Annotated in this window: 107 protein-coding genes (2 of these 107 running past the window's edge); 63 read left to right on the top strand and 44 right to left on the bottom strand. The window is 56.9% G+C overall.

All coding sequences use genetic code 11. The annotated features are described in order from the left end of the window. A protein-coding gene (locus tag ELY25_RS16980) for a DUF72 domain-containing protein (protein WP_126952441.1) crosses the window boundary here: on the bottom strand, positions 1-607 show its 5' portion. 248 nt of this gene lie to the left of the window's left edge; the window shows 607 of its 855 coding nt (coding positions 1-607); it begins with the start codon at positions 605-607; its stop codon lies beyond the left edge, outside the window. A 115-nt stretch (positions 608-722) separates the two neighbouring features. Between ELY25_RS16980 and aroQ the strand changes: the two genes are divergently transcribed. Beyond that, the gene (aroQ, locus tag ELY25_RS16975; protein WP_126952440.1) at positions 723-1,175 is read left to right on the top strand and encodes a type II 3-dehydroquinate dehydratase; all 453 of its coding nucleotides are present in this window, start codon (positions 723-725) and stop codon (positions 1,173-1,175) included. 53 nt (positions 1,176-1,228) lie between these two features. Here aroQ and ELY25_RS16970 read toward each other — a convergent pair whose 3' ends face one another. Continuing rightward, positions 1,229-2,008, bottom strand: coding sequence for an IclR family transcriptional regulator domain-containing protein (locus tag ELY25_RS16970; protein ID WP_126952598.1), 780 nt, complete (start codon positions 2,006-2,008; stop codon positions 1,229-1,231). Positions 2,009-2,268: 260 nt separating this feature from the next. On the opposite strand from ELY25_RS16970, the gene ELY25_RS16965 reads away from it, so the two are divergent. From ELY25_RS16965 to ELY25_RS16950, 4 genes are all read left to right on the top strand, one after another. Beyond that, complete coding sequence (locus ELY25_RS16965) at positions 2,269-3,255, top strand: Bug family tripartite tricarboxylate transporter substrate binding protein (protein ID WP_126952439.1); 987 nt, start codon at positions 2,269-2,271, stop codon at positions 3,253-3,255. A gap of 85 nt (positions 3,256-3,340) precedes the next feature. Then, a complete protein-coding gene (locus ELY25_RS16960; RefSeq protein WP_126952438.1) occupies positions 3,341-3,841 on the top strand; it encodes a tripartite tricarboxylate transporter TctB family protein in 501 nt (166 codons plus the stop codon). A 33-nt stretch (positions 3,842-3,874) separates the two neighbouring features. Continuing rightward, positions 3,875-5,380 carry a tripartite tricarboxylate transporter permease gene (locus ELY25_RS16955; protein WP_126952437.1) on the top strand — a complete coding sequence of 502 codons (1,506 nt, stop codon included), beginning with the start codon at positions 3,875-3,877 and terminating at the stop codon, positions 5,378-5,380. Positions 5,381-5,444: 64 nt separating this feature from the next. Continuing rightward, positions 5,445-6,668 (top strand): CaiB/BaiF CoA transferase family protein, encoded by a 1,224-nt coding sequence (locus tag ELY25_RS16950; protein ID WP_126952436.1) that lies wholly within the window; start codon positions 5,445-5,447, stop codon positions 6,666-6,668. Positions 6,669-6,690: 22 nt separating this feature from the next. Here ELY25_RS16950 and ELY25_RS16945 read toward each other — a convergent pair whose 3' ends face one another. The 6 genes from ELY25_RS16945 to ELY25_RS16920 all read right to left on the bottom strand — a co-directional run bounded on the left by ELY25_RS16945 (position 6,691) and on the right by ELY25_RS16920 (position 13,134). Next, positions 6,691-7,404, bottom strand: a complete 714-nt coding sequence (locus ELY25_RS16945) for an SDR family NAD(P)-dependent oxidoreductase (RefSeq protein WP_126952435.1) — start codon at positions 7,402-7,404, stop codon at positions 6,691-6,693. A gap of 53 nt (positions 7,405-7,457) precedes the next feature. Next, positions 7,458-8,336 (bottom strand): shikimate dehydrogenase family protein, encoded by an 879-nt coding sequence (locus tag ELY25_RS16940; protein WP_126952434.1) that lies wholly within the window; start codon positions 8,334-8,336, stop codon positions 7,458-7,460. Further along, on the bottom strand, positions 8,333-10,237 hold the full coding sequence (locus ELY25_RS16935; RefSeq protein ID WP_126952433.1) for a bifunctional sugar phosphate isomerase/epimerase/4-hydroxyphenylpyruvate dioxygenase family protein: 1,905 nt from the start codon (positions 10,235-10,237) through the stop codon (positions 8,333-8,335). Before ELY25_RS16935 ends, ELY25_RS16940 begins: the two co-directional genes overlap by 4 nt. 28 nt (positions 10,238-10,265) lie before the next feature. Further along, positions 10,266-11,531, bottom strand: a complete 1,266-nt coding sequence (locus ELY25_RS16930) for a TRAP transporter large permease (RefSeq protein WP_126952432.1) — start codon at positions 11,529-11,531, stop codon at positions 10,266-10,268. Further along, the gene (locus ELY25_RS16925; RefSeq protein ID WP_126952431.1) at positions 11,528-12,025 is read right to left on the bottom strand and encodes a TRAP transporter small permease; all 498 of its coding nucleotides are present in this window, start codon (positions 12,023-12,025) and stop codon (positions 11,528-11,530) included. Before ELY25_RS16925 ends, ELY25_RS16930 begins: the two co-directional genes overlap by 4 nt. Positions 12,026-12,126: 101 nt before the next feature. Further along, positions 12,127-13,134 carry a DctP family TRAP transporter solute-binding subunit gene (locus ELY25_RS16920; RefSeq protein ID WP_185856164.1) on the bottom strand — a complete coding sequence of 336 codons (1,008 nt, stop codon included), beginning with the start codon at positions 13,132-13,134 and terminating at the stop codon, positions 12,127-12,129. Positions 13,135-13,332: 198 nt separating this feature from the next. Here ELY25_RS16920 and ELY25_RS16915 point away from each other — a divergent pair, with 198 nt between their 5' ends. From ELY25_RS16915 to pcaG, 10 genes are all read left to right on the top strand, one after another. Further along, on the top strand, positions 13,333-14,004 hold the full coding sequence (locus tag ELY25_RS16915; RefSeq protein WP_126952430.1) for a TetR/AcrR family transcriptional regulator: 672 nt from the start codon (positions 13,333-13,335) through the stop codon (positions 14,002-14,004). 181 nt (positions 14,005-14,185) lie between these two features. Beyond that, a complete protein-coding gene (locus tag ELY25_RS16910) occupies positions 14,186-15,523 on the top strand; it encodes a class-II fumarase/aspartase family protein (protein ID WP_126952429.1) in 1,338 nt (445 codons plus the stop codon). Positions 15,524-15,727: 204 nt separating this feature from the next. Then, positions 15,728-16,546, top strand: coding sequence for a CoA transferase subunit A (locus ELY25_RS16905; RefSeq protein WP_126952428.1), 819 nt, complete (start codon positions 15,728-15,730; stop codon positions 16,544-16,546). Continuing rightward, positions 16,546-17,319, top strand: coding sequence for a CoA-transferase subunit beta (locus tag ELY25_RS16900; RefSeq protein WP_126952427.1), 774 nt, complete (start codon positions 16,546-16,548; stop codon positions 17,317-17,319). Before ELY25_RS16905 ends, ELY25_RS16900 begins: the two co-directional genes overlap by 1 nt. A 10-nt stretch (positions 17,320-17,329) precedes the next feature. Then, complete coding sequence (gene pcaF / locus ELY25_RS16895; RefSeq protein WP_126952426.1) at positions 17,330-18,532, top strand: 3-oxoadipyl-CoA thiolase; 1,203 nt, start codon at positions 17,330-17,332, stop codon at positions 18,530-18,532. A gap of 10 nt (positions 18,533-18,542) precedes the next feature. Continuing rightward, entirely contained in the window at positions 18,543-19,712 is a 1,170-nt protein-coding gene (locus ELY25_RS16890; RefSeq protein WP_126952425.1) for an alpha/beta fold hydrolase, read from the top strand. Between the two features lie 57 nt (positions 19,713-19,769). Then, the gene (locus tag ELY25_RS16885) at positions 19,770-21,221 is read left to right on the top strand and encodes an aldehyde dehydrogenase (RefSeq protein ID WP_126952424.1); all 1,452 of its coding nucleotides are present in this window, start codon (positions 19,770-19,772) and stop codon (positions 21,219-21,221) included. 176 nt (positions 21,222-21,397) lie between these two features. After that, on the top strand, positions 21,398-22,336 hold the full coding sequence (gene pcaQ / locus ELY25_RS16880) for a pca operon transcription factor PcaQ (RefSeq protein WP_126952423.1): 939 nt from the start codon (positions 21,398-21,400) through the stop codon (positions 22,334-22,336). A 137-nt stretch (positions 22,337-22,473) separates the two neighbouring features. Further along, positions 22,474-23,196, top strand: coding sequence for a protocatechuate 3,4-dioxygenase subunit beta (pcaH, locus tag ELY25_RS16875; protein ID WP_126952422.1), 723 nt, complete (start codon positions 22,474-22,476; stop codon positions 23,194-23,196). A 30-nt stretch (positions 23,197-23,226) separates the two neighbouring features. Beyond that, positions 23,227-23,859 carry a protocatechuate 3,4-dioxygenase subunit alpha gene (gene pcaG / locus ELY25_RS16870; RefSeq protein ID WP_185856180.1) on the top strand — a complete coding sequence of 211 codons (633 nt, stop codon included), beginning with the start codon at positions 23,227-23,229 and terminating at the stop codon, positions 23,857-23,859. Between the two features lie 97 nt (positions 23,860-23,956). Here pcaG and ELY25_RS16865 read toward each other — a convergent pair whose 3' ends face one another. From ELY25_RS16865 to ELY25_RS16855, 3 genes are read right to left on the bottom strand one after another with little or no spacing between them, the layout of a single operon-like run. Continuing rightward, on the bottom strand, positions 23,957-24,982 hold the full coding sequence (locus ELY25_RS16865) for a TRAP transporter substrate-binding protein (protein ID WP_126952421.1): 1,026 nt from the start codon (positions 24,980-24,982) through the stop codon (positions 23,957-23,959). A 49-nt stretch (positions 24,983-25,031) separates the two neighbouring features. Beyond that, positions 25,032-26,000 (bottom strand): PDR/VanB family oxidoreductase, encoded by a 969-nt coding sequence (locus ELY25_RS16860; RefSeq protein ID WP_126952420.1) that lies wholly within the window; start codon positions 25,998-26,000, stop codon positions 25,032-25,034. Then, positions 25,997-27,061, bottom strand: coding sequence for an aromatic ring-hydroxylating dioxygenase subunit alpha (locus ELY25_RS16855; protein WP_126952419.1), 1,065 nt, complete (start codon positions 27,059-27,061; stop codon positions 25,997-25,999). The genes ELY25_RS16860 and ELY25_RS16855 overlap by 4 nt, the downstream gene beginning before the upstream one ends. A gap of 145 nt (positions 27,062-27,206) precedes the next feature. Between ELY25_RS16855 and ELY25_RS16850 the strand changes: the two genes are divergently transcribed. The 4 genes from ELY25_RS16850 to ELY25_RS16835 all read left to right on the top strand — a co-directional run bounded on the left by ELY25_RS16850 (position 27,207) and on the right by ELY25_RS16835 (position 31,053). Beyond that, entirely contained in the window at positions 27,207-27,872 is a 666-nt protein-coding gene (locus ELY25_RS16850; RefSeq protein ID WP_126952418.1) for a GntR family transcriptional regulator, read from the top strand. 339 nt (positions 27,873-28,211) lie between these two features. Next, positions 28,212-29,243, top strand: a complete 1,032-nt coding sequence (locus tag ELY25_RS16845; protein WP_126952417.1) for a TRAP transporter substrate-binding protein — start codon at positions 28,212-28,214, stop codon at positions 29,241-29,243. A 3-nt stretch (positions 29,244-29,246) separates the two neighbouring features. Beyond that, positions 29,247-29,774, top strand: coding sequence for a TRAP transporter small permease (locus ELY25_RS16840; protein ID WP_126952416.1), 528 nt, complete (start codon positions 29,247-29,249; stop codon positions 29,772-29,774). Further along, a complete protein-coding gene (locus ELY25_RS16835) occupies positions 29,764-31,053 on the top strand; it encodes a TRAP transporter large permease (RefSeq protein WP_126952415.1) in 1,290 nt (429 codons plus the stop codon). Before ELY25_RS16840 ends, ELY25_RS16835 begins: the two co-directional genes overlap by 11 nt. A 33-nt stretch (positions 31,054-31,086) precedes the next feature. On the opposite strand, the gene ELY25_RS16830 is transcribed toward ELY25_RS16835, so the two are convergent. After that, a complete protein-coding gene (locus ELY25_RS16830; RefSeq protein ID WP_126952414.1) occupies positions 31,087-31,983 on the bottom strand; it encodes a helix-turn-helix domain-containing protein in 897 nt (298 codons plus the stop codon). 150 nt (positions 31,984-32,133) lie between these two features. On the opposite strand from ELY25_RS16830, the gene pobA reads away from it, so the two are divergent. Both pobA and ELY25_RS17865 read left to right on the top strand, forming a co-directional pair. Beyond that, entirely contained in the window at positions 32,134-33,318 is a 1,185-nt protein-coding gene (gene pobA, locus ELY25_RS16825; protein ID WP_126952413.1) for a 4-hydroxybenzoate 3-monooxygenase, read from the top strand. A 9-nt stretch (positions 33,319-33,327) separates the two neighbouring features. Beyond that, positions 33,328-33,495 (top strand): hypothetical protein, encoded by a 168-nt coding sequence (locus ELY25_RS17865; RefSeq protein ID WP_185856162.1) that lies wholly within the window; start codon positions 33,328-33,330, stop codon positions 33,493-33,495. A 14-nt stretch (positions 33,496-33,509) separates the two neighbouring features. On the opposite strand, the gene ELY25_RS16820 is transcribed toward ELY25_RS17865, so the two are convergent. The 8 genes from ELY25_RS16820 to glyA form a co-directional block, all read right to left on the bottom strand. Then, complete coding sequence (locus ELY25_RS16820; RefSeq protein WP_126952412.1) at positions 33,510-34,211, bottom strand: protein kinase family protein; 702 nt, start codon at positions 34,209-34,211, stop codon at positions 33,510-33,512. Positions 34,212-34,492: 281 nt separating this feature from the next. Beyond that, the gene (locus ELY25_RS16815) at positions 34,493-35,875 is read right to left on the bottom strand and encodes an L-serine ammonia-lyase (protein ID WP_126952411.1); all 1,383 of its coding nucleotides are present in this window, start codon (positions 35,873-35,875) and stop codon (positions 34,493-34,495) included. Between the two features lie 151 nt (positions 35,876-36,026). After that, positions 36,027-36,893: a formyltetrahydrofolate deformylase gene (purU, locus tag ELY25_RS16810; RefSeq protein WP_126952410.1), complete on the bottom strand. Its 867-nt coding sequence runs from the start codon at positions 36,891-36,893 to the stop codon at positions 36,027-36,029. A gap of 58 nt (positions 36,894-36,951) precedes the next feature. After that, positions 36,952-37,599, bottom strand: a complete 648-nt coding sequence (locus tag ELY25_RS16805) for a sarcosine oxidase subunit gamma (RefSeq protein WP_126952409.1) — start codon at positions 37,597-37,599, stop codon at positions 36,952-36,954. Next, positions 37,592-40,633, bottom strand: a complete 3,042-nt coding sequence (locus ELY25_RS16800) for a sarcosine oxidase subunit alpha family protein (RefSeq protein WP_126952408.1) — start codon at positions 40,631-40,633, stop codon at positions 37,592-37,594. Before ELY25_RS16800 ends, ELY25_RS16805 begins: the two co-directional genes overlap by 8 nt. Next, positions 40,630-41,019, bottom strand: a complete 390-nt coding sequence (locus ELY25_RS16795) for a sarcosine oxidase subunit delta (RefSeq protein WP_126952407.1) — start codon at positions 41,017-41,019, stop codon at positions 40,630-40,632. The genes ELY25_RS16800 and ELY25_RS16795 overlap by 4 nt, the downstream gene beginning before the upstream one ends. A gap of 12 nt (positions 41,020-41,031) precedes the next feature. Then, the gene (locus ELY25_RS16790) at positions 41,032-42,282 is read right to left on the bottom strand and encodes a sarcosine oxidase subunit beta family protein (protein WP_126952406.1); all 1,251 of its coding nucleotides are present in this window, start codon (positions 42,280-42,282) and stop codon (positions 41,032-41,034) included. Between the two features lie 46 nt (positions 42,283-42,328). Further along, positions 42,329-43,660: a serine hydroxymethyltransferase gene (glyA, locus tag ELY25_RS16785; RefSeq protein ID WP_126952405.1), complete on the bottom strand. Its 1,332-nt coding sequence runs from the start codon at positions 43,658-43,660 to the stop codon at positions 42,329-42,331. A 437-nt stretch (positions 43,661-44,097) separates the two neighbouring features. Between glyA and fdhA the strand changes: the two genes are divergently transcribed. After that, positions 44,098-45,285 (top strand): formaldehyde dehydrogenase, glutathione-independent, encoded by a 1,188-nt coding sequence (fdhA, locus tag ELY25_RS16780; protein WP_126952404.1) that lies wholly within the window; start codon positions 44,098-44,100, stop codon positions 45,283-45,285. A gap of 169 nt (positions 45,286-45,454) precedes the next feature. Here the strand turns inward: fdhA and ELY25_RS16775 are convergent, their stop codons facing one another. Beyond that, entirely contained in the window at positions 45,455-46,561 is a 1,107-nt protein-coding gene (locus ELY25_RS16775) for an FAD-binding oxidoreductase (protein WP_126952403.1), read from the bottom strand. Positions 46,562-46,929: 368 nt separating this feature from the next. Here ELY25_RS16775 and ELY25_RS16770 point away from each other — a divergent pair, with 368 nt between their 5' ends. Continuing rightward, positions 46,930-48,216: an aromatic ring-hydroxylating oxygenase subunit alpha gene (locus tag ELY25_RS16770; RefSeq protein ID WP_126952402.1), complete on the top strand. Its 1,287-nt coding sequence runs from the start codon at positions 46,930-46,932 to the stop codon at positions 48,214-48,216. A gap of 74 nt (positions 48,217-48,290) precedes the next feature. Here ELY25_RS16770 and ELY25_RS16765 read toward each other — a convergent pair whose 3' ends face one another. Next, complete coding sequence (locus ELY25_RS16765; RefSeq protein WP_126952401.1) at positions 48,291-48,524, bottom strand: hypothetical protein; 234 nt, start codon at positions 48,522-48,524, stop codon at positions 48,291-48,293. Positions 48,525-48,717: 193 nt separating this feature from the next. On the opposite strand from ELY25_RS16765, the gene ELY25_RS16760 reads away from it, so the two are divergent. The 3 genes from ELY25_RS16760 to ELY25_RS16750 all read left to right on the top strand — a co-directional run bounded on the left by ELY25_RS16760 (position 48,718) and on the right by ELY25_RS16750 (position 53,172). After that, complete coding sequence (locus ELY25_RS16760; protein ID WP_126952400.1) at positions 48,718-50,295, top strand: BCCT family transporter; 1,578 nt, start codon at positions 48,718-48,720, stop codon at positions 50,293-50,295. Between the two features lie 162 nt (positions 50,296-50,457). Beyond that, complete coding sequence (locus tag ELY25_RS16755; RefSeq protein WP_126952399.1) at positions 50,458-52,197, top strand: sodium:solute symporter family protein; 1,740 nt, start codon at positions 50,458-50,460, stop codon at positions 52,195-52,197. A gap of 87 nt (positions 52,198-52,284) precedes the next feature. Further along, a complete protein-coding gene (locus tag ELY25_RS16750) occupies positions 52,285-53,172 on the top strand; it encodes a DMT family transporter (protein WP_126952398.1) in 888 nt (295 codons plus the stop codon). Positions 53,173-53,399: 227 nt separating this feature from the next. On the opposite strand, the gene etfB is transcribed toward ELY25_RS16750, so the two are convergent. From etfB to gbdR, 7 genes are all read right to left on the bottom strand, one after another. Continuing rightward, a complete protein-coding gene (gene etfB / locus ELY25_RS16745) occupies positions 53,400-54,209 on the bottom strand; it encodes an electron transfer flavoprotein subunit beta (RefSeq protein ID WP_126952397.1) in 810 nt (269 codons plus the stop codon). Beyond that, entirely contained in the window at positions 54,199-55,476 is a 1,278-nt protein-coding gene (etfA, locus tag ELY25_RS16740; RefSeq protein WP_126952396.1) for an electron transfer flavoprotein subunit alpha, read from the bottom strand. The genes etfB and etfA overlap by 11 nt, the downstream gene beginning before the upstream one ends. Continuing rightward, positions 55,473-57,494 (bottom strand): (Fe-S)-binding protein, encoded by a 2,022-nt coding sequence (locus tag ELY25_RS16735; RefSeq protein WP_126952395.1) that lies wholly within the window; start codon positions 57,492-57,494, stop codon positions 55,473-55,475. Before ELY25_RS16735 ends, etfA begins: the two co-directional genes overlap by 4 nt. Positions 57,495-57,576: 82 nt before the next feature. Continuing rightward, positions 57,577-59,649 carry a dimethylglycine demethylation protein DgcA gene (gene dgcA, locus ELY25_RS16730; RefSeq protein WP_126952394.1) on the bottom strand — a complete coding sequence of 691 codons (2,073 nt, stop codon included), beginning with the start codon at positions 59,647-59,649 and terminating at the stop codon, positions 57,577-57,579. Between the two features lie 11 nt (positions 59,650-59,660). Next, a complete protein-coding gene (locus tag ELY25_RS16725) occupies positions 59,661-60,194 on the bottom strand; it encodes a DUF5943 domain-containing protein (protein ID WP_126952393.1) in 534 nt (177 codons plus the stop codon). A gap of 81 nt (positions 60,195-60,275) precedes the next feature. Continuing rightward, a complete protein-coding gene (locus ELY25_RS16720) occupies positions 60,276-61,253 on the bottom strand; it encodes a dipeptidase (RefSeq protein WP_126952392.1) in 978 nt (325 codons plus the stop codon). A gap of 196 nt (positions 61,254-61,449) precedes the next feature. Beyond that, the gene (gbdR, locus tag ELY25_RS16715) at positions 61,450-62,586 is read right to left on the bottom strand and encodes a choline metabolism transcriptional regulator GbdR (protein WP_126952391.1); all 1,137 of its coding nucleotides are present in this window, start codon (positions 62,584-62,586) and stop codon (positions 61,450-61,452) included. A gap of 348 nt (positions 62,587-62,934) precedes the next feature. Between gbdR and mscL the strand changes: the two genes are divergently transcribed. Beyond that, the gene (gene mscL, locus ELY25_RS16710; RefSeq protein WP_126952390.1) at positions 62,935-63,444 is read left to right on the top strand and encodes a large-conductance mechanosensitive channel protein MscL; all 510 of its coding nucleotides are present in this window, start codon (positions 62,935-62,937) and stop codon (positions 63,442-63,444) included. Between the two features lie 62 nt (positions 63,445-63,506). Here the strand turns inward: mscL and ELY25_RS16705 are convergent, their stop codons facing one another. Both ELY25_RS16705 and ELY25_RS17920 read right to left on the bottom strand, forming a co-directional pair. Further along, a complete protein-coding gene (locus ELY25_RS16705; protein ID WP_126952389.1) occupies positions 63,507-64,769 on the bottom strand; it encodes a heme biosynthesis HemY N-terminal domain-containing protein in 1,263 nt (420 codons plus the stop codon). Further along, on the bottom strand, positions 64,766-65,785 hold the full coding sequence (locus ELY25_RS17920; RefSeq protein WP_236995758.1) for a uroporphyrinogen-III C-methyltransferase: 1,020 nt from the start codon (positions 65,783-65,785) through the stop codon (positions 64,766-64,768). The genes ELY25_RS16705 and ELY25_RS17920 overlap by 4 nt, the downstream gene beginning before the upstream one ends. A gap of 34 nt (positions 65,786-65,819) precedes the next feature. Between ELY25_RS17920 and ELY25_RS17915 the strand changes: the two genes are divergently transcribed. Beyond that, entirely contained in the window at positions 65,820-66,308 is a 489-nt protein-coding gene (locus ELY25_RS17915; protein WP_221885422.1) for a hypothetical protein, read from the top strand. Positions 66,309-66,381: 73 nt separating this feature from the next. Here ELY25_RS17915 and ELY25_RS16695 read toward each other — a convergent pair whose 3' ends face one another. Both ELY25_RS16695 and hemC read right to left on the bottom strand, forming a co-directional pair. Beyond that, positions 66,382-67,188 (bottom strand): uroporphyrinogen-III synthase, encoded by an 807-nt coding sequence (locus ELY25_RS16695; protein WP_126952387.1) that lies wholly within the window; start codon positions 67,186-67,188, stop codon positions 66,382-66,384. Further along, the gene (hemC, locus tag ELY25_RS16690) at positions 67,185-68,129 is read right to left on the bottom strand and encodes a hydroxymethylbilane synthase (RefSeq protein WP_126952386.1); all 945 of its coding nucleotides are present in this window, start codon (positions 68,127-68,129) and stop codon (positions 67,185-67,187) included. The genes ELY25_RS16695 and hemC overlap by 4 nt, the downstream gene beginning before the upstream one ends. A 226-nt stretch (positions 68,130-68,355) precedes the next feature. Between hemC and argH the strand changes: the two genes are divergently transcribed. From argH to ELY25_RS16655, 7 genes are read left to right on the top strand one after another with little or no spacing between them, the layout of a single operon-like run. Continuing rightward, positions 68,356-69,759: an argininosuccinate lyase gene (argH, locus tag ELY25_RS16685; protein ID WP_126952385.1), complete on the top strand. Its 1,404-nt coding sequence runs from the start codon at positions 68,356-68,358 to the stop codon at positions 69,757-69,759. Positions 69,760-69,770: 11 nt separating this feature from the next. Continuing rightward, positions 69,771-69,893, top strand: a complete 123-nt coding sequence (gene lptM / locus ELY25_RS16680; RefSeq protein WP_126952384.1) for an LPS translocon maturation chaperone LptM — start codon at positions 69,771-69,773, stop codon at positions 69,891-69,893. Between the two features lie 21 nt (positions 69,894-69,914). Further along, complete coding sequence (gene lysA, locus ELY25_RS16675) at positions 69,915-71,186, top strand: diaminopimelate decarboxylase (RefSeq protein ID WP_126952383.1); 1,272 nt, start codon at positions 69,915-69,917, stop codon at positions 71,184-71,186. Continuing rightward, on the top strand, positions 71,186-72,019 hold the full coding sequence (gene dapF / locus ELY25_RS16670; RefSeq protein ID WP_126952382.1) for a diaminopimelate epimerase: 834 nt from the start codon (positions 71,186-71,188) through the stop codon (positions 72,017-72,019). The genes lysA and dapF overlap by 1 nt, the downstream gene beginning before the upstream one ends. A 37-nt stretch (positions 72,020-72,056) precedes the next feature. Further along, positions 72,057-72,767 (top strand): DUF484 family protein, encoded by a 711-nt coding sequence (locus ELY25_RS16665; RefSeq protein WP_126952381.1) that lies wholly within the window; start codon positions 72,057-72,059, stop codon positions 72,765-72,767. Beyond that, complete coding sequence (locus ELY25_RS16660) at positions 72,760-73,671, top strand: tyrosine recombinase XerC (RefSeq protein ID WP_126952380.1); 912 nt, start codon at positions 72,760-72,762, stop codon at positions 73,669-73,671. The genes ELY25_RS16665 and ELY25_RS16660 overlap by 8 nt, the downstream gene beginning before the upstream one ends. Next, entirely contained in the window at positions 73,668-74,399 is a 732-nt protein-coding gene (locus tag ELY25_RS16655; RefSeq protein ID WP_126952379.1) for an HAD family hydrolase, read from the top strand. Before ELY25_RS16660 ends, ELY25_RS16655 begins: the two co-directional genes overlap by 4 nt. A gap of 5 nt (positions 74,400-74,404) precedes the next feature. Here the strand turns inward: ELY25_RS16655 and yihA are convergent, their stop codons facing one another. Then, a complete protein-coding gene (gene yihA / locus ELY25_RS16650; RefSeq protein ID WP_126952378.1) occupies positions 74,405-75,046 on the bottom strand; it encodes a ribosome biogenesis GTP-binding protein YihA/YsxC in 642 nt (213 codons plus the stop codon). Positions 75,047-75,322: 276 nt separating this feature from the next. Between yihA and ELY25_RS16645 the strand changes: the two genes are divergently transcribed. The 8 genes from ELY25_RS16645 to dtd all read left to right on the top strand — a co-directional run bounded on the left by ELY25_RS16645 (position 75,323) and on the right by dtd (position 81,957). After that, complete coding sequence (locus ELY25_RS16645) at positions 75,323-75,952, top strand: c-type cytochrome (RefSeq protein ID WP_126952377.1); 630 nt, start codon at positions 75,323-75,325, stop codon at positions 75,950-75,952. A 111-nt stretch (positions 75,953-76,063) separates the two neighbouring features. Continuing rightward, a complete protein-coding gene (locus ELY25_RS16640; protein WP_126952376.1) occupies positions 76,064-76,702 on the top strand; it encodes a thiol:disulfide interchange protein DsbA/DsbL in 639 nt (212 codons plus the stop codon). A gap of 27 nt (positions 76,703-76,729) precedes the next feature. Continuing rightward, the gene (locus tag ELY25_RS16635) at positions 76,730-77,566 is read left to right on the top strand and encodes an endonuclease/exonuclease/phosphatase family protein (RefSeq protein ID WP_126952375.1); all 837 of its coding nucleotides are present in this window, start codon (positions 76,730-76,732) and stop codon (positions 77,564-77,566) included. A 105-nt stretch (positions 77,567-77,671) separates the two neighbouring features. Then, positions 77,672-78,220, top strand: coding sequence for a TRAP transporter small permease subunit (locus ELY25_RS16630; protein WP_126952374.1), 549 nt, complete (start codon positions 77,672-77,674; stop codon positions 78,218-78,220). After that, positions 78,220-79,635 (top strand): TRAP transporter large permease, encoded by a 1,416-nt coding sequence (locus ELY25_RS16625; RefSeq protein WP_126952373.1) that lies wholly within the window; start codon positions 78,220-78,222, stop codon positions 79,633-79,635. The genes ELY25_RS16630 and ELY25_RS16625 overlap by 1 nt, the downstream gene beginning before the upstream one ends. Before the next feature lie 8 nt (positions 79,636-79,643). Then, positions 79,644-80,465, top strand: a complete 822-nt coding sequence (thiD, locus tag ELY25_RS16620; RefSeq protein WP_126952372.1) for a bifunctional hydroxymethylpyrimidine kinase/phosphomethylpyrimidine kinase — start codon at positions 79,644-79,646, stop codon at positions 80,463-80,465. Positions 80,466-80,618: 153 nt separating this feature from the next. Further along, positions 80,619-81,464, top strand: coding sequence for a universal stress protein (locus tag ELY25_RS16615; protein WP_126952371.1), 846 nt, complete (start codon positions 80,619-80,621; stop codon positions 81,462-81,464). A gap of 55 nt (positions 81,465-81,519) precedes the next feature. Next, positions 81,520-81,957: a D-aminoacyl-tRNA deacylase gene (gene dtd / locus ELY25_RS16610; protein ID WP_126952370.1), complete on the top strand. Its 438-nt coding sequence runs from the start codon at positions 81,520-81,522 to the stop codon at positions 81,955-81,957. Positions 81,958-81,959: 2 nt separating this feature from the next. On the opposite strand, the gene ELY25_RS16605 is transcribed toward dtd, so the two are convergent. After that, positions 81,960-83,924 carry an ATP-binding cassette domain-containing protein gene (locus tag ELY25_RS16605; protein WP_126952369.1) on the bottom strand — a complete coding sequence of 655 codons (1,965 nt, stop codon included), beginning with the start codon at positions 83,922-83,924 and terminating at the stop codon, positions 81,960-81,962. Between the two features lie 28 nt (positions 83,925-83,952). Between ELY25_RS16605 and ELY25_RS16600 the strand changes: the two genes are divergently transcribed. The 7 genes from ELY25_RS16600 to ELY25_RS16570 all read left to right on the top strand — a co-directional run bounded on the left by ELY25_RS16600 (position 83,953) and on the right by ELY25_RS16570 (position 90,235). Beyond that, positions 83,953-84,525: a TIGR02444 family protein gene (locus ELY25_RS16600; RefSeq protein WP_126952368.1), complete on the top strand. Its 573-nt coding sequence runs from the start codon at positions 83,953-83,955 to the stop codon at positions 84,523-84,525. 165 nt (positions 84,526-84,690) lie between these two features. After that, entirely contained in the window at positions 84,691-85,707 is a 1,017-nt protein-coding gene (locus tag ELY25_RS16595; RefSeq protein WP_126952367.1) for a TRAP transporter substrate-binding protein, read from the top strand. A gap of 279 nt (positions 85,708-85,986) precedes the next feature. Beyond that, positions 85,987-86,565 (top strand): TRAP transporter small permease, encoded by a 579-nt coding sequence (locus ELY25_RS16590; protein ID WP_126952366.1) that lies wholly within the window; start codon positions 85,987-85,989, stop codon positions 86,563-86,565. A gap of 28 nt (positions 86,566-86,593) precedes the next feature. Continuing rightward, a complete protein-coding gene (locus ELY25_RS16585) occupies positions 86,594-87,877 on the top strand; it encodes a TRAP transporter large permease (protein ID WP_126952365.1) in 1,284 nt (427 codons plus the stop codon). 19 nt (positions 87,878-87,896) lie between these two features. Beyond that, a complete protein-coding gene (locus tag ELY25_RS16580) occupies positions 87,897-88,340 on the top strand; it encodes a universal stress protein (protein ID WP_126952364.1) in 444 nt (147 codons plus the stop codon). Between the two features lie 152 nt (positions 88,341-88,492). Then, on the top strand, positions 88,493-89,173 hold the full coding sequence (locus tag ELY25_RS16575; protein ID WP_126952363.1) for a BamJ family beta-barrel-assembly machinery protein: 681 nt from the start codon (positions 88,493-88,495) through the stop codon (positions 89,171-89,173). 3 nt (positions 89,174-89,176) lie between these two features. Further along, positions 89,177-90,235 (top strand): alpha/beta hydrolase family protein, encoded by a 1,059-nt coding sequence (locus ELY25_RS16570; RefSeq protein WP_126952362.1) that lies wholly within the window; start codon positions 89,177-89,179, stop codon positions 90,233-90,235. On the opposite strand, the gene ELY25_RS16565 is transcribed toward ELY25_RS16570, so the two are convergent. Then, entirely contained in the window at positions 90,232-90,747 is a 516-nt protein-coding gene (locus ELY25_RS16565; RefSeq protein ID WP_126952361.1) for a hypothetical protein, read from the bottom strand. The two genes, ELY25_RS16570 and ELY25_RS16565, sit on opposite strands and share 4 nt — an antisense overlap. A gap of 105 nt (positions 90,748-90,852) precedes the next feature. On the opposite strand from ELY25_RS16565, the gene ELY25_RS16560 reads away from it, so the two are divergent. Beyond that, entirely contained in the window at positions 90,853-91,767 is a 915-nt protein-coding gene (locus tag ELY25_RS16560) for an AEC family transporter (RefSeq protein WP_126952360.1), read from the top strand. Positions 91,768-92,047: 280 nt separating this feature from the next. Continuing rightward, a complete protein-coding gene (locus ELY25_RS16555; protein ID WP_126952359.1) occupies positions 92,048-92,650 on the top strand; it encodes a glutathione S-transferase family protein in 603 nt (200 codons plus the stop codon). A gap of 3 nt (positions 92,651-92,653) precedes the next feature. Here the strand turns inward: ELY25_RS16555 and trmB are convergent, their stop codons facing one another. The 3 genes from trmB to thiS form a co-directional block, all read right to left on the bottom strand. Further along, positions 92,654-93,397, bottom strand: a complete 744-nt coding sequence (trmB, locus tag ELY25_RS16550; RefSeq protein WP_126952358.1) for a tRNA (guanosine(46)-N7)-methyltransferase TrmB — start codon at positions 93,395-93,397, stop codon at positions 92,654-92,656. Between the two features lie 8 nt (positions 93,398-93,405). After that, positions 93,406-94,197, bottom strand: a complete 792-nt coding sequence (locus tag ELY25_RS16545) for a thiazole synthase (RefSeq protein WP_126952357.1) — start codon at positions 94,195-94,197, stop codon at positions 93,406-93,408. Between the two features lie 65 nt (positions 94,198-94,262). After that, complete coding sequence (thiS, locus tag ELY25_RS16540) at positions 94,263-94,463, bottom strand: sulfur carrier protein ThiS (RefSeq protein WP_126952356.1); 201 nt, start codon at positions 94,461-94,463, stop codon at positions 94,263-94,265. A 145-nt stretch (positions 94,464-94,608) separates the two neighbouring features. On the opposite strand from thiS, the gene ELY25_RS16535 reads away from it, so the two are divergent. Continuing rightward, positions 94,609-94,986, top strand: coding sequence for a DUF423 domain-containing protein (locus tag ELY25_RS16535; protein ID WP_126952355.1), 378 nt, complete (start codon positions 94,609-94,611; stop codon positions 94,984-94,986). Positions 94,987-94,997: 11 nt separating this feature from the next. Here the strand turns inward: ELY25_RS16535 and ELY25_RS16530 are convergent, their stop codons facing one another. Next, positions 94,998-95,597 carry a nucleotidyltransferase family protein gene (locus tag ELY25_RS16530; protein WP_126952354.1) on the bottom strand — a complete coding sequence of 200 codons (600 nt, stop codon included), beginning with the start codon at positions 95,595-95,597 and terminating at the stop codon, positions 94,998-95,000. Beyond that, a complete protein-coding gene (locus ELY25_RS16525; RefSeq protein WP_126952353.1) occupies positions 95,587-96,561 on the bottom strand; it encodes an XdhC family protein in 975 nt (324 codons plus the stop codon). Before ELY25_RS16525 ends, ELY25_RS16530 begins: the two co-directional genes overlap by 11 nt. Before the next feature lie 187 nt (positions 96,562-96,748). Between ELY25_RS16525 and ELY25_RS16520 the strand changes: the two genes are divergently transcribed. From ELY25_RS16520 to paoC, 3 genes are read left to right on the top strand one after another with little or no spacing between them, the layout of a single operon-like run. Further along, positions 96,749-97,321 (top strand): 2Fe-2S iron-sulfur cluster-binding protein, encoded by a 573-nt coding sequence (locus tag ELY25_RS16520; RefSeq protein WP_126952352.1) that lies wholly within the window; start codon positions 96,749-96,751, stop codon positions 97,319-97,321. Further along, positions 97,318-98,268 (top strand): FAD binding domain-containing protein, encoded by a 951-nt coding sequence (locus ELY25_RS16515; RefSeq protein WP_126952351.1) that lies wholly within the window; start codon positions 97,318-97,320, stop codon positions 98,266-98,268. Before ELY25_RS16520 ends, ELY25_RS16515 begins: the two co-directional genes overlap by 4 nt. 3 nt (positions 98,269-98,271) lie before the next feature. Then, positions 98,272-100,452 carry an aldehyde oxidoreductase molybdenum-binding subunit PaoC gene (gene paoC / locus ELY25_RS16510; RefSeq protein WP_126952350.1) on the top strand — a complete coding sequence of 727 codons (2,181 nt, stop codon included), beginning with the start codon at positions 98,272-98,274 and terminating at the stop codon, positions 100,450-100,452. Between the two features lie 86 nt (positions 100,453-100,538). On the opposite strand, the gene ELY25_RS16505 is transcribed toward paoC, so the two are convergent. Then, positions 100,539-101,579, bottom strand: coding sequence for a LacI family DNA-binding transcriptional regulator (locus tag ELY25_RS16505; protein ID WP_126952349.1), 1,041 nt, complete (start codon positions 101,577-101,579; stop codon positions 100,539-100,541). 376 nt (positions 101,580-101,955) lie between these two features. Between ELY25_RS16505 and ELY25_RS16500 the strand changes: the two genes are divergently transcribed. From ELY25_RS16500 to ELY25_RS16480, 5 genes are all read left to right on the top strand, one after another. Further along, a complete protein-coding gene (locus tag ELY25_RS16500) occupies positions 101,956-103,011 on the top strand; it encodes a sugar phosphate isomerase/epimerase family protein (RefSeq protein WP_126952595.1) in 1,056 nt (351 codons plus the stop codon). Between the two features lie 22 nt (positions 103,012-103,033). After that, positions 103,034-104,224, top strand: a complete 1,191-nt coding sequence (locus ELY25_RS16495) for a Gfo/Idh/MocA family protein (RefSeq protein WP_126952348.1) — start codon at positions 103,034-103,036, stop codon at positions 104,222-104,224. Further along, positions 104,217-105,758 carry a sugar ABC transporter ATP-binding protein gene (locus ELY25_RS16490; RefSeq protein WP_126952347.1) on the top strand — a complete coding sequence of 514 codons (1,542 nt, stop codon included), beginning with the start codon at positions 104,217-104,219 and terminating at the stop codon, positions 105,756-105,758. Before ELY25_RS16495 ends, ELY25_RS16490 begins: the two co-directional genes overlap by 8 nt. Then, a complete protein-coding gene (locus tag ELY25_RS16485; protein WP_126952346.1) occupies positions 105,742-106,734 on the top strand; it encodes an ABC transporter permease in 993 nt (330 codons plus the stop codon). Before ELY25_RS16490 ends, ELY25_RS16485 begins: the two co-directional genes overlap by 17 nt. Positions 106,735-106,892: 158 nt before the next feature. After that, positions 106,893-107,861 carry a substrate-binding domain-containing protein gene (locus tag ELY25_RS16480; RefSeq protein ID WP_126952345.1) on the top strand — a complete coding sequence of 323 codons (969 nt, stop codon included), beginning with the start codon at positions 106,893-106,895 and terminating at the stop codon, positions 107,859-107,861. A gap of 74 nt (positions 107,862-107,935) precedes the next feature. Here the strand turns inward: ELY25_RS16480 and ELY25_RS16475 are convergent, their stop codons facing one another. Then, on the bottom strand, positions 107,936-108,349 hold the full coding sequence (locus ELY25_RS16475; protein WP_126952344.1) for a PaaI family thioesterase: 414 nt from the start codon (positions 108,347-108,349) through the stop codon (positions 107,936-107,938). Positions 108,350-108,416: 67 nt separating this feature from the next. Then, positions 108,417-110,591 (bottom strand): malate synthase G, encoded by a 2,175-nt coding sequence (locus tag ELY25_RS16470; protein WP_126952343.1) that lies wholly within the window; start codon positions 110,589-110,591, stop codon positions 108,417-108,419. 207 nt (positions 110,592-110,798) lie between these two features. Here ELY25_RS16470 and ELY25_RS16465 point away from each other — a divergent pair, with 207 nt between their 5' ends. Next, positions 110,799-111,785: an alpha/beta hydrolase gene (locus ELY25_RS16465; protein WP_126952342.1), complete on the top strand. Its 987-nt coding sequence runs from the start codon at positions 110,799-110,801 to the stop codon at positions 111,783-111,785. 647 nt (positions 111,786-112,432) lie between these two features. After that, positions 112,433-114,086, top strand: the 5' portion of a protein-coding gene (locus ELY25_RS16460; protein ID WP_126952341.1) for a polysaccharide biosynthesis protein. Its footprint extends 467 nt past the window's final position; the window shows 1,654 of its 2,121 coding nt (coding positions 1-1,654); it begins with the start codon at positions 112,433-112,435; the stop codon falls past the right edge of the window.

Raw genomic sequence — 114,086 nt, 5'->3', positions numbered from 1 at the left:
CTGTGGAAAGCACGTGTAGCGGGAGTTTCGGCTTTTCTTGCTGCGCGTGAGCAAGGCCAGGATGATCACCCGCAGGTGTCGAAAAGACCGGGCGTACATCCAGCATCACGCGATTGGCACAATAAGTTATCAACAATTGGTTGAGCGCTTTTTCTGCCGCTCCCTTGTGGAAAAAAGCAGGGTGGCGAACCTCTACTGCACACGGTAATTGCGCGGGCCAATTCTCCAGTAATGCTTCTAGTTGAGGCAGCTCATCGGGGCCAAAATCACGTGGTAGCTGAACCATGGTAGGGCCCAGGCGATCATGCAGCGGGGCGAGGGCGTCCAGAAACGCCCAGGCAGCGTCAAGGTTGGTCAGGCGCTGGTCGTGGGTAACACTTGCTGGCAGCTTGAAGCAGAAGCGGAAGTAGGGCGGCGCCTGGCGTGCCCAGGCCGCGATCGTCTCCACCTTGGGCGCGCCGCTATAAAAGGTGGTGTTACCCTCCACGCTCGAAAACACGCTGGCATAGTCAGCGAGCAGGTCGCTCTTGGCATGGCGGGGATAAAACGTACCCAGCCAATCCTGGTTTGCCCACATGGGTAGGCCAAGGTAGAGGGGGAGGGTCATGGGGCCACTAGCCTGATGCATTTATAAAGCGTACTAATGTAGCATGGCTTAACAATGTAGCATGACTCAACTGTTTCGACGTGACGAATAACGAATAGGTAAAAAAGGAAACTGCATGACGACTACGCCGCGTGTACTCGTACTCAATGGCCCCAATCTCAATTTGCTTGGCACTCGTCAGCCGGAAATCTACGGTAAGGAAACGCTTGATGACATTATAAACCGACTGCGCACTCAGGCATTGATGGCTGGTTGGGAGCTGGTGGCGCTGCAGAGTAATTATGAAGGGGAGCTTATTGATGCCATTCACAAAGCTAGATTAGACGGTACGCTGGGCATTGTTATAAATCCTGCTGCCTACTCGCATACTTCGGTAGCCCTACTGGATGCGCTGAATACATTTGATGGAAAGGTTATTGAGGTTCACCTTTCCAATATCCATAAGCGGGAAGCCTTTCGCCATCACTCCTACATATCGTTACGCGCAGATGGCGTTATTGCCGGTCTAGGAAGCCAAGGTTATCAGGCTGCTTTAGACGCTATTGTTGCCACAATGAAAAATGCTTGAGCAGCTAGCTCCATTGTGGATAAACCGGCCATGGAGCTAGCCCATTTTTGAGCTTAATTAACATGCAGGCGTATTTGGGCGGCCTTCTTTTGCATAATTGGCAGATACACACCCAGTAACGTATCAATATCTACTCTGGCTACGTTCGTGCTGACATTGATAGCGCCTATCAACTGATGCTTGGCATCGTATGCGGGGACCGCCAAAGAGCGTAGGCCTGGGTCAAGTTCCTGATCAGCTACCGCGTAGCCTTGTTGTCTCGCCACGATAATCTGATTTCTTAGCTCTTCGATATCGACAATCGTCTTGTCGGTATGCCGTATCAACTCAACGCTTGATAAATAGTCTTCTAACTCCGCCTCAGGGAGTTGGGCGAGCAGTATACGGCCCAGAGAAGTGTGAGCGGCGGGCAGTCGAGTTCCCACTGAAAGCGTAATTGCCATCAAGCGGTGCTTCGCCGCTGAACGGGCTACATAGATGACATCTTCGCCATCCAATACCCCCAAGGAAGAGGACTCACCAATTTCATCAGTAATATCCTCCAAATACTGCTGTATAACACCCCGGTAATTATTAGCAGATAAAAAAGCATAGCCAAGATGTAGCACGCGCGGCGCCAACTCAAAATAGCGGTGTTGCTTACGTACATAACCTAAGGCATGAAGCGTTAACAGAATGCGCCTGGCTTTGGCCCTATTCATTCCTGTCCGTGTAGCTACTTCGCTCAGTGTCATGCGAGGGTGTTCGTCATCAAAGGCGCGAATTACCTCTAAACCACTGGCTAGCGCTGTGACAAAATCCCGGCTATCGGGATTAAGAATGTCTTCCTGCATAGGTTTCCTATCCATTAATACGATGCATTGTTTTAACCAAAGTTGATACCTTAGCGCAACAAAGTTCGTTATGCGAACAAGAATGCGTTTTTAGCTTTTTTGTACATGAGCTTCAATATATTTTTTGAGCAACTTTTGGTCAGATACTACTAAAGTTGTGTTTTGTACGCAGGTAAGAACAAAGTAGTCTCCCTGTATGTAGTGCGAATACATGTACGTATCGCGAACAATAATTAAGTAATCATAGGAAATTAACACCCATGAAAAAATTTGTCAGCGCCACATGTATTGCTGCCTGCAGCAGCGCTTTATTACTTGCTGCTTCCGTTTCAACAGTCAACGCTGCTGATTGGCCAACTGGCGATGTACGCCTGGTTGTGCCGTACGCGCCGGGTGGCACCACTGATGTGCTTTCACGTCGTGTTGCTGATTTGCTAAAAGATGCACTGGACACCAATGTTATTGTTGAGAACCGTCCTGGGGCAGGCTCCACCGTAGGAACAGGCCGACTCGCCCGCGGCGGGCGTGATGCTGATCATACGCTTTTAATGGCATCACCAGGCCATACCATCGGTGCGGCGATTTACCCTGATCTGGCTTATGATCCGGTCGAAGACTTTGTCTTTATCCAAAATATTATTGATATCCCCAATGTCATGGTGGTGCCTGCAAGCAGCCCCTATCAAACAGTTGTGGAATTCATTGAAGCTGCACAAGACAAGAACATGGCGTTTAGTCACAGTGGTGTAGGCAGCTCAATTCACATGTCGGGTGAATTGTTTAAAACGCTGACCGGTTCACAGATGACGGCCGTTCCTTTTGCAGGCAGCGGTGCTGCTTTACCAGCCTTGCTGGGTGGCGATGTCGACGTTTCATTTGAAAACATGCCAACGGTGTATTCACATATCAAATCGGGTGACTTACGCGCCTTGGCCGTTACTTCAGCAGAACGCTCGCCTTATCTGCCGGAGGTACCCACCCTTTCTGAAATCGGTGAGCACAACCTCGACCAGTTTGTTACCACCGCCTGGTTTGGCTTGATTGCGCACAATTCCTTCCCCGAGGAAGGCTATGAAGCCATGCAGACAGCACTGGATGAAGTTATGGAGCGCCAGGAGTTCCTCGACTTCGCGGAGCAGTTAGGTGCTCAACCAGGCCAGGTAGAGGGTGAAGAGTTTAAACAGTTTGTGATTGATGATCTTGCACGTTGGGAAGAAGTCGCTCAGCAGGCGGGCATTAGCCAGTAAAGACTACCTGAAATAACAAGGCGAAGGTTAAAACTAACCTTCGCCTTGTTTGCTTTCTTTAGCTTGTCCTCGTGGAGAGGCTGCCATGTCATCTTCTGATTTAAGCAACGTGAAACGAATCAAAGACACTTTAGATGTTATTACCGGCATCGTATTGCTTGTGGTCTCACTGGTATTGGCGCTCTATCTTGTTCCTAATTACATCGGAGAGCCCTCGATACTGCAAAACCCGATGATGTCGCCTAGATGGCTGCCCAACATCGTTAGTTGGCTTATATTGGCATTTTCTATTTTATTGATTATTCAGGGCATTATAGTCCCAAGTGACACTGAAAATGATGAGAGAAAGATAGTCAAGGGTCCATATCGGCGTTTTGTGATCATGCTGATAGCCCTGTTCGTTTACGTACTTTTCTTTGAATCATTAGGCGCTATTTTAACCGGCATATTAGCAACGGTTCTTCTGTTTTTAGCTCATCCGGTGCGTGTATGGTGGGCGTATGGCTTTGCAATCGCATTTCCCGTTGGCGTCACGCTGTTATTTGTCAATGTGATGAATGTACCTCTTCCTTTGATGCCTTTTTAATGATTTGTCTTCAGCGTGCAGCCCAGGTGACATATGGAAAACCTTACTGAAGTTTTACAGTTATTTTTAAGTATTGATAACTTTATAGCCATTGCACTAGGCGTCGTCATTGGTGTTACGGTTGGATCAATACCCGGTCTTACGGCTACCATGGCCGTAGCACTTGCCTTACCGTTTACCTTCTCAATGCAGCCTGTGGCCGCTATTCTTCTGTTGGTGGGTATCTATAAAGGAGGAATGTACGGTGGTTCAATCACGGCTATCCTGATTCGTACCCCGGGTTCTCCTGCATCGGCATGTACGCTGCTGGATGGCTATCCGATGGCTCAACAAGGGAATGCAAAAAAAGCGTTAAAAGCGGCGCTTTTCTCTTCCGTTATTGCCGATTTCATTTCTAATATCGCATTGATATTTTTCGCCGCTTATTTGGCTAAAATAGCGCTTAATTTCGGGGCGCCAGAGTTCTTTTGGTTAATCTGTTTCTCACTGACCATTATTATTTCTTTGGCAAGTGGTTCTATGGTTAAAGGACTTCTAGCGGCCCTGCTGGGTATCTTGTTGTCTCTGGTAGGTCTTGATTCGGTATTTGGTTCACAGCGTTTAACGTTTGGTAATTATAATTTAATGGATTCGATTTCATTTATTCCATTACTTATTGGCCTGTTTGCCATACCTGAAATCATTGAGTTTTATAGAAAAAAAGTAATACCGCACATTAAAGCTAAAGCCAGTGGCGTGGGCATGACCCTGGCCGAGCTTAAGCGCTGCATGAAAAGTATCGTTCGTGGAAGTTTAATTGGTGTCATTATCGGCGCTATTCCGGGCACCGGAGCCACCGCTGCGGCGTTTATTTCCTATAGTGATGCCCGGCGTCGCTCTCCCAATAAAGCTAATTTTGGTAAAGGGGAAGTTGAAGGTGTTGCCGCCGCTGAAGCCGGTAACAATGGTGTGGCAGGTGCAACCTTAATACCGCTGCTTTCACTAGGCATCCCAGGAGATGTGATTACAGCCATTATCTTGGGCGCCTTTATGGTTCACGGCCTTACCCCAGGCCCAATCATGTTCCAGGAAAACCTGTCGCTCATCTATGCGCTGTTTCTAGGCATCATGTTCAGCTCGTTGATATTGCTGGTGGTCGGCAACGCGGCCATCAAGTATTTCTCGCTAATCGCGGATATTCCAAAGTCGATCCTTTTCCCTATCGTCCTGATGTTCTGCGTTTACGGTGCTTACGCTGTAAACAATATGACGTTTGATATATGGCTCATGCTGGCATTTGGTGTGGTGGGCTATCTGTTTAACCGCACAGGTATTCCGGCCGCTCCATTTCTAATCGGCTTTATTCTAGGGCCCATGTTTGAAGACAACCTGAGGCGCTCGCTTTTAATCAGTAATGGCGACATGTCGATTTTTGTCCGTGGTCCGATTACCTGGTTCTTTATTGCCATTACATTTGGGTCAATTGCTTTTGCGGTATTCCGTTTTTTCAAGGATCGAAACACAAAGCTAAACGCCGACAAGCTAACTAATGAAACCTAATTTTTCCTCATGAAGTAAGTTAGCTGCGCTGCTATTGCGGATTGATAATGAATAGGAGTGGTTTATGCCAGGGCCGTTAAAGGGGTTGCGTGTGCTCGACTTAAGCCGAGTAATGGCTGGGCCCTGGTGTACGCAAATATTGGCAGATATGGGCGCTGAAGTTATCAAGGTCGAGCGTCCGGTACTTGGCGACGATACACGTCATTGGGGTCCTCCCTGGTTATGTGACAGTGCTGGGCAATCCTCGGGTCAGTCTGCTTATTACCTGTCTGCAAATCGTGGCAAACACTCGATCACGGTGGATATCAGCGTACCGGAAGGGCAGGCGCTTATTTGTGAGCTAGCGGCCGACAGCGATATATTAGTAGAAAACTTCAAAAGCGGCGGGCTAACCAACAAGGGACTGGATTACCCAAGCTTAGAAGCAATTAATCCTGCGCTGATATATTGCTCTATCACTGGCTTTGGCCAGACGGGCCCGATGGCTCATATGGCGGGCTATGATTATCTCATTCAGGCCCAGGCAGGGTTAATGAGTATCACTGGGGTGCCTGATGAGGAGCCGGGCGCAGGCCCGCAGCGGGTAGGTATGGCGGTATCAGATTTGACCACTGGGATGAACGCAGTCATTGCTATTTTGGGGGCGCTACACCATCGCCATCAAACCGGTGAAGGGCAGTACATTGATATGGCGTTGTTGGATGTACAAGTCAGTTGGCTGGCCAACCAAGCGCTCAACTATTTCTGTAGCGGCAATATTCCTCAACGTACCGGTGACTATCATCCTAACCTGGTGCCTTACCAGCCTTTTCCGACCGCCGACGGCGAAAAGGTAATTATCGCTATCGGTAACGATGGTCAGTTCCAGCGTTTTTGCCAAGCCGTAGGTCATCCTGAATTGGCAACTGACGCCCGGTTTAAAACCAATCCGATGCGGGTGAAACACCGCCTGACGCTTATTCCTATCATGGTCGAGATTACCCGCCAACGGACTCGCGATGAATGGATAGCGCTGCTGGCTGATCTTGCCGTGCCTTGTGGTCCCATTCAAAGTATCGACCAGGTATTTGAAGACCCCCAGGTGCAGGCCCGGGGGATGCAGATCGAGCAAGCGTCTTCATATGGCAAGGTGCCGGGAGTCGCCAACCCGATCAAATATTCAAAAACAAGCCTGGAGTACCGCAAAGCACCGCCGCTCTTGGGGGAAGATACGTTTGATATATTGAGCAGAGTGCTCAATAAAACGCCTGAAGAAATTGAAACGTTACGCCTTCATCAAGCGATTTAATGGATGATTGATCGGGCCGCTCTTAACCTACGGTAACACCGCCACACACAAAAAGTGTCTGCCCGGTAATAAAGCTGCTGCGTGAGTCGCAGAAGAAACTAACCGCATTGGCCACGTCTTCGGGTTCGCCCATACGCTGCAGAGGGATGTTCTCAATAATGCGTTTGGCACGTTCGGAATCGGGTGGGTTGTTATCCCAAAAGGCGGATGTCGCAATAGGGCCAGGCGCCACGCAGTTGACTGTAATCCCATCCTGGGCAAGTTCTAGTGCCCAGGTTCTGGCCATGGCCTGTACCGCTCCTTTGGTAGCGCTATAGAGTGTTCGGGCCTCTTTGCCCAGTACTACCCGGCTGGCATTAAATACGATACGCCCGTGCTTGCTGGCACGCAGGCTTGGCAATAGAGCTTGCGTGCATATTAATGCTGGGCGTACGTTCAGGTGCATCAAGCGATCAAAATCTTCAACACGAGTTTCATCAATAAGGGCCGGGGCCACAATACCTACGTTGTTAACTAGGCAGCTTACCGCATACTTTTCATTTATTGAGTCCAATACTGCTTTTAACGCTTCTATGTCTGATAAATCAACTTGATAAGCATCTTCTTTAAGCGAGTCTATCGTGGGCTCAACGATATCAAGGACGATAACCCGATAGCCGTCCTGTTGAAGACGTTGAGAGATGGCCTGCCCGATATTACGGGCGCCCCCCGTTACTACGGCATACGGCGTTGACATAGATTCCTCCTCACGATGAGATTTATATTTATGAAGCTGGCGTGGACGTGATGTTACGGCATGGTGCGAGTAGGTGAGTGGACTAGTTGTTCAATATAATGTGTACGCAGCGGTATTACGTGCGGTTCGATTCTTTCAGAAACAATACAGTCGGCGGTGAAAAAACGAAACGCATCCACACCCTGGAACACGAAAAGATCAACACCTGAAAGCGTTTTGGCCCCTGCCTGGTTGGCGGCGTTTAAAAGCTCGGTATGAGCGGGTATGTACACGGCATCAAACACCCAGTGCTGGCTACCAAGTCCGGCCGTGTCGATTGGGCACCCAGGATGATTAATATGGCCAATAGGTGAGCAGTTTACCACGCCCTGCCAGTTAGGCAGACCCTGTTGGGCTTGCTCTGGCGTGATGCACGAGGCATTAATGCCCATGGTGCCAAGATCGCGACAGAGGTTCTGTGCTCGCGTCGTATCGTGCTCAAGAATATACAGATGGCTAACGGCAAGTTCACCCAAGGCGCAGGCCACCGCGCGACCAACGCCGCCAGCGCCAATCAGTAGCACCTCGCCTGCGGGTTGGTTGCCAAACGAATGGCGGTAGGCGCTGATAAAGCCGGTGTAGTCGGTGTTTTCGGCGCGCAGACCCTCTGCATCGAACAGCAAGGTATTGGCAGTGCCCACTCGGAGCACGCCTTCGCCGCGGATATCGGCCAGCTGCGCAGCTTTTTCCTTGAAGGGGAAAGTGACGTTAGTGCCCAGATAGCCTCCAGTGCGCAGCGTTTGTATCGCCGCGGGGAAATCAAAATCTGTCACGCCCAGGCTATCCACTAAATCGTAGCGCACAGGCAGGCCAAGCGATGCGCCCAGGCGTTCATGCAGGTCGGGAGATTGTGATTTGGCGATGCCTTCGCCGACTAGTCCGAGCTTGATCATGATGCGCTCTCATCTGTGTTGTGGTGTCGCGTGTCGAGGTCATTGCCGTCCATGTGCGCGGCCAGCGTTTCTGCCTCAAGGCGCTGCTGGGCAGTTACGCGCACAAAGGCATTGGGGGCGCCCAATCCTTGATAGCCGTCGCGCTGTACCAGCTCAAAGAAAAACGCTTGATGGGCGAGTTGCTGCGCATACAGCTGGTGGAATTCGCCGCTGCCGTCCTGATCAAACAGAATATGGTGATCCTGCATCCACGTCTTGGTTTGCGCGGGTAAATCAAAGCGTGCCGCCAGATCGCGATAGTAGTTGCCGGGAATGGGCAGCACCTGTGTGCCCGCCTGCTGCAACGCGGCGCTGGTGGCACGCATCGACTCTGTGCGCAGGGCAACATGATGAATTCCCGAACCGCCGTACTGGCGCACAAACCGGTTGCTGGCGGTATTGGGGGAGGCACTGGCGTTAAGCGCCAGACGGAAACGGCCATTATAGTTTTGCAGAACCTGGCTTTGAATCAGCCCGCGTGGATCGGTGACATCGAAGGAGGGCGTGATTTCCAGCTGGAAAATAGCGCGGTACTGCAGCATCAGCGAGAGATAATCATGATAGGAGAGGGCAACGCTGATGTGGTCGATATCCACAAGCGCTCCGCCTGGAATGGGCTGCACATCCACGGGGAATTCACGATCCCACGTACGGCTGAGCTGTGAGTCATCAATGATGTAGGAGAGGCTGCCGTCGACATTGCGCAGAGCGCTCATGCGGTGGCTGGCGCCCACCTCTTCAGGCTCGATGATATCGTAACCGAGCTTGTCCGCCCGCTTGAAGGCTTCGTAGGCGTTGCTCACCTTCAGGCCAATAGCAGTAATCGCTGTGGCATCGCGCCCCGGCACACGACCCGTGAAACCCGCCTCGGTGTTAAGCACCAAATTAACATCACCCGCGGCCCAGCGCTCCGCATTGAGCGTGTGATGACGCCCGACACACGCCATACCCAGCGCGCTGAGCAGCTCACGCAGCGGTACCAGGTCCGCAGGCTCCACGGCGATTTCAAGAAAGGCAACCGACTCAATGGGCTGTGGCGCGGGAATGCCGCTGTCGTCCTGCATGCTGCGCAGCAAATGGTAGGAGCGCAAACCGTCACGCGCCGTCTGGTCACTGTGGCCCATGCGAAAGACATCATTAAAGATCTCGTGGGAGAGTGGGCCATCGTAGCGGGTCTCCTGAAGCATGGCCATGAAGCTATCCATCTGCAGCTCGCCCTGGCCTGGGAAGCAACGGTAGTGGCGGCTCCATGATAGATGATCCATTGAGAGGCGCGGCGCATCGGCGGTCTGTACCAGAAAGATGCGATCCCCTGGAATGCGGCCAATGGTGCCCAGCTCCGTCTGGCGCGAGAAGATATGGAAGGTATCCAGCACCAGACCGACACTGGAGTGCGCGGCGCGGCGCACCACTTCCCAGCTGTCACGGTAGTCGTGAATATGGCGGCCCCAGGCCAGCGCTTCATAGGCCACGCGCATATTGCGCCGTGCAGCACGCTCGCCTAGCTCGTAGAAATCATCGGCGGCGCGGCTCAAACCCGGTAGCGAATCAGGGTGAACGGTACTGCACGTCATCAATAGATCTGTGCCCAGCTCCTCCATCAGGTCGAACTTATGCTCGGCGCGGTCAAAAGCTCGCTCCCGCGCGTGCCCCTGCAGACCTTCAAAATCACGGAACGGTTGAAGGGTGACCAGCTTTAGCCCACGCGAGCGAACCAGTTCGCCCGCTTCCCTGGGTGTGCCGGTAAAGGCCGTAAGGTCGTTTTCAAATAGCTCAAGCCCTTCAAAACCGGCCTGAGCGATGGCGTCTACCTTCTCTTCCAGCGAACCGCTTAGGCAAACCGTGGCAATGGATGAGTACATGGCATTACGCTCCTTGCATTCAGTAAAATCAATAGCCAAACAGGCGCGGCAGGAAGGTAACCAGCGTGGGTACAAACGTGATCAGCAGCAGAATCAAGAACTGTACGCCCAGCATCGGCATAATGCGGCGGATAATGGCCCCCATTCCCACGCCGGAAACCGAGTCGGCGACAAACAGGCAGAGCCCCATGGGTGGCGTGATCAGGCCCATCATCAGGTTGAAGATCACCACGATCCCAAAGTGCAGTGGGTCAATGCCCAGCGCCATGGCAATGGGGTGAAGAATGGGTACCAGCACCAGAATGGCCGCGATCCCTTCCAGAAACAGTCCTACTACCAGGAGCAGCAGAATGACGGCAATCAGGAAGGTCCACTGGGTATCGATATTCATCAGCGCCCACTCGGTGAGCATGTTAGGCACGCGTTCAAACGTCAGTACCCAGTTGGCGGCCGCAACGGCACCCATAATGACCATGATGACTGCGCTATCGCGCATGGCGCGGGCGAAGATGCCGGGCAGATTAACCAGCTTGATATTGCGGTAGAGCACCACGCCAAGAATCAACGCATATACCACGGCAAAGGCCGCTGCTTCAGTCGGTGTTACAATGCCAGCAAGAATGGCGCCTACCACAAAGACCGGCATGAGAGCGGGCAAAAGGCCATTCAGAAGCGCATGACGGCGCGACTGCTGCCTGGACTGCGTGGCACCCAGGTCGCCAGCAAAAAAGTAGACGTAGATGGAAAGCCCCAACGCCAGCAAAAAGCCCGGGACGATACCGGCCAAGAAGAGCCCCGGCACTGACACACCTGACACCGTGAGGGCGTAGATAATCACCGGAATACTGGGGGGTATAATCGGGCCAATCACCGATGACGCCGCGGTGAGGGCGGCGGCAAAATCACGCGGGTAGCCCTCTTTTTCCATTGAGGGGATAAATACCCGGCCAAGGGCTGAAGTATCGGCAATCGCTGAGCCGGAAAGCCCGGCAAAAATCACCGAGGCCCAGATATTGACGTGTGCCAGCCCCGCCTTGAGACGACCGACAATGGCCGTGGCCAGGTTAATGATCCGGTGCGTGATGCCCGCTTCGTTCATCAGCTCGCCGGCCAGAATGAACAGCGGTATTGCCAGCAGCGGAAAAGACTCCATACCGCCAAAAAACTGCTGCGACACAATACGAATATGGTAGGGCAGATCGCCGGTGCTCATCAGCACCGTGAGGGTACCCAGAATGGCAAAGGCAAACGGTACTCCCAGTAATATGAGAGCTAAAAGCAGTACAAAAATCATGGTGATGGCTCCCCATCAGAGCGTCCACTCAAACGCTGTGCGCCCATTACCAGAGCCGAAAGGCTGAGCAGACCGCCTCCCATCAGCATCGATGTTTGAAAGACCCACATCGGTATCCCGGTACTTGAGGAGGTGCGGTTACCGCGAGCGGCGATAAATTCAATGGCTGACACCATCAAGCCAACGCCGACGGCTAGCACCACAAGGTCGATAGCCACTGCCTGCCAGCGCAGCCAGCGTGGAGGCAGCAAGCGGCGGATAAGATCAAAGCCGATATGCTTGTCCTGTAGGTACGCCCACGCCATGCCAAACATCAGACCGTAAATCATCAGATAGATGGCGGTATCTTCTCCCCAGCTAATGGAGCCGCCATAGGTATAGCGCGCAAAGGCATTGCCTGCGACCAATAGAAAAATAAGCACCATGGCAAGGCCTGCCAAGCTGCCATTGAACAGGATCAGGCCACGATGTATCCGGGCAAGAAGATGGGACATAAGGGCACCTTCAATCGGTAGTCAGGTACGCAGGAGCAAGAGCGGGCCAGGCTGGCCCACTCGCAAAGTGCTTTCTCACAAAATGCTTTGAGCAACCAGGGTTAGAAGCGCTCGGACGCCTCACTAACCGCGGCAGAAAGGCGGTCAATCCACTCTGCATCATCACCAAGTTCGTCGCGCAGGTAAGCCTGAACCGGCGGTTGAGCCGCTTCCCGGAACGCTTCCATCTGCTCAGCGTTGGGCTGGGTAATTTCCATACCTGCGGCTTCCAGTTTGGCAATGCCTTCTGCGGAATTGAACTGCTGAATGGCGCGTCCAGTGGTACCCGCAACCATGGCGGCACGTTTCACGGCAGCCTGTTCTTCTTCGCTAAGCGACTGGAAGATGTCGTCGTTGATCAGCAGGTGGTCAACGCCATACACGTGGCGATCCAGCGTCAGGTAGTCCTGAAATTCGTGGAAGTTGTTGCCGTAGATCACCGAAATGGGGTTTTCCTGGCCATCTACCACGCCGGTCGCCAGGGCTGTCGGTACTTCACCCCAGGTAATACCCTGCGGCTCAGCTCCCAGGCCACGCATCATTTCGATATAAAGCGGGATGGTTTGTACGCGGAATTTCAGGCCTTTCATGTCTTCCGGCGAGTTGATAGTACGCACCGAGTTGGTGAAGTGGCGAAAGCCCGTCTCGCCGTAAGCCAGCGTGCGCAGGCCTGTCTGTTCCAAGCAGTGCTCAGCAAGCGCAGTGCCGAATTCGCCGTCCATTACCTGCCATGCCACTGGCGCCGATGGGAAGGTGTAAGGAATATCGGTTACGGCAACTGCCGGGCAGAAGTTGGCATAGGAACCGGAGACCATAGCGATGCTGATGGTGCCGTCCTGTGCGCCTTCAATCAGCTCGGTTTCACCGCCTAGCGAACCCGCAGGATATAACTCCACTTTAAGATCGGTTTCTGCTTCCACCAGGTTCTTGAACACCTGCCCTGCTGCGCCTTTTTTAGACGTGGTCCAATCATCTGGATCAACGTGAGCAAAGCGCAGTGTCTGAGCGGAAGCATTGGCGGCGGCCGTGAGCATAGTGGCGGTAAGCGCGACCGTGAGCATGCGTTTCATGGGAGTTTGCTTTATAAAATATTTATAAGGCATTGTTATTGTCCTCTTGTCGGGGCAGTTGTTATAAGGTTTCAAGAGCGTAAGCAATGGCGTGTTTTTACTGTTTAAATCTGCCCAAAAACAATGTACGAAATGGTACGTTCAGTCAAGCTATGAGATAGTAGACCAAAGACGGTCATGATAATAAAAGGTCAGCCAATGGCAGCTCATCCAAAGACATCCTCCACTACACGACGTAAAAACGATCCCGAATCCGTGCAGGCCGATATCCTGGCAGTGGCCATGCGTGAGTTTTCCGAAAAAGGCCTTTCAGGGGCTCGAATCGATGAAATTGCCGAGAAAACCCGCGCTTCCAAGCGCATGATCTACTACTACTTCAAGGATAAAGAGACGCTTTACTTGCATACGCTGGAAGCCGCTTATCAAAAAGTGCGCTTACAAGAGGCCGAGCTTGACCTTGACCATTTGGCTCCCCTTGAGGCGCTAAGTCGACTTGTCCGGTTCACCTTTCGCCATCACGTCCAAAACCCTGATTTCATTCGTTTGGTAATGATCGAAAATATCCATCATGGTCGTTACCTGGCGCAGTCCGCATTAATTCAGTCACTTAATGCGGGCGTAATTGATGTGCTGACCAGCGTTTATGCGCGTGGTGTGGCAGAAGGCTATTTTCGCGAAGGCCTGGACCCCCGTGAATTGCACTGGCTGATTAGTGCACTGTCGTTTTTCAACGTCTCCAACCAGCACACCTTCTCGCGGATTTTTGACTGGCAGCAAGCCGCGCCGGAAAACCAGCGTAAGTTAGAGGATCACGTAGCCGAGATGGTGCTTCGTTACGTACGCCTTGACGAAGCCAATCCTCAGAAGTAAACAAGCGTCCGCTGGGGGCGATGCATAAACCAGCTTTGCGAAGCCACACGTCAGCGGCAAGTTCGCACCTGTCTGTTCAGTCCGTAGTTCGAATAGCGAACATAAGTACAAACTTTTCTAAATCATATCTTTTTGCGCTATGTTCAGGCTCTGGATCACGTTACTAGGAGGCCTTGCGCCCATGCCCTCAGCATTTTTAAAACATCCGTTTATGAGTCAAAGCGCCTTGGCTGCCTGTGATGAAGACGCCATGGTCCGGGCCATGCTGGCCTTTGAACTGGCCTTGGCTGACGTTCAGGAAGCCAGTGGCGCACTGCCTGCTGGCACAAGTCAGCAGATGCGCGCTCAGCTGGAAGATGCCTCTTTTGATATCGCTGAGATGGCCGAGGGCATCGCCAGCGGAGGCAACGTCGCCATTCCGTTCGTCAAACAGAGCCGTGCGCTGCTCGCAGATGGCCTCAAGCGTTACTGGCATCAGGGGGCGACGAGCCAGGATGTCGTCGATTCTGCGTTGATGCTGTTACTTAAACCGCGCCTGGCCGCGTTGGATAGCCTGCTGCTGCGCTGCCGCTCGGCGGCGATAGATCTCATGAACACACACAGCAATACGCCCATGGTCGGGCGCACCCTAATGCAGCAGGCGCTGCCGATTACCTTTGGCGTCAAGGTGTCTCACTGGGCCGTGGGCCTGGAGCAGGCGCGTCGACGTTTAGGTGATATTGAACTCCCCGTTCAGTTTGGCGGAGCGGTGGGCGTGCACTCCGGGCGGGATGCACTGGGGCTTGAGTGGATGGACGCCTTGGCTGAAAAGCTAGGCTTGGCAGCACCGGTACTGCCCTGGCATACCGACCGTTATCCCATTCATGCCCTCGGTACGGCGCTGGATGCCGTAGCTGGCGCTGCCGAGAAACTGGCCCTGGATGTATCGCTGCTTACCCAGACCGAAGTAGGCGAGGTGGCCGAGCCCTCGGCACCGGGGATGGGGGAGTCCTCCTCGATGCCCCATAAGCGCAACCCGGTGCGCAGCGCGTTGATCAGGGGCGCGGCAAGGCAAGTACATGGGCATGCCAGCGTATTACTAAACGCGACCGCCCAGCCCCTGGAGCGCGGGCTAGGGGAATGGCATGCCGAATGGGCGCCGTTAATGGAAAGCGTACTACTGGTGGAAGGCGCGCTGGAGCAGGTGGCCGTGCTACTTGAAGGGCTTGAAGTGTATCCCGATAACATGTGGCGCAACTTGGCGGCTACGGGGGGAGGCATCATGGCTGAACCGGTGGCGCGGCTGCTGACTCCGGCGCTAGGCGTGGATAACGCCAAAGCGCTAAGTGCGGCGGCGGCGGAAACTTCACGCCGCGAATCCCGGCATTATTCGGACGTGTTGATTGAAGTGCTGGCCGGGCACTCTGAGGCAAACGGAACTATCGATAACGACTCGCTACGTAAAGCTTGTGATCCGGCTTTATACCTTGGTAGCAGCGTGGCTCAGGTCAAACGTGCCAGGACATGGCTGGAATCTTAAAAATTTTCTTTAAAAATAAAGGCTTAATTAAGGCTTTGAAATAGTCAGGCGTCGTAGTGTGACTTTAGGCATGTGTGAGTGGGGTTTGACCCCATTCACGTTCGGCAGTAACTTGTTCGTATAGAGGATCTATGTTCGCTTTACGAACAATTTGTTAGTAGTTCATTAACAAGTATGCCAACGACCCGCTAAGAGGCACCCATCATGGCCGAGTTTCTCAGCTTACATGACGCGGTAGCGCGCTACGTTCAAGACGGCGCTACCGTGGCCATGGAAGGCTTTACCCACCTGATTCCATTTGCCGCTGGTCACGAAGTGATCCGTCAGAAAAAGCGTGATCTGACGCTGATCCGCATGACCCCCGATATCATCTACGACCAGCTGATTGGCGCAGGCTGCGCTAAAAAAGTGATTTTCTCCTGGGGCGGTAACCCAGGTGTCGGGTCGTTGCATCGCCTGCGTGATGCCGTGGAGAAAGGCTGGCCGCATAAGATTGAGATTCTTGAACACAGCCACGCGGCCATGGCCTGTGCCTTTGAAGCAGGGGCGGCGGGTTTACCACTTGCCGTTTTCCGAGGCTACATCGGCAGCGAATTGCCCAGCGTGAACGATCAGATCAAGTTCATTGAGTGCCCGTTTACTGGCGAGCGGCTGGCAGCGGTGCCGTCGGTGCGCCCTGATGTTTCCATCGTTCATGCCCAGCGGGCGGATCGCCAGGGTAACGTGCTGGTAGAAGGGATTGTCGGCGTACAGAAAGAGGCCGTTCTCGCGGCCAAGCACAGCATCGTCACGGTGGAGGAGATCGTCGACGATCTGAAGGCGCATCCTAACGCCTGTGTGATTCCCAGCTGGGCCATCAGTGCCGTTGCGGTGGCTGAAAAAGGCGCACTGCCCTCTTACACCCACGGCTATTACGGCCGCAGCAACCGCTTCTATAAAGAGTGGGATGTTATCGCTCGCGATCGTGACACTTTTACCCAGTGGCTTGATGACAACGTCTACCGCGCAGAGGAGAACGCCTGATGAGCCTGGAATATACCGCTTCTGAAATGATGTCGGTGACCGCTGCGCGGGCGCTGGAAAATGGCACTACCTGTTTTGTAGGCATTGGGCTGCCCTCAGAGGCCGCTAATCTGGCGCGGCTAACACATGCGCCCGACGTGGTGCTGATTTACGAATCCGGCACGCTGCAAACTAAGCCTGATATTCTGCCGCTCTCTATCGGCGACGGCGAGCTGTGTGAATCAGCGCTGACCACCGTGGCAGTGCCCGAGATGTTCCGCTACTGGCTGCAGGGCGGCAAAGTGAACGTGGGCTTTTTGGGTACCGCACAAATCGACCGCTTTGCTAATCTTAATACGACGCTGATTGGCGATTACAAAGCGCCTAAAGTACGCCTGCCGGGCGGCGGCGGTGCGCCAGAAATTGCCACTAACGCGGGCGAAGTATTTATCACCTTGAAGCACTCTAAGCGTGCTTTTGTAAAAGATGTCGATTTTGTTACTACGCTAGGCTTTGGCCGTGACGGCAAAGGGCGCGATAACGTACCTAATATCGGTAAAGGTCCGACCCGTGTCATCACCGATTTATGTGTGATGAAGCCCGACCCAGAGACCAAAGAGCTTATGGTGGTATCGCTGCATCCTGGAGTGACCCGTGAAGAGGTAATGGACGCAACGGGCTGGGAAGTACGCTTTGCCGACCAGCTTGAGAGTACCCCTGAGCCCAGCGAAAAAGAGCTTGAGATCCTGCGCGAGCTGAAAGCCCGCACCGAACGCGCCCATACGGGCGAATAAGGAGTTGGTCATGACAAACGTTTATTTATGTCACCCGCGACGCACTGCCGTTGGCAGGTTTGGTGGTACGCTGGCAAGCGTGCGTCCGGACGATTTCGCCGCCACGATATTTAAAGCCGTGCTAGCGGATGCGCCGGATCTCGATCCTGCCGCGATTGAAGAAGTGTTTATGGGCTGCGCCAACCAGGCCGGTGAAGATAACCGTAACGTGGCGCGCATGTCGTCGCTCTTGGCAGGTATCCCCACCTCGGTCCCTGGCACCACCATGAACCGCCTGTGCGGTTCGGGTATGGACGCGGTAGGTACGGCATTTCGGGCAATTAAAGCCGGTGAAATGGAGCTGGCGCTGGCTGGTGGCGTGGAATCCATGTCCCGGGCGCCCTATGTGATGGGCAAGGCCGATAGCGCCTTCTCTCGCGGTCAGAAAATCGAAGATACCACTATCGGCTGGCGCTTTGTGAACCCGCTGATGAAGAAGGCGTTCGGGATCGACTCCATGCCGGAAACGGCGGAAAACGTCGCCGAGCAGTTCAATATTTCCCGAGAAGATCAGGATGCTTTTGCGCTGCGCTCTCAGCAGAAAGCGGCCACCGCACAGCAAGCTGGCCGGTTTGCTCAGGAAATCACCCCTATCGAAATACCTCGCCGCAAGCAGGAGCCACTGATTTTTGATCAGGATGAGCACTTGCGGGAAACCACGTTGGAGAAGCTTGCTGCTTTGCCTACGCCCTTCCGTGAAGGCGGCAGCGTAACCGCTGGCAACGCCTCCGGCGTCAACGATGGCGCGGCAGCCATGCTGGTGGCCAGCGAGTCAGCGGTTAAACAGCACGGCCTGACGCCCATGGCCAAGATTATCGGTATGGCAACAGCGGGCGTTGAACCAAGCATCATGGGTTACGGCCCGGTTCCCGCCGTGCAGAAACTGCTCAAGCGTACCGGTATTTCTCTGGATGAGATCGATGTATTTGAGTTTAACGAAGCGTTTGCCGCCCAGGCACTGGCCTGCATGCGCGACCTGGGCCTTGAAGACGACGACCCGCGGGTAAATCCCAACGGTGGTGGAATCGCCCTTGGCCATCCGCTGGGCATGTCCGGCGCACGCCTGCTGCTTACCGCTGCCTACGAGCTACAAAATAGTGGCAAGCGCTACGCACTGTGCACCATGTGCGTGGGCGTAGGCCAGGGTATTGCCACACTGATTGAGCGCGCTTAACGGAGGTAGTATGGCTTTTCATACCATCAATGGACGCAGCGTGGCCTACCGGCTGCTAGGTACACAAGGTAATCCACTGGTCGTGCTGGCGCATCCATTGGGCATGAGCCAGGCCGTGTGGGATGACGTCATTCCTGCGCTGCTGCCCCGCTACCGGGTGCTGACCTGGGACCTGCCTGGCCACGGGGCCAGCCAGGCGGTCAGCGGTGAACAGATCACGCCCGCCGATTTGGCCGCTGAGGCCTTGGCGTTGGTAGAGCTTTCAGGCGCGTCGCGCTTTCACTTTGCCGGTACCTCGATTGGCGGCGTGATCGGCCAGCAGTTGATCACTGAGCACAGTGACCGTTTGCTCTCCGCCACGCTCACCAATACTGGCGCGGTTATCGGCAACCCGGAACTCTGGAACACTCGCGCAGGCCGCGTGCGTCAGGAAGGCCTAGCGGCGATGTCATCAGAGATCGTGCCGCGCTGGTTTGCGCCCACGGCCTTTGAAGCAAGCCCCGCGTTAAAAGCGGGCTGGTGCATTCAGATGGGGCGCGGCGACAATGAATCCTACGCTCAGCTATGTGAAATGCTCGGCCGCGAGACGTTTACCGGCAAGCTCTCCAACAAGAACGTCAAGGTGCAGCTACTTGGCGGCAGTGAAGACCTGGCCACGCCGCCGGCGACACTGGAAGCCTTGTCTGCCGAGCTTGACGGCGCGCCGCTTGAGGTTTTTGACGGCGTAGGTCACGTGCCTTCAGTAGAAGCACCTCAGCTAATCGCCGAGAAGCTGCTTGGCGTGCTGGCAACGGATCTGGGCGACGTGGCGAACCACGGCGTGGCCTACGCGACCGGCCTGGAAACTCGCAAGCAGGTTCTGGGCGAAGAGCATGTGGCACGTTCAACCGTTAACGCCAACAGCCTGGATACCCCCTTCCAACAGATGATTACCCGTCTGGCCTGGGGCGAGCTTTGGAGTAACGAGGACCTCACCCGCCGCGAGCGCAGCATGATTACCACCGGTATTCTGGCAGCTCTCGGCCGTGAAGAGCTGACGTTACACCTGAAAACCGCCAAGCGTATTGGCCTGACGGAAGCCGAACTTCGTCAGGTAATCATGCATGTGGCGATTTACGGCGGTGTACCGGCAGCCAACCATGCCTTTGCCTTGGCCAAAGATCTGGGCTGGGGTGAATAATCGATCAGTTATCGACTGAACATTAATAATACTTCCTGTATTAAATGGAGCCATGCCATGACGTCAGTTCAACTATTAATCGATGGCCAGCAGTGTGCTGCTTCAGATAGCGCCACCTTCAAGCGCTGCAATCCGTTGAGTGGCGAAACGGTCTCACACGTGGCAGCGGCCTCGCTTGATGATGTCAACCGGGCTATCGAAGTGGCTCATGGCGCTTTCAAGTCTTGGTCCCAGACAGGCCCCGGCGAGCGCCGGGCGAAGCTGACTAAAGCCGCCGATTTAATGGAGGCCCGCCAGCAAGAATTTATTGATGCCATGGTCGATGAAACCGGTGCTACCCCAGGTTGGGCCGGCTTTAATGTCATGGTGGCCGCCAACATGCTGCGCGAGTCGGCCGCCTTGACTACCCAGATCCAGGGCGATGTGATTCCCTCCAATGTGCCGGATAGCCTGGCCATGGGCATTCGCGTACCGTGCGGCGTGGTGGTGGGGATCGCGCCATGGAACGCGCCTATCATTCTGGGTACGCGGGCCATTGCCGCGCCCTTGGCGTGTGGTAACAGCGTTATCCTTAAAGCTTCTGAAATGTGCCCGAATACGCACGCGCTGATTGGGCAGGTGCTGCACGATGCTGGCCTGGGTAACGGCGTGGTTAACGTTATCCATAACCAGCCTGAGCAAGCCGCAAGCGTGGTGGGCGCATTGATTGAGCATCCGGCGGTTCGGCGTATCAACTTCACCGGCTCTACAACGGTTGGGCGCATCATTGCGGAGAAAGCCGCTAAGCACCTTAAACCCGTACTGCTAGAGCTGGGCGGCAAGGCGCCTTTTCTGGTGCTTGACGATGCCGATATTGACGCAGCGGTTGAAGGGGCCGCTTTCGGCGCCTTCTTCAATCAGGGGCAAATCTGCATGTCGACCGAGCGCTTGATCGTAGATGAAGCCGTTGCCGATGAATTTGCCGAGAAGTTGGCGGCCAAAGCGAAGACACTGACAGCGGGAGATCCTCGTGCAGAAGCCAATGTACTGGGGACGCTCATCAACCAGGAATCTGGTCATAAGCTCAACGAGCTGATCGATGATGCCCTCAGCAATGGCGCCCGCTTAGGCTCTGGAGGAAAGGCTGAGGGTGTCGTGATGCAGCCAACGCTGGTGGATAACGTCACCAAGGCAATGCGGCTTTATTCGGAAGAGTCCTTTGGCCCTGTGGTCGCCATGATTCGCGTCAAGGGTGAAGAGGAAGCCATTCGCGTTGCCAATGATAGCGAGTACGGTCTTTCAGGCGCCGTGTTTACCCGCGATAGCGCACGCGGGCTGCGGGTTGCTGGGCGCATTGAAACAGGCATCTGTCATATCAATGCCCCAACGGTACATGACGAGCCGCAAATGCCATTTGGTGGAGTAAAAAGTAGCGGTTACGGACGCTTCGGTGGCAAGGCGGTCATCGAGGAGTTCACGGACCTGCGTTGGATGACGCTGCAAACCGGCCCGCGCCACTATCCTATCTAGTGCGTATAGCGGCGGTTCAGAATGGCGCTCCAGGGCGCCGTTCTGACAACAGGGCCGTGCCGAGGACAAACAATCCCTAAACCTATTGGATAAGTGCGCAGAGTAAATTTAACGATTTCCTTATGAGCGCGAATCGGCGAAGGTAGCGTCTTCTGTTTCGCTGATAATAGAAAGCCATGCTCAACGCCCGTATCAAACTACGCCACTTGATGGCCTTTCTCGAAGTCGCCAAGCGGCGCAGCTTTGCCCGCGCCGCTGAGGCGCTGGCGATTACTCAGCCGGGAATCTCCAAAGCGATACGCGAGCTTGAGGAGATTTTGCAAACGCCACTTTTCGAGCGCACTTCGCAAGGGGTGTCGCTCACCCAGGCGGGCTTGACGCTGCTGCGCCATGCAGGCCCAGCCATGCGGGCGCTGGACGAAGGTGTCAGTGCTATCGGTGATGCGCATCATGGTGGACGCTGGCTGCGCATAGGAGCGCTATCCACCGTCGAGAGCCGTCTGTTGCCTGTGGCGATACAGCGCTGGCACAGCGCGTCAGCGGCTGGCCAGCACGATACCAGCGTCTCGGTAGTAACCGGCGCCAGTGCCTATCTACTTTCACGCTTGCGCCTAGGCGAGCTTGATATGGTGGTAGGGCGGATGACCGAGGCGCGGGAAATTGGCGATCTCTATTTTGAACATCTTTATTATGAACCGCTGGTTATCGTGGCACGCAGCGGTCATCCGCTTGCCCAGGTAACGCCGGTAGCCGCGAGCCAGCTCATCGCCTATCCCTGGGCATTGCCACCCCCGCAAACCACATTGCGCCAACAGGTGGACAGCTTTTGTGTACGCCATGCAATTACGCTACCGCCGCTGTTGCTGGAGACCCTCTCGCTGCCGGTCAGCTACCGCTACACGCTGGAGAGCGACGCGCTCTGGATAGCTCCGCGGGAAGCGGTGATCGAGGAGTTGGAGAGCGGTCTACTTAAAGAGCTTGCACTGCCGTTTGAAGCGCAGGGTGGGTCTGTGGGCATCTGCACGAATGTGAGCATGACGAAGTCGCTGACCCGTGACGCTTTTTGCGAAACGCTACGCCAAGTGGCGGCGGAGCGCATTATACCAAGGTCGTAAAGACGATAACCTATAGGTTATGAGTGGGAATGACTCTTCAATTGGCATGGCGGAGGCTACGCGGCACACTTGGCGAGTGAAAGCGCAAAGGGGGCAAGCGCCGCCCGATGCTTACCTCGCCATAAAGAGCATTTGCCATGCAGCCTAAATATAATCGCTTTGTAACCCGTGACCGTAACTGGCATCCACCCGCCTATGCCCCTGGCTATAAAACCTCCGTTGCGCGCTCGCCCCAGCAGGCGTTGATGAGCATGCAGCAGCCCACTGCTTCTGAACTGACAGGGCCTGATTTCAGCCATCTGCGGGTGGGGCCCTATGATAACGACCTGCTGATGAACTTCACGCAAGGCGAAGGGCTGCCTCAGGGTGAACGGATCATCTTGTTTGGCCGCGTGATGGACCAGTTTGGCAAGCCGGTACCCCATACGCTGGTAGAAATGTGGCAGGCCAATGCGGGCGGGCGCTATCGCCATAAGAAAGATGCTTACCTGGCACCGCTGGACCCTCACTTTGGTGGTGTGGGCCGCTGCCTGACCGACGATCAGGGCTTTTACCGTTTTCGGACCATCAAGCCAGGCCCCTATCCCTGGCCGAATGATGTGAATAGCTGGCGGCCAGCGCATATTCATGTCTCGGTCATGGGGCCGTCTATCTCTTCTCGGCTGATCACGCAGATGTACTTTGAGGGAGACCCTCTGATTCCGCTATGCCCCATCGTGCAAACACTGAAAGACCCCGAAGCCGTGGAGACGATGGTTGGCCGCCTGGATATGGCTAACAGCAGGCCGATGGATTGCCTGGCTTACCGTTTTGACATTGTGGTGCGCGGCGAGCTGCAAACCTTCTTTGAAAACCAATAGCTGAAAACCAATAAGGCAGGGGGATTGATGATGAAACAGCCTAACACCCAGCCGGTGAGCGAAATGATGCTGCGTGAAACCGCCTCGCAAACCGCTGGACCTTACGTGCATATTGGTTTGGCACTGGCTGCGGCCGGTAACCCCGAGCGCGATGAAGAGATCTGGAGTGAAATGGCCAAGCCCGATGCCTCGGGCGAGCATATCGAGATTGTGGGTACCGTGATTGATGGCAACGGTGATCTGGTACGTGATGCCTTCCTGGAAGCGTGGCAGGCCGATGCCGAGGGGCACTATCAGGCAGATTATGACCTGCGCAAGCCGTTCAACAGCTTCGGAAGAACCGCCACGATAGCCGAGCAGGGCAGTGAGTGGTCGTTAAAGACCATCAAGCCGGGCGCCGTCGCGCACCCTAACGGCAAGCTGATGGCGCCGCACATTAACCTTGCAATCTTTGCTCGTGGCGTGAATATTCACCTGCAAACGCGTCTCTATTTTGACGACGAAGTTGAGGCTAACCGCGAGTGCCCGGTGCTTTCGCGGGTTGAATCCGACAATCGTCGCCAGACGCTGATCGCCAAACGTGAAGAGGCCGGCGGCATTATTCGCTATCGTTTTGATATTCGCTTGCAGGGGCCTGGTGAGACGATCTTTTTTGATTTCTGACGCTTATTTCGTGGGTCAAGACCTGTAAGCAAAAAGCGCCGGGGTTGAACCCGGCGTTTTTTTGTTGGCTGCGATCAAGCGCAAGTAAGGTCTCTTGCTAAGCGTTAGTAATCGCGCACTCTTCTTTCAGGCCCATCGCCGTATCGTAGATCTCTCTGGCATTACCCCCCACCTCGTTTAAGTAACTATCGATGGTTTCCTGTAATACCGGACCCCAATCCGGGTCGTTAAGCGCATCTTCGATAACGATAAACTCATGCCCTGCCTCTTCAGCCTCTTGTCGGCCTTGCGCGATCAACGTGTCGTAGACCTCGGCGGCGCGCATCGACCACTCCATACCGCTATGTTCGTCGATCACCTGCTGAAGCTCTGCGGGGAGATTCTCGTAGTTACGCTGGTTCATGACCGCGAACAGCGACAAATCGTAGAGAGGTACTTCGGTATGGTACTTCGCCAGTTCATTGAGGCGGAACGTTTTCATCCCTTCCCAGTTGAAGCTCAAGCCATCCACGACGCCACGCTGCATTGACGTAAATACGTCCGGGGCGGGCATGCCGACGGCCTGTGCATCAAGACGCTCCATCATATCGCCCACCAAGGGCGTAGGCCTGCGCAGGCGTAAACCGGCCAAGTCGTCAGGCGTTTGAATCAACTTCTCCTTGGTATGCAGATAACCCGGGCCCGTGGTGAAGAAGAATAACGGACGGGTGTCGGCGTACTCTTGCTCCAGGTGGCCCTGCTCAAAAAGCGACTGCAAGATACACGCCCCTTCCTGTGCACTAGAAGAGACTCCGGGCAGCTCAACGATCTGGGTCAGCGGGAATCGGCCGGCCGTGTAACCTTGAGCGGACGCACCGACATCAGCGATACCGCGCGTCGTACTTTCGTAAGTTTGTGCTGACTTGGCTAGCGTTTGGCTGGGAAACACCTCGACGTTAAGCTGGCCCTCTGAAGCTTCGCTAACGCTCGCTGCCCACGCCTCGAAAAGCGCGCTATCGATCATTGAGCCGCCGGGCCACACATGCGCCAAGCGCAGGGTTGTCTGGGCCTGGGCGGCAGCCGGCAATAAAATGAGTGCGCTGAGCAGCGCGGCTTGGGTCACGGTTGTCTGGGATTTTTTCATTGTAGTTATCCTTTGGATTATCCAAGAGGCTATTAAAGCGGCTGGCGTATCACAGATCCAGCACAAGCACTTTGCTTTTAGAGCGTGAACAGCAAGGCGTGAATTGGTCATTGGCAGCGTGCTCATGATCCTCCAGGTAGAGATCACGATGATCCGGCTCCCCTTCCAGCACGCGTGTTAAACACGTACCGCACACCCCCTGTTCACAGGAAACCATCACTTCAATGCCGTTCTCGGTGAGAACCTGATGAACGGTCTTGTCGGCGGGCACGGTAAAGCTTTCACCGCTGCTGGCGATACGCACTTCGAAACTGCCATCTTGCGAACTGTCGGTCTCGGCCCCGCTGAAATACTCGGTATGCACCTGGTCACTAGCCCAGCCATGCGCTTTACAGGTCGTCATGACCGCATCAATGAATCCTTTAGGCCCACAGACATAGACGCGGGTATCCGCGTCTGGCTGGCCAAGCAGAGTGTCGAGATCCAGGTGCTGGCTTGGCTCACCATCATCGAAGTGGAAATGTACCTGCGCGGCAAATTCAGCATCAACAAGGCGTTGATAAAAAGCGGTTCGCTCCCGGGAGCGCGTGCAGTAATGGAGTTCGAAGGTGCCATCAGTATGCGCCAAGCGCTCGGCCATGCAGAGCAGTGGTGTAATGCCGATACCGCCTGCCAGCAGTACAACGCGCGGGGCAGGCTTGAGTGGAAAGTGATTCTTAGGTGAACTGATCTGCACAAGATCGCCAACCTGTATCTCGTCGTGCATGGCGCTAGAGCCACCGCGTGAAGCGGGGTCGCGCAATACGCCAATCAAGTAGCGGTCGCGCTCGTCTGAGTGGTTGCAAAGAGAATATTGACGGATAACGCCGTCTTTAACGCGCACATCAACATGCGCACCCGCGCTAAAGGCCGGTAGTTCCCGGCCATGCGGATCAGCGAGCTCGAAGGTCACGATATCGAGCGCCTCATCATGACGCGCCTTGACCTCCACGATCAGCGAAGGAGCTGTATGGGTCATGCGGTGGCCTCCGCTTTCGCTTCGCGCTCCTCAGTGAGGATGCGATCAATGATGCGGCGCGCCTGCACGCCACCGCCGTCGATATTGAGCTTCAGCAGCTGACGGTCCGGGTAGCGAAGCAGGTTGCGTTGCTGCGCTTCGAGCATTTCAAGATCCTCTTCGAAGATCTTGCCTTGACCTTCGCGGATTTTATCCGTCAGCGCCTGATCCTCGGGTTTGAAATTGCGCGCCATGCCCCAGAAATACCAGATGGAGGTGTCCGATTCAGGCGTAATAAAATCCACCACCACGCTTGAGGCTTTCTTGTCTGCTGGCGCATCAGCGCCGCCGTTGCCAGCATGCGCGACGCCGACTTCGATCAATACATGGCTAGGTGGGGTGAAGCGACAAACCTGCCAGCGATCCACCGGAACGTCGTCGGCCAAACCGTTGCCGCGCAGCGCTGCCTGCCAGAAAGGCGGCGCAGGAATATTCTCCATTTGGCGGCTGGTGATGACTTCATCGCCATTTACCTTGGTATCGGGCGCGGCCTCCTCAATTTCCGGCTGCCCAATACTTGAGGCATGGACGTAGGTCTCATGGGTCAAATCCATGAGATTATCGATCATCAGTCGATATTCGCACTCAATATGGTAGAGCCCGCCGCCATACGCCCAGTCAGGGTTGTTCGCCCACTCAAGCTCGGGAATGAGACTGGCATCCGCTTTGTCAGGATCGCCAGGCCAGATCCAGATAAAACCATGGCGCTCCTCAACCGGATACGATTGCACACTGGGGAAGCCGCGAACGCGTTGGCCAGGCATGCTGTCGCATTTGCCGCTGCAGTTCATCTCAAGGCCATGGTAGCCGCATACCAGCTTGCCATCGCGCACGAAACCCAAGGAGAGCGGCGCTCCACGGTGGGGGCAGAAATCTTCCATGGCAGCGACACGGCCTGCGTCACCGCGGAAGAAAACGAGTTGCTTGTTACAAATAGTTCTTCCCAGTGGCTTATCGTCAAGTTCATCGGGAGTACAGGCAACGTACCACGTGTTTAATGGGTAGGGGGCTTGCTGAGTCACGGGTTACTCCTTATTGGAATTAATTATTGGTTTTTATTAGTTTTGGATCCAAAGTAAAGGCCATAGAGGTTTTTATCGTCAACCTAGACTTTGGTTTAGGGGATTGGTTGAACATCCCAAGCGTTATGAAAGTGAGAGAAAACGAATGAGTAGCAGCAATCAAAGCGTTGCCAGCCAACTACGCAAGTTGATTGAGGATGGTCACTATCCCCAAGGGGAGCGGTTAGGTGAAGAGGCCGTCGCAGAGCAGCTGGGAATCTCAAGAACGCCAGTGCGCCTGGCATTCCGTACGCTTGAGCAGGAAGGGTTGCTCAAGCGTGCTGGCAAGCGTGGCTTTATGGTACGTGAATTTACCGATGCGGATGTGCACTGTGCTGTGGAGGTGCGTGGAGTGCTTGAGGGCCTCGCCGCACGGCGTTTGGCGGAACATGGCATGTCTAGCCAGCAGCGTGAGGAGTTTGATTTTTGGATCCAGAAGGGCAGGGAAGTGCTTGATAAGGGGCACCTGGTTGAAGAGGATATTCAACGCTGGATAGAGCTTAACTGGAATTTTCACGAGCTAATTGTGTGCTCGGCCGGTAGCGGCGTTATTGCCGATGCCATTTCACGCAATAACCATCTACCCTTTGCGGCGGCGGCTTCCATCGTAATTGATAAAGGTAAGCTCTCGCATGAATATCGCAAGCTTCAACTTGCTCAACTCCATCATGAGCTTATTTTTCAATCGCTTGTAAATGGTGAAGGGGCGCGTGTAGAGATGTTGATGCGCGAGCATGCTCTAATTGGAATCCGCTACTCGGAACTGCTTTGATAACGATGTTTTATATCGCATAAAATCAAAATTAATTTTTAATTAGCCTTCTTGAGTAATAAAAAAATCAATAGCTACTTATTACTCAATGATTGATGCAGCTACTTAATTGCTTGAGTGTACAAGTATCGATTGGGAGTGTGATTAACGCCTTGTTGGCTTTTTAAGCTCCCTAAATTGCCAGTTCATATTAAATACGGGCTGAAAAGTCATAAAGGGGGATGATGTAGACCAAGGTCGATTAGCTCTATGGCGGTTAGTGGATTAAGGTTGCCTCAGTAAAAACGAACTAATATTCGTTATGCGAACAACGCATGCTCAAGGCTCGGAGTCTTCCCCATGAAAACGAAATTAACTCAGTGTGTATTGGCAGCCGCCATTGCAGGTCTATCGATGAGTGCAGCTCAGGCTTCGACGACCTTGCGTATGGCCCACTTCTGGCCGGGCGCATCAGGTGTCAACGAAGACATTTTACAGGTCTGGGCCGATACGATCGCCGAAGAGTCTGGTGGTGAACTGACAGTACAGATGTTCCCATCGGGTACGCTCGCCAAACCCGACTCCATCTATGAAGCCGCTGCCAATGGTATTGCCGATATCGGTGCGACGGCGCAGGGCTATACGGCGGGGCGTTTCCCACTTTCCCAGATCGTTGAACTCCCCGGTGTGGCAAGCTCGGCCACTCAAGGTGCCTGTGTATTGCAAAGTCTTTATGATGATGGCCATTTAGATTCCGAGTACGAAGATACACGCCCACTCTTCATGTTCACTACCGGGCCTGGCGGCATTCACACTATTGGTACCGATGTTCAAACACCTGCTGATCTGGAAGGACTTCGTATCCGTCGTCCCACGGCGGTTGCCGGTCAAATGTTGGAGAACATGGGTGCAAACCCTGTAGGTATGCCAGCGCCAGATATTTATACCGCCATGCAGCGTGGCGTTATTGATGGTTTGAGCTTTCCCTGGGAAGGTTTAAAGGGCTTTCGTATCAACGAGCTGGTGAGCTACCACACAGAAGTGCCGTTTTATACGCTAGTGTTTGTTGCCACGATGAATCAGCGTACCTATGAGCGCTTATCTCCCGAGCAACAAGCGGTAATCGACAACAACTCTGGCATGAAGTGGGCCGAGAAAGCTGGCGCCGTGTTTGACCGTCTTGATGTAGAAGGTAAACAGGAAGCCGTTGAAGCGGGCCATACCATTCGTGAAATCGAAAACCCGCTTGAGAACCCTGACTGGCAAGGCCCGCTGGAAGCAGGTATTGAAACCTACCTCAGCGAGCTGGAAGGGCGTGGTTTGAGCCAGGCACGTGAGGTCTATGAGGCGGCGTTAGCAGCCAGCGCCTCTTGCGCCGGTTCGCAGGAGTAATTGATGCAGACCTACCTAGAGAGGGCCAGCCATTGGCTGGCCTTACTATGCCGCTGGGTCGCGGGTGTGGCATTGGTGGCGCTTTTATTAGTAACCATTGCGGATGTGAGCACGCGCTATCTTTATCGTTTAACGGAAGGCGCCATAGCTCTGCGCGTGAGCGGTAGCGTGGAGCTGGTGAGTTACTTGATGCTCTGTTCATTGCTGGCCGCTATGGCCGCCAACGTGGAAAAGAGCCAGGTGGTTGTGGAGGCACTGTCCCATAGCCTTCCTCAGTGGATAAAAAACCGGCTTCACGGTGTTTATCTAATTGGTTTTGCTGCGTTAGGTATGGTGCTGTTTACAGGGCTTCTCGATTCAGCGGCGGCAGCTTCACGCCATGGCGAGGTTACCCAGGATTTGCGCTTACCGATGGGTCCAATCTATTACGCCGCGGCAGTACTTAGCTTGCTGTTAGGCGTGCGAAGCGCGCTGCACGCCCTTTTGGGAGCGCTGTTTGGCGTTGAAGGAGAGGTTTCCAATGGGGAGTGAAATGATAGGGGCCATAGGCCTCGGTTTGCTGTTGGTTCTAATGGTACTGCGCGTACCCGTTGCTCTGACCATGCTATTGATTGGTGTGGGTGGCTTTGCCTGGGTGATCAGTTGGGGCGCTGCTATTGCCCAGTTAAAAACGGTACCTATCGAGGTGCTTTCCAATTACAGTTTCAGCGCTGTACCTATGTTCATCCTGATGGGGGTGCTGGCAGCGCACTCGGGCATGGCGGGTAAGCTTTTTGATGCCACGCGCACCATCTGTGGTGGATGGAAAGGTGGCTTGGCTATTGCGGCAGTAGGCTCGTGCGGCGTCTTTTCGGCGATTTCAGGCTCCTCGCTGGCGACAGCCAGCACCATGACGCGTGTAGCGCTTCCCGAAATGGAGCGCTATGGCTACAACCGTGGCCTGGCCACCGGTGCGCTGGCCGCTGGCGGCACGTTAGGCATCATGATCCCCCCCAGTATTGCCCTGCTAATCTACGCCATACTCACTGAGCAATCAGTGGGCGACATGTTCATGGCGGGCTTAATTCCGGGGTTGATGGGGCTTGTCATGTATGCGCTGACGGTAACCGTTGTCATGCGGTTGCGTCCCTCGCTGGCGGTGGCAGGTGAGCCTACTTCGTGGCGAGCCAAAGTGGGCTCCATATCGGGGCTGATTCCCTTCTTTGCCGTTTTCCTGGTGATGATACTGGGCATCTACTTTGGTCTTTTCACGCCGACGGAGGGGGCAAGTGTCGGGGCTTTCGCCACGCTGCTCTATGCACTATTCAAGGGTATGCGCTGGGTAGGCTTATGGCGAAGCGTTCAGGAAACGTTGGCGCTTTCTGCTGTCGTCTTTTTCATGCTGGTAGGCGCTGAAACGCTTGGCTACTTTATTTCTGTATCGCGTATCTCTTTTTCGATTAGCGACTTCTTGTATGGAACAGAGATGACGCCTATCGTCATCGTGCTATGCATCCTGCTGCTCTATTTTATCCTTGGCATGTTCATGGACTCGATAGCGATGCTGGTGATTACCGTACCGGTCGTCTATCCCATTATTCAGGCGTTGGGAATCGACCCGATCTGGTTCGGCATTATTACGGTCTTAACGGTCGAGCTCGGGTTGATTACGCCACCGGTGGGTATGAATGTGTTTGTCATCAAGGCCATGGCACCACACGTTGGGCTCGGTGAGATATTTAAAGGCGTGGCGCCCTTTATCGTCGCCGATTTCATTCGCTTGGCGCTGCTGATAGCGTTTCCTGTACTCAGCACGTTCTTCTTGCTTTAAGTATGAACAGAGTGGGAGCGTGTCGTGACGCGTCTACTCGCTACCTAGCTGGCGTTGGCGAAATTCACGCGGCGCCAGCTGGGTATTGCGCTTAAAGAAACGAGTAAAATAGGCTGGTTCAGAAAAACCCAAGCTATCAGCTACTTGAGCAATTGTCATGTTGGTATAAGTCAGTTGACGCTTGGCTTCGAGCAAAAGACGTTCATGAAGAAGTTCCAGTGCACTGCGGCCCGCAATCTTGCGACATAGCAAGTTTAGATGAGCACTGCTAATACCTACCTCTTTGGCTAATGCTTCAATACTTGGCTGTTCTCGATAGGCTTTTTCGATTAGTTTTTGAAAGTAATCGAAATGCTGCTGCCCTTTCTCGCGCCGTTGTGGCCCTAGACGCTTGAGACTTGCTTTGGCAGGAACCACCAAGCGCTCAAGCTCAATGGTAAGCGCTCGGGCCAAGACATCCAGAAGCTGCTTGCGGCCAGCGGCGGGTTGCCGATACTCCTGATCGACTTGGTCAACCAGTGTGGCAATCCGGGCTGCGCTATTAGCCGAGGCGAGCCGATAAAAACCGGCTTTTTTCAATATCCTTCCATTATCCAACGTGCCATGCAGGTGATCCGCCAGTGGTTTTGCGAGCGTAATAATGTGTCCATCCACATCGGGTGAAAAACGGAAGCCATGAATGGTCATTGCCGGCACAATAATGACCGACGCACTCTCCAGATGGTGGCTAGTGCCTTCCAGCTCTAGCTCAACGCTGCCTCGGCTAATCAACAGAATATGCACGAGATCGGCATGCCTATGCGGACGAATACGCCAGTCATGCAGACGGCTACGCTCCGGGATTGACTCACAGTGAAGGAGATCCGGCGTTGGCCAGTGCTGCGTCTCGCCGTAGAGTTTAAACACCGGAATCGCGGTGCTTGATAGCATCGCCTGCTCCCTTTAAATATGCGACTAAGGTTGAGTAATAATACCTGAAAAGTCCAAATAGTAGTTTGTATACTGCCTTATTATGTCTTCCGTTTCATTGAAAAATACAAGTCATGTATTTAAGTCAATGATAACAATGAGGCATCCCCTATGAAGACACAGGTCGCCATTATCGGCGCAGGCCCCTCCGGCCTGTTATTGGGTCAGCTATTACACCATCAGGGTATTGATAACGTCATTGTAGAGCGCCGTTCAGGTGAGTACGTACTCAGCCGTATCCGGGCAGGCGTGCTGGAACAGGGCATGGTGGATCTGTTGCGCGAAGCCGGTGTGGACCAGCGTATGGACAGGGAAGGCTTGCCCCACGATGGCTTTGAGCTGGCGTTTGATAATCGTCGCGTACGTGTTCCGCTGGACAAGCTGACCGGCGGCAGTAAAGTAATGGTGTACGGCCAGACTGAAGTCACCCGTGACTTGATGGAGGCCCGCGAAGCCGCCGGCGCAACAACGCTCTATGAGGCGGAAAACGTTCAGCCTTTTGATCTGGACAGCGACTCGCCTTATCTTACGTTCGAGCACAACGGCGAAAACGTGCGGCTTGACTGCGACTACATCGCCGGTTGCGATGGCTATCATGGCGTATCGCGTCAGGCGATTCCGCAAGACCGTATTACCGAGTTTGAGAAGGTCTATCCCTTTGGTTGGCTCGGGATGTTGTCGGATACGCCGCCCGTATCCGACGAGCTGATTTATGCACGCCATGAGCGTGGGTTCAGCCTATGCAGTATGCGTTCCGCTACCCGCAGCCGTTACTATCTTCAGGTGCCGTTGGACGAAAAAGTCGAAGACTGGTCGGATGAGCGTTTCTGGGAAGAGCTTAAACGCCGCCTGCCTGACGAGGTGGCAGAAAAGCTCGTGACCGGGCCGTCAATTGAAAAAAGCATCGCGCCGCTGCGTAGCTTCGTGGTGGAACCTATGCAGTACGGCAAACTGTTTCTGGTGGGCGACGCGGCGCATATCGTTCCACCCACCGGTGCCAAGGGGCTCAACCTGGCGGCGAGCGACGTCAACACGCTCTATCGACTGATGGTCAAGGTCTATCAGGAAGGCCGCACGGATCTGATCGAGCGCTATTCACAAACCTGCCTGAAGCGCATCTGGAAAGCAGAGCGATTCTCCTGGTGGATGACCTCCATGCTGCACAACTTTTCTGACGAAGAGGACTTCAATAGCCGTATGCAGCTAGCCGAGCTGGATTACGTGACAAGCTCCGAGGCTGGTTTGACGACGATCGCCGAGAACTACGTAGGCTTGCCTTACGAGTTGTTGGAATAGCATAAAACCATGCTCAGGTATCAGCTTGGGCGTTTACGGCCTGCCACTTTAGAGACGCTTTCGGAGAAGCTCAACGGTGCCCCGCTGGAAGTGTTTGACGGCGTATGGCATGTACCTTCCGTCGAGGAGCCTGAACGCTTTGGAAAGCGTTACTGGCAATGCCAGATTAAGCGCTAAACCGCAGGGTTAGGTTAAAAATAGGGTGCCAGCCGGGCGCGTAGCTGGGTGCGATAGGCCTCGCTATTGATACGGCTATTGGTCAGCATGTTATCCAGAAGCGCCCCGCGTTTCTTGGCGGACGAAGGGAGCGCCTTGATGTGGGTGTCGATCCAGATGAGGCGTTGCTGCTGATCCACCAGCAGATTGTCCAGGTGCAGGTCGCGATGGTAATAGCCGGCCTTGGCCAGTTCGATCACCTGTGCGCTCAAGGTGTCGATAAAGGCTGAACGATGCGCTTCGTCCAGTCCTTCAAAATGAATGTTCCCGGTCACGCAGTTATCCAGCCGCTCCATCGCGTAAAGCGATCCCAGCGGGTTCAAAAAGTTGAGCGCCACACCATAACAGCGAACCGCTACCGTGTTCTGCCCTAGCCTTTCGAGGATACGGCGGCTGGTGAACTCCTTGTACGCGTCATACGAGCCGGTCAGGCGCTTGGAAATAATATCGCGCCCTAGCCAGCGCCAGAAATCTTCTTTAGGCGAATATTTATCGCGCACCAGTTTAAAAAGCGTGCTGGTTTGCGCCTGAAAATAGAAGTTGCTGCTGCTTCGACGATCAAGTTCCGGCAGCGGCTCCAGACCCTCCAGGCTTAAAGAAGGGGCCGCCTGATCACGATGCACCAGATACCAGCAAGACTGTTGAGAGAAGCAAAAGCGCTGTAGCTTTTTTAGCATGGTGGGACCTTACGAATAACCTGATGGTGCTGGCCTGGGTAGCGCCGAGACGGCAAAGTGCCAAAGAGGGCTTTGTGAGGTAGAAAATCCAGGAACCTTGACATAATAGCGTAATAGTTAAGCTGCTAATATCAAGGATTTTAGTCTGTGTCTTGGTGGTCTGACTGATAGGTGCATACATGAGCACTCATCTTTTTAAAACGCCAGTAGCATAAAGCCCAGACTTTGCCTGGGCTTTATGGAGAGATAATGAAGAGAAACGCTGGTGCTAAAGCGTTGCCCTAACACTCAATTGCATTAACCGCCAGCCCGCCCTTGGACGTTTCCTTATACTTGTCCAGCATGTCTTTGCCGGTGTCGCGCATGGTGCGGATTACTTTGTCTAAAGAGATAAAGTGGGTGCCGTCGCCTCGCAGGGCCATTTGCGCCGCGTTGATCGCCTTGATGGTGGCAATGGCGTTGCGCTCGATGCAGGGCACCTGAACGAGCCCACCCACCGGGTCGCAGGTCAGCCCGAGATTGTGCTCAAGGCCGATCTCGGCGGCGTTTTCCACCTGCTCAGGCGTGGCGCCCATGACCTCGGCCAAGCCCGCGGCGGCCATGGCACACGCCGAGCCCACTTCACCTTGGCAGCCCACTTCAGCGCCGGAAATGGAGGCGTTTTTCTTGCACAAAATGCCGATCGCGCCAGCGGCCAGCAGGAAATCCACTACGTTGCGCTCGCTGGCGCCCGCCTGAAACTTCATATAGTAGTGCAGCACGGCGGGAATAATGCCCGCGGCTCCATTGGTTGGGGCTGTTACCATGCGTCCGCCCGCGGCATTCTCTTCGTTCACGGCGAGCGCAAAGATATTCACCCACTCCATGGCGGAGAAGGTCGTGGCAATCAGGCAGTCGTTCTGCTCAGCCGCCTGCAAGCGCTGATGCAGCTGTCTTGCGCGACGTTTGACGTTAAGGCCACCAGGTAGAACGCCTTCATGGGTTAGCCCGTTATCGATGCACTCACACATGACCTGCCAAATGCGCCAAAGCTCGCTTCTGACCTCTTCTTCCGGGCGCCATGTTTTCTCGTTTTCCATCATCAGGCGGCTGATGCTCATGTTTTCGCGCTTGCAAATGGCCAGAAGCTCTTCAGCGCTGTTGAAGTCGAAGGGGAGATCCGCCGTATCCATATCTTCAAGCTTGGCATCCACCTGGTTCTGATCGACCACAAAGCCGCCACCGACCGAGTAATAGGTATTGGCGGTCAATAGGCTGCCGTCCTCGGCAAAGGCGCAAAGCTTCATGGCGTTGGGGTGGTGGGGCAGGCTCTCTTCATGAAAGATAATGTCCCGATGCCAGTCAAACGTGACATCTTTGTGGCGCCCCAGCGACAGGCAGCGGGTATCTTTCAATGCCGCAATCGAGGAGTTGATAATCGAAGGGTCGATGGTGTCGGGGCGTTCGCCCAACAAGCCCATGATAATGGCGTGATCGGTTCCATGGCCGATGCCCGTGGCGGAAAGTGAGCCATAGAGGTGCACTTCCAGGCGGTTCACCTGGTCGAGCATTTGGCTATCGCGCAGAACCGTCACAAACTTGAAGGCTGCCATCATGGGGCCAACCGTATGCGAACTGGATGGACCGACGCCAATCTTGAAAAGGTCGAAGACACTGATAGGCATGGAAGACCTCTGAATTGGAAATAAAAAGCCGGCTCACTGGACGTTGGACAGGGCAAACGCGGATTGATGCCCGTGATATACCCGTCGCGTCAAACAGTGAGCAAACTTGATTTTTGTTCTGCTGAAGTAGTGTAAACGTTAACCCTAAAGGCTAGTTGCCGAACACTACCGTGCGCCCGTTGTGCAGGAAGACCCGTCGTTCCAGATGGTAACCAATCGCCCGAGCCAGCGTCAGGCACTCGATATCGCGCCCCTTGGCTACCAGATCTTCCGGGTAGTGGGTGTGATCCACCGGCTCGACGCCTTGGGCGATGATCGGCCCTTCGTCTAGATCGTTGTTGATGTAGTGCGCCGTAGCACCCACCAGCTTGACGCCCTTGTCGTAGGCTTGGTGATAAGGTTTCGCGCCTTTGAAGCCCGGCAGCAACGAGTGGTGGATATTGATCGCCCGTCCGTCCAGAAGCTCGCACATGCGCGGCGAGAGCACCTGCATGTAGCGCGCCAGGATCACCAGCTCCGCCCCGGTCTGCTCGATGATATCGAGCACTTGGGCCTCCTGATCGGCCTTGGTATCGGGGGTGATAGGCAGATGATGGTAAGGCAGATCATGCCAGCTCGCCAAGGACTCAAGGTCCGGGTGGTTGGAGATGATTGCCTTGATATCCAGCGCCAGCTGCCCGGTGCGGTAGCGGTAAAGTAGGTCGTTCAGGCAGTGGTCCGCCTTGGAGACGAGAATGACCGCGCCCGTGCGCTTGGCCGGCGCGGTCAGTTCAAACGTCATGTCAAAATCGGCAGCGCGCGGCAGAAAGTTTTCTTGAAACGCCTGCTCGTCGAACGTTTCACGCTCGGGACGAAACTCGGCCCGGATGAAGAAGCGCTCGCCCAGCCGGTCATCAAACGAGCTAAGTTCGGTGATATAGCAGTGCTGCTCCTTTAAAAAGCGGGTAACGACATCGACCGTGCCCAAAATACTGGGGCATTGGGCGGCAAGTATCCAGGTATCCGTCATTCGGCTCATGGCGCTTCTCTTTCATCGGCAGTCAGGGTCGGCCGGGCACGCCCGGCCGACCAGCTTGTTATTGTGTATCGATGCCATATTCCGCTGAGGCGTCGAGCAACCAGCGGTAGCAGTAGTCGGCAAAGCTGCGGCGCACGACCAGCTCCCAATGGGTCTCGGAAGGGCGGCGCAGCACCACGGTCGCCTTGGCAAATACTGTAGTCACGCCCTTGCCGACCGGGAAGGCATTGGGATGCACATCGTAGGACGTCGATTTCATCAGTACCTCGCGGGCGTTATCGCCGCTAAGCGTGAGTACGGTCTGGCCGCCGCTGGCGTTGACGATGCTGTAATGGGCATCGCCCAGCACCTGGCGCAGCGCGCGTTCAAGCTTGAACTCCTCTCCGCCCGGCACGATCACCAGCCACTCGTCGGGTGAGAGCCACTGGATGGAGCGCTCGCCGCTATCGTCATGTTCCAATGCATTGGGCTTGGCCGGTAGGCTCATACCCAGTGTTGCTCGAACCGCTTCATCCAGCACAATAGCCCCGCCACGCAGCACCAAGTGGCCTAGCAGCGCTTTTTCACGCAGGACAATGCCTGCCTGGCCGCTGGCACGGGGTGCCGGATGTTGCTGGTAGCTCCACGCCAGAGGAGATTCGACCTTTGGATTGCCGTCGGGCACGGTGTTGAACTCTCGCACGTTAGATACGCTCACGTTAGACATGCTGGCGCTCTCCTTTCGGATCGATGAATACAGGGCTAACGATTTCGGCTTCATGCATCGTGCCATCCGTCATGGGGATATACACGGTTTGGCCCATTCGCTCATGACCACCCATCACCACGGCCAGGGCGAAGCCGTGCTTGAGCGATGCACTGTAATAGCTCGACGTTACGTGGCCCTTCATGTCCATGGGAATCGACTGCTTGCCGTCGAAGACGATCTGCGCGCCTTCCTCCAGTACTACGCTTGGGTCCTTGGGCTTTAAGCCGACAAACTGTTTGCGATCCTTACGACGGGTATCCGGGCGCGATAGGGCCCGCTTGCCGATCCACGGGAAGGGCTTGTCGTAGCCAATCGCCCACTGCATACCCAGGTCCTCGGGCGTCACCGAGCCGTCGGTATCTTGGCCGACGATGATCAGGCCTTTCTCGGCGCGCAGCACGTGCATGGTTTCGGTGCCGTAGGGTGTCAGGTTGTACTTCTCGCCGTGCTCGAAGAGCTTCTTCCACACGTGCATGGCGTAGTTGGCCTGCACGTTGATCTCAAACGCCAGTTCGCCGGTGAACGAGATACGGAAGATGCGCGCCGGTACCTCTGCCACCGTGGCATCGCGCCAGTCCATGAACTTGAAGTTCTCGCGATCTAAATCCAGGTCGGTCAGCTCGGACAAAAGCTTGCGCGCGTCCGGGCCGGTCACCGTCATGGTTGCCCAGTGGTCGGTCACCGAGTTGAAGTAGACCTGAAGCTCCGGCCACTCGGTCTGGTGCCACAGCTCCAGCCACTCGAGCACGCCTGCCGCGCCGCCGGTGGTGGTGGTCATCAGGAAATGGTTATCGCCCAGGCAGCTGGTCGTACCGTCGTCCATCAGCATGCCGTCGTCTTTGCACATCAGGCCGTAGCGCACGCGCCCAGGGGCGAGCTGAGCCCACTTGTTGGTGTAGACGCGGCCCAAGAACTCACGGGCATCCGGCCCCTGGATATCGATCTTGCCAAGCGTCGAGGCGTCCAGAATCCCCACACCCTCGCGTACCGCCAGGCACTCGCGGTTGACCGCCTCATGCATGGTTTCCTTCTTGCCATTCACGGTGCGTGGAAAATACCAGGGGCGCTTCCACTGGCCCACGTCCTCGAACTCGGCGCCGTTCTCGATATGCCACTGGTGTAGCGCGGTGTAACGCTCAGGGTCAAATAGCTCGCCGCAGTGGCGGCCGACGATGGCGCCAAAAGTGACCGGCGTGTAGTTGGGCCGGAACACGGTAGTACCTACTTCGGGAATCGAACGATCCAGGCAGCGTGCGGCAATCGCCATACCGTTGATATTACCCAGCTTCCCTTGGTCGGTACCAAAGCCCAGCGCCGTGTAGCGCTTGACGTGCTCGATGGATTCAAAGCCTTCGCGGGTGGCCACTTCAATACCCGCGGCGGTCACATCGTTTTGCAGGTCAACAAACTGCTTGGGCGCGCGCAGGGCGCTCTTTTCATGGGGCACCTGATAAAGCGCGCAGGCTGGGGCATCGCGCCGCGCTCGAGTGGCGGGCAGTACGATATCCGGCGCATTGTTGAAGCCACTTTCCAGCGCTGCCTGGCGGCCAGCGCGAGCACCATCGGTCAGCGTCTCGCTCAGAGCGTAGTGGCCGGCCACGCCGCCTGCCGCGTGCATGCCTTTTACCTTGCCGGGGACAAAGCCTAGTAGCTCTTCGTTCCATACCGGACGAGTGCCGGTGTGCGACGAGAGGTGAATCACCGGGCTGTAGCCGCCGGAGCTTGCGATGGTATCGCACTCAAGCTCCTCGACTTTTCCAATCACCACGAAACGCTCAAGGTCGATGGCCGAGATACGCGCCCCGGTGACGCGCTGATTGCCGCGCGCTTCGATGACGGCGCTGCCGGTAATCACGCGAATACCGCTGTCGCGCGCCTGGCGCACCAAATCGCCGTCCGGGTTGGCTCGTGCATCGACAATGGCGACCACCTTGCGTCCCGCCTCTTTCCAGTCAAGCGCGGCGCGGTAGGCGTGGTCGTTACTGGTGGAGAGCACCAGGCTCTGGCCGGGCACTACCGCGTAGCGGCGAATATAGGTAGAAATAGCGCCGGCGAGCATGTTGCCGGGCAGATCGTTGTTGGCATACACCAGCGGCCGCTCATGAGTGCCGCTGGCCAATACTACCTGGGCGGCGCGCACGCGATGCAGGCGTGCCCGAGATTCACCGGGGAAACCTGCCTCACGGGCGGTATCGGCCAAGTGCTCGGTACGCCGTTCGTGCAGGGTGACAAAGTTGTGGTCGTGATAGCCGTTGGCCGTGGTGCGTGGCAGCAGCGTCACGGTTTCCATGCCGGCAAGCTCGCTGAGCGCTTGCTCAACCCAGCGTACGGCGGAAACGCCATCCAGCGTCTCGCGGCTATCCAGCAGCGAGCCGCCCATCTCTTCCTGCTCGTCGCACAGGATCACGCGGGCACCAGCACGTGCGGCACTAAGCGCGGCGGCAAGCCCCGCCGGACCCGCGCCGATCACCATCACATCGCAGTGATGATGCATGTGATCGTAGATATCCGGATCAGACTCGGTCGGCGCACGGCCCAGGCCCGCGCCCATGCGGATGTACTTCTCATAGGTCATCCACATTGAGGCAGGGGCCATAAAGGTCTTGTAATAGAAACCTGGCGGCATGAAACCACCACCCAGGCGGCCTACCCAACTCATTACGTCACGCTGAACGTTGGGCCAGCCGTTGGTGCTGCGAGCGACCAGGCCGCTATACAGACCTTGCTGGGTGGCACGCACGTTGGGCACCTGAGTGTCATCCCGGGCGCCCAGCTGGACCACGGCATTGGGCTCTTCGGAACCTGCGGCGACAATGCCGCGAGCGCGTGAATATTTGAAGCTACGGTTGACGATATTGACGCCGTTGGCGAGTAGCGCCGAGGCCAGCGTGTCGCCCTTGAAGCCTTGATAGCGTTGACCGTTGAAGGTGAACTCAAGCACCTGCGAGCGATCGACACGCCCGCCTGCCGCGATACGATTGGACTGGGTCATGACGAGGTCTCCTCGTTCAGTGCTTTGTTTTCAGACCGGGCGCCCACGGTTTGCCAACCGCCATCGGCCACCTGGACGCCTTGTTCGTGACGAACATCGGGCGTTGCCGCCGTAATGGTCGGCTGCTCGCCCATCGGGTAGGTTTCCAGAATGTCGTAGGTCACCGTATTGCGGGTGATATTGAAAAACTTGCGACAGCCCACCGAGTGCACCCACATTTCGTGGTGAATGCCGCGCGGGTTGTTGCGGAAGAACAGGTAGTCGCCCCACTCCTCGTCGCTGGTGTTGTCCGGGTCGGAAGGGCGCATTAGGTGAGCCTGACCGCGAGCGTGAAATTCCTCTTCCTCGCGGTGCTCCTTGCAGTAGGGGCAGAAGATATAAAACATGATGGGCTCTCCTCAGTGCGCCACGCCAGCGGCGCCGTGTTCATCGATCAGCGCACCGGTATGGAAACGGTCGATGGAAAAGGGTGCCGCGATGGGATGCATTTCGCCCTTGGCCAGGCTCGCGGCGAAAACATGCCCGGAACCGGGGGTCGCCTTGAAGCCACCGGTGCCCCAGCCGCAGTTGAAATACAGGCCCTTAACCTTCGTTTTGGACAGGATCGGGCAAGCGTCCGGGCAGGTATCCACGATGCCGCCCCACTGGCGGTTCATGCGCACCCGAGAGAACATCGGGAACATCTCGACGATGGCTTGAAGTGTGTGCTCAATGGTCGGATAGCTGCCGCGCTGACCGTAACCTAAGTAACCATCGATACCGGCACCGATCACCAGGTCGCCCTTGTCGGACTGGCTGATATAGCCGTGAACGTGGTTAGACATGGTGACCGTATTGAGGATCGGCTTGAGCGGCTCGGACACCAGCGCCTGCAGCGGATGCGACTCCAGCGGCAGCTTGATACCCGCCATATTGGCAAGCACCCCGGAGTTGCCCGCCGCCACGCAGCCCACGGTATTGGCTTCGATATCGCCGCGGTTGGTGTGAACACCCAGCACCTTGCCATCGCGAATCTTGAAGCCGGTCACTTCGGTATTCTGCAAAAGATCGACACCCAGTGCGTCTGCACCACGGGCAAAGCCCCAGGCCACAGCGTCGTGGCGCGCCACGCCAGCACTTTTCTGCCAGGACGCCCCCATGATCGGGTAGCGGGCGCGGCTGGAGATATCAAGCTGAGGCTCGATCTCCTTGATCTGCTGCGGGGTGACTACCTCGCTGTCGATACCATTCAAGCGGTTAGCGTGAACGCGGCGCTGAATATCGCGCATGTCCTGCAGTGTGTGGCCCAGGTTGAGTACGCCGCGCTGGGAGAACATCACGTTGTAGTTCAAATCCTGGGAAAGGCCTTTCCACAGATCGAGTGAGTGGTTGTAAAGACGTCCCGCTTCGTCCCACAGATAGTTGGAACGTACGATAGTGGTATTACGTGCGGTATTACCCCCGCCCAGCCAGCCTTTTTCGACCACGGCGACATTCTTGACGCCGAACTCTTTCGCCAGGTAATAGGCGGTGGCTAGCCCGTGACCGCCACCACCCACAATGATGACGTCGTAGCGCTTCTTGGGTTCAGGGTTGCGCCACTGACGCTCCCAGTTCTCGTGGTGACCGAGCGCATGTTTGACCAGTCCGAAGCCGGAATAACGTTGCATAAAGTTTCTCCTTGATCGGCTCCGCGGAGCCGGCTGGCGGCTATCGTCAGGCGACTGAGGCTGCGCTATCGGCCACGTGTTCACGCGTGACTTGGGCTTGCCCATACACTGGGTAGTGGGCACACAGGTCGGCGACGTTTTCGCGTACCTGATTTTCTACGCCAGTGGTGTCCTGCTGATCGGCTAGTACGTCGAGAATGTCGCAAATCCAGCCCGCCAAGTGTTCGCAGTCCGCTTCGACCATCCCACGGGTGGTTACCGCTGGGGTACCGATGCGCAAACCCGAAGTAACGAAGGGGCTTTGTGGGTCGTTGGGCACGGTATTCTTGTTGACCGTGATATGCGCGCGCCCAAGGGCCGCGTCGGCATCTTTACCGGTAATGCCCTGTTTGATCAGCGAGACTAGGAAAAGGTGATCGTCGGTACCGCCGGACACCACATCAAAACCGCGCTCAACGAAGACGCGGGCCATGGTGCGGGCGTTGGCGATGACTTGGCGCTGATAGTTGACGAAGTCCTGGTTCATGGCCTCTTTGAACGCCACCGCTTTGGCCGCGATCACGTGCATGAGCGGGCCGCCCTGCTGACCGGGGAAAACCGCGCCGTTGAGCTTCTTGTACAGCGTTTCGTCGCCATCGGCGGAGAGAATCAGACCGCCGCGCGGGCCGCGCAGTGTTTTGTGGGTCGTGGTGGTCACCACATGGGCGTGGGGCAGTGGGCTCGGGTAGAGGCCTGCGGCGACCAAGCCGGCCACGTGGGCCATATCGACCATGAGATAGGCACCCACTTCATCAGCGATGGTGCGGAAACGGCGCCAGTCAACCACGCGTGAATAGGCCGAGAAACCAGCGATGATCATTTTCGGCTTATGCTCGCGTGCCAGCCGCTCGACTTCGTCGTAGTCGATCTCGCCGGTACCTTCGACCAGCCCGTACTGGATAGCGTTGTAGTGCTTGCCCGAGAAGTTGGGCGCGGCGCCATGGGTCAGGTGGCCGCCGTGGGCCAGGCTCATGCCCAGAATGGTATCGCCCGGGCTTACCAGCGCCATGAATACTGCAGCATTGGCCTGGGCGCCAGAGTGGGGCTGCACGTTGGCATAGTTGGCACCAAACAGGCTACAAGCCCGCTCGATAGCCAGCGCTTCCACTTTATCGACAAACTCACAGCCGCCGTAATAGCGCTTGCCGGGGTAGCCTTCGGCGTACTTGTTGGTCAGCTGGGTGCCCTGAGCTTCCATCACCAGCTTGCTGGTGTAGTTCTCGGAAGCAATCAGTTCGATATGGGCTTCCTGGCGCGCTGTTTCTTCAGCAATTGCCGAGGCAAGGGCTGTGTCGTAGTTGGCCAAGCGGGCTTCGGGAGAAAAGTTGTTGTGAGCCATCTGGGTCTCCAGGCTAGTCGCTTTGTTCGGTCTGGGAGTCTGTTAGCGTCGGTAATCGCATCACCGTCAACGCTATCCTGCCGCGATAGTATCGTTGGCCTTGCCCCCCAAGATGCTTGCCGACGTCACCGCTCGGCGTATTTGCGACATTGGGGTGAATTTTTTATGGGGCTTTATAAGACGTCGCCTATCTATTGCTCGACGTCGTTTATGAGTAATTGCGGGTAAGCCGGGTGCGTCATGCTGCGGCAACAGGTTAATGTTTTTAGTTGGCCTGCTGATCAAGAAGCGCTTCTCGCAAATGCTTCAAATACGCCAGCTCGATTCAAAAATAATGATGCCAGCACAGTTATTGAGAACGTCCTTGAGATAGCTCTTGAGACAGTCCTTGAGAACGTTTTCGAGACTGTGCCAGCGCCTAGAAGAGAGGATTCCGCATGTCCAACAATCGTGGTGTTGTTTATATCGGCGACGGTAAGGTCGAAGTCCAGGATATCGCCTACCCGAAAATGGAAACGCCCCATGGCAAACCCATTGATCACGGCGTCATCTTGAAAGTGGTTTCCACGAATATCTGCGGCTCCGACCAGCATATGGTGCGCGGGCGGACCACGGCGCCCACCGGCATGGTACTGGGCCACGAGATCACCGGTGAGGTGATCGAGAAGGGCAAGGGCGTCGAGTTTCTAAGCATTGGCGATATCGTGTCAGTGCCGTTCAACGTAGCCTGCGGACGCTGCCGTACCTGTAAAGATGGCCATACTGGCCTTTGTCTGCATGTTAACGATGACCGTGCAGGCGGCGCTTATGGTTACGTTGATATGGGTGGCTGGGTAGGTGGGCAGGCGCACTACGTCATGGTGCCCTACGCCGACTTCAACCTTTTGAAGTTCCCGGATCGCGACCAGGCCATGACCCAGATCCGCGACTTGACCATGCTGAGCGATATTCTCCCAACCGGCTTCCACGGCGCTTTAAAAGCGGGCGTTGGCGCGGGCTCCACGGTGTACGTTGCCGGTGCTGGCCCGGTAGGACTGGCGGCGGCCGCCTCGGCACGCCTATTAGGCGCAGCGGTGGTGATGATCGGAGACTTCAATCAGGCGCGCCTGGAGCACGCCCGTAAGATGGGTTTTGTGCCGATTGATCTGAGCAAGCATGATCGCCTGGGCGAAATGATTGCCGCGGTGGTAGGCGAGCCGAGTGTGGACAGCGCCATTGATGCGGTCGGTTTTGAGGCGATCGGGCACGGCGGTAAAGAGCAGCCAGCGGTGGTGCTTAACCAGATGATGGAAGTCACCCGCGAAGGCGGCTCCATCGGTATTCCAGGGCTTTACGTGACCGAAGACCCGGGCGCGACCGAGAAAGCCGCGCAGACTGGAAGCTTAAGCCTGCGCTTTGGCCAAGGCTGGGCCAAGGGGCTCTCTTTCCATACCGGCCAGACGCCGGTGGTACAGTACAACCGCCAGCTGATGCAGGCCATTCTGCACGGGCGCCTGAACATCGCCGAGATCGTCAACGCCCAGGTGATCTCGCTTGAAGACGCGCCAACGGGCTACGAGCAGTTCGACGCGGGCGTGGCGAGCAAGTTTGTCCTCGATCCTCATGGGCTGCTGGGCGCTGCCTGATCAATGCTGAAATGAGCGGGTAACAAACACTGACAACGCTCATGGCCGCGGGCCATGAGCGTTTTTGTGTGTCCGCTTTTATGGATTTACGGCATAAAAAAATGGATACCGAGGCAGGTCGGTATCCGTCTAGGGGTAGGCTGTTTTTATGGAATAAAGGTCTTCCGCGTTAGAAATCCACCACAAGATTGCCTTTCGGGCGGCTGCAGCAGGACAGAATGTAGCCCTCTTCAATATCCTCGTCGGTAATCCCGCCGTTGTGTTCCATTTCCACCTCGCCGGATTTCAGCTCCACCCGGCAGGTACCGCAGATACCCATACCGCAGGCCTTGGGAATATGCAGGCCAAGCTTGGACGCCGCCGCGTGCACAGTTTCGCCTGGCTGAATGCGTACGCTTTTGTTCGACTGGGCGAATTCGATGTTGATCAGCTCCTCAGGCTCGGCCATCTCGGCTTCCACTTCAGCCTGCCCGACAAGCTCCAGAACGTCTTCTCGAACGTCCACCGGCGTCGCGCCAAACGACTCTTCATGGTAGTGGTCCATGTTGAAGTTGTTGGCGCGCAGAATTGCCTTGATGGCGTTCATGTAGGGTGTCGGGCCACAGCAGAATATTTCCCGCTCAAGGAAATCTGGCGCCATCAGCTCAAGCATGGGCTGGGTCAGGTAACCGCGGTAGCCGGCCCACGCCTCGCCAATATCGTCTTTCTTTTCGCAAATGATATGCAGCTTGAACTCGGGAATGCGCGAGAACATGTGCACCAGCTCCCGGTGATAGATAACGTCACGCGGTGCACGAGCGCTGTGGATGAACTCGACGTCCACATTGGCGTTGGTATCAAAGAACCAGCGCGTCATCGACATCAGCGGGGTAATGCCCACGCCGCCGGAGAGAAACAGCACCTTTTCGGCAGGGAAGTCGATGGAGTTGAAGTTGCCGACCGGGCCATGGACCACCAGCTCATCGCCCACCTTGAGATTGGCATGTAGCCAGTTGGAAACATGACCGCCCGGCACTTGCTTGACCGTGATTGAAAAGCTGTAAGGCACGGAGGGAGAGCTGGAAATCGTATAAGAGCGCATGATCGGCTGGTTATCGATTTCAAGCTCCAGCGTCACGAACTGGCCCGGCTTGAAGAAGAACATTACCGGCTGTTCAGCCATAAAGCAGAACGTGCGAACGTCCCAGGTTTCCTGAATGATCTTGACGCACCGCACATGGTGGCGGCCGTTGGTCCAGGTCTGGGTCGTGACGGGATTAAAGAAGTTCATTGTCATCGTCGTCTCAATATGGCCGTGCTATCGCGTTGCCTTCACCGGCCCGTCCTGTCTGCACGGTCCAGCACCATTAACCTGCATTCTGGGTACGCGCTTTATGGCCAGCTTGCCTGTTAGCGACACGCACTTACCTTGCGGCACCTTCTCTACATCAAAAATCTCCGCTCACGTCGTCGCCACGCCACATAGTGTCGTGGGCAGATAATTGATGGCAAAAGCCGTGCACCACAATCCATCAACAAGTAGCAAGCGCTGCGCGCTTCACACAATCGCCAGGTTACGCAGCTTAACAACAACACAATCATGTTTGGTTAACGACCCTGTCGCCGCCCTGGGTAAGGGAGGCGGTGTTTAAAAGGATATCTGGTATGAACAAGACAATGGATTACACACACAACGACCTACTGGCATCCATGCGTGAAGCGACGGTTGATATGCTGCAGTCCCGCACGCGTACCTATTCTCTGCCCCAGCCTTTCTATAACGATGCCCGCTTGTTTGCGCTCGATATGCAGGAAGTCTTTGAAAAAGAATGGCTATTCGCGGGCATGGCTTGCGAAATTCCGGCCAAGGGCAATTTCATGACGCTGCAGGTCGGTGACAACCCCATCGTTATCGTGCGCGGCGTTGAAGATCAGATTCATGCTTTCTATAACGTATGCCGTCACCGAGGCTCACGGTTGTGCACCAAGGACAAGGGCAAGGTCGCCAAGCTAGTATGTCCCTACCACCAGTGGACCTATGAACTCGATGGCCGGTTGCTGTTTGCCGGAAGCGACATGGGCGCCGACTTCGACCTTAACCAGTTTGGGCTGAAGCCGGTTAGCGTGCGCACCGCCGGGGGCTTTGTGTTTATCAACCTGAGCGATAATCCGCCGGCGATTGATGATTTCCTGGTCACGCTGGAGCACTACCTTGAGCCTTACCAGATGGATAACGTCAAGGTCGCCGTGGAGTCGAGCATTGTCGAGCAGGCCAACTGGAAGCTGGTCATTGAGAATAACCGCGAGTGCTACCACTGCAACGGCTCGCACCCCGAGCTTTTGAATTCGCTGATCGAGTTTGACGATACCGAAGACCCGCGTGCGACGGATAAGTACAAAGACCTGGTGACCCGCAAGCAGACCGACTGGAACGGCGAGCAGGTGCCCTGGCAGCTCAAGCGCTTTGGCAAGCGCAACCGCCTGACCCGTACGCCGCTACTCGATGGCGTGGTATCCATGACCATGGACGGCAAGCCGGCCTGCAACAAACTGATGGGCCGCCTGACCAGCCCGGACATGGGCTCGCTGCGTATTCTGCACCTGCCCAACTCCTGGAACCACTTTATGGGTGATCACGCGGTCGTGTTCCGCGTACTGCCGCTTGGCCCTCAGCAGACCATGGTAACTACCAAATGGCTGGTGCATAAAGATGCGGTGGAAGGCGTGGATTATGACCCCGAAAACATGCGCCGCGTGTGGGATGCCACCAACGATCAGGATCGCCAACTGGCCGAGGAGAACCAGCGCGGTATCAACTCTAAGGCCTATCAGCCCGGCCCCTATTCACAAACCTACGAGTTTGGGGTGATCGACTTTATTGACTGGTACTCCGAGCGCATGCTCAGCAATCTGGGAAGCGATAACGTCGCGCTGCAGTTGGCTCAGGGTTAGAACGCATTAAGAGCTGGCCCGTCTTGGCGGGCCAGTTCCCAGCCGCTGCTCAGTCATCACTTCTTAGCTAACCATCACTCAACGGGTAGAAAACGCTCAATGGCATGGCGCACCGACGGCAGCATGATGGCTTGCTGCTCCATGAGTTCACGCACCAGCGCCGGGAGTTCAGGAATCGTTTTTTGCTGATGCGCTTGTGCCGCGATACGTGCACACGTATCGGGGTCGGCATCCTTTGGAATATCAATACCCAGCGCGGTTAGTCGCGCTCGAAAATCATCACCATCAATCAGTTCGACAATCATCATGACGGCATCCTCTCACGTGTTGGCCGTTTGGCCTGCCAGTGTACCCATAACCTGCTGCCAATAGCTTGAGCGACGCGGCAATAGCTATGTCAGTGTCGGTTTTAAACAACTGCACTGGCGCGTATCGCCTAAGAATTCAAATGGCCGTACTCGGCGTATTGCTCGTCTCGAAAAATAACAACGAGGATAACCTATGGACCATGATGATCCCGTCCTGACTCCCGGTCAGGATAACAAGCAGGTCATGGGGCTGGATTTTCATAACCCCGTCTTTCCACTTTCCGCTCTCGCCATTCTGCTGTTCATTCTTTACGCGCTGGTCTATCCGGATGCCGCGAATACCCATCTGGGGGTTGCCAAGAACTGGTCGATCGAGCATTTCGACTGGCTGTTCATGATTGCGGGCAATGTTTTTGTGGTGTTCTGTCTATTGTTGATTTGTTTGCCACTTGGACGGATACGCCTGGGCGGCGTTGATGCGAAGCCGGAATACTCGCGCACCTCCTGGTTTGCCATGCTGTTTGCCGCAGGCATGGGTATCGGTCTGATGTTCTGGAGCGTCGCGGAGCCGGTGGCCTATTATACCGATTGGTACGGCACGCCCCTGAATATTCCTGCGAATACGCCGGAAGGCGCTAGCGCCGCGATGGGCGCGACCATGTTCCATTGGGGCCTGCATCCTTGGGCGATTTATGGCGTAGTGGCACTTTCGCTGGCCTTCTTTTCCTATAACAAAGGTCTACCGCTTACGTTGCGCTCCGCCTTTTATCCGATTCTGGGCGAGCGCACCCGCGGCTGGGCGGGTCATATCATCGATATTCTTGCCGTACTGGCGACCATTTTTGGTCTGGCGACCTCGCTCGGCTTTGGCGCTACCCAGGCGTCCAGCGGGCTTGCCTACCTGTTCGATATTCCCAACACCATTGGTACGCAGCTGGCGATTATTGTAGTGGTCACGGTGATTGCGCTCATTTCGGTATGGCGAGGAATCGACGGCGGTTTGAAGCTGTTCTCGAATATCAACATGATCATAGCGGCGGTGCTGCTTCTGTTCGTGGTGGTAGCAGGGCCGACGCTGATGATTCTGACCGGTATTGGTACCACCGCAGTGGACTATGTAAGCCATATCTTGCCGCTTTCGAACTGGATTGGCCGCGACGATGACGTTTGGTATCACGGCTGGACCATTTTCTACTGGGCGTGGTGGATCTCATGGTCACCGTTTGTGGGCATGTTTATCGCTCGTGTATCGCGGGGGCGTACGGTTCGTGAATTTCTTATTGCTGTGCTGCTGGTGCCGACGCTGGTCACGCTGGTATGGATGAGCGCCTTTGGCGGTACGGCGCTCTTTCAGGCCACTAACGGCGTGGGTGAGTTGGCCAACGGCATTAGCGACGTCTCCCTTGCCATGTTCCATATGCTCGAGCAGCTGCCGTTAACCGGCATTACTTCAACGCTTGCGATTGTTTTGGTGCTGGTGTTCTTTATTACCTCTTCGGACTCCGGCTCGCTGGTGATCGACAGCATCACCGCCGGCGGCAAGACCGATGCACCCAAAGGCCAGCGGGTGTTCTGGGCCGCGCTTGAAGGCGTGATTGCCGGCGTGCTGCTGTACGGTGGGGGGAGCGCTGCGCTTAGCGCGCTTCAGGCGGGTGCGGTGGCTACGGGACTACCCTTCACGCTGGTTCTCTTGTTAATGTGTTTTAGCCTTTACAAGGGGCTTCATAAGGAGTGGAACCAGCTCAACGCACTACCCAGAGCTGTGGGGTAATCAACCCTTCTGCTGTTTTCGGGGCGCCCATAGGCTGGCGCCCCTTCTGGCTAACCTACAGGTTGTCGTAAATACTGCCGGGCATGCCGCTGATAACAATGAACGTAATAGCGTAGCGTTGCACCATGGCTAAACAATATTAATAACCTTACGGCTATTCCAATGATTTACACTTTCGCAATACTGCTCAGTCTGGTTGGCTATTTTGTTATCGGGCACCTGGCCGGACGGCGCGTCAAAGGCCTGGATGATTATTTGGTGGCCGGTCGCAATGCGCCCACGTTTTTTATCCTGGGTACGCTGGTGGCAAGCTATTTGAGTACTAGCGCGTTTCTTGGTGAAACGGGCTTTGCCTATCAAGGCTATCCGTTTGTCATGCTGATTTTTGCCGCAATCAGCACCTCGGGCTGCCTGTTGGGCGCACTGGTATTTGGACGTTACCTGCGGCGTAGCGGGGCCAGAACCGTGCCGGAGTTTTTCGGCAAGCGCTTTGCCTCGCGCCGCGTTCAGGTGATTGCTGGGCTGACCACCATCATCGGCTTGGGCGCTTACCTGCTGGGCGTAATGCAGGGCGCGGGCATCATGTTCTCCGAGCTTACCGGTATGCCCTACTGGGTCGGTTTGGTATTGGTGTGGGCGACCTACACCGGCTTTATTCTCTATTCGGGCTCGCCCGGTGTCATGCTCACCGATACGATCATGTTCGTGATCTTCTCGCTGGCAGCGCTGGGGGGGGCGATTTACGTGATTCAGGATCTGGGCGGTTGGAGCGGGGTGGTTGAAGGACTGCTTACGCAAACTGATAAGCCAGGTATTGCACTTTGGCACGGTGTGCTCGAAGGCCCAGAGGCCAGTTTCTCCTCGCCCGGTGAAGCACTTACCTGGGGGCTGACGCTGGGTCTGGTGTGGGCGGCGGTGCTGGCGGCAAGCCCTTGGCAGTCCAGCCGTTATCTGATGGCGCGCAACGAGCATGTGGTGATGCGCTCGGCCATGCTGACGGCGGTGGCATTGGCTATTTTCTACGCGTTGATGATGATGACCGGCGCGGCGATCAATCTGTACGATCCTCAGCTTGATCCTGAACGCTCGATGATCTGGGTGGCGCTCAACGTGCTGCCGACTTGGCTTGGCGTGGTCATTTTGACCGGCGTGTTCGCCGCGGGGCTGTCGTCCTGCTCGACGTTTCTGTCGATTATCGGCTTTAGCCTTTCCAACGATATTCTTGCCGCATCAAAAGATGACGCCTCGGCGATGCGCAAGAGCCGCATGGCGGTACTGGGCGCGGGTTTGATTGCGCTGCTGCTGGCGCTATTCCAACCGCCGGCGGTCATGTCAGTGGTCTGGTTTGCCGCCACGCTGTTTGCTTCTTCCTGGGGGCCGGTAGCGTTGATGAGTATCTGGAGCAAACGAATCACCGCTACGGGTGCCAGCTGGGGGCTGGCAGTTGGATTTATGGGCAATGTGGCCTTGTCGATGATGATTCAGGCCGAATGGCTCAGCCTGCCGGTGTATTTGCACCCGGTGCTGTTGAGCACTTTGATGGCGCTTGTCGCGATCATGCTGGCCTCCCGGATGACCCGCGTGAGCCAGGCCGAGAAAGAGTACCGGGCGTTTCTGCATACATTCGATGCCCAAGCGGTCAGCGGTTGGGTGTCCGGCACCCGCTGGTTCGCGATATGCACCATGCTTTCTGGTGCGGCCATCGGGGTGTTTTTGTGGCAGCAGTACGCGGTGACTCTGGCCGGGTTTGCCGCGCAGTTTAATGTGGATGCCAATGCCGTGCAGGGCGGCTACGCTCTGGCGATTGGCTGTGGCAGCATGTTATTGATGGCTGGGGCAGTGGGCTTCTGGGTGGTTCGCCCTCGCCAACAGAAGGCATTAGCCGCGCGCATGACCAGCTAGTCGGGGTAGCCATTCATCGGCTGTCAGGCTTAACCGCTCGCCCATTGGGCGGGCGGTTATCTTTTTTGCCAACCGGGAGACAATGTAATGCCGGTAAGTCCTTACCAACGCGGTCTGCTTATGGTGATACTGGGCGTGGTGTTTCTCAGCTTCGATGGTCTGCTGATTCGCCTGGCTGATACCGATGGGTGGACCATCGTGTTCTGGCGCGGCTTTCTGATGTTCAGCGTGCTGGGCCTGTTGTGCCTTGCAGGCAATCGGCTGGTCAGGCTGCGCGCCAATCCATTCTCCTCGCTGGTCTCGGCAATACTGCTGGGGCTGATTTCAGCGCTCTTCGTACTTGCGGTGATGAACGCCAACGTAGCCAATGTGGTGGTGATCCTTAGCACCGCGCCTCTGTTCGCTGCGCTGTTTTCACGGGTGTTTCTCAAAGAGCGTGTCGCCTTGCGAACGCTGGTGGCAATTGCCATCTGCATGCTGGGCATGAGCCTGGTCTTTATGGGCGAGGGCGCCAAGGGGATGCTGGTGGGTAATCTGTACGCCCTGGCCGCGGCTCTGGCGATCGGGGGCAACCTGACGGTGCTGCGTCGTTATCCAGATATTGACCGTATCGTGGTGATTGCCGGCGGGGGCTTGCTTTCTGCGGCCATCGCATTGCCCTTGGCCGCGCCGTTTTCGCTGGATGTCCCGCGCTACGGCGTACTCGCTGTAATGGGGCTTATCCAGATGCCGCTGGCTACCGTGCTGATCAATAGCGCTACCCGCTACCTGCCGTCCACAGAAGTGGCGCTTTTCTACCTGGTAGAAACCGCGCTGGGCACGCTGTGGGTGTGGTGGCTGCTGGGCGAGGAGCCTACGGTTTCGACGTTGGCGGGTGGGGCGGTGGTCATTACCGTGCTGATCGTGCACGCGGGCATTGGTCTGCACCGGGAAAGGCAGCGTCTGCGGCTCTACCCGGGGTTTGTGGGGAAGTAGCGTTAAATCCAACAAGCAATGCCATAAAGCTTGTTTGAATAGCGTTTGTGCGCTCAAAAGTATAGTCGCTGGAGGGCGCGGGTAACCCGTAGCGGGGTGCTTTCGCCATCATGGCGCCCCCGCGTAGGGTTGCCCGCGCCCGGCGCCGGATCCGTGCTGTCTAGTGACGTACGTCGGCCCACCTAAAAGATGGGCCGACGTGGTTTCAAGGCAATCCGATGAGGCGACTAACGCAGTACCCCTTCCTCCTTGAGCAGCTTGAAGATCGCTTCGGCGCCCTGTTCCGGGGTGACATCAGAAAGCGTTTGCCCACTGCCGCCGTCGGCCTTGGCGGCGGCCGCCTTGAAGCGGTCGCGCGCCGAGGAGGATTTGACGATCTTGAGCCGCTTGGGCCGCTTGCGAGCCGGCTGAACCTGCCACGCGGCGAGCGCTTCGTCGATTTCGCTTGTCGCATCAAGGTGTTCGAACGCGCCTCGTTTGGCCGGACCGAAGGCGCTCTGACGTGCGGCGGGGGCGCTGCTGTCCACGGTGGCAATCGCCGGCAGGCGAATGCGCAGGCGGCGGCGTTTGCCGCGCGGCAGGGCTTGTAGCACCGTAGCCATGCCTTGTTCGACCTTTTCGACTGCCGCCAGGCCGGTGATGATCGGCCAGCCCAAAGCTTCGGCTAGAAGGTAGGGCAGCACGCCCGAAGCTTCGCCGGTTTCGGCGCGCGTGCCGGTCAATACCAGCTGCGGGGCGCCTGTGCGTAGTGCATTGGCCAGCGCTGGCACGACATCGGCCTGGGATTGCTGCTGGATCAGGCTGACGGTATCGATCCCCATACCTAGATAGCCGCGAATGGCTTCTTCGTGCTCGTGCTCCTGCTGGCCGGCGTGCAGCAGGCTGACCGAGGCGCCTTCCAGGGTCAAGGCCATTTCCACTGCCCGGGCGTCCTGGTCGGCGCGACGCGTGCGCGCGGTCAGCGGGTGGCGCCCGATGGAGACCAGGACGGCCACGTTCAGCCCGACAGACGCTGTTGACTTGGCATTATGCGGCATCGCGATTCTCCTGCTGCTCAAAGCGGTACTGCTCGACGCGTTTCACCAATGCAGCAAGCACCGCACTGGCATCACCGATCACGGCAAGATCGGCGCGCTTGACCATGTCGCAGCCTTCGTCGAGGTTGATGGCCACCACCTTGTCGCAGCTCTGAATGCCCTGCAGGTGTTGAATGGCGCCGGAGATTCCCACCGCCACGTAGACCCGGGCAGAGACCCAGGTGCCGGTGGCACCCACCTGGCGGTCACGGGGCATGTAGCCGTCGTCCACCGCCACCCGCGATGCCCCCTTTGTGGCGCCGAGCACGTCGGCGGCGTAGTGATAGCTGTCCCAATCTTTGACGCCGTTACCTGCCGAGAGGATAAATTCAGCTTCAGCGAGCGATACGCTGGCCGGGTCAACCGCCACTTCGCCCATGTCCTCAATACGTCCGAGCACATCGGGAAGCCCATTTGAAAGCTTGATCGGCTCAGCCGCGTGGCGGGTTTCGCTGACCGGGTCGGCGCACTCGGCCAGGGCCAATACGATACGGGGCAGAGTGCGGCTAATATCATTTCTACCCGCCGCGCCGCGTGCGGTACAGCGCCAGCCGGTCGCGCTTTCAGCATCTGCCTCGACCTGCCAGACCTGAGCGGCCGGGCGCTCGCCAAGTCGCGCGGCGAGGCGCCGGCCTAGCTCGCCGCCGACGTTGGAGTCGGGCAGCAGCCAGTAGCGGGGCGCCATTTCACGATCCACGCCCTGCAGGGTAGCGACGCTAAGCTCCGGCAGATAGCCCGAGAAGCGCTCGCCCTCCAAGTGCATTAACCGGTCAATGCCTGCCTCGCCAAAGGTGGTTTCTTTATGTTCGCCAAAGACGATCGCCAGCACGGCGCCTGGCTGGGCCGGATCAGCGTCGGCCAACTGGCGAGCAAGTCCAAGTAAATCGCGATCATGGGATGAAAGACGCCCACCAGCCATATCCGGCACCACCGCGATCATAAATGCTGGCGTATCGATAGCCACGTGTCGCCGTGCATCCTTGGCTTCAACGCTGCGTCCCGGAGCCTGAGCTGCCTGCTGGGCGCCGCTACGATCAATACGCCGAATGCCGTTGGGACCTATAAAACCGACCGCATGCGGGTTGCGGCGCATTACGCCGTTAGGCCCCATCCATTCATTGGCCACCGCGCCACCACCTAGTTCGGCCAGCACTTCAAGGTGCTGTGGGTGCAGGCGGTTGCGGGCGATCCACTCTTTTCGCGGGTCACGACGAACAAGTTCGCTCATGGCATTACCTCCTCGGCGGTACGCGACACGGTTGGAGCCGCCTTGCTTTGGGTCGCCTTTTCGTCAGGCATTTTGATGATCAAAGCATCGGCGACCAGTTCGGCGATATCCTTGATATCGGCGCGGGGTTCCACCACGCCTTCGAGCATGGCGGTACACTGCGGGCAGCCCACCGCGACCAGGTCAGCACCGGTTTCGCGAACATCTTCCATACGCATATCGGGAATCCGCTGCTTACCAGGGATATCGGTAATCGGCGCGCCGCCGCCACCGCCGCAGCAGCGCGAGCGATAGCCGGAGCGGACCATCTCTTTTACTTCGATGCCGAGTGCACGGAGCACGTCCCGTGGCGCTTCATATTCACCGTTGTAGCGGCCGAGATAACAGGGGTCGTGGTAGGTTACGCTGCCGCCTTTCCAGGCCTTGAAGGTGAGCTTACCGGCGACCACCAGCTCGTTGATATAGGTACTGTGGTGCTGCACATGGTAGTCGGCGGGCGCCTCCGGCGTTCCAAGCTCGCCGTACTCGTTTTTCAGCACGTGGAAGCTGTGCGGGTCGCAGGTGACGATGCGCGAAAAGCGGTAATGGCTGAGCGTTCTGATATTGCGTTTGGCCAGGCTCTGGAAGGTGGCTTCATCACCCAGGCGCCGGGCCACGTCGCCGCTGTCGCGCTCCTCGGTACCCAGCACGGCAAAGTCGACGTTAGCGGCGCGCAGCACGCTAATAAAGGCGCGCAGGGTGCGCTGGTTGCGCATGTCGAAGACGCCGTCGCCCAGCCATAACAACACATCCGCCTCGCGCTTGTCCGCCATTAAAGGCAGGTTCAAGTCCGCTGCCCAGTGCAGGCGCGAGTCAGGATCAAAGCCGCCCGGGTTGTCCGTGGCAATCAGGTTATCCAGCACTTCGGCGCCCTTGTTGGGCGTGTTGCCGTGCTCAAGCGTCAGGAAACGGCGCATGTCAACGATGGCATCGACGTGCTCGATCATCATCGGGCACTCTTCAACGCAGGCGCGGCAAGTGGTGCACGACCACAGCGTTTCGGCATCTACCAGCGCGCCGCCCGCACGATTCACAATCGGCCCGTGGGGCGTACCAGCATGCTCGCCCACCGGCTTGCCGGGGTAGGGCGAGCCGTAGTAGTGGGCATCGCTGCCGCCAGCCATGCCGACCACCATGTCCTGAATCAGTTTTTTCGGGTTGAGCGGCTGGCCAGCGGCAAAGGCCGGGCACATGGCTTCGCAGCGACCGCACTGTACGCAGGCGTCAAAACCCAGCAACTGGTTCCAGGTGAAGTCAGCGGGCTTTTCCACGCCGAGCTTGGCGCTGTCGTCGTCAAGCGCCAGCGCTTTCAGGCCGGTGGAGCGATGCTCACCGCCCGTGCCGTCGGAAAAGCGCTCGGGGCGGCGGTGAAAAGCGAGGTGCAGGGCGCCGGCGAAGGCGTGCTTCATCGGCCCGCCCCAGGTCATGCCGAAGAACATCTCGCCAAGCCCCCAGACGATGATGGCCGCCAGCACGAACGCGGCGATCCAGCCCACGCCACTCTGGAGAATGCCTTCCGGCAGGATCCCGGCGGTGGGCAGTGTCACCACGAACATGCCGATCGAGAAGGCCATTAGGCTCTTGGGCAGGCGCATCCACGGGCCCTTGGAGAGCCGTGAGGGCGGCGGGCTGCGCCGTTTGGCGACCAGCAGGCTGCCTATGAACATGCTGATGGTGGCGGCCAGAAGCACCCAGGCAAGAATCGTGCTGTTCAGGCCAAAGCCGTGAACCACGATAGCCAGTAACGCGGCCAGCACAAAGCCGCCGGCAGTGGCCACGTGGGTGTGTGAAATGTACTTGTCCCGCTCGACGACGTGGTGCAGGTCGACCAGGTAGCGTCTGGGTACCTGCATCAACCCTTTGATTACGGGAACGGAAGAGGGGCGCCCCTGGCGCCACAGGCGCACCCGGCGCACGGCACCGATGGCGGCAAGCGCGAGCGCAGAAAACAGCAGAATCGGCAGAAGGGTATCAAGCATGGCGTCTCTCCTCTCAGAGACACCGTAAGTACAAAACGTCATGAGCCGTGCGGCCCATGACGTTCAGCTTACAGCGTTATTGTCAGAAGTCCTTGCAAAGCCGCAGCGCATCGTAGATGGCCGCATGCGTGTTGCGTGGCGCCGTGCAGTCACCCAGACGGAACAGCGCGAAGCCATCGCCGGTCTCTTGTAGGCAGGGCTGGGGCTTGATCGCGTAGAGCGCTTCGAGATCCATCTGGCCTTTGTTACGCGACTGCTCCTTGAGGCTGTAATAGAGCGCTTCATCCGGGCGAACGCCGTTTTCAACCACCACCTGATCCACCACTCGCTCCTCCAGCGCGCCGGTGTACTCGTTTTCGAGCACTGCGACTAGCGAATCGCCTTCGCGGTAGACCTTATGCAGCGCGAGATCCGAGGTCATGATGACTTCTTTGTCGTACAGGCTGCGGTAGTAAGTGGGGAAGGTCGTGCCCCCTACCGCCGCACCTGGCTTGATATCGTCGGTAACGATCTCGACTTTTGATCCCTTGTCGGCCAGGTAGTCCGCCGCGGAAACGCCGGAAAACTCGCAGATGGTGTCAAAGATCAGCACGTTTTTGCCTGGCGCCACCGTACCGTTGAGAATGTCCCAGGTACTGACCACAAGGCTCTTGTCTTTATCGCTGTCGTAACCCCATTCCGGCACCTGCGAAAGGAACGGTTGCCCGCCGGTGGCCAGAATCACCACATCCGGGCGCAGGTCCTGGATGGTTGCCTCATCGGCCCTGGTGCCCAGGCGCTGATCCACCTCAAGACGGTTGAGCTCAAGCTGATACCAGCGTGTGATACCGGCAATCTGGTCACGTTGGGGCGCTTTGGATGCGATGGTGATCTGGCCGCCGATCTGCTCGTTGGCTTCGAAAAGCGTCACGTCGTGGCCACGCTCGGCGCATACCCGCGCCGCTTCCATACCCGCCGGGCCACCGCCCACGACGACCACCTTGCGTTTGGGGCCTTCGCTCTTCTCGATGATGTGCGGCAGGCCCATGTACTCGCGTGAGGTTGCGGCGTTCTGGATGCACAGCACGTCGAGGCCCTGATACTGGCGATCGATGCAGTAGTTGGCACCCACGCATTGCTTGATCTGATCGATCTGGCCCATCTTGATCTTGGCGATCAGGTGCGGGTCGGCGATGTGGGCGCGGGTCATGCCGACCAGGTCCACGTAGCCGCCTTCCAGAATACGCTGTGCCTGGTTGGGGTCCTTGATGTTCTGGGCGTGAATGACTGGAACGTTGACCACTTCCTTGATGCCGGAGGCTAGGTGCAGGAAGGGCTCCGGCGGAAATGACATGTTGGGAATGACGTTGGCGAGCGTATTGTGGGTATCGCAGCCCGAGCCCACCACCCCGAAATAATCAACCATGCCAGTGGCATCGTAATACGCGGCGATCTGCTTCATGTCCTCGTGGGTCAGGCCGTCTGGGTGGAACTCGTCGCCGGTGATGCGCATGCCCACCACGAAATCGTCGCCCACCTCGGCGCGTACGGCCTTGAGCACCTCCATGCCAAAGCGCATGCGGTTCTCAAAGCTGCCACCCCATTCGTCGGTACGCTTGTTGACCCGCGGGCTCCAGAACTGGTCGATCAAATGCTGGTGCACGGCGGAGAGCTCGACGCCGTCCAGGCCGCCTTCCTTCGCCCGGCGTGCGGCCTGGGTGAAGTCGTAGATGATGCGGTGAATCTCTTCGACCTCGATGGTCTTGCAGGTCGAACGGTGAACCGGCTCGCGGATGCCCGACGGCGAAACCAGCGTCGACCAGTCGTAGCCATCCCAGCGCGAGCGACGGCCCATATGGGTGATCTGGATCATGATCTTGCCACCGTGCTTGTGCACGGCGTCGGCCAAATTCTGAAAGTGCGGGATGATGCGGTCGGTCGAGAGGTTGACCGAGCTCCACCAGCCTTGGGGGCTGTCGATGGAAACGATCGACGAGCCGCCACAGATGCACAAGCCACAGCCGCCCTTGGCTTTCTCTTCGTAGTATTTGACGTAGCGGTCCGTGGTCATGCCACCGTCGGTAGCGTAGACCTCGGCGTGAGCCGTACTGACCACACGGTTACGAATGGTCTGGCTGCCGATCTGGATCGGCTTGAACAGTGCCTCGAATGCCATGGCGACGATCCTCAGTTCTCGGGCGTGACAACAAACAGGCCGTACTCACAGCCTTCTTCGGCGCCGCTTTGGGTCTGCTCGGCGACCGTGCGCATCTCGCTTCCCCGCGCCGCCAGAATCTGGTCCATGGCCCCGGCGAACCAGCCGGTGAACATGTACTCGATCTTGCGGTTCACCTTGCCCATCTGATAGACAAACGCGCTGTGTTCGAGGCGCACGCGGGCGGTGCCAGCATCCAGGTCGATGTCTTCGGTGATGAAGATGCCCCAGCCGCGCTGGGAGAGGCGCTTCATGTAGTGCTCGAACACGTCTACGCCTTCCAGGCCGTGGAGCTCGGCCTCTTTCTCGCACCAGTGCCAGGCGCTCTTGTAGCCGGCGTGGTAGAGAATTTCGGCATATTTTTCAGCACCCAGCGCCTCTTCAATGGCGACGTGGTTATTGATGAAGAAGTGGCGCGGAACGTACAGCATCGGTAGGGCATCGCTCGTCCAGATACCGGTTTCGCTGTCGACTTCAATCGGGAGTTCGGGGGCGGTCGTGGTCACGGTCGTATTCCTTGCACTTATAGTTGTTCAAAAATAAATTCTAAAAAAAACAGGTGGTTAAAAATCGTCGGGGTATCGAGCTTATTCGCCCCACACGTCCTTCAGGGTGCGCACCCAGTTCTCGCCCATGATTTTCCTGACCTGGGACTCGCTCAGGCCACGCTTTAAAAGCGCTTCTGTCAGGTTGGGGAATTCGCCGATAGTGCGGATGCCCTCCGGGTTGATGATCTTGCCGAAGCTGGTCAGGCGGCGGGCGTAGCCCTTGTCGTGGGTCAGCCACTCGAAGAAGTTCTGGTCGTGGCCCTGGGTGAAGTCGGTGCCGATACCGATGGCGTCCTCACCGACGATGTTCATGATGTACTCGATCGCCTCAACGTAGTCGTCGATGGTGGAGTCGACGCCCTTCTTGAGAAACGGGGTGAACATGGTCACGCCGACAAAGCCGCCGTGGTCGGCGATGAACTTGAGCTCCGCGTCGGACTTGTTGCGCGGGTGCTCCTTAAGCCCTGACGGCAGGCAGTGGGAGTAGCACACCGGCTTCTTGGATTCGAGGATGACTTCTTCAGACGTCTTGGCACCCACATGGGAGAGATCGCACAACATGCCCACGCGGTTCATCTCAGAAACGATCTCGCGGCCAAATCCGGACAAGCCGCCGTCGCGCTCGTAGCAGCCGGTGCCTACTAGGTTCTGGGTGTTGTAGCACATCTGCACGATGCCCACGCCGAGCTGCTTAAAGATCTCGACGTAGCCGATCTGGTCTTCAAAGGCGTGGGCGTTCTGGAAGCCGAAGATGATGCCGGTCTTGCCCTCTTCCTTGGCGCGGGTGATATCACGCGTGGTGCGCACCGGGCGTACCAGGTCGCTGCACTCTGCCATCAGCTTGTTGGAGGCGACGATGTTATCCACCGTTGCCTTGAACCCCTCCCAGACCGAGACGGTGCAGTTGGCCGCGGTCAGGCCGCCCCGGCGCATGTCTTCTAGAAGCTCGCGGTTCCATTTGGCGATGATCAGACCGTCTATGACGATGGCGTCTTGGTGTAATTCAGCAGGGGTCATAACGAGGCTCCGGAATTGTTTATGTGAGGAGCATAGCGCTGAGGTGGTGTCGGTCTGCGCTTGGAAACGACGACGGAAATTCCAAAAGCGTCATCGCGGGAAATGCCTGTGTGGGAAGCCTGGCGAAGAGATAAGGAAAGCGGTACAAAAAAAGAGCCGCCTTACGGCAGCTCTCTAATTAGCGAGGATAAACCTGTCAGGCGAGGGGGACGCTGGCAAAGGTGGGTTCGCCCTGGGCGTAGGCAAGGGCTAGCAGGGCGCTTGAGGCCGGTTCGTTGCTGGCAGGTTCTGCACCCCAATGCTTGAGCAGGGGCGGTATTTTTTCCGACGCTTTCTGACGCGTATGGATGCCCAGGCGCTCATCGCGCGGGGGGATGCCAAAGCATTCGCGGTAGCACTTGGAAAAGTGCGGCGTGGAAACAAAACCGCATACCGAGGCGATCTCGATGATCGAGAGAGGTGTCTGCTTGAGCAGTTGGCGCGCCCTGACCAGGCGCAGCTTGAGATAGTACCGGGACGGCGAGCAATGCAGGTACCGCTGGAACAGCCGCTCCAGCTGGCGGCGGGAAACATCGACGTAACTTGCCAGCTCGTCGAGCTCAAGCGGCTCTTCGAGATTGGATTCCATTAGGGCGACAATTTCCAGCAGCTTGGGCTGCGTCGTGCCCAGCACATGTTTTAACGGCACGCGCTGCTGATCCTGTTCGTTGCGCATGCGCTCGTAGACGAACATTTCAGAAATACCCGCTGAGAGCTCCTTGCCATGATCGTGGGCGATCAGGTTGAGCATCATATCCAGCGGCGCCGTGCCGCCTGAGGCCGTGAAGCGGTCACGGTCGATGGAGAACAGCCGCGTCGTCAGCACGATTTTCGGGAAAGCCTCTTGAATGGAGGCTAGGCACTCCCAATGAATGCTGGTTTCATAATGGTCCAACAAACCCGCCTGACCCAGCGCCCAGCTACCGGTACAGATAGCTCCCAGGCGTCGTAGTTGGCGCGACTGAGCCTGCAACCACTGGATGTGCTCGCGGCTAACGCTGTGCTGCGGGGCGACCCCGCCACACACGACAACCCAGTCAAGCGAAAGCGGCGCATGGATCGAGGCGTCCGGCGTCACATTGAGGCCGTCGCTGGCGCGAACCGGTGAGCCATCCTGGGTCAGGGTATACCAGCGGTAAAGCTCGCGGCCAGCCAGCTGGTTGGCCATGCGCAAAGGCTCAATCGCTGACGCCAGCGAGATGAGGGTGAAGTTGTCCAACAGCAGAAAACCGAGGGTTTGGGGTACGTTCGAGTGACCTACTGCGGTTGGGTTTTTTACTTGATTGATGGTCATGGTCTTTACCTCTATCACCTAAACGTCATTGGTTTTCTTTTTATTATCGTCCTACGTCGCTGGCGTCTTGTTTTTGAGTCCCTGCGCTAGATACATGCTGCTTGTCTGCATATTGGCACGAATGACACTTATACTGACAAAGCAATCTGAAAAGCAATTAAGCAGATGTCGCAAACAGAACATTGGGAGTCGCCATTGAAGCGATTAATGGGGTCGTAAGACGGGCATCGGTAATGAATGAAACGTTCGTTTCATGGGTAAACGACATGTTAATAAGTCATTAAACCCAAAGGTTTTACATTCACGAATGCTATAAGCTAATAAGCTAAGTAAAGAAAGGAGATATCAATGGCCAAGTTTATCAAGGAATTTCGAGAGTTTGCCGTTAAAGGCAACGTCATCGACATGGCGGTGGGGATTATCATTGGCGGCGCTTTTACACTGATTGTGCAAAGTCTTGTCAGGGATGTCATGAACCCGGTGATCGGCCTGCTGGTGGGCGGAATTGATTTCTCCAACCTGTTTGTTGTGCTGCGTGAAGGGGCCGCGTCTGGCCCTTATCCAACGCTTGCCGCTGCCCAGGCTGCCGGCGCGGTCACGCTGAATCTCGGATTGTTCTTAAACGCCGTGGTGAGTTTTACGATCGTAGCATTTGTCGTCTTTATGCTGGTCAGAACGATCAACCGATTAAAGCGTGAAGAAGTGGAAGCACCCAAGAGCCCGGTCGAGAAGCCTTGCCCGTACTGCTTTATGGTAGTGCCTATCAAAGCCACCCGCTGCGGGCACTGCACGTCAGAATTACCCTTGCCCACGGAAGCTGAGCAGCAATCTCTCAAGGCAGCATCGTCGCCATCCTAGTAGCGATGCTTCGCAAAAAAGGGTGCCCCGAGGGGCGCCCTTTTTTTGGCTTTCGTTAAGCGTTAAGCGCGTTTTTTAGCCGCTTTCGTATCAGGAACTTGGCTGTCACTGGCATCGCTAGGTTGGGGTAGCGACGGCAGCGACTTGGCAAGCATTTCCACGCTATGGCGGTAGTAAAGCTGGCTCTTGTTGTGCTCGCCCAGGCTTGCATACAGGCGGGCAAGCTCGGCACACACTTCGCCACTGGGGCGCTGACGCTGGCTGGCTTCGAAGTACTCCAGCGCTTTCTCCCACTTGCCGGTACGCAGCGAGAGACGACCGCAAGTCAGCAGCAGTTCGGGGTCATTAGGACGCTCCTGCAGCCATTTCTCGGCCTTGGCCAGCTGGCGTGCCGCGTGCACATTCAACAGGCCGTAACGTTTGACCAGACGGGCATCCCAGTGATGGTCCAACGAGTGGTTGAGCAGGCGCTCGGCAATGGCTTCTTCATTAGCCTGGAGTAGCGCGTCGGTATACAGCACGATCAGTTCGGTATTACCGCGTAGATACTCGGGCATATCCGCCCAAAGGCTGCGAACCCGCTCGATATTGCTAGGGTTCTTGGCTTCAAACAGGATCAACTCGCGGTAGGCCTTGAACTCAAGCTGCTCGCGCTCCTGCGGGGCAATCAGCTTTTGTGCGGCCAGGCGCGGCAGCAGCCAGCGCAAACCTTCCCAGTCGTTGACGCTCAGGTGCACCTGCTTGAGCAGTTTCAGCACCTGTGGGTGATCGTTGAGCTTTTTATCCAGGCGGTTGAGGATCGCCAGCGCCTCTTCAGGCTGCTGACGGTCAATCATCAGCTGCGCCTGCATCAAGCCGATAGCGGTGTCGGCGCCTTCGGTGCTGAGCTGGGCCTGGTTAAGGTGCTCCTGAGACTTGGTGTGGTTACCCTGGTAATGCGCGGCCAGCGCAGCCGAGAGATAGTTGACCAGTGGCGTGCTGGAGTCATCAGCCGCGTGCACCAGGGTCTTTTCGGCCTTTTTCCAGCGCCCTTCGGTCAACGCGACCAGGCCGCGCACGGTACGCTTCATGGCGCGGCGGTTACGGGCACGACTGTTCCAGGTACGAAAACGCCCTACAGGACGGATAATGCCGCTAAGCAGGCGCAGGGCAAAGTGCACCACGATAAACGCCGCCAGTAGCAGGATCAGGCCGAACCAAAAAGAGGTCTGAATCGAGGTGTCACCTACCCGGATTAGCCAGTAGCCGGGCACCGACATCATCAGGTGCCCGAACAGGGCGCCTACGGCCAGACCCGCTACCAGCAGGAGGATGAGTTTTCTCATGCATCACCTCCCTCTTCGCCATTCTGCTGGCGCGACCGGAAGCGGTTTTCGATAAAACTGGTCATGGCCTGCTGGGAAGCGCTGATATCCGGAAGCTCGGGCTCAATCTCGGCCTGCTTGAGCTCCTGAAGGCGCTCGATCACGCTTTGAGTCGCATCACGTTCAACGTCGTAGTAGCCATTAATCAGTTCAAGCGCCTTGTCGATACTGGCTTCATAAAGCGGCTGCTCCTCTTTGAGCAGGGCAAGCTGGGCCTGCTCAAGAATCAGGCGCAGGCTCTGGCGCAGGTAAGATTCCTGCTCCGGGGTTACCAGGGTTTCCATGGCTTCATCGTGGTGGCGGATCATCACCAAGTCTTTCAGCTCTTCGCCAAAGCGCGCCAGCTGGCGCTGAAAAGTACCGGTAGGCGGCTGCTCGATGCCGGACGTAACGGCACGCTCTTCGATTTCCTGGGAAAGACGCAGGCCCGCCACGCGCTCCTGCTGAGCATTAAGCGCTAGATACAGGCCGGTACGATCAACGCGCGGTACGCCATCCAGCGCGGCAAGTTCGCTGGCAATCTCACGACGCACGGGTGTCAAGGCCGGGTTATCGGCATCTGCCAGGCGGGCATCGGCGGTGCGCAGCAGGGCTGCGGCGCCATCTACATCGCCCTCAAGCTGCAGGCGCTGGTTGGCCAGGCGCAGCAGGTAGGCGGCTTCGGCGTGGAGCCAGTCACGGTCGTCGGTGTCCTGAGCCTGGGAGAGCTGGTTGAGCACGTCATCCAGCGTGCTATTGACGTCACTGCGATAGCTATCCAGCTCGCCGCGCAGTTCTTCCAGTGTGCCTTCAAGCGCTTGCGCGCGCTCGCTTTCGCTGCTTTCAAAGCGTGACTCAAGATCGCTTACCGCTTGCTGGCTGGCGCTACCTTCGGCCTGCTGGCTCAGCTCATTGATACGCTGCTGCTGGCTGTCCAGGCGCTGCCACCCCTGCCAGGCCACAATAATCAGCGCAACGGCCAGCACGAGTACCAGCACGAGCGCTAACAGTCCGCCTTTACCGCCGCTGCGCTTGCCGCCACCGTTGGGCGGGGTGGAAGAGGAGCCGTTACCGCTGCCAGGAGGTGTGTTTTTTGCCGTTGAAGTGCTGCCCGGCGTTGCTGTGGACGTGGTGCTGGTGGCTGACGGTTTGCTCGCGCCGGGCGTCGCTGAACTGGATGCCGCTGGGCTGTCTGCTGGTGAGCTGGAAGCAGAGGCATTGCCAGAGGCGCCAGAAGCAGGTTCGGCACGCGAGGGCTCTGTGCTGGAAGATACGGCACTGGAAGTCACGGTGTCTGCTGGCGCCGTTGAACGGGAGGTTGGCGAAGTGGACGATGCCTGGCCTTGGCCACCGCCTTTACCGCGCCGCCGAGAACGCCCGTTCTTGGTGGAGCCATTGGTCTGCTGTGAACTGGACGGCTGTGAAGTGGCCGGACTGGCTGACGTGCTGCTTTCTTCCGTGCCGGAGGTTGGAGGGGTTGAGGCTGACGCGGCAGTATCATCCGGCTTGACGCTGTCGTGAGACGCATCGGCGGACGTTTTTTGTACGTCTTCCTGATCGTTTGGTTGTTTGCTCATCTGTCGCTAGCCCTTAATTAAGTTCCTTGATCGACATCGGCACCCTTAGGGTTGCAGGACCTTTTCAACGAGGCTGCCAGGGCAGCCGGCGTTGCTCCCGACGCCACCTTGAGGTCACAAAAACCCAGTGTACCGGCCAGTGTAGCTAAACGGTGACTGGAAACGATTAGCGGTTGGTTCAACGCTGCCTGATCACACCATTTTGCCAGATGTTCAAGCAGTTCGCCGCTGGTGACGATTAACGCCCGGTAATCGCCTGTTGCAAGACGTGCCTGCATAGCGGCAGAAGGCGGCCTGAAAACGCGCCGATACACAGCAATACGCGTTACCTGGGCGCCACGCTCAAGTAGCGTGTCGGCCAAGAGCGTACGTCCGCCTTCGCCAGCGACCAGCAATATTTGCTGGTGCGTCACATCTCTGAGCGAGGCGAGCGATAAAAGCGCCTCACTGGTGTTTTCGCCGTGTTCATTTTCAACCCCTTTTTGTCCAGAGGCAGCGGGGGGGATGCGCACCCGAACACCTAACTGGTCAAAAAGAATGTCTGCCGTGGCGCTTCCCACGCTGTAATAATCAATGCCGACCGGCAGCTGTGGCCAGTAGCGGTCTAGTGCATCACCCAGGCACTGGGCCGCAAACGGACTGACCACGATCACCTTGTCATACTGGTCGATATCTAGCCAGACGCTGCGCATGGTGGGGTCTTCGGGCAGGGCTTCAAGAGCCATGACCTCCATAGACTCAACTGGTGTGCCCGTGGCACGCAAGGCATTGGCCAGCGTCTCGCCGCGCTCGCCGGGGCGGCAGATCAGAACCGGCTGCGTCATACGTTATTGCCGTACACCTCGGCCAGAATATCGCCCGCGCCCTGATCAAGCAGATCCTCGGCAATGCGGATGCCCAGCGCCTCGGGCTCATGGATCGAACCGCTGCCTTCGGCGCGCAGCACTTCGGTGCCTTCTGGGTTACCCACCAGCCCGCGCAGCCAGATCGTCTCATTGGCCTTGTCGAGCACCGCAAATCCTGCGATAGGTACTTGGCAACCACCTTCAAGGCGCGTGTTCATGGCGCGCTCTGCGCGTACACGGGTGGCAGTGTCCGGGTCATCCAGCGGTGCCAGCAGGTTGATCAGCTCGGGGTCGTGAAGACGGCACTCAATACCCAGGGCCCCCTGACCGCAGGCAGGCAGGCAGACTTCCGGGGCAAGCGCTTGAGCAATGCGTTCATCCAGGCCCAGACGCTTCAAACCGGACGTGGCCAGAATGATAGCGTCGAACTCGCCACTGTCGAGTTTGGCCAGTCGGGTCTGCACGTTGCCGCGCAGGTTAAGAATTTCCAGATCGGGGCGGATTTCGCGAAGTTGCAAACCGCGGCGCAGGCTGGCGGTACCGATCTTGGCGCCTTCGGGCAATTCATCGATGCTTTTGTAATGGTTGGATACGAAAGCATCGGTGGGGTCGGCGCCTTCCAGAATTACCGAAAGGCCCAGGCCTTCCGGGAAAAGCATCGGCACATCTTTCATTGAGTGCACGGCGATATCCGCCCGGCCGTCCAGCATGGCGTCTTCCAGCTCCTTAACAAACAGCCCCTTGCCGCCAATCTTGGAAAGTGGAGTATCGAGAATCTTGTCGCCCTTGGTGGAGAGCGCAACCAGTTCGACCTCCAAACCTTCGTGTACCGCCATCAAGCGGTCGCGAACGTGTTCGGCTTGCCACATGGCCAGCTGGCTTTTTCGCGTGGCGATACGCAGTTTGGTGATGGATGACACGTTATTCTCCCTTTGCCGCTGACGCGGCGCGTCAAGCTATGATGGTCTCATCATAAAGCACCTGAGCACACAGTAAAAATCAGCGGCTTTATTTAAGATAAGTACCAAACGGTTTAAATGCCACTGAGAGAAAACGCCGGCCTTTTGAACTCAAGCAATCCAGGCAAGGACTCTGTTACACTTTCCGCTATCGACTCTTTTGTTTTGTCAGCAGGATATGCCTCCGATGAGCCAAGCTACGAATCAGTCCTGGGGCGGTCGCTTCAGCGAGCCCACCGATGCCTTTGTTGCGCGCTTTACCGCGTCTGTCACCTTTGACCAGCGCCTCGCGCGTCAGGATATTCAGGGCTCGATTGCCCATGCCACGATGCTTGCCCGCGTGGGCGTGCTTACCGACGAAGAACGCGACGCGATTATTAACGGTTTGACCGAGATTCAGGGTGAAATCGAGCGTGGTGAATTTAACTGGTCGGTACCCCTTGAAGACGTGCACATGAACATCGAAGCGCGCCTGACCGACAAGATCGGCATCACCGGCAAGAAACTCCACACCGGGCGTTCGCGCAACGACCAGGTGGCCACCGACATCCGCCTGTTCATGCGCGATGAAATTGACGTCATCGAGGTGGAGCTGAAACGCCTGCGTGAAGGCATGATCGAGCTTGCCGACCGCGAAGCCGATACCATCATGCCGGGCTTTACTCACTTGCAGACCGCCCAGCCAGTGACCTTTGGCCATCACCTGCTGGCCTGGCAGGAAATGCTCGCTCGCGACCACGAGCGTCTGCTGGACTGCCGCAAACGCGTTAACGTGCTGCCTTTGGGTGCCGCGGCGCTGGCGGGTACTACCTACCCGATTGACCGCCACGTGACTGCCGAGCTTCTGGGCTTTGAGCGTCCGGCGGAAAACTCGCTGGATGCCGTGTCGGATCGCGACTTTGCGATTGAATTCACAAGTTTCGCCAGCATCCTGATGATGCACCTGTCGCGCATGAGCGAAGAGCTTGTGCTGTGGACCAGCGCCCAGTTCGACTTTATCGACCTGCCTGACCGCTTCTGCACCGGCTCCTCGATCATGCCACAGAAGAAAAACCCCGACGTGCCGGAACTGGTGCGTGGCAAGACAGGCCGGGTTTATGGTCATCTGATGGGCCTTCTGACGCTGATGAAATCGCAGCCGCTGGCCTACAACAAGGATAACCAGGAAGATAAAGAGCCGCTGTTTGATGCCGTGGATACGGTGCGCGACTGTCTGAAAGCCTTCGCCGACATGGTGCCCGCCATCGAGCCGAAAAAGGACAGCATGTATGAAGCGGCGCGGCGCGGGTTCTCTACCGCCACCGACCTTGCCGACTACCTGGTTCGCAAAGGTGTGGCCTTCCGCGATGCCCACGAGATTGTCGGCCAGTCAGTGGCTTACGGATTGACGTCCAAGAAGGATCTGTCGGAAATGAGCCTGGAAGAGCTTCAGCAGTTCTCGACGATCATTGAGCAGGACGTGTTTGACGTCTTGACCCTTGAAGGCTCAGTGGCGGCACGTAACCATATCGGCGGTACCGCGCCTGATCAGGTACGCGCTGCCGCCCAGCGGGCTCGCGAGGCGCTTGCAACGCTCCAGGGGCAGGTATGAAAGGCGCAGACATGAAAACGCTGGCATGTATTGCGCTTATCGCGCTATTGGTGGCCGGTTGCGGTCAGAAAGGACCGCTTTACCTCCCCGACGATAATTCGCCCGAAAGCGGCGCTGCCGAACAGGCTGGGTAAGCGGCTGCAGGAGACAGGTTCATGGATCACTTTAACTATCGCGACGGCGTGCTCTACGCCGAAGACGTGCCGCTCTCGCAGATTGCCGCAGAGCACGGCACGCCCTGTTACGTCTACTCCAAGGCAACGTTTGAGCGCCATTTCCGCGCCTATACCGAAGCCTTGGGCAGCCACCCGCACCTGATTTGCTACGCGGTAAAAGCCAACTCCAACCTCGCCGTGCTGGGCTTGCTGGCTCGGCTCGGCGCTGGGTTTGACATTGTCTCAGTAGGCGAGCTTGAGCGTGTGCTGGCCGCTGGCGGCGACCCCACCAAGGTGGTGTTCTCAGGCGTTGCCAAGCAGCCCCATGAGATGGCCCGCGCCCTTGAGGTGGGTATCAAGTGCTTCAACGTGGAGTCGCGCCCGGAGCTTGAGCGCTTGAACGCCGTGGCGGGTGAGCTGGGTAAAGTCGCCCCGGTTTCGCTACGCGTGAACCCGGATGTGGACGCCGGCACTCACCCGTATATCTCCACGGGGCTCAAGGACAACAAGTTCGGCATTGCGGTGGATGATGCGCTTGATGTCTACGCCCTGGCGGCCAGCCTGCCCAACCTTCGGGTTACCGGGATGGATTGTCATATCGGCTCGCAGCTGACCGAAACCGCACCGTTTCTGGATGCCCTGGAGCGCCTGCTGGTGCTCATGGAGCGCCTGCGCGAATGCGGTATCGAGATCGACCATCTGGATCTGGGTGGCGGCCTGGGGGTTACCTACCGGGATGAGACGCCCCCGCAGCCCTTTGACTACGCCAGCAAGCTGTTGACGCGCCTGTCACGCTGGGAAGGCGGTGAGAAGCTTACGCTGCTGTTCGAACCCGGCCGCTCGATTGCCGCCAACGCAGGTGTGATGTTGACCCGGGTCGAGTTTCTGAAGCCCGGTGAAACCAAGAACTTCGCCATTGTTGATGCGGCCATGAACGACTTGATTCGCCCGGCACTGTATCAGGCGTGGCAGGCCATCGTGCCGGTGGATACGCGCAATGCACGGCAAAGCGCCACGTATGATGTGGTCGGGCCGGTCTGCGAAACCGGCGATTTCCTGGGTAAAGAGCGCGAACTGGCGATTGCCGAGGGTGATCTTCTAGCCGTGCGCTCGGCCGGGGCTTACGGTTTCGTGATGGCCTCGAACTACAACAGCCGCCCACGACCCGCCGAGCTGATGGTCGATGGCGATACCTGTCATGTGGTACGTGCCCGGGAAACCGTGCAAAGCCTTTGGGCGGGTGAAGCGCTGCTGCCCGAAGGAGCGCGCTGATGCTTTTGCACTTCACCAAGATGCATGGCCTGGGCAACGACTTCATGGTCGTGGACCTGGTGACCCAGCGTGCCCGGCTGCGTGAAGAACAGATTCGCCAGCTGGGTGACCGTCGCTTCGGAATCGGCTTTGATCAACTATTGATTGTCGAGCCGCCCCTCGACCCAGAAATGGACTTTCGCTACCGCATTTTTAACGCCGACGGCAGTGAAGTGGAAAATTGCGGTAACGGTGCGCGCTGCTTTGCGCGTTTTGTTCGCGACCAGCGCCTGACTCATAAACACGAAATTCATGTGGAAACCGCCGGTGGCCCGCTGGTGCTGAATGTTCAGCACGATGGCCTGGTGCGGGTGGACATGGGCCAGCCGCGCTTTAGCCCGGCGGCGCTACCCTTTGAAGCTGAGGGCGACCAGCCGCTACATACGCTGGAAGTAGATGGTGAAACGCTCAAGGTGGGCGTGGTGTCCATGGGCAACCCCCACGCCGTGTTGCAAGTGGAGAGCGTTGAGCATGCCCCCGTTGAACGCCTTGGCCCGCTGGTTGAAGCGCATCCGCGTTTTCCCAAACGGGTCAATGTCGGCTTTATGCAGGTGCTGTCGCCTAGCCAGATCCGTCTTCGGGTATTTGAACGTGGCAGTGGCGAAACCCTTGCCTGCGGTACCGGCGCGTGTGCGGCGGTGGCCAGCGGTATTCGCCAGGGCTTATTAAAAAGCCCGGTGAGCGTGCACCTGCCCGGTGGCGAGCTAACCATCGAGTGGCCGGACCCGGAGGCATCGCTGATCATGGTCGGCCCTGCCACGCGGGTCTTTGACGGCCGCGTCGCACTAAATTGATTGATGGACGCGTTTAACTGATTCAAGGAGTACGGCGATGTCTCAAGCCCCTGAACCGCGCAAGACGCTCGATCCAGACCAGGTAGCATTTTGGCTTGCCCGTCATCCCGATTTTTTTGTTGGTCGTGAAGGATTGCTGCAGCAGCTTAAAGTCCCCCATCCGCATATTGATGGCGCGGTCTCGCTGCTTGAACGGCTGGTGCTGGATCTGCGCCAGAGAGCGGAAACGGCGGAAGATCGCCTAGAGCATCTGCTGGAAACCGCCCGGCACAACGAAGCCCAATACCGGCGCCTGCGCGAAACCCTTGTGGCGCTGGTCGAGGCTGATAACCGTGACGCCCTGGCCCAGGCCCTGGCCACTCAGTTGAATGAGCGTTTTGATACGCCAGCCATGGCGCTGTGGTGCCCGGCCACGCTAAGCGACAGTGAACCGGCGCTGCCTCAGCCGCCGCGTCACGTATTGGATCAGCACGCCAGCGCGCGCCTTGCTGCTTTGCTGGATGGCAAGACCAGCCGCTGTGCCAAGCTGAGCGTTAGCGACTGGAAATGCCTGTTGCCGCACACCAAGCCCCCGCGCAAGGCGGGCTCCTGCGCCATTTCGCGGCTTTCAGCAGGAGAGTCGCTGGGCTATCTGCTGCTTGCCAGTCCCAACCCGGAAAGCTATCGCGCCAGCATGGATACACTATTTACCGAGTATCTGGGCGATATCGTGGCGCGACTGCTGATTCGTCTGGAACAGCATGGCTGAGTCGGCACTGGCAGCCTCGGTGGCAAGTTATCTCGATGCGTTGGCCCGTCATGCAAGCCCGGCTACCGTGGCGGCCTATCAGCAGGACCTGAGCGCTCTGTGCCGGTTTGCCGAGCAGCGCGAGGTGCACGACCCGGCAGCTCTGGATACCGCGCTGCTGCGCACCTTCCTGGGGGCTGAGCGCAGCCGCGGGCTTGGGGCACGTAGCCTGGCCCGCCGCCGGGCTGCGCTTTCCCGGTTTGCCGACTATCTCATCAAGCAGGGTATTCTGGCCGATAACCCGGTGGGGCTTCTACGCACGCCCAAGCAGCCTAGCCACCTGCCACGCCCGGTAGATGTCGATGCGCTGGCCCAGTTTCTGGACAGCCCTCATGACGGCTCGCCCCTGGCGGTGCGCGATCAGGCAATGCTCGAGCTTTTCTACTCCAGCGGGCTACGCCTGGCGGAGCTTGCCGCGCTTGATCTCCACGACTTGCAGGCAAGCCGCGTGCGTGTGATCGGCAAGGGCAGCAAGCCGCGTCAGGTACCCGTCGGGCGACGTGCCCAGCAGGCGCTGGCCGACTGGCTGACCTGCCGGGCCGGCATGGCGGTGGACGCTGAAACCGCGCTGTTTGTCGGGCAGCAGGGCCGCCGTCTAGGCCACAGGGCCATCCAGAAGCGCCTTGCTCAGCTCTCGATTACTCGAGGTCTGCCTGAGCATCTGCACCCGCACCGGCTGCGCCACTCCTTTGCCAGCCATCTGCTCGAATCCAGCCAGGATCTGCGCGCGGTGCAAGAGCTTTTGGGCCACGCCAATCTTTCCACCACGCAGGTGTATACACGGCTGGACTGGCAGCACCTTGCCACCAGCTACGACGCCGCCCACCCACGTGCCAAACGCGGTCTATCCGGAAGCAAACCATGACAGCACTGCAAGCCATCACCTTTGATCTAGACGATACGCTTTGGGACAACCACGGCGTCATGCTGCGCACGGAAGAGGGCCACTACGCGTGGCTGCTGGAAGCGCTTGGCATGTGGCGCGCCACGCGCCAGGAGGCGCCGCTTGCACTTGGCTATGAGGCGGGGTTACAGGACTACCTGGCGCGCCGCCAGCAGTTTGCCAAGGATGTGCCCGAGCGTCGCGGTGACTTCACCTGGCTGCGCCTGCGTGCTCTGGAAGCCCAGCTGGAAGCTGAAGATCTGCCGCGCAGTGCGGCTATCCTGTGGGCGGCGGCGGCCATGAACGAGTTTCATCGCCTGCGTATTCAGGTAACGCCCCACCCGGAGGCTGCCGGGTTGCTGGCGGCGCTTAGCGAACGTTATCAGCTTGCCGCCATCACCAACGGTAATATTCACTTGAAGCGCCAGCCCCTGGCGGCGTACTTTCCGGTGGCCATTGCGGCTGGCGAGTTGCTGGCTCCCAAACCGGATCACACGCCCTTTTTAACGGCACTTGCCAAGCTTGATGTGGCACCTGAGCACGCCATGCATGTAGGTGACTCCTGGGCAGAGGATATACTGCCCGCTCAGCAGCTCGGCATGCACGCGGTATGGGTCTCAAGTGATGACGATCAGGTGCTGCCGCCCCGGGTGCATCGCATTGCGCATATCAAGGAGCTGCCTGCGATACTTGAACGGCTGGACGGCTAACCTTCTTACTCGGACTCAGGCGTGTGCAGCCACTGGTCAAGTTTCTGTGAGAGCGTGTCGACCCCATCACGTTTGAGCGATGAGAACAGCTGAACCGAGACCAAGTCTTCCCACTCTTTCAACTGTGAGCGAACCTTTTGCAAGGCGGCGCTCGCCGGGCCTTTTTTAAGCTTGTCGGATTTGGTCAGCAGGATATGCACTGGCATATTGCGCTTGTCGGCATAGCTGAGCATCATCTGGTCAAATTCGGTCAAGGGGTGGCGAACGTCCATCAACAGCACCAGGCCACGCAGGCTGAAACGGCCGCGCAGGTAGTCAGAGAGGTGCTGCTGCCATTCAAGCTTGACGGCCTCGGGCACCTTAGCGTAGCCGTAGCCAGGTAGGTCAACCAGGCGGCGTGAGTCATCGTTCATGACGCTGAAAAAGTTGATCAACTGGGTACGACCAGGCGTGCGCGAGGTGCGCGCCAGCGCTTTTTGCTGGGTTAACGCGTTGATCGCACTTGATTTGCCCGCGTTTGAGCGGCCGGCAAATGCCACTTCAGCACCCGTGTCATCCGGGCAGGTAGCCAAGGTAGGGGCACTGATAATAAAGCTGGCGGTTGGGTAGTTCAGCCGAGCGACGGGGCTATCTTGAGGGGTGGACATGGAAAAAATCCTGAAATCGAACCAATAAACAGTCTGCGTTAACCACGCGTATAATGACATGGCAAGCCGCACTGCGACGAATTACCCCGTCAGTCAGGTCAAACGTTGCGTAAAAAGCGGGAATACCTGTGACCTGGAGCGCTAGTGTACCACCGCGCCCAAGCCAACAGCGACTAATCAGCACGCTGTTCGGGTGGCTTATCTACCCGTAAGTAAAAAGAAGCTCGCCTGGATGAGGTAGGAGTTCTTTATCATTCAAGAGATTAGTGAGTCGTCATGAAAGTACTGCTGGCAGGTTTAACGATTATCGTAAGTGTTACCGGCATTGCGCATGCACAGCCCCAAGAGCTGCAAGAAGCGGACGCGGCGGTGGGCCAACAGAAAGCCCAGACCTGCGCGGCCTGTCATGGCCAGGCCGGTATCAGCCCAGCCGACGTTTTTCCCCATCTGGCGGGCCAACAGGTGTCCTATCTTGCCAAGCAGATCATGGATATTCGCGATGAAGAGCGCATTGTGCCGCAGATGATGGGCATGGTGAGCGACTTTTCCGACCAGGACGCCTGGGACGTAGCCGCCTATTACGCAGAGCAGGAGGCCAATCTGGGCCAGGTCAGTGACGATGCTGCGGAGCAGCTCGTGCGGGGCGAAACGCTTTACCGGGCGGGCGACAGGGCACTTGGCATACCTGCATGCAGTGCTTGCCACACACCCACCGGGGCAGGCATTGGCAGCGCCGTGTATCCAGCACTCGCGGGTCAGCACCCGGCCTATACCCAGGCAGCCCTGCGTGCGTTTGCCTCAGGTGAGCGAGTTAACGACCCCAGCGGCAGCATGAACGATATTGCCGCCAAGCTGAACGATGATGACCGTCAGGCCGTGGCTAACTACCTCTTTGGGCTGTATTAATAAGCTGAGTATTAATAGGCTGAGTCGGTAATTCCCTTTTCTATTGGCGAGGGAACCTGATAGCGTTATTAGCAGTCTCAGCTTCCGCTTACCCTTTGGAGAATTGTCGCTATGTTCAAAACGTTAATGGTTGCGATGGCCGGTTTAGGTCTTTCGGCGGCTGTCAGTGCGCAGGAATTGGTTGAAGGCCAGGACTATACGCTGCTGGATCCGCCGGTGGCGACTCAGGTAGATGATGATCAGATTGAAGTGACCGAAGTGTTCTGGTTTGGCTGCCCGCACTGCTACCGTCTGCAAACCCCGGTCAGCGAATGGTATGAAACGCTGGAAGATGATGTAAGCGTTGTGCATATGCCCGCAACCATGGGCGGTAACTGGAATATTCACGCGAATGCCTTTTATGCCGCACAATCACTGGGTATTGAAGAAGATCTGCACGCCGATTTCTTTGACGCGATCCATCAGGACGGCCGCAAGCTGACGGATTCCGACGAGATTGCCGAATTTTTTGCCAATTACGGGGTAAGTGAAGAGGACGCTAAAAAGGCGCTGACTTCCTTCAACGTGCGTAGCGACGTCAACAAGGCTAATAGCCGTATGCGTGAGATGCGCCTGATGGGCGTGCCTGCACTGATCGTAGACGGCCGTTATGTCATCACGCCCAGCACTGCAGGCAGTCTTGAAAACATGCCTCAAGTAGCCGAAGCGCTGATTGAACGTGTACGTGAGGAACGTGCTCAGGAAGGGTAAGTAACCAAGGAATCAGGTGATAAGCAGATGGTCGATACGACAGCGATGAACCAGGGATCCGGGGCATTGCCTCTGCGCGAACGGGGGCACCTTCGCCTGCTCACATTCAATTTGCAGGTAGGGATACAAACGTCTGCTTATCATCACTACGTTACTCGTAGCTGGCAGCACTTTCTGCCCAACCCGCAACGCGTCAAGCGCCTGGATATCATGGGTGACGTGCTGGGTCAGTTTGACGTGGTGGGCCTGCAGGAAGCTGACGGCGGAAGCTTTCGCACCGGGCGTATCAACCAAGTCGAATACCTGGCGGCCAAGGCCGGTTTTCCGCACTACTTCAAGCAGCTAAACCGCAACCTTGGGCGTGTTGCCCAGCACAGTAATGGGCTGCTTTCGCGTCTGGTGCCCACCAAGATCGAAGAGCACCGCCTGCCCGGTACGCTGCCGGGGCGTGGCGCTATCCATGTGCGGTTTGGCAACGGGCCGGATGCTCTGCATATCTTTGTGGCGCACCTTGCGCTTAGTCACCGGGGGCGGGTGCGCCAGCTCAACTACCTGAGCGATATTATCGAGCCGCTGCGTCATGTGGTGGTGATGGGGGATCTTAACTGCACCCCGGACCAGTTGCATGCCCACGAGCGTTTCAGCACTTCGCTGCCGTTGCATCCGGTCAAGCCGCTGCTCAGTTATCCCTCCTGGCAGCCGCGCCGCGCGCTTGATCATATTCTGTTGTCGCAGACCCTGGAAGCCGCTGAGGTTCGGGTAATGGATCATCTGTTTTCCGATCATCTGCCGATTGCAGTGGATTTGCCGCTTCCGGCGGCCTGCCTGTTAGCTATTGAAAACGCAACGCCTCCTAATTCCTGAGTCGCTTATAGGCAATAAAACGTCGCACAAGCGAGCTTAGGGGATGACGTTCGGCCCAGAATCAGCGATGATTCTGGGCCGTTTTCTTTCTCCAGGACATTTAACATGCTCGCCAATGCCCATGAGCCGCGCTTGCTACGCTGGCTCGACTGCGTGACTGAGGGAGTGGGCCGGGCCATTGCCTGGCTGGTGATCATCATGATGGTCGTTCAGTTTGCCATCGTCGTGCTGCGCTATATCTTCGGTATCAACAGCATCGTGATGCAGGAATCCGTGATGTACATGCACGCCGCCGTGTTCATGCTGGGGGCCGGCTGGACGCTGCGCCATGATGGCCACGTGCGGGTAGATATCTTTTACCGCAAGATGTCAGATAAAGGCCGCGCCTGGATCGACCTGCTGGGTACGCTGTTTCTGCTGGTTCCGGTGGCCTCCTTCATTGCCATCTCAAGCTTTCGCTATGTAATGACCAGCTGGGCCATCATGGAGCGCTCGGGCGATGGCGGCATCCCGGCGGTATTTCTGCTCAAGTCTCTGATACTGGCGATGGTCGCCCTGCTGCTGATCCAGGCGGTGGCCCAACTGATCCGTCAGGTGCTGATTATCCGCGGCAAGCTATCCGGTTCCGCCCCTGTACATGAGGAGATGGTCTAGTGCTGGCGACTCTATTGGAAGGCATGCCGCTGGTACTGTTTGCCACGGTATGCGGTGTCTTGATGTTGGGCTATCCGGTGGCGCTTTCGCTGGCCGGTACGGCGCTGGCCTTTGCCGGGCTAGGGTTTCTTCTGCAGTCGATGGGCGTTCCGGTGCCGTTTGAGGCGCGCTGGATGAGCTCCATGCCCAACCGGATCTACGGAATCATGACCAACAATACCCTGCTGGCCGTGCCCCTGTTTGTGCTGATGGGCGTTCTGCTTGAGAAGTCACGGGTAGCGGAAACCCTGCTGGACGCCATGACCATGGCATTTGGCGCGTTGCGCGGCGGCCTGGGCATTGCAGTGGTGCTGGTGGGCATGCTGCTGGCGGCCTCGACCGGGATTGTCGGGGCGACGGTGGTGACCATGGGTCTGCTTTCGCTGCCCACTATGCTTAAGCGCGGCTACTCGCCGTCGCTGGCGACCGGTACCATTTGTGCCACGGGTACGCTTGGCCAGATTATTCCGCCCTCCATCGCCTTGGTGCTGTTGGGTGACGTACTTAACAATGCCTATCAGCAGGCTCAGCTCTCCATGGGCTCCTGGAGCCCTAAGACGCTCTCCGTGGGCGATCTGTTTATCGGCGCGCTGGTGCCCGGACTGTTGCTGGTAGTGGCCTATATCATCTATCTGCTCATGGTAGCGTGGCTGAAACCCAGTGCGGCTCCAGCGGCGGACCGTGAAGCGCTGATGCAGGAGCTGGGCCACACCGGCAGCGTCTGGCCGCTGCTGTTGAAGGGGCTTTTACCGCCCGTGCTATTGATTGTGGCCGTGCTGGGCTCGATTTTGGGCGGTTTTGCCACGCCCACGGAAGCCTCAGCGGTGGGCGCATTCGGGGCGCTACTGCTGGCTGCGGCCAACCGGCGGTTAAGTTTTACCATGCTGCGCGATGTGGTGCGCTCTACCGCCCAGGTGACCAGCATGGTGTTCTTGATCCTGATCGGCGCGGCGCTGTTTTCGCTGGTATTCCGAGCGTTTGGCGGTGAAGAGCTGGTTACCCATATGTTTGAGGCGATGCCGGGTGGGGTTGTCGGCGCCACGCTGGTGGTCATGCTGGTGATCTTCCTGCTCGGCTTCATTCTCGACTTTATCGAGATCACCTTCGTGGTGGTGCCGATCGTCGGCCCGGTGCTGCTCGCCATGGGACTTGATCCCATCTGGCTCGGCATCATGATCGCCGTCAACCTGCAGACGTCGTTTTTGACGCCTCCGTTCGGATTTGCGCTCTTTTATCTGCGCGGTGTTACCCCGCAAAGCGTGCCCACCTCGGCGATCTACCGTGGAGTCATTCCGTTTATCCTCATGCAGCTGGCGATGCTTCTGGCGCTGGCGCTGTTCCCGGGTCTCGCCACCTGGCTGCCGTCGGTCATCTAGGAGGCGTCATGACATCAAGCGTCAATGTACTGACAATTGCCGGCTCCGACCCCTCCGGCGGGGCCGGCATTCAAGCCGATTTAAAGACGTTTTCAGCGCTGGGGGCCTATGGCACCAGCGTGATCACCGCGTTGACTGCCCAGAACACTCAAGGGGTGCGCGGCGTTTATCCGATTCCCGCGGACTTCATTCGTGCACAGCTTGAAACCCTGCTGGATGACGTTGAGCTGGATGCCGTCAAGATCGGCATGGTCGCCAGCCGTGAAGTGGCTGAGGTGATCGCCGAGGTGCTGGGCAAACGCCGTCCGCGCTGGATCGTGCTCGACCCGGTGATGGTCGCCAAGAGCGGCGACGTTCTGGTCGATGACGCCGGGATTCGTGCAGTGCGCGATATTCTGGTGCCGCTTGCCGACGTGATCACGCCCAACCTGCCGGAAGCGGCTGTTCTGCTCGATGCCTCGCCGCCTTCAAGCCTGGACGCTATGGAGGCCATGCTGCCGGGGCTGACCCGGCTAGGCGCGCCCTATGTGGTACTTAAGGGCGGCCATCTGCGCGGTGAGACCTGTCCCGATCTGCTGGCCACACCGAGCGGGCATGAGTGGCTGCCCGCCTCACGCATCCAGACCGAAAACCTGCACGGCACCGGCTGCGCGCTATCGTCGGCGATTACCGCATGCCTGGCAAAGCTACCAACAGATGCTCCAGCAAATGCGCCCACAGCGGCGATCGGCGAGGCCAAGAAGTGGCTGCATGCGGCGCTAGAAGCCAGTGCTCGCCTGAGTGTGGGCAAAGGACGCGGGCCTGTGCATCATTTTCATGCGTGGTGGTAAGCGGTTCAAAAACGCCAGGGCTGGGGGTCAGAGAGCAACTGAAATGATTAGCTAGAATGAGTGGCTAGCTTGCGGGATAGGGCTTCGCCCACCATGCTGAGGGATGTCTGTGTGACTACCCAAAGGCCTGGCTTGTTCTAGGAGCGTTATGCCATGACCCCCACATTTGTGTTTGCCACCGACCTTTCTGCCGACAACCGCGCTGGCTTCGCTCGGGCGCTGCGCCTTGCCTATGCTCAGCATGCCCAGCTGGATATCCTGCATGTGCTTGATCCTTACCTACCGCGTCGCCTGCTCCGTGAACTGGAGCAGGCGATCAATGAGGACATCGCCACGACATTGACGGATATTCGCGAAGATTACGCCCTGGAAGCACCCAAAACGGTCATTCAAACTGTGATGGGCGAACCGCATGTAGAGATTGTACGTAAGGCCCACGAGCAGAAGGCCGAGTTGATTGTGCTGGGCATGCATCGCAAGCGGGGGCAGAAAGAGCTGCTGGCAGGCACCACCTTTATGCGCATTCTGCGCAGTGCGCCGTGTCCGGTGGTCATTGCGCAGCGTGTGCCTACCCAGCCATGGCAGCATATCCTGATTCCCGTCGATTCTTTTCTAACCGTCCGCCAAACACTAAACGAGGCGTTACGCCGCTTCCCGGAAGTCAGGCTCACGCTGCTCCACGCCTGGACGATACCCGGCGAGGTTGAGCTTGGCTCCGAGGTTTATTACGCCCGCTGGCGCGAGCAGGAGGTAGCCCGCTTGCAGGCGCTGTTAAGTAGTGAAGTTGAACGTATTGTGCAGGACAAGGACGGGGCGCCGGATATCGAACTGGTGCTTGAGCCCGGCACGTCCAGCGAGGTGGTTCAGAACTATATAAAGCAGCATACGCCCGATGTAGTGATGATAGGCAGCCGCGGCCAACCCTACCATTCAAGCCAGCTGACTCAGACGCTGCTTAGTGAGCCTCACTGTGATTTGATACTCTGCCGCGCCTGGTAACGGCCAAGGCGGGTACACTGGGCGCTTTACCTTTTACCAATACAGGAGAGGCGCCGTGAAAGTGCTGATACAGCGGGTCAGAAAGGCAAGCGTGACGGTTGAGGGGCAGACGATTGGCGCCATCGATCAGGGGCTTCTGGCACTGGTCGGTGTCGAGAAAGGCGACAGTGACGCCGCCGTTGAGAAAATGCTCCACAAGCTTCTGCATTACCGCATATTTAGCGACGCCGAGGGCAAGATGAACCTCAACCTTCAACAGATAGACGGCGGTCTGTTGCTGGTTTCCCAGTTCACCCTGGCCGCCGAGACCCATAAGGGTTTGCGGCCAGGCTTTTCCAGCGCCGCTCCGCCTGCCGAAGGCGAGCGTCTGTTCAACGGTCTGGTGACCCGCGCCCAATCAGCCTGGCCGAAGGTGGCGATCGGCCAGTTTGGTGCCGATATGCAGGTAGCGCTGGTCAATGACGGCCCGGTCACGTTCTTACTGGAAAGCTAGCGTTAAATCTCGGCGCTTTCACTGGCCAGCAGCTCCGCCTCCATGGCTTCCAATGACTCTTCAGCCGCTAGCCACAGCTGCTCGGCGCGGTCTAAACCGGCCTTGATATCAGCCTGTTTAGCGAGTACCTCAGTCAGTTGGGCTTTGCGGCTGTTATCGGTGTATAGCTCGGGGTCGGCCAGAATCGCCTCTACTTCTTCCAGCGCTGCCTGCGCCTTTTCCATGGCTTTCTCAGCCTGGTCGCGCTCCTTTTTCAGCGGGCGCAGCTTTTCACGCAGTTCGGCGGCCGCCTTGCGCGAGGCTTTGCGCGCCTCGCGGCTGTCGCCATTGGGCTGCTGGTTCTGGCGTTCGGCTTTTTCACTGCGCGAATCGCGGCGGCTCTCTTCAAGCCGCGCTTTTAACCACGCGCGGTAATCCTCAAGGTCGCCATCAAACGGCTCAACCCGATTGTCCGCTACACACCAGAACTCATCGACCGTGGCACGCAGCAGGTGGCGGTCGTGGGATACCAGAATCACCGTGCCTTCAAAACCGGCCAGTGCTTCGGTAAGCGCTTCGCGCATTTCCAGATCCAGGTGGTTGGTAGGCTCATCCAGCAGCAGTAAGTTGGGCTTTTGCCAGGCAACTAGCGCCAGTGCCAGGCGCGCTTTTTCTCCACCTGAGAAGGTGGCCACTTCGCCAAAGGCGTCATCGCCTTTAAAGCCAAAGCCGCCCAGGAAGTTGCGAATCTCCTGGTCGCTGGCTCTCGGTGAAAGGCGCTGAACATGCACAAACGGAGTCGAGGTGACGTCCAGTCCTTCCAGCTGGTGCTGAGCAAAGTAACCAATCGCCAGGTGCTCGCCGGGAATGCGCTTGCCGTTTAATAGTTCAAGCTCGCCGGTCAGGGATTTGATCAGCGTCGATTTACCCGCCCCGTTCGGCCCTAGTAGGCCAATGCGGCTGCCTGGAAGCAGGGTGATATTGACCTTGTCGAGCTGAACGGTGTCACGCTCTTTACCCCGGTAGCCAAGCTGGGCCTGATCGAGTACCAGCAGCGGGTGCGAAGTTTTATCGGCGGCCGGTAGCGTGAAGTGAAAGGGCGAATCGACGTGGGCGACGGCAATGTCTTCCATGCGCTCCAGCATTTTTACCCGGCTTTGCGCCTGTTTCGCTTTGGTTGCCTGCGCTTTGAAACGGGTAATAAATCGCTCGATCTCTTCCCGGCGGGCCTGCTGCTTCGCCGCTTCCGCCTGCTGCAGGGCTAGCTTCTCGGCCCGGGTGCGTTCAAAGCGGGAGTAGTTACCCCGGTAAAGCTCTAGCGTTTGGTGGTGCATGTGCACGATGTGGTCGCACACGGCATCCAGAAAATCCCGATCGTGAGAAATAAGCAGCAGCATGCCCGGGTAGCGGGTCAGCCACTGCTCAAGCCATAGCAGCGCGTCCAAGTCCAAGTGGTTGGTCGGCTCATCAAGCAGCAGTAAATCCGAGGGCATGAACAGCGTGCGCGCCAGGTTAACGCGCATTCGCCAGCCGCCGGAGAAGTCTGATAGCGGGCGCGTTAGATCAGCCTGCATAAAGCCAAGCCCCACCAGGAGCTGCGCGGCGCGGGATTCAGCACGATAGCCATCCAGGGTTTCGATCAGCCCATGAAGCTCGGCTTCACGATGGGCCTCGCCTGCCTGTTGGGCTGCCAGCAGCGCGGCTTCAGTCTGGCGCAGGGCATGGTCACCGTCGAGAACATATTCAATAATCGGACGGTCGAGGGCCTCGACTTCCTGCGCCATATGCGCAATGCGCTGGCCGCCGCTCATTTCAACGTCGCCTTGGTCAGGGCCCAGCTCATTCAACAACAGCTTGAATAAACTCGATTTACCAGCGCCATTTGCCCCGATAATGCCTGCCTTAATGCCATCATGTAGCGTTAGGTCAGCGTTATCGAGTAGCGTTTGCTTGCCGCGTTGCAGGGCGACTTGGCGCAGTGCGATCATGCTCTCTCCCGAAAAAGTGGGTAAACCAATGCTTGATTCTAACCGATTGCGCCGCCTGGAGCAGATGCCGTTATGGGATTTTGCTTTAGCGTTTTACTCAGCCCCCAACGTTGAAGACGCCTGCCTGACACTGCAGGACACGCTGGGTATCGATGTCTGCGAGCTGCTGTTTCATGGCTGGCTGTCTGTACACGGGCTTGAAGCACTGCCCGGCCCTCTTGACAAACAGCGCAAAGAACGTGAGGTATGGCAGCGCGAGGTTACCCAGGCACTGCGCCATTTGCGGCGTCGCCTGAAACCCGAGGCGCAGGAAAGTGCCTCGATTGCCACGCTGCGTAAAATGATTCAGCAGGCTGAGTTACAGGCCGAGCGTGAAAATCTTCAACGCTGGCAAATCTGGGCAACTGAAAATCCTGACGATGATGCGCGCTTAACAAATTGTGCGCTAAATTCGCACGATGTTGCAAAATGGCTGCAAGATAGGCTGCATTTTACTGAACTTGACAAAGATTGTCTCTGTGCGTCAGGCGCGCGCGACAGCATCTCAAACGCCTGGCAGGCCCTGGCAACCCGGCTTGACCGCTTCGAATCACCGCGCTAGCCTGAAATTAAGCTGCTTTTGAATAATACTCGTTATACGTCCGCTGACCCGCAGCAATGGATAACGTTTTTGCGTGTCAGCGGATGTAAAAAGCGAATGTAAAAAAACAAGAGCAGATTCTTGCGCACTCGTATAGCGCGCTTACCACTGCAAGGGGAACATCGCATGAAGGCAAGCAAGTTAGTAACGACGGCGAGCATCGGCGCACTGCTGTTAGGCATGACCGCGGCTGCCCAGGCGGACAACTGGCGTTACGCGCACGAAGAGTACGAAGGCGATGTACAGGATGTTTTCGCTTACGCATTCAAAGAGTATATCGAGGAAAACTCTGATCATACGGTTCAAGTTTATCGCTTCGGTGAGCTGGGTGAGTCTGATGACATCATGGAGCAGACCCAGAACGGTATCCTCCAGTTTGTGAACCAGTCACCGGGCTTTACCGGCGCGCTGATTCCAGAAGCGCAGATCTTCTTTATTCCCTACCTGCTGCCTACCGATGAAGAAACCGTGCTGACGTTCTTCGACGAGAGCAAGGCGATCAACGAGATGTTCCCTGAGCTTTACGCCGAGCAGGGGCTTGAGCTTCTGAAGATGTATCCTGAAGGTGAAATGGTGATCACCACCAATGAGCCGGTCAGTTCACCTGAGGATATGCGCAACAAGAAAATCCGCACCATGACCAACCCGCTGCTTTCCGAAACCTACGATGCATTTGGCGCAACACCTACGCCGCTGCCGTGGGGGGAAGTGTACGGGGGCCTGCAAACCGGCATTCTGGATGGTCAGGAAAACCCGATTTTCTGGATCGAATCAGGCGGCTTGTACGAAGTATCTCCGCACCTGACGTTTACCGGTCACGGCTGGTTTACCACTGCCATGATGGCGAATCAGGACTTCTTTGATGACCTGTCTGAAGAAGACCAGACGCTGGTCCGGGAAGCCTCTAACGCGGCTTACGACCACACCATTGAGCATATCAAGGGCCTGGCCGACGAAGCGCTGGAAAAAATTCAGGCAGCATCCGATGAAGTAACCGTCACGCGTCTGGACGAAGAGCAGATTCAAGCCTTCCGCGATCTTGCCCCTCAGGTTGAAGAGGCTTTCCTGGGAATGACCGGTGAGCGTGGGGCCGAATTGCTTGAACAGTTCAAGGCCGATCTTGAATCCGTTAGCAACGAGTAACCGCTGAGCGACCGCTTGAACAGAGGTGGTGTTCACCCAAGGGGCAGTCAAGGCTGCCCCTTTTCTATTGCTGTTAACGTAGGTGAAAAACGTCTGAAGGGTGGACAAAGCGTTGGAGATTATTTACCCAGCGCTAAGGCGTAAATGCCGGACACCCGTTACGCTAAGAGTACATCAAGGCGTTATAGCCATCCTGTCGTGTGTGTAAGCCCTCATTGATATCCCGCGTGCTATTGGCGTTTGTGCGCCATAGTCATGCCGAAAAACAGGAGTTCGGCCATGACCGATGAAGAGTCCGAAAAGAGTTACCACTCAGGTTTACCTGGCGTGTTGGGCATGATCGACACTGCAATTAGCAAAATCGAGTCAGTGATACTGGCGCTAGGGGTTTTGCTAATGGCGCTGAATACGGTCACCAACGTTATCGCCCGCTTTGTATTTGGCAACAGCATCATGTTTTCCGGCGAGCTAAACCGGATTTTAATCATCATGATTACGTTTGCCGGTATCGGCTATGCGGCGCGCCACGGTCGCCATATCCGTATGTCGGCCATTTATGATGCGCTGCCAGTCGGCGGGCGACGGGTACTGATGATCAGCATTTCGCTGTTTACCTCGCTGATCATGTTCTTTCTACTCTACTACTCGATCGTTTATATCCAGGACCTTTACGGTAAGGGGCGGGTACTGCCCTCCTTGAGCCTGCCGGTATGGATGATTTACCTATGGGTGCCGATGGGTTTTTTAATCACGGGTATTCAATACCTGCTGACCGCCATCAAAAACTTCACGTCTCATGATGTGTATCTCTCAACCGGGGTGGTGGACGGTTATAAAGATACGGAAACCGAAGTCTGATGCAGGCATTGCACTCTAGGGGAACGTTATGACAACGGTAATGGTCGTCACCATGATTGCCCTGCTGCTGATGGGCTTTCCAATGATGGTTCCGCTGATTGCTGCAGCAATCATCGGCTTTTACATGATGTTTAACGGCTTCGGCCAGATGGATACGCTGATCCAACAGATGATGGCAGGCATTCGCCCGGCATCGCTGATCGCCGTGCCCATGTTTATTCTCGCCGCCGATATCATGACCCGGGGTCAGTCAGCCAACCGGCTGATCGATATGGTGATGGCGTTTATTGGCCATATCAAGGGCGGGCTTGCGGTCAGCACGGCGGCGTCGTGCACGCTGTTTGGTGCCGTTTCGGGCTCTACCCAGGCAACCGTGGTGGCGGTCGGCTCGCCGCTGCGCCCGAAAATGCTCAAAGCCGGGTACTCAGACTCGTTTACTCTGGCACTGATCATCAACGCAAGCGACATTGCATTCTTGATTCCGCCGAGTATCGGCATGATCATCTATGGGGTTGTGTCAGGCACATCGATTGGTGAGCTGTTTATCGCCGGTATTGGTCCGGGTCTTCTGATCTTGGTTATGTTTTCGGCGTACTGTATCGTTTACGCGATAGTTAAGGACGTACCGACCGAGGCGCGTGCCAGCTGGAAAGAGCGCGGCGTTGCCGTTCAAAAAGCGCTTTGGCCATTGGGTTTCCCTGTAATTATTGTAGGCGGTATCTACGGCGGCATTTTCAGCCCGACCGAAGCCGCCGCTGCTTGCGTACTTTATGCCGTACTGCTGGAGTTTGTGGTGTTCCGCTCGCTCAAGATGAGCGATATCTATGCCATCGCGAAGTCCACCGGTCTGATTACCGCAGTGGTATTTATCCTGGTGGCGGTAGGTAACAGCTTCTCCTGGATCATCTCTTTTGCCCAGATCCCCCAGGCGATTCTAGAAACTGTAGGGGTCAACGATGCCGGACCAACCGGCGTTTTGATCGCGATCTGCATCTCCTTCTTTATTGCCTGCATGTTCGTTGATCCTATCGTAGTCATTTTGGTGCTTACTCCAATCTTTGCGCCGGCGATTGCGGCCACGGGGCTGGATCCTGTGCTGGTAGGGATTCTGATTACTCTGCAGGTCGCCATAGGGTCGGCAACGCCTCCCTTTGGCTGCGATATCTTTACCGCCATCGCTATCTTCAAGCGTCCTTACTGGGAAGTGATCAAGGGCACGCCGCCGTTTATCTTCATGCTCATTCTGGCAGCGGCGCTGTTAATCATGTTCCCGCAGATCGCGCTGTTCCTGCGTGATGTGGCCTTCCGCTAACCCGTCCTAAGGAGAACGCATGTTTAATCGCATTCTAGTTCCGGTGGATGGTTCCAAGGGGGCTATCAAGGCGCTTGATAAGGCGGTCGGGTTGCATCTTCTGACGGGCGCCGAGCTGTATTTTCTGTGCGTGTTCAAACATCACAGCCTGCTTGAGGCCTCACTTTCCATGGTGCGTCCAAGCCAGCTGGATATTCCAGACGATGCGCTGAAAGAGTACGCCACCGAAATTGCCGTACACGCAAAATCCCACGCCATAGAGAAGGGTGCTGACAGTACCTGCGTACGCGCCTTTGTAAAGGGCGGGCGCCCTTCAAGAACTATCGTGCGCTTTGCCTGGAAGCGGGAGTGCGATTTGATCGTGATTGGTGCTCAGGGCACCGACGGCGAAAAGGGTATGCTGTTGGGCAGCGTTGCTCAGCGGGTAGCCGGGGCAGCGCACTGCCCGACGCTTGTGGTGTAGGCAGTATTCGGCTATTGATCTAAACCTCTGCGCCGAACTGAGGTCGTAGCAACACCTGCCGCCTTGGATGGATGCACCACAAGGCGGCGGGTGTTAGTCTTTGGAGCATCTAACATATGGCGTATTTCGCCGTCGGATAAGGTTATTTTTTTATGAAAACACTGCTCTCTTCAACGGCTCTGATCAGTCTGCTGCTTGTAGCCCCTTTTGTGGCGGCTGCGCCGGATACCGATGAACAGCGTCTGGCCTACAGCCTGGGCGTGACGCTGGGCGAAAGCATGAAGGCCGATATCGGGGATCTGGACCTGGATGCGTTTAATGACGGTATGCGCGATGTGTTCGAGGAGAATGAATTAGCGCTTAGCGAAGAGCAGATGGTCGAATCGATCATGGCCTTCCAGGCGAGTGCTCAGCAGGCACGTGAAGAAGAGGCTGCCGAAATTGCCCAGATGAATCAGGAAGAAGGCGAAGACTTCCTGGCTGAAAACGCCGAGCGCGAAGGTATCGAAGTGACCGAATCAGGCCTGCAGTATGAAGTGCTTGAGTCCGGCGACGGCGCAACGCCTGGTGCTGAAGATACCGTTGAGGTGAACTACGAAGGCATGCTGCTCGACGGCACCGTATTTGATAGCTCGTTTGAGCGCGGCGAGCCGGTAAGCTTTCAGGTCAATCAGGTGATTGAAGGCTGGCAGGAAGCCCTGCAACTGATGAGCGTCGGCGACAGCTGGATGCTGTATATCCCAGCTGAGCTTGCCTACGGTGAACACGGTCAAGGCCCGATTGGCCCCAACGAAATGCTCACTTTCCGCGTTGAATTGCTGGGCGTCGAATAATCCATGCTTCTGGCCCCAGTAGTTGCCCGTTACACCAGTGTCATACTCTTGGTAGGCGGGCCTTTGGTGGCCAGTGCCACTGAAACGCCTGACCGCTTGCCTGCGCTAAATGCGATAACGGAACAGGCAAGCGTGGTGGGCGTATCCTCGGGCGGTTATATGGCCACCCAGCTGGCGGTTGCCTGGCCTGAACGCTTCAGCGGCGTTGGCGTATTGGCGGCGGGGCCCTGGGGGTGTTCCCAGGGCTCGCTGAGCATGGCGCTTAACCAGTGCATGATGACGCGTGGTGGCCTGCCTGATCTGGAGGAGCTTGAAGACCGCCGGGCTCGTTACCTGGATAATGGGCAGGTGGGCGATCAGGAAGCTCTTGGCACGCTAAGAACCTTTATCTGGCATGGTGGGGCGGATAACGTGGTTGACCCCGAACTGGTGACGCTTTTGGCCGGGCAGTGGCGGCAGTGGCTGGCCGTGCCTGACCAGCTAAAGGTCTTGCGCAATCAGGCGGCGGGCCACGGGTGGCCGGTGCGCCTGCATGAAGAGGAAACAGTTGGCCCCCACGAGCTGGGGAACTGTCGTCAGGGTGGAGGCAGCCATGTACTTGCCTGCGATGAAGACGTCGCTCGCGAGATGCTTAGCTGGCTATACCCAGAGCGCGAAGCGGTCAGCCCTGAACCAGGTGAACTAATCGCGTTTGATCAGTCAGAGTTTGCGGTCAAGGGGCTTGCAGATACCGGCTATCTGTTTATCCCTGCTTCTTGTGAGGATGAAGCCTGCCCGGTCACGATTGCCCTGCACGGTTGCCAGATGAGCACCAGCGCCATCGATGACACTTTCATTAGCCATAGCGGTTTGAATCATTGGGCTACAAGGCATCGCCAGATCGTGCTTTATCCGCAGATCGATAGCAGCCTGTCGAATCCACAAGGCTGTTGGGACTGGTGGGGATATGCTGAAAGCCTCTGGCAGCAAAACCCGCTGCACGATACCCGTGAAGGTGTCCAAATCAGCGCCCTGATGACCATGCTGGATCGTCTGGAAACGGCAGCCGTAACCGCTGATTAACTGCTCAGTAAGTTAAAGTCGAACCAACTGCCCAGCCTGCCTTTAGGCGTTTCCAGAATCACCCGTGCCCGCCAGGGCATAACGGCGGGTGCCGCACTGCTTCTATCCTCTCCCAGTCGCCCGTGGCCGCGAAAGTGGCCAGGGGTAATAGTGTCAAGCACAAAGCGGTAAACGTCGTCTGGCTTATTTTGACTGACGAAGTCCACGCTGACCTGACTTGGGGTGAAGCCTTCAATATCTACCGCCAGTGGCAGCGGGGCAAGCGCTCTGATGGGCCCGCTGACGTCGATATGAAAAAATAGACGCCCTTCATCACCGAGGCTCGCGGAGCAGGCCTGGGTATTTAAATCACACTGGGCCGCTGCGGGAAACCAGGTAACGTGGCTGGCATCGTGCAAGCGGTGAAAAAAGACGTACCACGTGCATACGGCCAGCCCCAGGCCGGTGACTAAAATCAGCGCCTTGAGTCCCTTCAAACCGGCAAAGTAAGCAGGCTTGGGTAGTATCTTCATGGCAGAATACCGCTACGCAGGCCGTGAGGCGGGGTGTCGTTTCATGGTAACAGTAAACATGTCGATGTCGTTGTGCTGTGATGTCGCAGTCAATAAGGAAACGCCATGGAGAGTATTACCGCGGCCCTTGGGCCCCTGTTTCTGCTGATTCTTCTGGGAACGGGCCTGGGCTACTGGCGCTGGCCGAGCACGGATTTTTGGTCGCAGATGGAGCGGCTGATTTACTTTGTGCTGTTCCCGGCCATGCTGGTAGGAACGCTGGCGACCGCTGATGTCAGTCAGGTGCCGGTAGGCCGACTGGCGCTGGTGCTACTGGGCGCCATGGTGCTGTTCGGCGTGCTGATCTGGAACTTTCGGGGTTGGCTACGGCTGACACCTGCGGCCTTTACGTCAGTCTTTCAAGGCGCTGTACGCTTTAATACCTATGTTGGCGTCGCTGGCGCCGCCGCGCTGCATGGTGGACCAGGAGCGACTACTGCCGCGGTGGCCGTAGCGCTTATGGTGCCCGTGGTTAACGTGATGTGCGTGGCAAGCTTTGTGGCGGCAGGCACGTTGGGCCACGCTAGCATGGGCAAGAGCGTGATGGCTCTGGTAAAAAACCCACTGATACTCGCTTGCCTTGCGGGGATAGGGTTAAACCTGAGCGGCATTGGCCTGCCTGGGTGGAGCGGAGATACCGTGAAGTTATTGGGGCAGGCGGCGCTACCCTTGGGGCTGATTGCCGTAGGCGTAGCACTACGTCCGACCGCACTGTTACGTATCGACCGCGGCGTGCTAGCGACCAACAGCATCAAGCTGTTTTTAATGCCCGCCTTGGTACTGGCGCTGGCCTGGGCGTTAGGCTTAGATACCATCAGCCGTGATGTAGCCCTGCTGTTTGCCGCGCTTCCCACGGCAACCTCGGCATATATTCTGGCCCGCCAGCTGGGCGGCGATGCCGAGCTGATGGCCGCGATTATCACCGGACAAACGCTGCTTGCCATGCTCACCCTACCGTTGTGGCTACAGTTAGCCGGCTAAGATGCAAAAATAAATAAAAATTATTCGCATTTGTGTTGACGGGGTAAATGCGAATTATTATATTGTGATTGTAGCGTTTAATGAGTCGCTACAGACCACGACAGAAAACCGCCAGTTTGCTGTCATGGTTTCTCCCTCTCATTGCTAGTCACGGTCTTTTGCCACTCCCTTGGAGTGGCTTTCTTTTTTCTGGGGCCCCTCAAGCGACCTTGAGCGTATTGCGCTAATAGCGTTTGCCTAGCAAGCTGCTAGTCATTACGACGTTATCAAGGAGGTTACTGTGCAGCTTTACCTTAATGCCACTTCCCCCTATGCCCGTATCGTACGTGTCTGCCTTTATGAGAAACGCCTGATAGAGCAGGTGGAGCTTTGCTGGTGCGACCCCTGGGCGGAAGATAGCGAGCTTTTGCAGATTGCGCCGCTAAGCCGCATTCCAACACTGGTGAATGATGAAGGTGAAGTACTGACCGAATCACTGCTGATTGCGCTCTATCTGGATACGCTGGGTGAAGGGGCAATGTTGGTACCCACTAATGCACAGGCTAAAACACTGGCTCTGTCAGGCTTAGGCCAGGGGTTGATGGATGCGGCGTTTAACGTCGTAATTAGCCGAAAGCACGGCGGACGCGATGTGGATGAAACGCTATTGGGAAGGCGCCGTTTAAAGGCGATTGAACGAGCGTTAATAACGCTTGAGACCCACCCCTGCGTAGTAAACGGTAATAGCGAACGCACCTTAGGAGTAATTGCAGTGGCCGTGGCGCTTAGTTATTTAAGCTTTCGCTTGCCCGAATTCGATTGGGAGAACCGCTGCCCCGCGCTGAGCGCCTGGCATGCCAGGGTGGCCGCCAGCGAGAGCTTTACGCTGACGGCCTTCGTCTGAGGCTTACGCCTTACGCTGATAAATCAAATCCCAAACGCCGTGCCCAAGCTTCTCACCGCGGGCTTCAAACTTGGTTAGCGGGCGAAAGGTGGGGCGCGGCACATAGGGTGTCGTGTCGGTACCGGCCGTGTTGGCGTAGCCCGGGGCAGCTTCCATTACCTCGGCCATCCACTCGGCGTAGGCTTCCCAGTCGGTCGCCATATGGAAGGTGCCACCGGGTTGCAGGCGGGTGCGAATCAGCTCCACAAACGCGGGCTGCACAATGCGCCGCTTGTGGTGCTTTTTCTTCGGCCAGGGGTCGGGAAAGAACAGCTGCACAGTGGTCAGTGAGCCTTCCGGCAGGCACTTTTCCAGCACGGCCAGGGCATCTTCCTTGTAGATACGCAGGTTGGTCAGGCCGCGCTTGTCCACTTCATCAAGCAGCTTTCCCACGCCCGGCGAATGCACTTCGATACCAATAAAGTCAGTATCCGGGTGGGTTTCTGCCTGCTCGATCAGCGAATTGCCCATGCCAAAACCGATTTCAACCACGCGGGGAGCTTCCCGGCCGAATAGCGCGGTCAGGTCCTGCAGGCCGTCGTCAATTGTCAGGCCAAAGCGCGGCCATACGTCTTCAAGGCCCCGGTTCTGAGCCTGAGTCATGCGCCCGGCACGGATCACATAGCTTTTAATACCGCGACGATGCAGCGGCGCTTCAGCGCTTTCTGGCCCGGTTGAGGACTCATCAGTACTTTTAATATCAGTCATAAAATCTCTTAACCGTTAATGCGGCCAGCAAAAGGTGATGATGGGTCTGCCGTTTGGCGACGCGGCATGCGTCCGGCCAGGAACGCATCGCGCCCCGCTTCTACTGCGCTCTTCATGGCTCGCGCCATGCGCAGCGGCTCACGCGCGTGGGCAATGGCGGTATTGAGCAGCACGCCATCACAACCCAGCTCCATAGCCATGGCCGCGTCAGACGCCGTGCCGATACCGGCATCCACGAGTACCGGCACGCTGCTCTGTTCAACAATCAGGCGCACATTGTGCGGGTTCTGGATGCCGTGGCCCGAGCCAATCAAGGAACCCAGCGGCATGATGGCGCAGCAGCCCATGGCTTCAAGCGCGCGGGCTACAATCGGGTCATCGCTGGTGTACACCATGACGTCAAAACCATCAGCCAAAAGCGTCTCGGCAGCTTTCAGGGTTTCCACCACGTTGGGGTAGAGCGTGGTCTCATCGCCCAGCACTTCCAGCTTGACCAAGTTGTGGCCATCCAGCAGTTCGCGGGCTAGGCGGCAGGTACGCACGGCGTCTTTGGCGGTGTAGCAGCCTGCCGTATTAGGCAGCAGGGTGTAGCGCGACGGCGAAATCACGTCGAGCAGATTGGGCCCGGCTTCCTGGCCTAGGTTGGTACGGCGTACGGCAAAGGTGACGATCTCGGCGCCGCTTTCGGCAATGGCCGCACCGGTCTCGTCGAAGTCTTTATATTTGCCGGTACCTACCAGCAGGCGAGAACTAAAATTACGTCCGGCGATAGTAAACGGCGTATCGTTTTGAAGTGTCATAGCGAATCCTGGATAAAGCGCGAGAAATAGGGCGTAGCCAGTGGAAGAGTCATGAGGACTGCGGGCTAGCCACCGCCAATGGCATGCACCACTTCTACCTGGTCATCTTCGGCCAAGGGAGTGGTGGCCAGCTGGCTGCGCGGTACGATCTCTTCGTTGATCTCTACTGCGACCCGCCGACCAGTAAGCGCCAATTGATCAATTAGATCCGCAGCCGTAAGGCCCGCTTCCAGCGTGTAAGGCTCGCCATTGAGTTGAATGTGCATAAAACTGTCTCGTCTATCGAGGCATAGGGCTAACCCTAGCGAAATACCATAAAGTGCCTCTATTGTAGCGGTTTCCCGCGGCGCAAGGTATGCCGAGTCGCACGCTCGCTTATACAGGCGCGGTAACACCTTGAAAGGAGCAGCAATGCAACGTAATGAACGAATCATTTGGTGCCTGATCGCGCTCTCCGGGGCTGTCACGGTCATGGTGGGAGCTTACGCGGCCCACGGTCTGGCGCTACGGGCCAGTGCCGAACTGGTGCATGCGGCTGAAACCGGCGTGCGTTATCAGGCCTGGCACACACTGGCGATTATGGTGGTGCTGGTCGGTCAGCGCGTGTTTGGCTTCAAGGGCTGGCAGTGGCCGGTTGCACTGTGGGGGTTGGGAATGGTGGGTTTCTCCGGCTCGCTTTATGCCATGGCGATGGCTGGTTTGAATGTGGGCATCGTCACGCCGTTAGGCGGCGCTCTGTTGATTGCCGGGTGGCTGATGCTAGCCGTGGCGGTGCTCAGAAGCCCTTAACCTGGAAGCCTCTAGCTAAACAACCCTGGTAGATCCGCTGGCGCATCGATATCACGTAAGATGCCCGCATCTGCTACCGGGCATTCCCGCAAGCGTGAGGCGTACTGCTTGATCACGCTCTTGGCGCCGTCACCGCCGCTGAGTCTCTCAAGCGCAGGCCACATTGTCCGTCCGAAAATAACCGGGTGCCCCGGGCGGCCTTCAAAGCAGGGCCGTACGATGGTATCGCGAGAAGCCTGGCGTTGCAGGGCCAGCAGCGTCCCTGTCTCAAGGTAAGGCATATCGCCGAGCAGGATTGCCACGGCGTCAATGTCATCAAGGCTTGAGTCATGGCTCATTATGCCCACCGCTTCTGCCAGGCTTGCCCCCAGGCCAAGGTTCGCCTCGCGAACGCGCACCAGCGTCACGTCTTTGGGAAGACCCAATAAAGCCGGGTCGTCCTCTTCACGCACGGCCACCCGCAGGTGGGTAAACGCTTTTTGGGCGTTGGCAGCCGACGTTGCTAGTAAAGAATGGCCATCCGGCAGAAGCGCACAGCGTTTATCGTCTGGCCCAAAGCGGCGCGAGTAGCCTGCGGCCATCAGCAAGGCCGCAACGCGGCTAGAGCTCATCGTGCGCTCTGCCATGCTGAACGCGCACAATATCGGCCATAACGGCCAGGGCGATTTCGGCAGGCGTCTTGCTGCCCAGTGCCAGGCCAATCGGCATATGGATACGCGCGATTTCTGTCTCGCTCAGCCCGCCGGAGCGTGCCAGCCGCGCCGCCCGCGCCGCCGAGGTGCGCAGTGATCCCATCACGCCGATATAAAAGGCGGACGTGCTCACGGCTTCCATCATCGCCAGGTCATCAATACGTGGGTCATGGGTGAGCGCGACCACTGCGGTGGCGTCATGGCAGGTGTCTGGTGAAATATACGACGAGGGCAGCAAGGCCTCCACCCGGACGCCGGGCACGTTAAAGCGAGCGCAGGCGGCCTCATTCGGGTCGCAGACAATCACTTCATACCCAAGCGTCACGGCAAAGGCCGCACACGGCGTGGTTATAGACGAAATACCGGCGATGACCAGCCGGTGAGCCGGGGAGACGCGCATGCTGATAGCGTCACCTTGTCTCGCAACACGCGGCCCGGTGGGTGGGGCCGGGTGAAAAACGCGCTCGCCGCTTGATGTGTTAATCCTACGCATCAGCGGCTCGTGGCCCTTGAGCGCGTTTAAAACCACGCTCAGGTGTTCGCGGGTCTCGGCAGTGGGCGCCAGCCGCTCCACCAATACATCCAGCACGCCGCCACAGGGCAGCGCCACGCCTGGAGCATCGCTGTCTGCCGTGTCGCCGTAGCGGGTTGTGGTGATGGGCTTCTCGAAGGCACCGTTCTTGAGCCTTTCGAGAAAATCCTCCTCCACACAGCCGCCCGAGAGCGAGCCGATATGCTCGCCGCGCGAGGTTGCGACCAGCCACGAGCCCGGCGCCCGAGGCGATGAACCGAAGGTTTCCAGTACGGTACAAAGCCAGATCGTCTCCCCCTTTTTACACCATGTCAGCGCTTGTTCGATGACCTTAAGGTCTAGGTGTTGCATTGAGTCACGCGTTCCTTGTTCAACGGCCTGCAAGCCGGGCCGGGTATCTATATGCACTCTAGCGTAGACCAATTGCGCGCCTAGGCGGGAGTGCCAGAAGAATTGGGCTGGTGGCTTTAATTGTGACTATGCTTACTTCGTCATGACCGTGACTAGGCGATAGCAACGAAAATTAAAGGCAATTCAAATGACCTCAACGACGACGTTCGAGAAGCATCGTGAAAGCGCCACGACCCGCTCCGCGGTTGTCCTGTCGATCAACGGCCAGCGCCACGAGCTAGAGCTTGATAATCGCACCACGCTGCTGGACACCCTGCGCGAACACCTGAAACTTACCGGCTCCAAAAAAGGCTGCGATCTTGGTCAGTGTGGAGCATGTACGGTTTATATCAACGGCGAGCGGGTGAACGCCTGCTTGACCCTGGCGATAATGCACCAGGACGACGAGATCACCACCATTGAAGGCGTGGGCGATGTCGAGCACATGGATCCCATGCAGCAGGCGTTCATCGATAACGACGCCTTTCAATGTGGCTACTGCACGCCGGGCCAGATCTGCTCGGCCAGGGCGACGCTTGATGAGATCCGTGCCGGTATCCCGAGCCACGTGACCAAAGAGCTCAATGGACCCATCGAGATCAGCGATGAGGAGATCCGCGAGCGCATGTCCGGCAACCTGTGCCGCTGTGGTGCCTACGCCAACATCTTGAAAGCCATCAACCAGGTTGCCAAAGATCAAGTAGCCAAGGAGCGCTCATGAAAGCCTTTTCCTATGAGCGCATTGATGATGCCGCTCAGGCGGCGGCGCGCGCCTTTGAAGTGCCAGGCGCCAAATTCATTGCTGGCGGCACCAATTTGCTCGATCTAATGAAGCACGAAATCGAAGTGCCACTGCATCTGATTGATATCACGCAAACCGGCCTTGACGATATTACCGAGACCGATGAGGGCGGTGTACGTATCGGGGCGCTGGTGAGCAACACCGCCTTGGCCGCCAATGAGCGCATTCGGCGCGACTACCCGGTACTCAGCCGAGCGCTGTTCTCCGGCGCATCAACCCAGCTGCGTAACAAGGCCTCTACCGGCGGCAATCTTCTGCAGCGTACCCGCTGCCCTTACTTCTACGATACGGCAATGCCCTGTAACAAGCGCGAGCCCGGGGCTGGCTGCGCCGCGCTCGACGAGGGCGCCGATACCCGCCAGCTGGGTGTCATCGGTACGTCAGAACACTGCATTGCGACGCACCCATCGGATATGGCGGTGGCCCTTCGCGTGCTGGATGCCGAGGTGGAAACCATCAATCCCCAGGGGCAGACGCGCAGGCTCACGCTTGATGAGTTCTACCGGCTTCCCGGCGACACCCCGGACGTGGAGAACGTGCTGGAACCGGGTGAGATCATCACCGGCGTGGTACTTCCTGCCCCAGTAGGCGGGCGCCAGCAATACTACAAGGTACGCGATCGCGCCTCTTACGCCTTTGCGCTGGTGTCGGTGGCGCTGATCGAAACCGACGACGGCAAGGGCCGTGTAGCGCTGGGTGGCGTAGCGCATAAACCCTGGCGGCGTGATGAGGCTGATGCCGAGCTTGGCAACGGTGCCAAAGCGGTGATGACAAAGCTTCTGGACGGCGCGCGCCCCACCGATGAGAACGCCTATAAGCTGACACTTGCCGAGCGTACGCTGGCCGCCCTGCTGGCAAAGGAGTGATGTATGGATTTTAATCAATCAGCCGATGAGAATCTCTTTGACCACGCCCGGATCATCGGTAAGCCCCATACCCGGGTCGATGGCGCACTGAAAGTGACCGGCACGGCACCCTACGCCTACGAGCGACATGACGTAGCGGATAATCCATTGGTGGGTTACCCGCTGGGGTCGAGTATCGCCAAAGGGCGTATTACCCGCATGGATGCAACGGCAGCGCGTAACGCTGAAGGCGTGGCGGCGGTGATCACGGCGCTGGATATCGACGAGCTGCCCCGTGCCGAAAGCAACGTCGCCAAGCTGTTTGGCGGCGACATAATCGAACACTACCACCAGGCGATTGCCGTGGTGGTAGCTGACACGCTGGAGCAGGCCCGGGCAGCTACGTCGCTCATCGAGGTAGAGTACGAAGAGACCCCGGGCGAGTTCGATCTGGATGATGCTTGGAAGCGGCTACAGGATAGAGATGTGGTTTCGCACGTGGGCGATGTGGACGCGGCCTTTGACAGTGCCGAGGTCACGCTTGATGAGACCTACCACACCGCCTCGCAAAGCCACGCCATGATGGAGCCCCACGCGACAATCGCGGACTGGTGCGACGGCAAGAACATGACGCTCTGGACCTCGAATCAGATGATCAAGTGGACCCGTAAGGCGCTGGCCACCACGTTTGAGCTCGATCCGGCCAACATCCGTCTGGAAAGCCCCTACATCGGTGGCGGTTTTGGGGGCAAGCTGTGGCTGCGCGCTGACGCTGTGCTCGCCGCGCTTGGCTCAAGAGAAACCGGACGCCCGGTGAAGGTGGCGCTGCCACGCTCGTTTATCTTCAATAACGCCACCCATCGCTCCGGTACCGTGCAGCGGCTGCGCATCGCCTCGGGTAAGGATGGTCGGATCACTGCCTTCGATCACTCGGCGATCTCCCATACGCTGCCTGGCGGCAGTGGTGAAGATGCGGTCAACCAGACGCGCTGCTTCTACGCTGGCGAAAACCGCCGTGTGGCGCACCACGCCATCGACATGAACCTGCCCGAGGCCGCCGACATGCGTGCCCCCGGCGAAGCTTCAGGCTTGGCCGTGCTGGAAATCGCCATGGATGAAATGGCTGAGAAGCTGGGAATGGACCCAGTGGAGTTTCGGATTCTCAACGATACCCAGGTCAACCCCGAAGAACCTTCCAAACGCTATAGCGACCGCCACTTCGTCGAGTGCTTGCGCAAGGGCGCCGAGGTATTCAACTGGAGCGCGCGTAACACTACGCCAGGCGGTAAGCGTGAAGGGCAGTGGCTGATTGGCCAGGGCATGGCCGGTGCCTACCGCGGTGCGCCGACGCTGGATTCCGGTGCCCGGGTACGGTTGAGCGAAGGGCGGCTGATCGTCGAGACCGACATGACCGATATCGGCACCGGTTCCTACACCATCATCGCCCAGACTGCCGCTGAAACCATGGGCCTGGAGATGGACGATGTGGAAGTGCGTTTGGGCAACAGCGCCTACCCGGCGGCGTCCGGTTCCGGTGGCCAGATGGGCGCGGCCAGCTCCACCGCAGGGGTTTATGCGGCGTGTGTGGCACTGCAAGGCGAGATCACCAAGCGCCTGGGCGTCGGGTCGGCGAGGTTCGAAAATGGCCAAGTGGTGACCGATGACAAGCGCGTGGCGCTACGTGACGTGGTCCCGAATGAAGAGCTGGTGGGCGAAGATACGCTGCACTTTGGGGATTTCAAGGACGAGCTTGAGATCGGCACCTTCGCGGCGCACTTTGTCGAGGTGGCGGTGCATGCCTATACCGGCGAAACCCGTCTCAGGCGTACGCTCACGGTCGTGGATGCTGGACGCATCCTGAACCCTGTCACTGCGCGTAGTCAGGTGATCGGCGGCATGACCATGGCCATAGGCGCGGCATTGACCGAGAGCCTGAACATTGATTCACACCGTGGGTACTTTACCAACCACGACCTGGCCGGTTACGAAATAGCGGTGCACGCCGACATTCCCGAGCAGGAAGTCATCTTCCTCGACACCCAGGACGGCGCCTCTACGCCCTTGAAAGCCAAGGGGGTCGGTGAGCTGGGTATCTGCGGCGGCGCAGCGGCGGTGGCCAATGCCATGTACAACGCTACCGGCATACGCCTGCGCGATTACCCCATGACACTGGATCGTATGCTTGATCGGCTGCCTGGGGCGTAAGCCAGGCGCGGTTTGCGCGGCAACTATTAAAACGCGGGCGCAGGTAACTGCCCCCGCGTTATTTATGCAGGCATATAACGGTATGGCTAATCGCTAACCCGCCCGGTGCTTTTACGCACGATCAAGTGGCTGCTTAGCGTCTGGCGCCGGATAACACGCTCGCCGCGCAGTAAATGGAGCAGCGACTGCATGGCCTGTTGGCCTATTTCGTTACGCGGCTGGCTGATGGTGGTCAGCTCGGGTTCGCAGTATTCGCTCAGCCCGATGTTATCAAAGCCGACCACCGACAGCTGACCGGGCACTGTAATATTTAGCTGGCGAGCCGCCTTGAGTACACCAATCGCCATCTCATCGCTATGGCAGAAAATCGCGGTGGGGCGCTGGGCGTTATCCAGAAGCGCCAGCCCCTGCTGAAAGCCGGACCGAAAACCAAAATCACCCTCAGCAACGCAGGCCTGGTCGATAAGGCCGTGGGCAGAGAGCGTGTCGCGATAACCGCGTAGCCGCTCTAGGCAAATAGGGTTGCCCGCCGGGCCGGTGAGGGTGGCAATACGCTGATGGCCAAGCGACACCAGGTAATCAATGGCCTGGCAGCTCGCCTGATGGTTGTCGATAGCAATCAATGGCAGATCGATATCGCTGAAGAATTCACACGCCATGACGAGTGGAAAGTCCGCCTGGCCATCCGCCTGTTTGATCAACGCCTTGGGAATTTCCGAGGTCAGCAGCACGATGCCGTCGGCCTGATTGGTCGAAAGTAGTCGAAAATAGGCCTCTGCGCGCGCCGGGTCATGTTCGCAGTCACCAATCAATATCTGGTAGCCCGCCTGGTGGGCAACATCTTCCATGCCGCTAATAATTTCGGAGAAAAACGGGTTAGAAATATCCGGCAAGAGCGCCACAATGGTTTTGGATTCGGCGCGGCGCAAGTTGCGCGCGGCAATATTGGGCGCGTAACCCACTTGAGCGATCGCCTGGTTGACCCGCTCTCGAGTAGTATCGCTAACCTTTTCAGGCGTCGCCAGAGCGCGTGACACAGTAGCTGTCGAACAGCCTGCCGCTTTAGCCACATCCTTGATAGTGGGCACACTATGTGGATGCTTTCCCGTTACTTGGGTATTAAACATTGAACGATGGTCCTGATAAAACGCGCCGGAATAAGCGGACGGTTAGATACAATATTGGCGCGCTAATGCCTGAAATGTAAAGGTTTACATAATGCCTTGACCATTTTAACCGTGATGTAACTTTAACTTTCTGATTAGCTTGATAAGTATTTGCTGCTTTATTATGCGATTTATAATTATTCTTTAGTCTATAGGTCACCCATTTAATATACTTATTTAGATAGAAATTATTTTTATATCATGGGGTTAATCAATTTTCACTGTTCTTCAGACACTGCTTGACCGGCTTTCTTCCCTCTGCTGCAATGTAATCCATTACATTATGTTGTCAACGCTGATTGCTGACGCTAAAACAACAAGACAAATGAGGTAGATGATGAAGACCCTTAAAGGTCCAGCACTCTTTCTCGCCCAGTACATTGGCGATCAACCGCCCTTCGATAGCCTGGAGCATATTGCCCGCTGGGCATCAGAGCTGGGCTTTAAAGCGGTTCAAATACCTACGCTGGATAAACGGTTTTTTGATCTTGAACAAGCGGCAGAAAGCCAAGCGTATTGCCAAGAAATCCAGGCCCTTTTGGCGGGATATGGCCTAGAGATCTGTGAGCTTTCAACGCATCTGCAAGGCCAGCTGGTGGCCGTGCACCCGGTATACGATAGCCTGTTTGATGGCTTCGCCCCGCCTGAACTGCACGGCGACCCTGTTGCACGTCAGGCATGGGCCGCCGAACAGTTGAAGCTTGCCGCACGGGCCAGCGCCAATCTAGGTTTGAAGGCCCACGCCACTTTCTCCGGCTCTCTACTCTGGCCCTTTCTTTACCCTTGGCCGCAGCGCCCCGCTGGATTGGTTGAGGACGGGTTTGCCGAGCTTGCCAAGCGCTGGCGTCCTATTCTGGATGCCTTCGATGCTGCGGGCGTGGATTTATGCTTTGAGATTCATCCTGGCGAAGACCTGCATGATGGCGCGACCTTCGAGCGTTTTTTAGCCGCGGTGGACCATCATCCGCGCTGCTGCATGCTGTATGACCCTTCCCATCTTGTGCTTCAACAGCTTGATCACCTTGCCTTTCTGGATCGCTACCATCCGTATATCCGCATGTTCCATGTCAAGGACGCCGAATTTCACCCTACTGCCCAGCAGGGCGTTTACGGCGGCTACACTTCCTGGGTCGAGCGGGCAGGTCGCTTTCGCTCTCTGGGCGATGGGCAGGTCGATTTCAAGGCGGTGTTCTCAAAACTGGCCCAGTACGATTTTGACGGCTGGGCGGTCATCGAGTGGGAATGTGCGCTCAAGCACCCTGAGCAAGGCGCGGCGGAAGGCGTCAAGTTTGTGAATGAGCACATCATTCAGGTGACCGACCGGGCGTTTGATGATTTTGCCGATGCCGGAACGGATCGTGAGGCCAACCGCACTCTGCTGGGTTTCGGCTAAATTAACGCTTAGAGATTACTTAATGACAACTACCAACAACACACCGCGCAGACTTCGCCTCGCCATGATAGGCGGCGGCCAAGGCGCTTTTATTGGCGGTGTGCACCGTATGGCGGCGCGCCTGGATGACCGTTTTGAACTGGTGGCGGGGGCTTTTTCATCCCAGACCGAACGCAACCTGGCTACCGCCAACGAGTTAGGCATTGATGAGCAGCGCTGCTATGCCGACTACGCAGCGCTGTTGGCAGGCGAGGCCGCGCGCGAAGATGGCGCCCAGGTCGTGGCGATTGTGACGCCTAACCATCTGCATTACCCGGCGGCGCTGGCAAGCCTGGAAGCGGGCTTCCACGTGGTGTGTGAAAAACCCATGACGCTCAGCGTCGAGGAAGCTGAACAGCTGGCCCAGGCGGCTGAGAAAAGCGCGCGCCACTTTGTGCTGATGCACAACTACGCGGGTTACCCGCTGGTTCAGCATGCCCGTGAGTTAATTGCCGAAGGCGCCTTGGGTCAGCTTCGCCATGTGCAGGTCGAGTATATTCAGGAGTGGCTAAGCGAGCCCCCGGAAGCCGATAACCGCCAGGCCGCCTGGCGGCTGGACCCCACTCAGGCGGGCGCAGCGGGCTGTCTGGGGGATATCGGTGTACACGCGTTTCAGTTGGCCCAGTTTATTAGCGGCCAACGCGTCAGTGAGGTCAGCGCTGAGTTGGTGACTGCCGTGCCGGGTCGGGCACTTGACGATAACGTTCAGGCGCTACTGCGCTTCAACGGCGGGGCACGGGGCATGCTGTGGGCAAGTCAGACGGCAGCCGGCTATGAGAACGCGTTAACCATTCGCGTCATCGGCGAGAAAGCCAGTCTGCAGTGGGCCCAGGAGCAGCCCAACGAACTGTGGCTGAAGCCGCTTAACGGGCCAAGCCAGCGCTTAACGCGGCGTGACGATTGGTTAAGCGCGGGTATTGGCCAGGGCGTTCGTGTGCCGGGTGGGCACCCGGAAGGCTACATTGAAGCCTTTGCCAACCTGTATCAGGCGCTAGCTGACGGTCACATGTCAGGCGAGTGTCCGGCCTGGTTGCCAGGCATCGATGACGGCGTTGACGGCATGCGCTTTATTGCAGCGGCTATTACCTCTAGCCAGGCGGCAAGCGCCTGGACGCCGCTGCATAGTACTAACGACACTGTGCGCAAGACATTGCAGAGGACGCTCTATGAGTGAGCCTATTTTAAGACTTGAGGGGATCGGCAAGGCCTTCGGCCCCGTTCAAGTGCTGGACGATATTTCCCTTTCCGTGATGCCGGGTGAGGTGATCGGTATTCTGGGGGAAAACGGCGCTGGGAAATCTACGCTGTTAAAAATCATCAGCGGTATCTATACCCCCACGGTCGGCACGATTTACCTGAATGGCCAGATATTCAGCGCGCTGGATCCGATCACCGCCCGCTTTCACGGCGTGGCGATGATCCCCCAGGAATTCAATTTAATACCCACGCTGCGTGTCTATGAAAACGTCTTCCTCGGCCAGGAGGTACGCCGCAACGGATTCCTTGACCACGCCGACATGCGTAAGCGGACCCAGGAACTGCTCAGCTCGCTTGAAGTAAACCTGGACCCCAGACTCCCTATCGCCCAGTTGAGCGTGGCCCAAAAGCAGATGGTCGAAGTCGCCAGAGTGCTGGCCAATGACGCGCGCATCGTGATTCTGGATGAGCCGACCACGGTGCTGACCGATCGGGAAGTCGCCGTGCTGTTTAGAGTGGTACGCGCGCTGGTAGCCAAGGGCGTCACGATTCTGTTCATTTCTCACAAGCTTAAAGAGGTTAAAGATCTCTGTGACCGGCTGCTGATTTTACGGGACGGCAAGCAGGTAGAACTTTGTGAGACCAAGGCGCTTAATGAAGAGGATATGGCGCGCAAGATGGTCGGGCGTGAGCTATCGCAAATCTATCCTGACAAGCCCCCCTTGGACGTGACCGGCGCACCACCTGCCCTCCAGGTGCGTGGCCTGAGCCTTAAAGGCAAGCTTACCGATATCAACCTTGAGGTACGCCGTGGCGAAGTGCTCGGACTTGCCGGGTTGGTAGGCGCCGGACGCACGGAAATTGCTGAAACCATCATGGGGTTACGCCGCAAAGCGAGTGGCGAGATATTGATTGATGGCCAAACAGTGGATATTCGCTCGCCCAATGAAGCCCATGCCCATGGGTTGGCATATCTTTCAGAAGACCGGCAGGGAAAGGGGCTGATTCTCTCGTTTAATGTCATGCAGAACATTACCGCTCTTAGCCTGAAGCGCTATGTGCGCGGTTTTATTCAGCATCGTGCTGAGCGCCGCCGCGCCGAGCACTACCAGCAACGCCTGGCGATTAAGGCGTCCAATCTGGCGGCACCCGTGAGCCTCTTGAGTGGTGGCAACCAGCAGAAAGTTTACTTCTCCAAACTGTTGGATATCGATCCCGATATCCTGATTCTCGATGAGCCCACGCGAGGCATCGATATCAGCGCCAAGCAGCAGATCTATCGGCTGATTCGCGACCTCACTGAGCAGAATAAGGCCGTTATTGTTATCTCTTCCGAGCTTGAGGAGGTGATCGGTATGGCCGACCGTGTTCTGGTGATTCGCGAAGGAAGGATTGCCGTCGAGCTTAACGGTGACGATATCAACGAAGAACAAATCATGCTGTATGCCGCTGGTGCAAGACAGCACGCCAACTGTGAACGAGTAGGGGATTACGATGGCACAATTGCCTAATACCAAGTCGATGGGGGGCGTTGCGCGCCAAGGCATGCGTAGACTGCCGCTCAACGCAACGATTCTGGCCCCGCTGGTGGCGCTGATCCTGCTGTTCGTGGTGTCATCCATCGCCAGCGAATACTTTCTCAATACACGCAATATTTCCAACGTGCTGCGTCAGGTCTCCTATACCGGCATTATCGCGATCGGTATGACCTTCGTGATTATCGCCGGAGGGATCGACCTTTCCGTGGGGTCGATGGTGGCGCTCGTTGGCGTGATTATCCTGTACATCATCAATACCATAAGCGACCCCATTCAGGCGGTGCTTCTCGGCATGTTGGCCGCCATCGCGGCGGGCGGGCTGTTAGGGCTATTCAATGGCCTATTGGTTACCCGAGGGCGCATAGCAGCCTTTGTGGTAACGCTTGCCAGTATGTCGATCTTTCGCTCGCTGGCGCTCTATTTTACCGATGCGGCGGAGGTTTCAACCCGCAACCCGCTCTTCTCAAACGTGGGGGGCGGCTTTTTTCTGGGCATTCCAATTCCCGTGCTGGTGTTCTTTGGCCTGGCTATCCTTGCCCACATATTGCTGTTTCACACGCCTTATGGCCGCCATGTATGTGCGGTAGGTGCCAATGCCCAGGTAGCGCGCTATTCGGGCATTCGGGTCGAACGCATTGTGCTCTCCACCTTTGTGATTGCAGGTATTTGCGTGGGGCTTTCCGCCATTATGCTGACCTCGCGGCTCAACTCGGTAAGCCCGAGTGATGCAGGCTACTTTTATGAACTGGATGCCATCGCCGCCGTGGTCATCGGGGGAACGGCCCTTTCCGGTGGGCGCGGTACGGTATGGGGCACGGTTATCGGCGCGCTGATTCTGGGCATCATCAACAACATGCTTAACCTGACTGGCGTTTCCCCTTATTTACAGGGGCTGGTCAAGGGCGGCGTAATTTTGCTGGCGGTGCTGCTGCAGTACAAGCGTGCCTGATTCGTTAATACGGTCTTTAAAAACGGTCTTTAAAACGTCTTTCAGACCTAGCGTTAAAAACGATCTTTTCGGTCGCTATGCCCAAACCGGGCCGACGATCACTCTGGGCGGGGCTGGCTCGTCCATCCACGATGTAAGTGAGAAAGGGAGCAACAACAATGACTCTATCACGCCTTTTCAAGACCGCCGCGCTGGCGACCGCTCTGGCGAGTGCGTCTAGCGTCGCACTGGCTGACGACTACCATATCGGGGTAACCGTACCGTCCGCCGACCACGGTTGGACCGCAGGCCTTCTGTGGTGGGCGCAAAACGCAGCCAACGAGCTGAGCGAAAAGTATCCAGATGTGAGTTTTACCGTGCTTTCCGCCAACTCCGGTACGGCCCAGGTTTCCAATGTGGAGGATCTAATGATTCGTAACCTGGATGCGCTGGTCATTTTGCCGCATAACCCGGCAACGCTTCAGGCGGTTATTACAGAAGCCTACGATGAGGGAATCTACACCGTCGTGGTGGACCGCGAGCTTGAAACGCCCGCGCAAGATGTCTTTATTGCAGGTGATAACCCAGGCCTTGGCGAGCAGGCAGCGCGTTATATCGCCGATGAGCTGGGCGGCGAGGGTAATATTCTGGTGCTGGAAGGCCCGCCCATTCCTATCAACAGCCAGCGTGTGGATGCCTTCAACCGGGTGATGGAAAACTACCCAGGCATCAATATTCTGGCCTCCCAAACCACCGACTGGAACCCGCAGCAGGCGCTTAGCGTAACGGAAGACCTGCTGGGCAGTAACCCGGAAGTGGACGCCATTTGGGCGGGTGATGATGACGTGCTGGTCGCGGCCCTTCAGGCGATTAACGAAAATAACCGCGACGATATTCAACTGATTGTGGGCGGCGGTGGCTCTCAGCGGGTCATCGAGATGATTCGTGAAGATCACCCGATGGTCAAAGGTACCGTTACCTACCCACCGAATATGATTGCGTCCGCCATGGCGCTCGCGGTACACGGCGTGAAAGGCGAGCATCTGGGCGATATGTACCACGGCGTGCCTTCACGGATCATCCTCGCGGCTGACCTGATTACCGCTGACAATGTAGAAGAGTTCTACGAGCCAGAAGCGGCTTACTAAGTCATCTGACCTGCAAACACCCCGCGTGTGGCTACTGGATAGTCACATGCGGGGTGTTTTGTCTGGCAGGCCGTTTACGTAGCGGGCAGGGCGTAGCTTGCGGTGACGTGCACCACCGGGCGGGTCTCGTCGGCGGCGGAAAACACCTGCACTTCACCAACCCCCAAGCGGCGGCCCAGCTTGATCAGTTTGGCGTGGGCGATAATGTCATGCTCACCTGATGCTGCGCGCAGAAAGTGGCAGTTGAAATCGCTGGTGACCGCCATGGGTTCAGGGCCGATTTGGGCCAGAATTGCCACATATAGGGCCACATCGGCAAAACCCATCATGGTGGGGCCGGAAACCCGGGGCCCGGGGCGTAAATGCTCATAACCTACCGCTAAGCGCATCGTGGCACTCATCTCGCCCACGCTTTCAACTCTGCCCATTCGCTGGGGAAATACTTCATCCAGAAAGTGTTCGATCTGTTCGACAGTCATGACGGTCATTGTTGTTATCCCTTATAAAAAAGCCCCAAGGCATGCGCCTTGGGGCTAGTTGTACCATGAAACGAATTTACTTGGCTTTATGCACCTGACGCCATTCGTGAAGCAGCGGCTCGGTATAGCCCGACGGCTGCACGCGGCCTTTGAAGATCAAATCCGATGCCGCCTTGAAGGCGGTGGAGTCCTCAAAGTGACTGCTCATCGCGGTGTAGGTGGGGTCACCTGCGTTTTGCTCATCGACCACTTTAGCCATGCGGTTGAGGGTTTCCTGCACGCGGGCTTCATCCACAACGCCGTGATGTAGCCAGTTGGCAATGTGCTGGCTGGAGATACGCAGCGTGGCGCGGTCTTCCATTAGGCCTACGTCGTGAATATCCGGCACTTTAGAGCAGCCCACACCGTGCTCAACCCAGCGCACCACGTAGCCCAGAATGCCCTGACAGTTGTTATCCAGCTCCTGCTGAATCTCGTCATCCGACCAGTTGGCGTTTTCAGCCACTGGCACGCTGAGCAGATCGTCCAGGAAGTCAGGTTCACCCTGGCTTTCAAGCTCGCGCTGAACACCGATGACGTTTACCTGATGATAGTGCAACGCGTGTAGAGTAGCCGCCGTGGGTGACGGTACCCAGGCCGTGTTGGCACCGGCTTTGGGGTGGCCGATTTTCTGCTCCAGCATGCTATGCATTAAATCGGGCATGGCCCACATGCCTTTACCGATCTGAGCGCGACTGCGCAGGCCGCAGGCAAGGCCTACCTGCACATTGCTCTTCTCGTAGGCCGCGATCCATTTGGCACCTTTCATATCGCCCTTGCGTACCATGGGGCCCGCTTCCATGGCGGTGTGCATCTCATCACCGGTACGGTCGAGGAAGCCGGTATTGATGAACGCAACGCGTGACGATGCCTCGGCAATACACGCCTTGAGGTTTACCGTGGTACGGCGTTCTTCGTCCATGATGCCCATCTTCAGGGTATCGCGGCTCATGCCGAGAATATCTTCCACGCGGCCAAACAGTTCGTTGGCAAACGCGACCTCGGCAGGGCCATGCATCTTCGGCTTCACGATATAAACAGAGCCGGTGCGCGAGTTGCGCGGCTGGTCAGCGTCTTTTTTCAGATCGTGCAGAGCGATCAGGGAAGTCACCACAGCGTCCAGAATACCTTCCGGTAACTCGTTGCCTTTTTCATCCAGAATCGCTGGAGTGGTCATCAAATGGCCCACATTGCGCACGAACATCAGCGAGCGGCCGGGCAGGGTCACCTTGCCGCCTTCGGTGGTTTGCCAAGTGCGGTCAGCGTGCAGCTTGCGGGCAAACGTCTTGCCGCCCTTATCAATGTTTTCTTCCAGGTCGCCCTTCATCAGGCCGAGCCAGTTGCTGTAAACAACGACCTTGTCTTCCGCATCCACGGCGGCCACGGAGTCTTCGCAATCCATTATGGTGGTCAGCGCCGCTTCCACCACCACGTCTTTTACGCCTGCCGGGTCGGTCTTGCCAATAGCGTGGCTGGCGTCGATCTGGATTTCCAGGTGTAGGCCATTATTGGCCAGCAGGATCGCCTCAGGCGCAGTTACTTCACCATTAAAACCAATCAGCCTGGCTGGATCTTTTAGTCCGGTTTCCCGGCCGCCTTCCAGGGTAACTACCAAATGACCATCGCGAATCACATATTTAATGGCGTCGCGGTGGGAGCCGGTGGCCAGAGGTGCGGCACGATCCAAAACGCCACGCGCGTAGGCAATAACTTTTGCGCCACGCTTGGGGTTAAAGCTTGTACCTTTTTCCGCGCCATCTTCTTCAGAGATAGCATCGGTGCCGTAGAGCGCATCGTAAAGGCTTCCCCAGCGCGCATTGGCGGCGTTCAGCGCGTAGCGTGCATTACTCACCGGTACGACCAACTGCGGCCCAGCTTGAACAGCGACTTCACGATCAACATTGGCGGTAGTGGCTTTCACGTTAGCCGGTGCATCTACCAAGTAACCGATTTCTTTCAGAAACCCGCGATAGGCAGGCATATCGCTAACCGGCCCTGGGTTTTCACGGTGCCAGGCATCGAGTTTCTCCTGCAGCGCGTCACGCTCTGCTAGCAATTGTTTATTTTTTGGGATCAGATCATGAAACAGGGCATCGACGCCGGACCAGAAGGCGTTTTCATCGACGCCCGTTCCGGGTAGAGCCTGCTCGTTTATAAAGCGGTCCAGCTCGGCGGCCACCTGTAAACGGTGACGCGTGATACGCTCGCTCATGGGGGTTCTCCTGTGAAGATGCCCGTGGGCTGTAAAATGGCCACGGCCAGAATAAAAACAGTATTTATGGAAAATACTTCCATAACTGTACGGGCATGTAAACAGCGTAGACCCGAAAGCAGCATAATGCTCGACCAAATGATGAGAAGGACGCCTAGGCTGGCCTTCTTAAAACAATGGAAGTAGGGCGTTCACGGAGAGATAGGGATGCAGGATTTCCAACAGCTGGAAGGCTTGTTTCGGCAAGTGGCAGGCGAATCAGCGTTTGCTCAATTGATACCGGATGGGACGCTTTGGAACGTCGTGCAGGACTATTTCCTGCACTATGGCCTGGAAACACTATTAGAAGACACCGGTGAGGTGCACGCAGGGTTTATCGATACCGGACGGTTTAGCCTATGGTGCCAGGTCTGGAGCCCGCCCAAGCCGTCCGGCACGGCGTTTGTGGTGCACGGCTACTTTGATCATTTAGGGCTTTATCGCCATCTGCTGGCCCACCTGCTGGGCAAAGGCTGGCGAGTGGTGCTTTGGGATCTGCCAGGCCACGGGCTTTCGAGCGGCCCGCGAGCACAAATCGAAGATTTCGACGACTATCAGCATTGCCTAACGCATATGCAAAATACCCTGCAGACGCTGGAGATGGCCCCCAAGCCGTGGCTTGGCGTGGGTCAGAGCACCGGAGCGGCTATTTTAGCCACCGATGCCCTGACCCGCCGCGAACAGGCTGGCTGGGACGGCCTGGTGCTGTTGGCGCCACTAGTGCGCCCCTGGCGATGGAGTCAGGCCAGTTGGATTCACCTTATCGCCAGCCCGTTTTTAAAGGATTTGCCACGTAAATACCGGCCCAACTCTACCGACGAAGCGTTTGCCGAATTTCTGCGTGACCGCGACCCCCTCCAACCCGAGCGGCTAAGTGTTGCATGGGTGAGCGCCATGCGCCGCTGGATGCCGCGCCTGCTGGCACTTGAACCTGTTGATGTGCCAACACTAATTTTACAGGGCGAACAGGACCTGACGGTGGATTGGCAGTGGAACTTGACCGTTCTGGCAGAGAAGTTTACCGCTGCAGAAATTCACCGCCATCCAGAAGCCCGTCATCATCTGGTGAACGAAGCAGAGCCGATCAGGCGGGCTCTATTTAATGTTTTAGATGAGTTCGTAAAAGATTTCGGTGACTCACTTAATACTATGTAAATAGAGAAACTTTTACTGAATTCGTATCTATTATTTTATTTATGATGCTTGTTCATCTTTTTTAGCTACAAAAGTACGAGCCAATTGTCTGATTTTCCAGGAATTAAGTGAATAAATCCCACAAACTAAGCATGAAAGCCACATAAGCTAGTAATCGATTAAATACCATTTAATGACTTAGGGGTTGTTAATGAGATTGATAACTATGGAAAATGAGGGTTTTTACATTAGCAATTTCTAAATAACTGATCGTTTATGTAGGGGTTGGCTGAATGCTGGCGAGCAAAATTGTTGCCAAATGTAAACAAAGCGTGTAGAAAGGTAATTAGAAAGGGAGTAAGGTAAAAACATTAGCTTGTAAATTTGAGCTGTGTAGGGTGAAAAAAATACTGATAAGTCGAATTAAAATATTGATTTTATTGAGATTTATTGAGTATTTGGTGAAATATTAAGCGTAAGCAAATGTTTAAAATTGTAATTTTACGACATTCAGCTATCATTTGGTGCTTAATCAATCCATCTGCATGCTACACAGTTGATGCGATTGAGATTTGTAACAATCAGGGTGTGCGGTAAGGCTGCGTAACATGATTGTTATTAATGACGGGCTGACAGGTTGCAGGTGAATTCAATATAGGAACATCACTATGATGTTTGTTATCGAAGCGTTATTTGGCCTGACAAGGCGCCGGAAGCAGCTAATTCAACTCATAGTCGATACCTTCTTGATCGTTGCCAGCTTCTTCCTGGCAATGCTCTTACGGTTAGACTCGTTGGAGTTCCTGACTGATAAGTCAGTGTGGCTCGCCTTGCCTGTTATGATTCCTGTCAGCCTTTTTATTTTTATACGGCTGGGCTTTTATCGCTCAATCGTACGCTTTATGGGTATGAAAGCGCTGCAGGCGCTTTTAGCAGGCGCTTTTGGGTCTGCATTGACGCTATACGTTGTCAGCATGGCTCTCAATTTACCTGTTCCCCGCTCCGTGCCTTTCATTTACACGATGCTGGCGTTTATAACCATCGGCGGCATACGGTTAGCTCTGAGATTGATGTATCAGCGCGGACAACAACTTCAAAAAACCAGAGTACTAATATATGGCGCCGGTGCTGCCGGGCGTCAGCTGGTAGTTTCTTTGCGTCATGGTCGGGATTACGAACCTGTGGGCTTTGTCGACTATGCGCCTCTCCTTCAAGGTACGCATGTACAGGGATTAAGAGTTTATAGCCCAGAATCTACACCAACATTGATCGAGAATTTTGGTGTAGAAAAATTTTTACTGGCTATTCCAGAAGCAACGCGGGCGCGCCGCCAGGAAATCATTGAATCTATTGAGCCACTATCGATTCCAGTGCAAACCATACCTGATATGGCAGATATTATTTCAGGTAAAGCTAAATTCAATGAGCTCCGTGATGTTCGTGTAGAAGATTTATTAGGCAGAGACCCCGTGCCGCCCGATCCTAAGTTAATGGGAGCGAATATTACTCATAAGTCGGTAATGGTGACGGGCGCGGGAGGCTCTATTGGTAGTGAGCTATGCCGTCAGATTGTTCGCCTGCATCCTGAAAGATTAATCATTGTCGATTCATCTGAATATTCGCTTTATCAAATCGACCAGGATCTTGCTCAGATAATTAATAAAGAAAATCTTAATGTTGAAGTGAAGCCCGCACTGGCCTCTGTTCGCAATGGCGATGTTATCTCACGCCTGATGCGTACCTTTGAAACCGATACTATTTATCATGCTGCCGCTTATAAGCATGTGCCTCTTGTTGAATTTAACCCAGCAGAAGGGGTGCTGAATAACGTCTTTGGAACAATGGAAGTCGCCAAGGCAGCCATTAAGGAGGGCGTTGAGTCTTTTGTCCTGGTTTCTACGGACAAAGCCGTACGCCCAACTAACGTGATGGGCGCTAGTAAGCGAATGGCAGAATTAATTTGTCAGGCATGCGCTGATGAACAAACGAACACACGTTTTTCGATGGTGCGTTTTGGCAACGTGCTAGGTTCATCGGGCTCTGTCGTTCCTCTCTTCCGAAAGCAAATCGAGAAGGGTGGCCCCATCACTGTTACCCATCCCGATATTACTCGTTACTTCATGACCATTCCTGAAGCTGCCCAGCTTGTTATTCAAGCCAGCGGTATGGCAACAGGAGGAGATGTATTTGTTCTGGATATGGGTAAACCGGTAAAGATTGTAGAGCTTGCTATCCGAATGGTTAAACTTTCGGGGTTAAATTTTCGCTTTATGTCTGTCCCTTCCGATGCAAAGACAGTACCCGCTCAAGAATCTGAAAAGA

Origin of the sequence: Vreelandella populi, from assembly GCF_003989825.1 — a bacterium.
Taxonomy (GTDB): domain Bacteria; phylum Pseudomonadota; class Gammaproteobacteria; order Pseudomonadales; family Halomonadaceae; genus Vreelandella; species Vreelandella populi.
The sequence above is the reverse complement of the archived record's forward strand: the minus strand, read 5'-3'. Positions and strand labels throughout refer to the sequence as shown.

Coding starts and splice junctions, on each gene's coding strand:
- ELY25_RS16570 (WP_126952362.1), top strand. CDS start 89,177: ATGCTTCTGGCCCCAGTAGTTGCCCGTTACACCAGTGTCATACTCTTG.
- ELY25_RS16845 (WP_126952417.1), top strand. CDS start 28,212: ATGAAAACGAAATTAACTCAGTGTGTATTGGCAGCCGCCATTGCAGGT.
- ELY25_RS16955 (WP_126952437.1), top strand. CDS start 3,875: ATGGAAAACCTTACTGAAGTTTTACAGTTATTTTTAAGTATTGATAAC.
- ELY25_RS16525 (WP_126952353.1), bottom strand. CDS start 96,561: ATGCAACACCTAGACCTTAAGGTCATCGAACAAGCGCTGACATGGTGT.
- ELY25_RS16830 (WP_126952414.1), bottom strand. CDS start 31,983: ATGCTATCAAGCACCGCGATTCCGGTGTTTAAACTCTACGGCGAGACG.
- dgcA (WP_126952394.1), bottom strand. CDS start 59,649: ATGGCATTCGAGGCACTGTTCAAGCCGATCCAGATCGGCAGCCAGACC.
- argH (WP_126952385.1), top strand. CDS start 68,356: ATGAGCCAAGCTACGAATCAGTCCTGGGGCGGTCGCTTCAGCGAGCCC.
- ELY25_RS16465 (WP_126952342.1), top strand. CDS start 110,799: ATGCAGGATTTCCAACAGCTGGAAGGCTTGTTTCGGCAAGTGGCAGGC.
- lysA (WP_126952383.1), top strand. CDS start 69,915: ATGGATCACTTTAACTATCGCGACGGCGTGCTCTACGCCGAAGACGTG.
- ELY25_RS16545 (WP_126952357.1), bottom strand. CDS start 94,197: ATGACACTTCAAAACGATACGCCGTTTACTATCGCCGGACGTAATTTT.
- ELY25_RS16960 (WP_126952438.1), top strand. CDS start 3,341: ATGTCATCTTCTGATTTAAGCAACGTGAAACGAATCAAAGACACTTTA.
- ELY25_RS16590 (WP_126952366.1), top strand. CDS start 85,987: ATGACCGATGAAGAGTCCGAAAAGAGTTACCACTCAGGTTTACCTGGC.
- paoC (WP_126952350.1), top strand. CDS start 98,272: ATGGATTTTAATCAATCAGCCGATGAGAATCTCTTTGACCACGCCCGG.
- ELY25_RS16665 (WP_126952381.1), top strand. CDS start 72,057: ATGTCTCAAGCCCCTGAACCGCGCAAGACGCTCGATCCAGACCAGGTA.
- ELY25_RS16970 (WP_126952598.1), bottom strand. CDS start 2,008: ATGCAGGAAGACATTCTTAATCCCGATAGCCGGGATTTTGTCACAGCG.
- fdhA (WP_126952404.1), top strand. CDS start 44,098: ATGTCCAACAATCGTGGTGTTGTTTATATCGGCGACGGTAAGGTCGAA.
- ELY25_RS16560 (WP_126952360.1), top strand. CDS start 90,853: ATGGAGAGTATTACCGCGGCCCTTGGGCCCCTGTTTCTGCTGATTCTT.
- ELY25_RS16480 (WP_126952345.1), top strand. CDS start 106,893: ATGACTCTATCACGCCTTTTCAAGACCGCCGCGCTGGCGACCGCTCTG.
- ELY25_RS16475 (WP_126952344.1), bottom strand. CDS start 108,349: ATGACCGTCATGACTGTCGAACAGATCGAACACTTTCTGGATGAAGTA.
- ELY25_RS16755 (WP_126952399.1), top strand. CDS start 50,458: ATGATTTACACTTTCGCAATACTGCTCAGTCTGGTTGGCTATTTTGTT.
- ELY25_RS16760 (WP_126952400.1), top strand. CDS start 48,718: ATGGACCATGATGATCCCGTCCTGACTCCCGGTCAGGATAACAAGCAG.
- ELY25_RS16815 (WP_126952411.1), bottom strand. CDS start 35,875: ATGCCTATCAGTGTCTTCGACCTTTTCAAGATTGGCGTCGGTCCATCC.
- pcaG (WP_185856180.1), top strand. CDS start 23,227: ATGAAACAGCCTAACACCCAGCCGGTGAGCGAAATGATGCTGCGTGAA.
- ELY25_RS16940 (WP_126952434.1), bottom strand. CDS start 8,336: ATGATCAAGCTCGGACTAGTCGGCGAAGGCATCGCCAAATCACAATCT.
- ELY25_RS16485 (WP_126952346.1), top strand. CDS start 105,742: ATGGCACAATTGCCTAATACCAAGTCGATGGGGGGCGTTGCGCGCCAA.
- thiD (WP_126952372.1), top strand. CDS start 79,644: ATGACATCAAGCGTCAATGTACTGACAATTGCCGGCTCCGACCCCTCC.
- trmB (WP_126952358.1), bottom strand. CDS start 93,397: ATGACTGATATTAAAAGTACTGATGAGTCCTCAACCGGGCCAGAAAGC.
- ELY25_RS16660 (WP_126952380.1), top strand. CDS start 72,760: ATGGCTGAGTCGGCACTGGCAGCCTCGGTGGCAAGTTATCTCGATGCG.
- thiS (WP_126952356.1), bottom strand. CDS start 94,463: ATGCACATTCAACTCAATGGCGAGCCTTACACGCTGGAAGCGGGCCTT.
- ELY25_RS16490 (WP_126952347.1), top strand. CDS start 104,217: ATGAGTGAGCCTATTTTAAGACTTGAGGGGATCGGCAAGGCCTTCGGC.
- ELY25_RS16565 (WP_126952361.1), bottom strand. CDS start 90,747: ATGAAGATACTACCCAAGCCTGCTTACTTTGCCGGTTTGAAGGGACTC.
- ELY25_RS16705 (WP_126952389.1), bottom strand. CDS start 64,769: ATGAGAAAACTCATCCTCCTGCTGGTAGCGGGTCTGGCCGTAGGCGCC.
- pcaH (WP_126952422.1), top strand. CDS start 22,474: ATGCAGCCTAAATATAATCGCTTTGTAACCCGTGACCGTAACTGGCAT.
- etfB (WP_126952397.1), bottom strand. CDS start 54,209: ATGCCGCATAATGCCAAGTCAACAGCGTCTGTCGGGCTGAACGTGGCC.
- ELY25_RS16950 (WP_126952436.1), top strand. CDS start 5,445: ATGCCAGGGCCGTTAAAGGGGTTGCGTGTGCTCGACTTAAGCCGAGTA.
- ELY25_RS16765 (WP_126952401.1), bottom strand. CDS start 48,524: ATGATGATTGTCGAACTGATTGATGGTGATGATTTTCGAGCGCGACTA.
- ELY25_RS16750 (WP_126952398.1), top strand. CDS start 52,285: ATGCCGGTAAGTCCTTACCAACGCGGTCTGCTTATGGTGATACTGGGC.
- ELY25_RS16530 (WP_126952354.1), bottom strand. CDS start 95,597: ATGAGCTCTAGCCGCGTTGCGGCCTTGCTGATGGCCGCAGGCTACTCG.
- ELY25_RS16790 (WP_126952406.1), bottom strand. CDS start 42,282: ATGCAACGTTATTCCGGCTTCGGACTGGTCAAACATGCGCTCGGTCAC.
- ELY25_RS16770 (WP_126952402.1), top strand. CDS start 46,930: ATGAACAAGACAATGGATTACACACACAACGACCTACTGGCATCCATG.
- ELY25_RS16595 (WP_126952367.1), top strand. CDS start 84,691: ATGAAGGCAAGCAAGTTAGTAACGACGGCGAGCATCGGCGCACTGCTG.
- mscL (WP_126952390.1), top strand. CDS start 62,935: ATGGCCAAGTTTATCAAGGAATTTCGAGAGTTTGCCGTTAAAGGCAAC.
- ELY25_RS17865 (WP_185856162.1), top strand. CDS start 33,328: ATGCTCAGGTATCAGCTTGGGCGTTTACGGCCTGCCACTTTAGAGACG.
- ELY25_RS16515 (WP_126952351.1), top strand. CDS start 97,318: ATGAAAGCCTTTTCCTATGAGCGCATTGATGATGCCGCTCAGGCGGCG.
- ELY25_RS16580 (WP_126952364.1), top strand. CDS start 87,897: ATGTTTAATCGCATTCTAGTTCCGGTGGATGGTTCCAAGGGGGCTATC.
- ELY25_RS16615 (WP_126952371.1), top strand. CDS start 80,619: ATGACCCCCACATTTGTGTTTGCCACCGACCTTTCTGCCGACAACCGC.
- ELY25_RS16915 (WP_126952430.1), top strand. CDS start 13,333: ATGGCAGCTCATCCAAAGACATCCTCCACTACACGACGTAAAAACGAT.
- ELY25_RS16630 (WP_126952374.1), top strand. CDS start 77,672: ATGCTCGCCAATGCCCATGAGCCGCGCTTGCTACGCTGGCTCGACTGC.
- ELY25_RS16885 (WP_126952424.1), top strand. CDS start 19,770: ATGACGTCAGTTCAACTATTAATCGATGGCCAGCAGTGTGCTGCTTCA.
- glyA (WP_126952405.1), bottom strand. CDS start 43,660: ATGGCTCACAACAACTTTTCTCCCGAAGCCCGCTTGGCCAACTACGAC.
- ELY25_RS16925 (WP_126952431.1), bottom strand. CDS start 12,025: ATGTCCCATCTTCTTGCCCGGATACATCGTGGCCTGATCCTGTTCAAT.
- ELY25_RS16905 (WP_126952428.1), top strand. CDS start 15,728: ATGGCCGAGTTTCTCAGCTTACATGACGCGGTAGCGCGCTACGTTCAA.
- lptM (WP_126952384.1), top strand. CDS start 69,771: ATGAAAACGCTGGCATGTATTGCGCTTATCGCGCTATTGGTGGCCGGT.
- etfA (WP_126952396.1), bottom strand. CDS start 55,476: ATGAGCGAACTTGTTCGTCGTGACCCGCGAAAAGAGTGGATCGCCCGC.
- ELY25_RS16820 (WP_126952412.1), bottom strand. CDS start 34,211: ATGCTAAAAAAGCTACAGCGCTTTTGCTTCTCTCAACAGTCTTGCTGG.
- ELY25_RS16805 (WP_126952409.1), bottom strand. CDS start 37,599: ATGTCTAACGTGAGCGTATCTAACGTGCGAGAGTTCAACACCGTGCCC.
- ELY25_RS16645 (WP_126952377.1), top strand. CDS start 75,323: ATGAAAGTACTGCTGGCAGGTTTAACGATTATCGTAAGTGTTACCGGC.
- ELY25_RS16900 (WP_126952427.1), top strand. CDS start 16,546: ATGAGCCTGGAATATACCGCTTCTGAAATGATGTCGGTGACCGCTGCG.
- ELY25_RS16800 (WP_126952408.1), bottom strand. CDS start 40,633: ATGACCCAGTCCAATCGTATCGCGGCAGGCGGGCGTGTCGATCGCTCG.
- ELY25_RS16890 (WP_126952425.1), top strand. CDS start 18,543: ATGGCTTTTCATACCATCAATGGACGCAGCGTGGCCTACCGGCTGCTA.
- ELY25_RS16720 (WP_126952392.1), bottom strand. CDS start 61,253: ATGACCCCTGCTGAATTACACCAAGACGCCATCGTCATAGACGGTCTG.
- ELY25_RS16640 (WP_126952376.1), top strand. CDS start 76,064: ATGTTCAAAACGTTAATGGTTGCGATGGCCGGTTTAGGTCTTTCGGCG.
- ELY25_RS16840 (WP_126952416.1), top strand. CDS start 29,247: ATGCAGACCTACCTAGAGAGGGCCAGCCATTGGCTGGCCTTACTATGC.
- pobA (WP_126952413.1), top strand. CDS start 32,134: ATGAAGACACAGGTCGCCATTATCGGCGCAGGCCCCTCCGGCCTGTTA.
- ELY25_RS16470 (WP_126952343.1), bottom strand. CDS start 110,591: ATGAGCGAGCGTATCACGCGTCACCGTTTACAGGTGGCCGCCGAGCTG.
- aroQ (WP_126952440.1), top strand. CDS start 723: ATGACGACTACGCCGCGTGTACTCGTACTCAATGGCCCCAATCTCAAT.
- ELY25_RS16910 (WP_126952429.1), top strand. CDS start 14,186: ATGCCCTCAGCATTTTTAAAACATCCGTTTATGAGTCAAAGCGCCTTG.
- ELY25_RS16835 (WP_126952415.1), top strand. CDS start 29,764: ATGGGGAGTGAAATGATAGGGGCCATAGGCCTCGGTTTGCTGTTGGTT.
- ELY25_RS16920 (WP_185856164.1), bottom strand. CDS start 13,134: ATGAAACGCATGCTCACGGTCGCGCTTACCGCCACTATGCTCACGGCC.
- ELY25_RS16965 (WP_126952439.1), top strand. CDS start 2,269: ATGAAAAAATTTGTCAGCGCCACATGTATTGCTGCCTGCAGCAGCGCT.
- ELY25_RS16945 (WP_126952435.1), bottom strand. CDS start 7,404: ATGTCAACGCCGTATGCCGTAGTAACGGGGGGCGCCCGTAATATCGGG.
- ELY25_RS16860 (WP_126952420.1), bottom strand. CDS start 26,000: ATGACCCATACAGCTCCTTCGCTGATCGTGGAGGTCAAGGCGCGTCAT.
- ELY25_RS16520 (WP_126952352.1), top strand. CDS start 96,749: ATGACCTCAACGACGACGTTCGAGAAGCATCGTGAAAGCGCCACGACC.
- pcaF (WP_126952426.1), top strand. CDS start 17,330: ATGACAAACGTTTATTTATGTCACCCGCGACGCACTGCCGTTGGCAGG.
- ELY25_RS16935 (WP_126952433.1), bottom strand. CDS start 10,237: ATGTACTCATCCATTGCCACGGTTTGCCTAAGCGGTTCGCTGGAAGAG.
- ELY25_RS16495 (WP_126952348.1), top strand. CDS start 103,034: ATGACAACTACCAACAACACACCGCGCAGACTTCGCCTCGCCATGATA.
- ELY25_RS16505 (WP_126952349.1), bottom strand. CDS start 101,579: ATGTTTAATACCCAAGTAACGGGAAAGCATCCACATAGTGTGCCCACT.
- ELY25_RS16850 (WP_126952418.1), top strand. CDS start 27,207: ATGAGTAGCAGCAATCAAAGCGTTGCCAGCCAACTACGCAAGTTGATT.
- ELY25_RS16930 (WP_126952432.1), bottom strand. CDS start 11,531: ATGATTTTTGTACTGCTTTTAGCTCTCATATTACTGGGAGTACCGTTT.
- dapF (WP_126952382.1), top strand. CDS start 71,186: ATGCTTTTGCACTTCACCAAGATGCATGGCCTGGGCAACGACTTCATG.
- ELY25_RS16535 (WP_126952355.1), top strand. CDS start 94,609: ATGCAACGTAATGAACGAATCATTTGGTGCCTGATCGCGCTCTCCGGG.
- ELY25_RS16600 (WP_126952368.1), top strand. CDS start 83,953: ATGCTTGATTCTAACCGATTGCGCCGCCTGGAGCAGATGCCGTTATGG.
- gbdR (WP_126952391.1), bottom strand. CDS start 62,586: ATGACCATCAATCAAGTAAAAAACCCAACCGCAGTAGGTCACTCGAAC.
- purU (WP_126952410.1), bottom strand. CDS start 36,893: ATGAGCCGAATGACGGATACCTGGATACTTGCCGCCCAATGCCCCAGT.
- ELY25_RS16865 (WP_126952421.1), bottom strand. CDS start 24,982: ATGAAAAAATCCCAGACAACCGTGACCCAAGCCGCGCTGCTCAGCGCA.
- ELY25_RS16775 (WP_126952403.1), bottom strand. CDS start 46,561: ATGACAATGAACTTCTTTAATCCCGTCACGACCCAGACCTGGACCAAC.
- ELY25_RS16605 (WP_126952369.1), bottom strand. CDS start 83,924: ATGATCGCACTGCGCCAAGTCGCCCTGCAACGCGGCAAGCAAACGCTA.
- ELY25_RS16695 (WP_126952387.1), bottom strand. CDS start 67,188: ATGACGCAGCCGGTTCTGATCTGCCGCCCCGGCGAGCGCGGCGAGACG.
- yihA (WP_126952378.1), bottom strand. CDS start 75,046: ATGTCCACCCCTCAAGATAGCCCCGTCGCTCGGCTGAACTACCCAACC.
- pcaQ (WP_126952423.1), top strand. CDS start 21,398: ATGCTCAACGCCCGTATCAAACTACGCCACTTGATGGCCTTTCTCGAA.
- ELY25_RS16575 (WP_126952363.1), top strand. CDS start 88,493: ATGAAAACACTGCTCTCTTCAACGGCTCTGATCAGTCTGCTGCTTGTA.
- ELY25_RS16500 (WP_126952595.1), top strand. CDS start 101,956: ATGAAGACCCTTAAAGGTCCAGCACTCTTTCTCGCCCAGTACATTGGC.
- ELY25_RS16795 (WP_126952407.1), bottom strand. CDS start 41,019: ATGTTTTATATCTTCTGCCCCTACTGCAAGGAGCACCGCGAGGAAGAG.
- ELY25_RS16635 (WP_126952375.1), top strand. CDS start 76,730: ATGGTCGATACGACAGCGATGAACCAGGGATCCGGGGCATTGCCTCTG.
- ELY25_RS16655 (WP_126952379.1), top strand. CDS start 73,668: ATGACAGCACTGCAAGCCATCACCTTTGATCTAGACGATACGCTTTGG.
- ELY25_RS16735 (WP_126952395.1), bottom strand. CDS start 57,494: ATGCTTGATACCCTTCTGCCGATTCTGCTGTTTTCTGCGCTCGCGCTT.
- ELY25_RS16585 (WP_126952365.1), top strand. CDS start 86,594: ATGACAACGGTAATGGTCGTCACCATGATTGCCCTGCTGCTGATGGGC.